Source organism: Bacillus songklensis (genome assembly GCF_042649685.1).
Classification (GTDB): domain Bacteria; phylum Bacillota; class Bacilli; order Bacillales; family Bacillaceae_H; genus Bacillus_BA; species Bacillus_BA songklensis.
In genome coordinates, this window is sequence record NZ_JBHRZT010000073.1 from 267,270 (window position 1) to 382,612 (window position 115,343).

At 41.3% G+C, this 115,343-nt stretch carries 106 protein-coding genes, 1 tRNA gene, 1 other RNA gene and 5 pseudogenes (1 of these 113 only partly in view); 104 read left to right on the plus strand and 9 right to left on the minus strand.

Annotated elements, in window-relative coordinates; translation table 11 throughout:
- The first annotated feature begins 207 nt into the window (after window positions 1–207).
- The 26 genes and pseudogenes from ACFOU2_RS24455 to ACFOU2_RS24580 all read left to right on the plus strand — a co-directional run bounded on the left by ACFOU2_RS24455 (window position 208) and on the right by ACFOU2_RS24580 (window position 24,630).
- Window positions 208–2,085 (plus strand): hypothetical protein, encoded by a 1,878-nt coding sequence (locus tag ACFOU2_RS24455; RefSeq protein ID WP_377918937.1) that lies wholly within the window; start codon window positions 208–210, stop codon window positions 2,083–2,085.
- Complete coding sequence (locus ACFOU2_RS24460) at window positions 2,082–2,363, plus strand: EscU/YscU/HrcU family type III secretion system export apparatus switch protein (RefSeq protein WP_377918938.1); 282 nt, start codon at window positions 2,082–2,084, stop codon at window positions 2,361–2,363. Before ACFOU2_RS24455 ends, ACFOU2_RS24460 begins: the two co-directional genes overlap by 4 nt.
- A gap of 18 nt (window positions 2,364–2,381) precedes the next feature.
- A complete protein-coding gene (locus tag ACFOU2_RS24465; RefSeq protein ID WP_377918939.1) occupies window positions 2,382–2,819 on the plus strand; it encodes a YaaR family protein in 438 nt (145 codons plus the stop codon).
- Window positions 2,820–3,367: 548 nt separating this feature from the next.
- Window positions 3,368–4,204, plus strand: coding sequence for a DegV family protein (locus ACFOU2_RS24470; protein ID WP_377918940.1), 837 nt, complete (start codon window positions 3,368–3,370; stop codon window positions 4,202–4,204).
- Between the two features lie 1,109 nt (window positions 4,205–5,313).
- Window positions 5,314–6,708: a GABA permease gene (gabP, locus tag ACFOU2_RS24475; protein WP_377918941.1), complete on the plus strand. Its 1,395-nt coding sequence runs from the start codon at window positions 5,314–5,316 to the stop codon at window positions 6,706–6,708.
- 187 nt (window positions 6,709–6,895) lie between these two features.
- Window positions 6,896–8,383, plus strand: a complete 1,488-nt coding sequence (locus tag ACFOU2_RS24480) for a DEAD/DEAH box helicase (protein ID WP_377918942.1) — start codon at window positions 6,896–6,898, stop codon at window positions 8,381–8,383.
- A 3-nt stretch (window positions 8,384–8,386) separates the two neighbouring features.
- Window positions 8,387–9,100 (plus strand): ComF family protein, encoded by a 714-nt coding sequence (locus tag ACFOU2_RS24485; RefSeq protein ID WP_377918943.1) that lies wholly within the window; start codon window positions 8,387–8,389, stop codon window positions 9,098–9,100.
- Between the two features lie 79 nt (window positions 9,101–9,179).
- Window positions 9,180–9,608: a TIGR03826 family flagellar region protein gene (locus tag ACFOU2_RS24490; protein WP_377918944.1), complete on the plus strand. Its 429-nt coding sequence runs from the start codon at window positions 9,180–9,182 to the stop codon at window positions 9,606–9,608.
- 337 nt (window positions 9,609–9,945) lie between these two features.
- Window positions 9,946–10,209 (plus strand): flagellar biosynthesis anti-sigma factor FlgM, encoded by a 264-nt coding sequence (flgM, locus tag ACFOU2_RS24495; RefSeq protein WP_377918945.1) that lies wholly within the window; start codon window positions 9,946–9,948, stop codon window positions 10,207–10,209.
- A 17-nt stretch (window positions 10,210–10,226) separates the two neighbouring features.
- Window positions 10,227–10,718, plus strand: a complete 492-nt coding sequence (locus tag ACFOU2_RS24500; protein ID WP_377918946.1) for a flagellar protein FlgN — start codon at window positions 10,227–10,229, stop codon at window positions 10,716–10,718.
- A 23-nt stretch (window positions 10,719–10,741) separates the two neighbouring features.
- A complete protein-coding gene (gene flgK, locus ACFOU2_RS24505) occupies window positions 10,742–12,367 on the plus strand; it encodes a flagellar hook-associated protein FlgK (RefSeq protein WP_377918947.1) in 1,626 nt (541 codons plus the stop codon).
- Window positions 12,368–12,378: 11 nt separating this feature from the next.
- On the plus strand, window positions 12,379–13,266 hold the full coding sequence (gene flgL, locus ACFOU2_RS24510) for a flagellar hook-associated protein FlgL (RefSeq protein WP_377918948.1): 888 nt from the start codon (window positions 12,379–12,381) through the stop codon (window positions 13,264–13,266).
- A 63-nt stretch (window positions 13,267–13,329) separates the two neighbouring features.
- A complete protein-coding gene (locus tag ACFOU2_RS24515) occupies window positions 13,330–13,920 on the plus strand; it encodes a DUF6470 family protein (RefSeq protein WP_377918949.1) in 591 nt (196 codons plus the stop codon).
- Between the two features lie 12 nt (window positions 13,921–13,932).
- Complete coding sequence (gene fliW / locus ACFOU2_RS24520; protein WP_377918951.1) at window positions 13,933–14,367, plus strand: flagellar assembly protein FliW; 435 nt, start codon at window positions 13,933–13,935, stop codon at window positions 14,365–14,367.
- 13 nt (window positions 14,368–14,380) lie between these two features.
- On the plus strand, window positions 14,381–14,611 hold the full coding sequence (gene csrA / locus ACFOU2_RS24525; protein WP_377918952.1) for a carbon storage regulator CsrA: 231 nt from the start codon (window positions 14,381–14,383) through the stop codon (window positions 14,609–14,611).
- A gap of 340 nt (window positions 14,612–14,951) precedes the next feature.
- Window positions 14,952–16,667: a sigma 54-interacting transcriptional regulator gene (locus ACFOU2_RS24530; RefSeq protein ID WP_377918953.1), complete on the plus strand. Its 1,716-nt coding sequence runs from the start codon at window positions 14,952–14,954 to the stop codon at window positions 16,665–16,667.
- A 322-nt stretch (window positions 16,668–16,989) separates the two neighbouring features.
- Window positions 16,990–18,561 (plus strand): AMP-binding protein, encoded by a 1,572-nt coding sequence (locus tag ACFOU2_RS24535; protein WP_377919175.1) that lies wholly within the window; start codon window positions 16,990–16,992, stop codon window positions 18,559–18,561.
- A gap of 32 nt (window positions 18,562–18,593) precedes the next feature.
- On the plus strand, window positions 18,594–18,767 hold the full coding sequence (locus ACFOU2_RS24540; protein ID WP_377918954.1) for a hypothetical protein: 174 nt from the start codon (window positions 18,594–18,596) through the stop codon (window positions 18,765–18,767).
- Window positions 18,768–18,999: 232 nt separating this feature from the next.
- A complete protein-coding gene (locus ACFOU2_RS24545) occupies window positions 19,000–20,475 on the plus strand; it encodes a GntP family permease (protein WP_377918955.1) in 1,476 nt (491 codons plus the stop codon).
- A 225-nt stretch (window positions 20,476–20,700) separates the two neighbouring features.
- A pseudogene (locus ACFOU2_RS24550) lies at window positions 20,701–20,907 on the plus strand (flagellin N-terminal helical domain-containing protein); the annotation flags it as partial.
- Window positions 20,908–21,245: 338 nt separating this feature from the next.
- A pseudogene (locus ACFOU2_RS24555) lies at window positions 21,246–21,335 on the plus strand (flagellin N-terminal helical domain-containing protein); the annotation flags it as partial.
- A gap of 1,074 nt (window positions 21,336–22,409) precedes the next feature.
- Window positions 22,410–22,577 (plus strand): annotated as a pseudogene (locus ACFOU2_RS24560) (flagellin); the annotation flags it as partial.
- 357 nt (window positions 22,578–22,934) lie between these two features.
- Window positions 22,935–23,048: pseudogene (locus tag ACFOU2_RS24565) on the plus strand (flagellin); the annotation flags it as partial.
- 455 nt (window positions 23,049–23,503) lie between these two features.
- Window positions 23,504–23,743: a hypothetical protein gene (locus ACFOU2_RS24570; RefSeq protein ID WP_377918956.1), complete on the plus strand. Its 240-nt coding sequence runs from the start codon at window positions 23,504–23,506 to the stop codon at window positions 23,741–23,743.
- A gap of 23 nt (window positions 23,744–23,766) precedes the next feature.
- On the plus strand, window positions 23,767–23,979 hold the full coding sequence (locus tag ACFOU2_RS24575; RefSeq protein ID WP_377918957.1) for a putative motility protein: 213 nt from the start codon (window positions 23,767–23,769) through the stop codon (window positions 23,977–23,979).
- A 282-nt stretch (window positions 23,980–24,261) separates the two neighbouring features.
- Window positions 24,262–24,630 carry a JAB domain-containing protein gene (locus ACFOU2_RS24580; RefSeq protein WP_377918958.1) on the plus strand — a complete coding sequence of 123 codons (369 nt, stop codon included), beginning with the start codon at window positions 24,262–24,264 and terminating at the stop codon, window positions 24,628–24,630.
- Window positions 24,631–24,689: 59 nt separating this feature from the next.
- Here the strand turns inward: ACFOU2_RS24580 and ACFOU2_RS24585 are convergent, their stop codons facing one another.
- On the minus strand, window positions 24,690–25,643 hold the full coding sequence (locus tag ACFOU2_RS24585; RefSeq protein WP_377918959.1) for an endonuclease: 954 nt from the start codon (window positions 25,641–25,643) through the stop codon (window positions 24,690–24,692).
- 203 nt (window positions 25,644–25,846) lie between these two features.
- On the opposite strand from ACFOU2_RS24585, the gene flaG reads away from it, so the two are divergent.
- The 8 genes from flaG (at window position 25,847) to ACFOU2_RS24625 (ending at window position 32,213) form a co-directional block, all read left to right on the plus strand.
- The gene (gene flaG, locus ACFOU2_RS24590; RefSeq protein WP_377918960.1) at window positions 25,847–26,185 is read left to right on the plus strand and encodes a flagellar protein FlaG; all 339 of its coding nucleotides are present in this window, start codon (window positions 25,847–25,849) and stop codon (window positions 26,183–26,185) included.
- Between the two features lie 16 nt (window positions 26,186–26,201).
- On the plus strand, window positions 26,202–28,331 hold the full coding sequence (gene fliD / locus ACFOU2_RS24595) for a flagellar filament capping protein FliD (RefSeq protein WP_377918961.1): 2,130 nt from the start codon (window positions 26,202–26,204) through the stop codon (window positions 28,329–28,331).
- Window positions 28,332–28,346: 15 nt separating this feature from the next.
- Window positions 28,347–28,745, plus strand: coding sequence for a flagellar export chaperone FliS (gene fliS / locus ACFOU2_RS24600; protein ID WP_377918962.1), 399 nt, complete (start codon window positions 28,347–28,349; stop codon window positions 28,743–28,745).
- A complete protein-coding gene (locus ACFOU2_RS24605) occupies window positions 28,745–29,095 on the plus strand; it encodes a flagellar protein FliT (RefSeq protein WP_377918963.1) in 351 nt (116 codons plus the stop codon). Before fliS ends, ACFOU2_RS24605 begins: the two co-directional genes overlap by 1 nt.
- 9 nt (window positions 29,096–29,104) lie before the next feature.
- The gene (locus ACFOU2_RS24610) at window positions 29,105–29,491 is read left to right on the plus strand and encodes a hypothetical protein (RefSeq protein WP_377918964.1); all 387 of its coding nucleotides are present in this window, start codon (window positions 29,105–29,107) and stop codon (window positions 29,489–29,491) included.
- A gap of 756 nt (window positions 29,492–30,247) precedes the next feature.
- Complete coding sequence (hpf, locus tag ACFOU2_RS24615; protein WP_377918965.1) at window positions 30,248–30,802, plus strand: ribosome hibernation-promoting factor, HPF/YfiA family; 555 nt, start codon at window positions 30,248–30,250, stop codon at window positions 30,800–30,802.
- Window positions 30,803–30,964: 162 nt separating this feature from the next.
- Complete coding sequence (locus ACFOU2_RS24620; protein ID WP_377918966.1) at window positions 30,965–31,525, plus strand: sigma-70 family RNA polymerase sigma factor; 561 nt, start codon at window positions 30,965–30,967, stop codon at window positions 31,523–31,525.
- Window positions 31,515–32,213: a DUF3600 domain-containing protein gene (locus tag ACFOU2_RS24625; protein ID WP_377918967.1), complete on the plus strand. Its 699-nt coding sequence runs from the start codon at window positions 31,515–31,517 to the stop codon at window positions 32,211–32,213. Before ACFOU2_RS24620 ends, ACFOU2_RS24625 begins: the two co-directional genes overlap by 11 nt.
- A gap of 76 nt (window positions 32,214–32,289) precedes the next feature.
- Here ACFOU2_RS24625 and ACFOU2_RS24630 read toward each other — a convergent pair whose 3' ends face one another.
- A complete protein-coding gene (locus ACFOU2_RS24630) occupies window positions 32,290–33,375 on the minus strand; it encodes an HD-GYP domain-containing protein (RefSeq protein ID WP_377918968.1) in 1,086 nt (361 codons plus the stop codon).
- 298 nt (window positions 33,376–33,673) lie between these two features.
- On the opposite strand from ACFOU2_RS24630, the gene secA reads away from it, so the two are divergent.
- The 15 genes from secA to ACFOU2_RS24705 all read left to right on the plus strand — a co-directional run bounded on the left by secA (window position 33,674) and on the right by ACFOU2_RS24705 (window position 54,423).
- Entirely contained in the window at window positions 33,674–36,184 is a 2,511-nt protein-coding gene (gene secA / locus ACFOU2_RS24635) for a preprotein translocase subunit SecA (protein WP_377918970.1), read from the plus strand.
- Between the two features lie 382 nt (window positions 36,185–36,566).
- A protein-coding gene (prfB, locus tag ACFOU2_RS24640) for a peptide chain release factor 2 (protein WP_377918971.1) occupies window positions 36,567–37,668 on the plus strand; the annotation gives its coding sequence in 2 pieces (ribosomal slippage) (window positions 36,567–36,638 and window positions 36,640–37,668; 1,101 coding nt in all).
- 159 nt (window positions 37,669–37,827) lie between these two features.
- Window positions 37,828–38,691: a YitT family protein gene (locus ACFOU2_RS24645; protein ID WP_377918972.1), complete on the plus strand. Its 864-nt coding sequence runs from the start codon at window positions 37,828–37,830 to the stop codon at window positions 38,689–38,691.
- Window positions 38,692–38,883: 192 nt separating this feature from the next.
- Entirely contained in the window at window positions 38,884–39,213 is a 330-nt protein-coding gene (gene cccB, locus ACFOU2_RS24650) for a cytochrome c551 (protein ID WP_377918973.1), read from the plus strand.
- Between the two features lie 684 nt (window positions 39,214–39,897).
- The gene (gene ftsE, locus ACFOU2_RS24655; protein WP_377918974.1) at window positions 39,898–40,584 is read left to right on the plus strand and encodes a cell division ATP-binding protein FtsE; all 687 of its coding nucleotides are present in this window, start codon (window positions 39,898–39,900) and stop codon (window positions 40,582–40,584) included.
- Entirely contained in the window at window positions 40,574–41,467 is an 894-nt protein-coding gene (gene ftsX, locus ACFOU2_RS24660) for a permease-like cell division protein FtsX (protein WP_377918975.1), read from the plus strand. The genes ftsE and ftsX overlap by 11 nt, the downstream gene beginning before the upstream one ends.
- Before the next feature lie 110 nt (window positions 41,468–41,577).
- Window positions 41,578–42,870, plus strand: coding sequence for a murein hydrolase activator EnvC family protein (locus ACFOU2_RS24665; protein ID WP_377918976.1), 1,293 nt, complete (start codon window positions 41,578–41,580; stop codon window positions 42,868–42,870).
- A gap of 167 nt (window positions 42,871–43,037) precedes the next feature.
- Window positions 43,038–44,489 (plus strand): S41 family peptidase, encoded by a 1,452-nt coding sequence (locus ACFOU2_RS24670; RefSeq protein WP_377918977.1) that lies wholly within the window; start codon window positions 43,038–43,040, stop codon window positions 44,487–44,489.
- Between the two features lie 456 nt (window positions 44,490–44,945).
- Window positions 44,946–46,133: a PDZ domain-containing protein gene (locus ACFOU2_RS24675; protein WP_377918978.1), complete on the plus strand. Its 1,188-nt coding sequence runs from the start codon at window positions 44,946–44,948 to the stop codon at window positions 46,131–46,133.
- A 349-nt stretch (window positions 46,134–46,482) separates the two neighbouring features.
- On the plus strand, window positions 46,483–47,484 hold the full coding sequence (locus tag ACFOU2_RS24680; protein ID WP_377918979.1) for a LacI family DNA-binding transcriptional regulator: 1,002 nt from the start codon (window positions 46,483–46,485) through the stop codon (window positions 47,482–47,484).
- 756 nt (window positions 47,485–48,240) lie between these two features.
- Window positions 48,241–49,056: a sugar phosphate isomerase/epimerase family protein gene (locus ACFOU2_RS24685; RefSeq protein ID WP_377918980.1), complete on the plus strand. Its 816-nt coding sequence runs from the start codon at window positions 48,241–48,243 to the stop codon at window positions 49,054–49,056.
- A 197-nt stretch (window positions 49,057–49,253) separates the two neighbouring features.
- Window positions 49,254–50,438 carry a Gfo/Idh/MocA family protein gene (locus tag ACFOU2_RS24690; RefSeq protein WP_377918981.1) on the plus strand — a complete coding sequence of 395 codons (1,185 nt, stop codon included), beginning with the start codon at window positions 49,254–49,256 and terminating at the stop codon, window positions 50,436–50,438.
- A gap of 274 nt (window positions 50,439–50,712) precedes the next feature.
- Entirely contained in the window at window positions 50,713–51,891 is a 1,179-nt protein-coding gene (locus ACFOU2_RS24695; RefSeq protein WP_377918982.1) for a Gfo/Idh/MocA family protein, read from the plus strand.
- Window positions 51,888–52,859 carry a sugar phosphate isomerase/epimerase family protein gene (locus ACFOU2_RS24700; RefSeq protein ID WP_377918983.1) on the plus strand — a complete coding sequence of 324 codons (972 nt, stop codon included), beginning with the start codon at window positions 51,888–51,890 and terminating at the stop codon, window positions 52,857–52,859. Before ACFOU2_RS24695 ends, ACFOU2_RS24700 begins: the two co-directional genes overlap by 4 nt.
- A 283-nt stretch (window positions 52,860–53,142) precedes the next feature.
- On the plus strand, window positions 53,143–54,423 hold the full coding sequence (locus ACFOU2_RS24705; RefSeq protein WP_377918984.1) for an MFS transporter: 1,281 nt from the start codon (window positions 53,143–53,145) through the stop codon (window positions 54,421–54,423).
- Between the two features lie 365 nt (window positions 54,424–54,788).
- Here ACFOU2_RS24705 and ACFOU2_RS24710 read toward each other — a convergent pair whose 3' ends face one another.
- Window positions 54,789–54,989: a cold-shock protein gene (locus ACFOU2_RS24710; protein WP_377918985.1), complete on the minus strand. Its 201-nt coding sequence runs from the start codon at window positions 54,987–54,989 to the stop codon at window positions 54,789–54,791.
- A 352-nt stretch (window positions 54,990–55,341) separates the two neighbouring features.
- Between ACFOU2_RS24710 and ACFOU2_RS24715 the strand changes: the two genes are divergently transcribed.
- From ACFOU2_RS24715 to ACFOU2_RS24860, 30 genes are all read left to right on the plus strand, one after another.
- Window positions 55,342–56,598, plus strand: coding sequence for a DUF445 domain-containing protein (locus ACFOU2_RS24715; RefSeq protein ID WP_377918986.1), 1,257 nt, complete (start codon window positions 55,342–55,344; stop codon window positions 56,596–56,598).
- 206 nt (window positions 56,599–56,804) lie between these two features.
- Entirely contained in the window at window positions 56,805–57,038 is a 234-nt protein-coding gene (locus ACFOU2_RS24720; protein WP_377918987.1) for a DUF2198 family protein, read from the plus strand.
- A 234-nt stretch (window positions 57,039–57,272) separates the two neighbouring features.
- On the plus strand, window positions 57,273–59,252 hold the full coding sequence (uvrB, locus tag ACFOU2_RS24725) for an excinuclease ABC subunit UvrB (RefSeq protein ID WP_377918988.1): 1,980 nt from the start codon (window positions 57,273–57,275) through the stop codon (window positions 59,250–59,252).
- Between the two features lie 10 nt (window positions 59,253–59,262).
- Entirely contained in the window at window positions 59,263–62,139 is a 2,877-nt protein-coding gene (gene uvrA, locus ACFOU2_RS24730; protein ID WP_377918989.1) for an excinuclease ABC subunit UvrA, read from the plus strand.
- 335 nt (window positions 62,140–62,474) lie between these two features.
- Window positions 62,475–62,786 (plus strand): DUF4870 domain-containing protein, encoded by a 312-nt coding sequence (locus ACFOU2_RS24735; RefSeq protein ID WP_377918990.1) that lies wholly within the window; start codon window positions 62,475–62,477, stop codon window positions 62,784–62,786.
- 41 nt (window positions 62,787–62,827) lie between these two features.
- Window positions 62,828–63,931, plus strand: coding sequence for a DUF4097 family beta strand repeat-containing protein (locus ACFOU2_RS24740; RefSeq protein ID WP_377918991.1), 1,104 nt, complete (start codon window positions 62,828–62,830; stop codon window positions 63,929–63,931).
- A gap of 12 nt (window positions 63,932–63,943) precedes the next feature.
- On the plus strand, window positions 63,944–64,141 hold the full coding sequence (locus tag ACFOU2_RS24745) for a PspC domain-containing protein (RefSeq protein WP_377918992.1): 198 nt from the start codon (window positions 63,944–63,946) through the stop codon (window positions 64,139–64,141).
- Between the two features lie 2 nt (window positions 64,142–64,143).
- Window positions 64,144–64,506, plus strand: coding sequence for a phage holin family protein (locus tag ACFOU2_RS24750; protein WP_377918993.1), 363 nt, complete (start codon window positions 64,144–64,146; stop codon window positions 64,504–64,506).
- 149 nt (window positions 64,507–64,655) lie between these two features.
- Window positions 64,656–65,594, plus strand: coding sequence for an HPr(Ser) kinase/phosphatase (hprK, locus tag ACFOU2_RS24755; protein ID WP_377918994.1), 939 nt, complete (start codon window positions 64,656–64,658; stop codon window positions 65,592–65,594).
- A gap of 17 nt (window positions 65,595–65,611) precedes the next feature.
- On the plus strand, window positions 65,612–66,421 hold the full coding sequence (lgt, locus tag ACFOU2_RS24760) for a prolipoprotein diacylglyceryl transferase (RefSeq protein ID WP_377918995.1): 810 nt from the start codon (window positions 65,612–65,614) through the stop codon (window positions 66,419–66,421).
- Window positions 66,422–66,438: 17 nt separating this feature from the next.
- On the plus strand, window positions 66,439–67,383 hold the full coding sequence (locus ACFOU2_RS24765) for a nucleoside recognition domain-containing protein (protein ID WP_377918996.1): 945 nt from the start codon (window positions 66,439–66,441) through the stop codon (window positions 67,381–67,383).
- Window positions 67,373–68,020, plus strand: coding sequence for a pyrophosphatase PpaX (gene ppaX, locus ACFOU2_RS24770; RefSeq protein ID WP_377918997.1), 648 nt, complete (start codon window positions 67,373–67,375; stop codon window positions 68,018–68,020). The genes ACFOU2_RS24765 and ppaX overlap by 11 nt, the downstream gene beginning before the upstream one ends.
- Window positions 68,017–68,520: an acyltransferase gene (locus ACFOU2_RS24775; protein ID WP_377918998.1), complete on the plus strand. Its 504-nt coding sequence runs from the start codon at window positions 68,017–68,019 to the stop codon at window positions 68,518–68,520. Before ppaX ends, ACFOU2_RS24775 begins: the two co-directional genes overlap by 4 nt.
- Window positions 68,521–68,863: 343 nt before the next feature.
- Window positions 68,864–70,198: a branched-chain amino acid transport system II carrier protein gene (gene brnQ, locus ACFOU2_RS24780; RefSeq protein WP_377918999.1), complete on the plus strand. Its 1,335-nt coding sequence runs from the start codon at window positions 68,864–68,866 to the stop codon at window positions 70,196–70,198.
- A 212-nt stretch (window positions 70,199–70,410) separates the two neighbouring features.
- The gene (locus ACFOU2_RS24785) at window positions 70,411–71,595 is read left to right on the plus strand and encodes an ATP phosphoribosyltransferase regulatory subunit (protein ID WP_377919000.1); all 1,185 of its coding nucleotides are present in this window, start codon (window positions 70,411–70,413) and stop codon (window positions 71,593–71,595) included.
- The gene (gene hisG, locus ACFOU2_RS24790) at window positions 71,592–72,221 is read left to right on the plus strand and encodes an ATP phosphoribosyltransferase (protein ID WP_377919001.1); all 630 of its coding nucleotides are present in this window, start codon (window positions 71,592–71,594) and stop codon (window positions 72,219–72,221) included. Before ACFOU2_RS24785 ends, hisG begins: the two co-directional genes overlap by 4 nt.
- 13 nt (window positions 72,222–72,234) lie before the next feature.
- Complete coding sequence (hisD, locus tag ACFOU2_RS24795; RefSeq protein WP_377919177.1) at window positions 72,235–73,500, plus strand: histidinol dehydrogenase; 1,266 nt, start codon at window positions 72,235–72,237, stop codon at window positions 73,498–73,500.
- A gap of 63 nt (window positions 73,501–73,563) precedes the next feature.
- A complete protein-coding gene (gene hisB, locus ACFOU2_RS24800; RefSeq protein WP_377919002.1) occupies window positions 73,564–74,148 on the plus strand; it encodes an imidazoleglycerol-phosphate dehydratase HisB in 585 nt (194 codons plus the stop codon).
- Entirely contained in the window at window positions 74,149–74,781 is a 633-nt protein-coding gene (hisH, locus tag ACFOU2_RS24805) for an imidazole glycerol phosphate synthase subunit HisH (RefSeq protein ID WP_377919003.1), read from the plus strand.
- Between the two features lies 1 nt (window position 74,782).
- On the plus strand, window positions 74,783–75,520 hold the full coding sequence (gene hisA / locus ACFOU2_RS24810; RefSeq protein ID WP_377919004.1) for a 1-(5-phosphoribosyl)-5-[(5-phosphoribosylamino)methylideneamino]imidazole-4-carboxamide isomerase: 738 nt from the start codon (window positions 74,783–74,785) through the stop codon (window positions 75,518–75,520).
- Window positions 75,517–76,275 carry an imidazole glycerol phosphate synthase subunit HisF gene (gene hisF / locus ACFOU2_RS24815; RefSeq protein WP_377919005.1) on the plus strand — a complete coding sequence of 253 codons (759 nt, stop codon included), beginning with the start codon at window positions 75,517–75,519 and terminating at the stop codon, window positions 76,273–76,275. The genes hisA and hisF overlap by 4 nt, the downstream gene beginning before the upstream one ends.
- Window positions 76,275–76,919, plus strand: coding sequence for a bifunctional phosphoribosyl-AMP cyclohydrolase/phosphoribosyl-ATP diphosphatase HisIE (hisIE, locus tag ACFOU2_RS24820; protein ID WP_377919178.1), 645 nt, complete (start codon window positions 76,275–76,277; stop codon window positions 76,917–76,919). The genes hisF and hisIE overlap by 1 nt, the downstream gene beginning before the upstream one ends.
- A gap of 189 nt (window positions 76,920–77,108) precedes the next feature.
- Window positions 77,109–78,614, plus strand: a complete 1,506-nt coding sequence (locus ACFOU2_RS24825) for a tetratricopeptide repeat protein (protein WP_377919006.1) — start codon at window positions 77,109–77,111, stop codon at window positions 78,612–78,614.
- Window positions 78,615–78,668: 54 nt separating this feature from the next.
- Window positions 78,669–79,649: a thioredoxin-disulfide reductase gene (gene trxB / locus ACFOU2_RS24830; RefSeq protein ID WP_377919007.1), complete on the plus strand. Its 981-nt coding sequence runs from the start codon at window positions 78,669–78,671 to the stop codon at window positions 79,647–79,649.
- 233 nt (window positions 79,650–79,882) lie between these two features.
- On the plus strand, window positions 79,883–80,023 hold the full coding sequence (locus ACFOU2_RS24835) for a hypothetical protein (RefSeq protein WP_377919008.1): 141 nt from the start codon (window positions 79,883–79,885) through the stop codon (window positions 80,021–80,023).
- Between the two features lie 461 nt (window positions 80,024–80,484).
- A complete protein-coding gene (locus tag ACFOU2_RS24840) occupies window positions 80,485–80,943 on the plus strand; it encodes an 8-oxo-dGTP diphosphatase (RefSeq protein WP_377919009.1) in 459 nt (152 codons plus the stop codon).
- 39 nt (window positions 80,944–80,982) lie between these two features.
- Window positions 80,983–81,876: an RNase adapter RapZ gene (gene rapZ / locus ACFOU2_RS24845; RefSeq protein WP_377919010.1), complete on the plus strand. Its 894-nt coding sequence runs from the start codon at window positions 80,983–80,985 to the stop codon at window positions 81,874–81,876.
- Window positions 81,873–82,838, plus strand: coding sequence for a gluconeogenesis factor YvcK family protein (locus ACFOU2_RS24850; protein WP_377919011.1), 966 nt, complete (start codon window positions 81,873–81,875; stop codon window positions 82,836–82,838). Before rapZ ends, ACFOU2_RS24850 begins: the two co-directional genes overlap by 4 nt.
- 128 nt (window positions 82,839–82,966) lie before the next feature.
- Window positions 82,967–83,911: a DNA-binding protein WhiA gene (gene whiA, locus ACFOU2_RS24855; protein ID WP_377919012.1), complete on the plus strand. Its 945-nt coding sequence runs from the start codon at window positions 82,967–82,969 to the stop codon at window positions 83,909–83,911.
- Window positions 83,912–83,944: 33 nt separating this feature from the next.
- Window positions 83,945–84,202: an HPr family phosphocarrier protein gene (locus tag ACFOU2_RS24860; RefSeq protein WP_377919013.1), complete on the plus strand. Its 258-nt coding sequence runs from the start codon at window positions 83,945–83,947 to the stop codon at window positions 84,200–84,202.
- 176 nt (window positions 84,203–84,378) lie between these two features.
- Here the strand turns inward: ACFOU2_RS24860 and clpP are convergent, their stop codons facing one another.
- Window positions 84,379–84,972 carry an ATP-dependent Clp endopeptidase proteolytic subunit ClpP gene (clpP, locus tag ACFOU2_RS24865; protein WP_377919014.1) on the minus strand — a complete coding sequence of 198 codons (594 nt, stop codon included), beginning with the start codon at window positions 84,970–84,972 and terminating at the stop codon, window positions 84,379–84,381.
- 262 nt (window positions 84,973–85,234) lie between these two features.
- Between clpP and ACFOU2_RS24870 the strand changes: the two genes are divergently transcribed.
- The 16 genes from ACFOU2_RS24870 (at window position 85,235) to ssrA (ending at window position 101,405) form a co-directional block, all read left to right on the plus strand.
- A tRNA-Arg gene (locus ACFOU2_RS24870) sits at window positions 85,235–85,306 on the plus strand.
- Window positions 85,307–85,676: 370 nt separating this feature from the next.
- Entirely contained in the window at window positions 85,677–86,405 is a 729-nt protein-coding gene (locus tag ACFOU2_RS24875) for a hypothetical protein (protein WP_377919015.1), read from the plus strand.
- Between the two features lie 406 nt (window positions 86,406–86,811).
- Complete coding sequence (rpoN, locus tag ACFOU2_RS24880) at window positions 86,812–88,128, plus strand: RNA polymerase factor sigma-54 (protein WP_377919016.1); 1,317 nt, start codon at window positions 86,812–86,814, stop codon at window positions 88,126–88,128.
- 85 nt (window positions 88,129–88,213) lie between these two features.
- Window positions 88,214–88,450, plus strand: coding sequence for a glutaredoxin family protein (locus ACFOU2_RS24885; protein ID WP_377919017.1), 237 nt, complete (start codon window positions 88,214–88,216; stop codon window positions 88,448–88,450).
- Window positions 88,451–88,594: 144 nt separating this feature from the next.
- A complete protein-coding gene (locus tag ACFOU2_RS24890; RefSeq protein WP_377919018.1) occupies window positions 88,595–89,623 on the plus strand; it encodes a sugar-binding transcriptional regulator in 1,029 nt (342 codons plus the stop codon).
- A gap of 49 nt (window positions 89,624–89,672) precedes the next feature.
- Window positions 89,673–90,680 carry a type I glyceraldehyde-3-phosphate dehydrogenase gene (gene gap, locus ACFOU2_RS24895; RefSeq protein ID WP_377919019.1) on the plus strand — a complete coding sequence of 336 codons (1,008 nt, stop codon included), beginning with the start codon at window positions 89,673–89,675 and terminating at the stop codon, window positions 90,678–90,680.
- A gap of 63 nt (window positions 90,681–90,743) precedes the next feature.
- Window positions 90,744–90,893, plus strand: coding sequence for a hypothetical protein (locus tag ACFOU2_RS24900; RefSeq protein WP_377919020.1), 150 nt, complete (start codon window positions 90,744–90,746; stop codon window positions 90,891–90,893).
- Between the two features lie 239 nt (window positions 90,894–91,132).
- Window positions 91,133–92,317 (plus strand): phosphoglycerate kinase, encoded by a 1,185-nt coding sequence (locus ACFOU2_RS24905; RefSeq protein ID WP_377919021.1) that lies wholly within the window; start codon window positions 91,133–91,135, stop codon window positions 92,315–92,317.
- A 347-nt stretch (window positions 92,318–92,664) separates the two neighbouring features.
- Window positions 92,665–93,420, plus strand: coding sequence for a triose-phosphate isomerase (gene tpiA / locus ACFOU2_RS24910; RefSeq protein WP_377919022.1), 756 nt, complete (start codon window positions 92,665–92,667; stop codon window positions 93,418–93,420).
- Complete coding sequence (gpmI, locus tag ACFOU2_RS24915) at window positions 93,420–94,952, plus strand: 2,3-bisphosphoglycerate-independent phosphoglycerate mutase (RefSeq protein WP_377919023.1); 1,533 nt, start codon at window positions 93,420–93,422, stop codon at window positions 94,950–94,952. Before tpiA ends, gpmI begins: the two co-directional genes overlap by 1 nt.
- Before the next feature lie 22 nt (window positions 94,953–94,974).
- Window positions 94,975–96,270, plus strand: a complete 1,296-nt coding sequence (eno, locus tag ACFOU2_RS24920; RefSeq protein WP_377919024.1) for a phosphopyruvate hydratase — start codon at window positions 94,975–94,977, stop codon at window positions 96,268–96,270.
- 260 nt (window positions 96,271–96,530) lie between these two features.
- Window positions 96,531–96,764 (plus strand): preprotein translocase subunit SecG, encoded by a 234-nt coding sequence (gene secG, locus ACFOU2_RS24925; protein WP_377919025.1) that lies wholly within the window; start codon window positions 96,531–96,533, stop codon window positions 96,762–96,764.
- A 344-nt stretch (window positions 96,765–97,108) separates the two neighbouring features.
- Window positions 97,109–97,843 (plus strand): alpha/beta hydrolase, encoded by a 735-nt coding sequence (locus ACFOU2_RS24930; protein WP_377919026.1) that lies wholly within the window; start codon window positions 97,109–97,111, stop codon window positions 97,841–97,843.
- Between the two features lie 88 nt (window positions 97,844–97,931).
- Window positions 97,932–100,268: a ribonuclease R gene (gene rnr / locus ACFOU2_RS24935; RefSeq protein WP_377919027.1), complete on the plus strand. Its 2,337-nt coding sequence runs from the start codon at window positions 97,932–97,934 to the stop codon at window positions 100,266–100,268.
- Window positions 100,269–100,451: 183 nt separating this feature from the next.
- Window positions 100,452–100,919, plus strand: a complete 468-nt coding sequence (gene smpB / locus ACFOU2_RS24940) for an SsrA-binding protein SmpB (protein ID WP_377919028.1) — start codon at window positions 100,452–100,454, stop codon at window positions 100,917–100,919.
- Between the two features lie 134 nt (window positions 100,920–101,053).
- Window positions 101,054–101,405, plus strand: a transfer-messenger RNA (tmRNA) gene (ssrA, locus tag ACFOU2_RS24945).
- Between the two features lie 334 nt (window positions 101,406–101,739).
- Here the strand turns inward: ssrA and ACFOU2_RS24950 are convergent.
- Window positions 101,740–102,003, minus strand: a pseudogene (locus tag ACFOU2_RS24950) (phosphatase PAP2 family protein); the annotation flags it as partial.
- A 504-nt stretch (window positions 102,004–102,507) separates the two neighbouring features.
- Between ACFOU2_RS24950 and ACFOU2_RS24955 the strand changes: the two are divergent.
- The 5 genes from ACFOU2_RS24955 to ACFOU2_RS24975 all read left to right on the plus strand — a co-directional run bounded on the left by ACFOU2_RS24955 (window position 102,508) and on the right by ACFOU2_RS24975 (window position 108,176).
- Window positions 102,508–103,608: a glycosyltransferase family 4 protein gene (locus ACFOU2_RS24955; protein ID WP_377919029.1), complete on the plus strand. Its 1,101-nt coding sequence runs from the start codon at window positions 102,508–102,510 to the stop codon at window positions 103,606–103,608.
- Window positions 103,609–103,903: 295 nt separating this feature from the next.
- On the plus strand, window positions 103,904–105,289 hold the full coding sequence (locus tag ACFOU2_RS24960) for a sugar phosphate nucleotidyltransferase (RefSeq protein ID WP_377919030.1): 1,386 nt from the start codon (window positions 103,904–103,906) through the stop codon (window positions 105,287–105,289).
- 231 nt (window positions 105,290–105,520) lie between these two features.
- The gene (locus ACFOU2_RS24965) at window positions 105,521–106,648 is read left to right on the plus strand and encodes a glycosyltransferase family 4 protein (protein WP_377919031.1); all 1,128 of its coding nucleotides are present in this window, start codon (window positions 105,521–105,523) and stop codon (window positions 106,646–106,648) included.
- A 15-nt stretch (window positions 106,649–106,663) separates the two neighbouring features.
- Window positions 106,664–107,362 (plus strand): sulfotransferase family 2 domain-containing protein, encoded by a 699-nt coding sequence (locus ACFOU2_RS24970; protein WP_377919032.1) that lies wholly within the window; start codon window positions 106,664–106,666, stop codon window positions 107,360–107,362.
- A gap of 100 nt (window positions 107,363–107,462) precedes the next feature.
- Window positions 107,463–108,176: a sulfotransferase family 2 domain-containing protein gene (locus tag ACFOU2_RS24975; protein WP_377919033.1), complete on the plus strand. Its 714-nt coding sequence runs from the start codon at window positions 107,463–107,465 to the stop codon at window positions 108,174–108,176.
- 261 nt (window positions 108,177–108,437) lie between these two features.
- Here ACFOU2_RS24975 and ACFOU2_RS24980 read toward each other — a convergent pair whose 3' ends face one another.
- Window positions 108,438–109,157, minus strand: a complete 720-nt coding sequence (locus ACFOU2_RS24980) for a sulfotransferase family 2 domain-containing protein (protein ID WP_377919034.1) — start codon at window positions 109,155–109,157, stop codon at window positions 108,438–108,440.
- 591 nt (window positions 109,158–109,748) lie between these two features.
- On the opposite strand from ACFOU2_RS24980, the gene rfbF reads away from it, so the two are divergent.
- Genes rfbF through ACFOU2_RS25000 form a run of 4 tightly spaced genes read left to right on the plus strand, consistent with a single transcriptional unit; the run spans window position 109,749 to window position 113,890 of the window.
- Complete coding sequence (gene rfbF / locus ACFOU2_RS24985; protein ID WP_377919035.1) at window positions 109,749–110,534, plus strand: glucose-1-phosphate cytidylyltransferase; 786 nt, start codon at window positions 109,749–109,751, stop codon at window positions 110,532–110,534.
- Window positions 110,535–110,577: 43 nt separating this feature from the next.
- On the plus strand, window positions 110,578–111,480 hold the full coding sequence (locus tag ACFOU2_RS24990; RefSeq protein ID WP_377919037.1) for an NAD-dependent epimerase/dehydratase family protein: 903 nt from the start codon (window positions 110,578–110,580) through the stop codon (window positions 111,478–111,480).
- Window positions 111,481–111,539: 59 nt separating this feature from the next.
- Complete coding sequence (locus ACFOU2_RS24995) at window positions 111,540–112,640, plus strand: NAD-dependent epimerase/dehydratase family protein (RefSeq protein WP_377919038.1); 1,101 nt, start codon at window positions 111,540–111,542, stop codon at window positions 112,638–112,640.
- 5 nt (window positions 112,641–112,645) lie between these two features.
- Complete coding sequence (locus ACFOU2_RS25000; protein WP_377919180.1) at window positions 112,646–113,890, plus strand: UDP-glucose dehydrogenase family protein; 1,245 nt, start codon at window positions 112,646–112,648, stop codon at window positions 113,888–113,890.
- Window positions 113,891–114,244: 354 nt separating this feature from the next.
- Here the strand turns inward: ACFOU2_RS25000 and ACFOU2_RS25005 are convergent, their stop codons facing one another.
- The 3 genes from ACFOU2_RS25005 to ACFOU2_RS25015 form a co-directional block, all read right to left on the minus strand.
- Window positions 114,245–114,508 (minus strand): glycosyltransferase, encoded by a 264-nt coding sequence (locus ACFOU2_RS25005; RefSeq protein ID WP_377919039.1) that lies wholly within the window; start codon window positions 114,506–114,508, stop codon window positions 114,245–114,247.
- Between the two features lie 35 nt (window positions 114,509–114,543).
- Window positions 114,544–114,897: a glycosyltransferase family 8 protein gene (locus tag ACFOU2_RS25010; RefSeq protein ID WP_377919181.1), complete on the minus strand. Its 354-nt coding sequence runs from the start codon at window positions 114,895–114,897 to the stop codon at window positions 114,544–114,546.
- A gap of 153 nt (window positions 114,898–115,050) precedes the next feature.
- A protein-coding gene (locus tag ACFOU2_RS25015) for a glycosyltransferase family 8 protein (protein WP_377919040.1) crosses the window boundary here: on the minus strand, window positions 115,051–115,343 show its end. 508 nt of this gene lie beyond the right edge of the window; only the last 293 of its 801 coding nucleotides appear in the window; its start codon lies off the right edge, out of view; it ends in the stop codon at window positions 115,051–115,053.

Here is a 115,343-nt window from a genome sequence, read left to right on the forward strand (position 1 = left end):
CTCAGAACCCAGTTCCATCGTTTTCCTAAAAGGGCCGATTGTGGGAATCCTGTAAAACCAAGGATTTTCGTGATGGGTCCTTTCGATTTTCATCCATTTTTCAAGCTGAAGAATTTAGAGGTGAAAAATGGATAATTATATGAAAATCTCCACGAAAATGGCCGATACAAAAGGTAAATCATGAACGGACCGCGGAGTGTGAAAAGAATGCAAATTCAAAATCAGTTATGGACGACGGGAAAAGAACCAATAGCGGAATCGGGCGGTTTCAAACAAGGAGACGTAGTAAAGGGAACGATAACTGAAAAGCTAAGCGATACGGAAGCAATGGTTCAGGTAAACGGCAAGGACGTGAAAATGAAATTCGACCAGCCGATCGGTACGGAAAAGGAAGTCATGGTACAAGTTCAAAAAATGAACGGAGAAGCGGTAGAAGTCAAAAATGTTACGGCTGTTCCAGCAAAGGCCCCCCTGTTTGTAAATATAGACGCTGTGTTAGCGGAGATTGGGCTTTACGAGGGAAAACAAGAAGCCAAGCAATACATTCAACGTCAGTTGGAGCGGGGGAGAGTTCGTCAGGAGCACATTAAACCGATCGTTTCGTTTTGGAAGGAGACAAAAGGAACGAATGATGAAAAACAGAGAACGGTGGAAGCTGCTCTGCAAAAAAAATTGCCGGTCAAGGCGGCTGTGTTGTCAGCTGTCCATGAAGCATTGAACGGAAAACTTGCTCCTACGTTTATGGAGTCAATAAAAAGTACGCCCGAACAAATGGTACAAGTGACAGAAGAAGAGATAGGCCCTTTAGTCAAATCCATCATGGAAGAAATGGATACACAGAAAGCTTGGACTCACGTGGAATCCCCTTTTTCAAGCGAAGGGGTTGAGGAAGGGCAGGTTCTTCCGGAATTACCTGCTCAATCATACGACGGGATGAAGAGTGTTACCGAGCAAAACGTACACATATCAACCGACTCTCAGCCAATTTCAAAAGATGTGATGGTGACGACGGTTACAAAGAAACTTAAACAAATCACTCAGGAATTCCAGACATACAAGAAAGAAACTCATCAAAGCCTCCAGCTTGTGGAAAAAAGTTTGCAAGTGAATAAAGAGCAAGCAGCTCCTTTGTTAGAGATGGTCATCCATAAGCTGGATAAAGCCATCTTAAAGAGCGATTTTTTATTATATGCAGACATGAAAACCGAAAAATCCATGCTGCAGGCAAGCAATTTGTTGAAGGAAGCAAAACAGCTTCTGTCAAAAGGGGAGACCCAAGATTCCTTAAAAGTCATCCATCAAGTGAAAGAGCTGATCCAAAAAATTGAATACAAGCCTTCAGAAGTAAAAATGGTGCACTATGTAAAAGATGAACTGCTTTCCGCCCGTACCGAGCCTTCTTTCCAACAAGCAGTTAAAAAAGCCGCTCAACTTGCAGTACCGCAAGAGATGACGGGGAGAAAAGTGTTTGAACTGGTCCGTCAGCTTGGATTGAACCGGGAAAATGAGTTAATGGATTCTCTTGTGTTTAAAAATAAAGAAGTGCCAAACGCAAACGATTTAAAAAGCATGATTTTAGCTGTACAGCAGAAACAAGGAGCAGAGAAACTTCCGTCAGCTTTAGGAAGTATGCTGCAGAAAATAACGGGGCAGCAGTTATTAAATAAACATGAAGGGACAAACCAAGTACAGAATGCTTTTTTTCACCTTCCTGTTCAGGTAAGCGAAGAAGTCAGGGATGTAAAAGTATTCATTAAAGCTCAAAATAAATTTGATAAGATGGATTGGGAAAATTGCAGCCTATACTTTTTATTGCAAACGAAAACACTGGGGGATGTAGGCATTTCCCTTATGGCTGTCAACCGCCGGCTTGGCATCACGTTTAAAAACGATGAAGAAGCTTTTGCGGAAAAAGCAAAACCATTAACAGAAAAGCTCTCAAAAGCCATTCAGGAAATCGGCTTTGAGATTACATCCGTTCACTATCAAAAGTTCGGGGACACAACAGAAGAAACCGAAAAGCAGACGGTTTCAAAGCACTCTCATGTAAAACCCCGGCAGGAAGGTTTTGACTATTCGATATGATGAACCACACTTCTTATCCACATAAACAAAAATCAAAAGTCGTGTTAAGGCAATACGGGGAGAGCGGCATCCAGCCTTTGCATCAAACAGCGGGAACGCTTATGTCGAAATTGGTGAAAGAAGCAGAAAAGCAGCAAGTTCCGATCCAGGAGGATGAAGCCTTGCTTGAAAGCATGACAAACATCGATCTCGGCGAGCACGTTCCACCACAGCTCTATGCCGTCATTGCTGAAATGCTGACGTTTATCCAAGAGATTGAAAATGACGAAACTGCTTGATGGGAAAGGAGGAGGCATGTGGAGGTCCAGCGCATTACAAAAGCAGCCAATCATAAAGTTGAGCGAAAAGAAAGAGAAATGGAAGATTCGGTGACATTTACCCACGTCTTATCGAATAAGAGATACGAAGTGAGTGATGAGCGGTACGCTAGAATGCTGAAGGAAATTGAAGAACAAGGAAAGAAGCTTGCGAAATATCAATCGATTGATTCCCTTAGGACGTATAAAAAGCTCGTGAAAAAATTCATGGATGAAGCGGTCAACAACGGGCTGCAGCTAAAAGAACAGCGAGGCTTCAACATGAGAGGGGGCTCTACCATTCATAAGCTTGTGAAGGAAGCCGACGACAAGCTTATTGAACTGACAAATGAAGTATTGTCAGATCAAAAAGACGGTCTTCGCATTTTGGGCATGGTCGGAGAAATCCAAGGTCTTTTGGTCAACATCTATACGTAATAGGCAGCAGGTGAATGCTGTCTGTTATGTTTTGAGGAGTTGGCTATCTTAAAGTCTAATACTGAAAATGTGCCGGCAGCCGTCGTGCACAAATATAAGTCCTACTTAATTTTTTAATCTCTGTCACCGTTCCTTCTTCTATTTGCACCTTTCTGTTTTTTCATCTTGAACGAGCTTACAAAGGTTCTCGTATAAGCGGCTGACAAGAGCCCGTAAGGGAGATTGTCAGCCGCTTATGCGTAAAGAATTTGACATGAGCGGTTTTTGCTCATGTCAAATTCTTTATGTGGATTCATATATTAAAAGTCTGTTAATATATTCCTATCATAGGAGGGCTTTAATGCAAAGAAAACGAAAATAGTGTAGAATAAGATAAAGAAACTCGCCGATTGGCAAGCCTGTAAAGGCGAAGACAGAGGTGCAGTTGAGCTTATACTTCAGACTTAAAATGGGCAGCTTCGTCGTATCGGCTTCAGCGTTGCCCATTTATACGTTCTGAACGTATGAAAAAATCTTTTTGAGACTATTTAGAAGGATGGATTTTCCTGATGAAAACAGCGATTATTACGGATAGTACAGCGTATATATCGAAAGAGCTGCGCGATGAACTCAACATACATATGGTTCCTTTAAGTGTCATCTTCGGAGAAGAAACATATCGCGAAGAAATCGATATGACAGACAAACAGTTTTATGAAAAGGTACGCGAACAGCTGCCGACGACATCCCAACCGCCAATCGGTGAGTTTGTCAGTTTGTTTGAAGAACTGGCAAAAGGCTATGATGCAGCGATTGTGGTGACATTATCGAGCGGCATCAGCGGTACATATCAAGGTGTGATTTCGGCAGGCCAAATGGTAGAAGGACTTGACGTGTATGCATATGATTCCGAAATCAGCTGCATGGTTCAAGGATTTTATGCCATTGAAGCCGCAGAGATGGCAAGACAAGGGAAAGAGCCAAAAGAAATCATTCATCGTCTTGATGAAATGAAACAGTCGATGAAAGCCTATATCATGGTCGATGATTTATCCCACTTACAGCGCGGCGGACGCTTAAATGCCGCACAAGCCTTTGTCGGAGGTCTTCTTCAAGTCAAACCACTCCTTCACTTCGTAGACGGTAAAATTGTTCCATTTGAAAAAATTCGTACACGTAAAAAAGCGCTAAAACGCATCTTTGATCTTTTGGGTGAAGACGCAAAGCCAGGCAGGCCAATGAAAGCTGTTGTGATCCATGCGAACCGTCCAGAAGAAGCAAAAGAAATCAAAGAAGAACTCGAACAAACGTACCCGAATGTGGAATTCAGCTTATCCCATTTCGGCCCGGTCATCGGGACACATCTTGGCGAAGGGGCCATTGGAATCGGCTGGTATAAAAAATAAACGGCAAAAATATTTTGTCGTTTCTTTTTTATATGAATCCACATAAATAATTTGACATGAATAAAAACCATTCATGTCAAATTATTTACGCATAAGCGGCCGACAATCTCCCTTACGGGTTCTTGTCAGCCGCTTATACGAGGACCTTTGTGAGCCTATTCAAGGTGCAAAGACAGAAAAACTATAAGTGACTTAAAAAACCAAAGCTGATGTTGAAAAATGAAAATGGATTTATATATAAGTCCACGTAAATAATTGGCCATGAATAAAAACCATTCATGGCCAATTATTTACGCATAAGCGGCTGACAATCTCCCTTACGGATTCTTGTCAGCCGCTTATACGAAGACCTTTGTGAGCCTATTCAAGATGCAAAGACAGAAAAACTATAAGTGGCTTAAAAAGCCAAAGCTGATGTTGAAAAATGAATTTGATAAAACAGTATTTATTCTTATTTTTTTGATTTAAATTAATGAAATCGCGACTATTTAAACCTTGCGAAAAAGGTCGTAGTTCCTTTCGAATGCTTGCAAAAATGTAAAATGGGAGAGGCTCTTTATTTGACACTTTGTCTAATGATAATGGATTCATAAATAAGTAAAGTAGAGAATGATACATAAAAATAGAGAGGGAAAAGGAGGGAGATATCGAAATAAATCACTACAATAATATGAATGCGCTTACAGATGGTTTGGTAAGCAAATGGAGGTGACAAGGATCTGGATAAACGGGGTGTGTAGGGTAAATAGAAGATTAATAGTTTAGGGAGCGTCATTTTTCTAAAGATTTCCTCTTCAAGCATCTTGTAGTAGTATCAGAGATTTTTTAGTATATCTTTGTTTTTGTTTGTAACCGGACTTATTCTTTTTCCGTTATTTAAACTACTATATAAATCCACATAAAGAATTTAACATGGGCAAAACCCTTCATGTTAAATTCTTTACGCATAAGCGGCTGCCAATCGACATTAAGGGTTCTTGTCAGCCGCTTATACGAGAACCTTTGTAAGCTTGTTCAAGATGAAAAAACAGAAAGACGCAAATAGAAGAAGGACCGGTGACAGAGGTTAAAAAATTAAGTGGAACTTATATATAGAGAGGTGTGGACGAGTGAACCATAAAGAAAATCAGTTGAAAAAAGATTTGAAAATCCGCCATATTACGATGATTTCAATTGGAGGAGTCATCGGAGCAGGCTTGTTTATGGGAAGCGGTGCCGTCATTCATTCTGCCGGACCGGGTTCTCTTGTATCTTATGCACTTGCCGGGCTGCTCGTTGTGTTTGTCATGAGGATGCTGGGGGAAATGGCTTCCCTGAATCCTACAAGCGGTTCTTTTTCCACGTATGCAAGGGAAGCAATCGGTCCATGGGCGGGATACACGATAGGTTGGCTATACTGGTTCTTCTGGGTGATCGTTATTGCGATCGAAGCGACGGCAGGGGCAGCCAATATCCAATACTGGTTCCCTAATATTCCGGCCTGGCTATTAAGCCTCGTATTAACGGTTTTATTGACCCTTACCAATATTTACTCGGTCAAATCATTCGGAGAGTTTGAATATTGGTTTTCGCTTATTAAAGTCGTCACCATTATCTTATTCCTTGGGCTCGGACTTTCTGTTATTTTCGGGCTTGTACCGGGAGTGGAAGCACCGGGACTCTCCAATTTAACCGGAAACGGCGGATTTATGCCGCACGGAGTCGGAGCGATCCTCCTTGGAATTACGGTCGTTATTTTTTCTTTTATGGGTACGGAAATCGTGGCGGTAGCTGCGGGGGAATCGGCCGAACCGTCAAAAGCGGTCCGAATTGCGACCAATAGTGTTATTTGGCGGATTCTCATTTTTTATATTGGTTCGATTGCGGTCGTCGTTACATTGCTTCCGTGGAATTCTGCCAACCTTTTAAAAAGCCCGTTTGTCGCTGTCCTTGAACATGTGGGAATCCCGGCCGGGGCTCAAATCCTCAACTTCATTGTATTAACTGCCGTCCTTTCTTGCTTGAATTCCGGTTTATATACCAACTCGCGTATGTTATATGGAATGGCAAAAGCGGGGGATGCACCAAAAGCATTTTTAAAGTTAAATAAAAATGGTGTGCCGGTTCGTACGGTCTTGTTTGGAACATTTTTTGCCTACATCGCTGTCATCTTCAACTATCTTTCTCCAGATAAAGTGTTCCTGTTCCTGGTCAATGCCTCAGGCGGAATCGCTCTATTAGTATACCTTGTGATTGCGTTTTCCCACTTAAAGATGCGCCAAAGAGTAGAACGTCAAAATCCCGAACTGCTTCAGGTAAAAATGTGGCTGTTCCCTTATCTCACCTATGTCACGATAGCCGGGATTCTCGCTATTTTGATTGCCATGGCGTTTATTGATTCCATGCGTTCACAAGTAGCTCTTACGATGCTCATTGCTGCCTTGATTGTAGGTTCGTATGTTCTTTTCCATCGAAACAAAACAAGTGAGATAACAGCAAGTAAGGATGAAATCATAAACACGTAAATGATGGAACATGGATAGAGAGCATCCATGTTCCATCATTTACGCATAAGAGTTTGACAAGCAACCTTACGGTCCCTTGTCAAACTCTTATACGAAGATCTTTTTAGTGAATTCAAGATGGATGAATGGAAATTAATACCTATTATTTGTTATGATAGGGGTGAGAAAAATAAAAAGGAGTGAAGGAATGCGTTTTACCGTTATAGACAAACAGCTTTTGCCTGAGCCCCTGGCAGCACAGGGTTCTGACCTTCAACCGATTTCCTCTATCCCCCAGTGGTGCAATCCCCCGATGAATTCTTCTTTTTCGTACTCTGCCGATTTACAGTCTTTTCTTGATGGAAAAGAGCTTCTCCCCGATGACCTCCCATTCCCGCTTACACTTATTCACCAACATTATGAACATGGCTATCTATCCTATGTAAAAGGAATCAAGAAGGAAAAAGGATACTTTTGTCATCGCTGCGGCAATGAAAAGCAAGAACGATTTGCCTCTTTTCATTGTGCCCGGTGCCAACAAGTCTGTACGTATTGCCGTGCCTGTATCGTGATGGGAAGGGTGAGTGAATGTACACCGCTTCTTCGTTGGACAGGCCCTCCTCTTGCGTTTTCTCTTCCCGCTGACATCCTTCATTGGGATGGCACGCTCTCGCCTGCTCAAAAGATCGCATCTGGCGCAGTGGTGACAGCTATTAAACATAAACAGGAACTTCTGGTATGGGCCGTGTGTGGTGCCGGGAAGACGGAAGTATTGTTCCCGGGAATTGAAGCAGCTTTAGCTTTCGGGAAAAAGGTGTGTATCGCCACTCCCCGGACAGATGTGGTACTGGAACTTAAGCCTCGTCTTCAGAAAGCTTTTGCCGAAGTCGAGGTGATCGCATTGTACGGCAGCAGTGAGGACAGGGGAAAGCAGGCACCGCTCACCATTTCCACCACCCATCAGCTGCTTCGCTACTCTCAAGCGTTTGATGTGGTGATTATCGATGAAGTCGATGCTTTTCCGTATTCTGTCGAACCGATGCTTCAATATGCGGTACAAAAAGCGAAGAGAGAGGATGCAGCGGTCATTTATTTAACGGCCACGCCGAATCAAACATGGCAAAAAGAAGTCAAACAAGGGAAACGAAAAGCCGTCACCATACCTGCTCGTTACCATCGCCATCCGCTGCCTGTTCCTCGCTTTGAATGGTGCGGCAACTGGAAAAAGAGTTTGAAGCAAAAGAGGCTTCCGTCAAATGTCCATGAATGGATCACCGAACGTTTTAAAGATGGGAAGCAATCGTTTTTGTTTATTCCCCGGATTGAGTTAATCCCTGAAGTGGTGAAATTGTTGAAGGTGATGGATGAACGGATAGAAGGAGTGCATGCGGAAGATCCGGATCGAAAAGAAAAAGTTTTGATGTTTCGGAATGGGCAGATTCCTTTGCTCGTAACAACGACGATTTTGGAAAGAGGAGTGACCGTACCGAATATTGATGTAGCGGTACTTGGAGCGGAAGATGATATTTTTACGGAAAGTGCCCTTGTACAGATTTCGGGCCGCGTCGGCAGAAGTGCGCAATTCCCTGACGGAGATTTAGTGTTTTTTCATTACGGCAAAACGAAAAATATGCTGCTCGCCAAAAGACAGATCGAGCAAATGAACAGGGAAGCACGAAAAAAAAGGAATGATTGACAGATGAATGAGCATTGCCTGATTTGCGATCAAATGTTGAAGCGTCACTTAACATGGACTACTTTGCTTTTTCCCTCAGAGCAACCCGTCATTTGTGAAAGGTGTGAGGGGAAATTTCAACTGATTGAAGGCGATATTTGTCAAGTATGCGGCCGGCCGTTTCAAGAACTCGAAGAAAGCTATCGAAAAGGAGAACATTGCCTGGATTGTGTCAGGTGGGAAGAGAACGAAGGCTGGAGCGGCCTTCTCCGGCAAAATCGTTCTCTTTACCTTTACAACGATTGGATGAAAGAAATGATGGCCTTGTATAAGTTTCGGGGTGATTATAAATTATCGGAAGTGTTTCAAAGAAAGTGGGTGAAGCTATATCAAGCTCATTATGATTCCAGCTATTTGGTTGTTCCGATTCCCCTCAGCGAAGAAAGACTATATGAAAGAGGCTTTAATCAATCCGTCGTATTGGCGAATTTTCTGGCACAGCCTGTACACGATTTATTAGAACGCCATCATGTTGAAAAACAGTCACAAAAAACGCGGAAAGAGCGGCTGGAAACAGATCAGTTGTTTAGGGTGAAAAATAAGGCTGCCCTGGAAGGAAAGTCTGTATTGCTTATTGATGATATTTATACAACCGGCACAACACTAAGGCATGCAGCGAAGGGATTGAGTGAAGTCGGCTGTAAATCCGTTTCTTCTTTAACACTAGCTAGAGGATAATAGGTATTTATACCTATATAAAAATCCCTATATATGGGCGATATGAAAACTAAAAAAGAAGAAAAAGGGAGTAGGGGAAATGGGTCAGTTAGCGAATTGTCCACAATGCGGGAGCCTTTATATCCAAAATAAATTTCGGAGTGTATGTGAAGCTTGTTATAAAAAAGAAGATCAGCTCTTCCAAACTGTTTATGAATATATCCGTAAACGTGAAAACCGAATGGCTACGCTTATGCAGGTTGTAAGAGCAACGGGAGTAGAAGAGAGCCTCATTCATAAATTTATTAAACAAGGACGTCTGCAGCTTGCTCAATTTCCGAATCTCGGCTATCCTTGCGACCAATGCGGTACGCTTATTCGTGAAGGGAAGATTTGTGTGGAGTGCCGGGATGAGTTAAAGAAAGAACTGAATACGATGAAAGAAATAGAAGAACGTCAACGGCAGGAACAAACAAAGACAACGGAGCGAGCAACGTATCATGTGATAGATAGGGATTTTTTAAAATAAAATGTGGGAAAAAAGTGATCGAGCAAAACAGCTTCATCACTTTTTTCTTTTGCGCAGACATAAATTGAGGAATGGCAACGAAATGTATAAAGAGAAACTTCCGTCATGGGAAGAAGGTCTCTATGGCAGTTAGTTGAGCTAATTTGGCTCTTAAAGGCGGCTGTTTATAGGTACTTGACAGTCTTACAGCCCGTTAGAGCGGGCGATAGACCTATCTAAATGTGAAAGATGTGAGATTCGTCACATCTTTTGATTAGATGATAAACATTCCTCCGTTTTAGCCGATAATAAGTGTAAAGAAAAGAAGCGTTCATACTATCAAAAAGAGGTGAAGGAAATGAAAATCAATTCATTTGGAACATTCGGTGTGAATCCATATAAAAAACAGATGGAAAAGACGGAAAACCTAAAAAATGCCTCAAAAAAACAGGATCAAGTCGAGATTTCTTCTGCGGCCAAGGAATTGCAGCAAGCTGATCGCATCTCCAAAGAACGCCAGGCGAAAATTGAATCGTTGAAGCAGCAAATTCAAAACGGGACGTACAAAGTGGATGCAGAAGCGGTAGCAAAAGGCATTATGGATTTTTATTCCAAAAAATAATAAAGGAATGAACGAACGTGCAAGCTGAAAAGCTAAGGGAGATTTTAACGAAGCAGCTTACTGTCCATAAAAGTTTACTGGCGATTGCAGAGCGGAAAACAGACATCATAAAAAAAGGTGATCTTCAATCGCTGAATGAGATATTGAAACATGAACAAGCGCATATTGCTCTCATCAGTCAGCTGGAGCGGGAGCGAAACGAGGAGACAGTCAAACTGCTGAGCGGCCACCCCATTCAAGGGGAACAACCGACATTGTCAGATGTGATAGAAGCCGTTCATTCTACAGAGAAAGAACCATTAAGGAGTCTGCAAACCGAGCTGGTTGCTTGCATTCAGAGCTTAAAGGAACGGAATGAACTGAATCAGCAGCTCATTTATCAATCGATGCAATTTGTCAATTTGACGATGGATCTCATTCGACCACAGCCCAAAAACTTCAATTACGAAAAACCAAAGAGACCAATAAATGCAGTAAAAAGCCACTCCATGTTTAATTCAAAGGCTTAACGGAGAAACGGAGGAATCAACACATGCGCTCAACTTTCCACGGGCTTGAAACCGCCCGAAGGGGCATGGTAACCCAACAGGCAGCCCTTTATACGACAGGTCACAACATTGCCAATGCCAACACGCCCGGCTACACACGCCAGCGTGTCAATTTTCAGCAAACAGAACCATATCCCGCACCGGCCATGAATCGTCCTCAGATTCCTGGGCAGATGGGGACAGGGGTAGAGGCTGGTTCGATTCAACGTGTGCGTGAGGGCTTCCTGGATGTCCAGTATCGTGGGGAAAACAACAAGCTTGGCTATTGGACATCCCGTTCAGATGCGATTACGAAAATGGAAGATATCATGAACGAGCCGAGCGATAACGGCTTGGCGAAAACGATGGACCAATTTTGGCAGTCTCTTCAAGACTTGAGCGTCAACCCGGAGAATGAGGGAGCGCGTGCTGTTGTGCACCAGCGCGGAATTGCCGTAGCCGATACCTTTCATTACTTGTCTAGCTCCTTGTCACAAATCCAAACGGACATCGGAAGCCAAATTGGAGTGTCTGTGACGGAAATTAACTCGATCGCTAAGCAAATTTCTCAAATTAATAAGCAAATTAGTGAAATCGAGCCGCATGGCTATTTGCCAAACGACTTGTATGATGAGCGTGATCGGTTGCTTGATCAGTTGTCACAGCTCGTTGATGTAAAAGTAGAAGCAAAACCAGTGGGCGGAAATGCTCTCCCTATTGCAGAAGGAACATACAATGTTTCCATCGTCGACAGCAAAGGCAATGAGTATTCGCTTGTGACAGGAGACAGCTATCAGAAGATATCCGTTGAGCCGGGAAGCGATGTGGACGGTGACGGTGTAAAGGAAACGCCGACTGGTCCTATTACAAAGCTGACAATCGGAACGACTGATATGCCTATAGCGGATGCAACGAGTGGTGGATCAATTCTGACTTCCGGCAAGCTGAAAGGATTAGTAGAATCGTACGGATATAGCGATGGTACAACAGATGCAAACGGAAACCTTGTAGTAAAAGGTATTTATCCTGATATGCTGACCAATTTGGATAACATGGCTTATTCATTTGCCACCTTGTTTAATGCCGTCCATAAAGAAGGTTACTCCTTAGGCGGCACTAAAACGGATATTGTCTTTTTCGATGAGCTTTCAACGGCTCAAGGAGCGGCTTCGAACATCTCAGTCTCAAAAAATATAGATGATTTAGCTAATATCGCTGCTTCCACAAAAGAAAATGAATCAGGAAACGGGATGAATGCTATTAATCTCGCAAATGTAAGCAATATGCTTCTTTCAGCGGGAACCGTTGATTTACAAGGGGATGCTGGTTCATTAAACATCAGCAGTCTAAATCTCCCGCTAAAAACGGGAACGTTAAAAGCAAACTATGAAGGCTGGATCGGAAAGCTTGGAGTAGACGGCCAGCAGGCAGCACGTTTGAAAAATAACACGGAAGTTCTTCAGCAATCAGTGGATGAGCGCCGAGAGTCGGTCAGCTCTGTTTCGCTGGATGAAGAGATGACCAATATGATTCAGTTCCAGCATGCTTATAACGCAGCAGCGAGACAAATCACGGTGGTCGATGAAATGCTTGATAAAATCATTAACGGTATGGGACTGGTAGGAAGGTAGGTGACTAAACGATGCGCGTAACACAAGGTATGTTATCGGGAAATATGCTTCGCAATTTAAGCCAGAGTTACTCAAGACTTGGCAAATATCAGGATCAGTTGGCGACAGGCAAAAAGATTAATCGCCCTTCAGATGATCCGGTTGTCGCGATGAAAGGGATGTTCTATCGAACGAATTTGACAGAAGTCGAACAGTTCAAACGCAACTTTTCGGAAGCGTATAACTGGGTCGAGAATACGGACGCGGCATTGGATAAAGCGACTGAGGCCCTTCAGCGCATTCGCGAGCTGACCGTTCAGGCAAGTAACGGTACGTACGAAGAATCACAGCGACAAGCCATTGGTGATGAGGTTGCGCAGTTAAAGGAACACTTAGTGACCATCGCCAATACGAAGGTTGGAGACAAATATATTTTTAATGGAACGAATACATTAACGCAGCCTGTTCAAATAGATAGTGATGGAAAAATAACAGGTACACCAACAGGCCAGCAAGAGGTAACAATTGAGCTGGCGAAAGGAATCTACCTTCCGGTTAACCTGCGTCCGGATCAAGTGTTTAATCAGGATTTCTTTGATAAAATCGAGAAATTGCAGGGAAACCTGGAGAACGGCGGTTCAACAACAGACATTGGTCAGTCTCTTGCCGATATTGATGAAAATCTAAAAGCGATTTTGTCATCTCGCTCAGAAATCGGGGCAAGAACCAACCGTCTTGAAATGATGGAAGCAAGAATCGATGAACAAGAGGTCATCGCCAATCGTATTTTATCGGATAACGAAGACGCAGACATTGAACGTGTAATTACCGATTTGAAAACACAAGAAAGTGTGCACCGTGCAGCCCTTGGAGTGGGATCAAGAATTATTCAGCCTACTCTTATGGATTTCCTGCGTTAATTGAAAATATATCTTGAAGCTATCTAGTTTTTAGATAGCTTTTTTGCTAGGAGGAACGAGCATATGCAGCTGCCGCAAATCAGGCTTGAATCCACAAATGCCAGAATCAAATTGAATATTGAAAAGCCTGTCCAGGAAATCCAGCAGCCCCAGGCAGAACTGTCTATTGAACAACCCGCAGCCGAGCTGAACATTGAACGAACCCCTTCAAAGCTCACGATTGACCAAACGAAGGCCCGTGAGGATATGGATTTGAAACATATCTCAAGGCGTATTGAAGAGGCGGCACAACAGGGCTACCAGGACTGGCTGGACGGGCTGGAGCGGAGAGCACAAGACGGCGATGAGTTGATGAGAATTGAAAACGGTGGAGACGCAATTGCAGAACAGGCAAAGCGGAACAGTGAACCGCCCATCTATGATTTTAACATCGGCTGGATTCCGTCAGCTAATAGTGTTCAAATCAGTTATGATCCGGGGAAAGTCGACATTCAGTGGAAGCAAAACAAGCCCATTATTAATGCCAGAGTAAACAAGCCGATTTTGAACTACGAGCCTGGAAAGACTAACGTAGAGCTGGCACGGTATGCATCTTTAAAAGTAGACTTTGAAAACTTAAAATACGTTGGCATCAACTATGAACAAAAAATATAAGGTTGTGAGAGCATGAAGATTGAAACAAAATACCATGGGGAAATGGAAATAAGCGAACAACAAATCATTGACTTTGATCAGGGAATTCCGGGATTTGAAGATGAGCAGGCATTTATCATCCTGCCTTTGGATGATGACCAAACCTTTTATATTTTGCAGTCAACTAAAACACCGCAGCTTGGCTTTATTATGACAAACCCGTTTCCTTTCTTTAAGGACTATGATTTCGAGATTGAGGAAAACTACATAGAACAGCTGGAACTCGAAAAAGCGGAAGATGCGGCGGTTTACGCTATTTTGAGCGTGAAAGAAAACTTTCATGACTCCACCGCCAACCTTCAGGCCCCTGTTATTATTAATATGAAAAATAATAGAGGAAAACAAATCATCTTAACGAATACGAACTATCAAACAAAGCACAAACTATTCCAGCCAGCGGCAAAGTAAGGAGGGGGCAAGCATGCTCGTTCTCACACGGAAAACGAAAGAGTCGATTAAAATCGGGGATGATATCGAGATTACAGTGTTGTCAGTTAGTGGTGATCAAGTGAAAATTGGGATCAAAGCACCAAAAAGCGTTGAAATCCATCGGACGGAAATATATAACGAAATTCAGAAAGAAAATGAAACGGCATCAACGACTGTGACGAATCTGATGGAAAAATTGAAGAACTGGAATATAAACAGCTAAAACTGTCCGAGGGGCAGTTTTTATTTTTTGTCTACCACTACATTGTCTTTTGGTTCTGGTGCAAGAAACTCATATGAAAGTAAAAGGTCAATACGTGTACTGGTATTGTGCAGTAATTCAGAAGGGAATAAGGTTGACTTTTATTTAAGTGAATCAACACATACAAAAGCAGCCAGGCACTTTTTCAAAAAGTCTTGGATGCTTGTTACTTTACAATATTATAGGTCATTATGCTAGATAAAAATCCAGCATATTCTTTAAAGGTAAATCGGGACTTTCTAGAGAAATTCTTACATTATGGCGGTGGAAGCTGGCAACTTTAGAAGGAGGTTGATTGGAAATGCAAGCCGGCCAAAAGGTAGATTTACAATCTGGTATTCATATTCTTCAAGCTATCAATAGTGAAATTCTTATGGTAGATCGTAAAGGAATAGTGGTTTTTTGTAACCAATCAGTATGTAATACGTTAAAAAAACAAAAGGATGAAATAATTGGTCACGCTATAACAGCTATCCTTCCGATTGATATTCCGGATTTATCTACGGTAAATAGTGATACGGATATGAGCTATGAGTTGAATATTGATGATCGAACTTTTATTCTAAATCAATCGCCGATATATGAAAAAGCAGAACTTGTTGGAGCGGTCATCACTTTTCAAAATGTTACAAGTGACAGGGTATCTATAGATGGTTTAAAACAAACGATAGAAAAGTATGAAAATGCTCTAAATTTACTGTCTGAATGTATTTTAGGTGTTGATGAGCGAGGAAACGTGACTTTTATTAGTTGTTCCTATGCCCAATTACTGGGAATCGATAATCCCCAATCTGTTATTGGCAAACATTGTACAGAGGTTGTTGAAAACACAAGAATGCATATAGTGATTCAAACAGGACAGGCCGAAATAGGTCATATACAGCGTATAGGCAATAAGAATGTTATTGCGACTCGAATTCCGATTACTAAAGAAGGGAAAAGTGTAGGTGCCATCGGAAAGATTGTGTTTCATGATCTTCATGAGTTAAAAGTATTAGCTAATCGGATTCATACAATGGAATCAAAGCTAGAGTATTACCAAAAAGAGTTAAAGCGCATTCAAGGGGCTAAATATTCCTTCCAAAGTATTGTAGGCAATAGCGAAAGGATAAAAGAAGTAAAAAATAATGCGATAAAGGTAGCTAAAAGCCGGTCTACCGTTTTAATTAGAGGAGAAACCGGAACAGGAAAAGAGTTGTTTGCTCATGCCATTCATCTTGCCAGCCCCCGTTCAGAAGGTCCATTTATTCGTCTGAATTGTGCCGCTATCCCTAGAGGACTATTAGAAGCAGAATTATTTGGATATGAAGATGGTGCATTTACCGGGGCAAAAAAAGGCGGCAGGCCGGGAAAATTTGAATTGGCCCAAAACGGAACATTATTCTTAGACGAGATTGGTGATATGCCATTAGGCATGCAGGCTAAATTGTTGCGTGTGTTGCAGGAAAAGGAGTTTGAAAGAGTTGGCGGTACAAAAGTGAGACGAGTTGATGTTCGCTTTATCGCAGCGACCAATCAAGATTTATGGGAAATGACACGTCAAGGAAAGTTTAGAGAAGATTTGTATTATAGATTGAATGTATTCATGATAGATATCCCGCCGTTGAGAGAAAGAAAAGAAGATATTATTCCTATCACCAATTTTCTAATTGATAAATTGAATACTGAATTAGGAAGTAATATCATTTCCATAGATGAAAAAGTAATCCGGATATTTATGGAGTACGATTGGCCGGGGAATGTGAGGGAATTGGAAAATATACTAGAACGATCTATGAATGTACTTGAGGAAAATACGATTCAAGTACATCATCTACCTGTTTATTTGAGAAAGAGGTGGGAGAATGAACAGGGTGATGATGCCGTTCTTTCATTACAGAAGGAAGTAGAAATGGCTGAAAAAAGGGCTATTATAAAAGCGTTGGAGAAAGTATCGGGCAACAAACAAGAGGCAGCTAACCTTCTTGGGATTCACCGGGCAAGTCTGTATAGAAAGATTGAAAAATATAACCTATGAAAAAATTGAAAGGGGGCGAATAGCCCCCTTTTTGTTGCAAATATGCGAAGGTTGTCGCGATCATGCGAATTTAGTGGTATCAATATTTTGCTGGTTATTTGTCGCAAATATGCGAATTAAAACTAAGGGAACCTATATGAATAGAGTCTAACTGCCTTTTAAAAAAGGGTTTGACTTCATTTAAAACATTGGCATCATTCTTGCATCCTAATAAGTCAGAAAAAGTAGAAAAATGGTACAGATATTTGAAAAAAGAAGGGATATTTGTCCAATGGGGAAAGGGGAGCTTGGTTTGGAGAACTTAAACTTGGCACAGTTTTTAATGCGAAGGATTGAAAAAACACCAGATAAGGTATATCTGCAATTTGAGCAGCAAAGGATCACTTATGAAGAACTTTATAATCGGATAGCCAAAACGGCAGCAGGGTTCCATGAACTAGGTATTCGTAAAGGTGATAAGGTTTGTGTGATGTTAAATAATTCTCCTGAATACCTTGATGTTTGGTTTGGATTATCATTTTTAGGGGCAATCCTTGTTCCGCTAAATGTTCATTTGAAAGGGGAAGGATTGCGATATATTCTATCACATTCTGATTGTAAAGCTATTGTAGTAGATAAGGGGTTTATCAACCAAATTGCTCCTTGTCTTTCCTCTTTGTCAAAAGAGATTAAGGTTATTATTCAAGGGAAAAATGATAGCGTTATCATAAATGAAAATGGTGCAGAGATTTCTACGATCAATCTAGAAGGATTATTGAAAAACAATAATCAATACTTACCTAATATCACCATTTCTCAAGAAGCTATTAATAGCATTCTTTATACCTCGGGGACAACAGGCTTGCCCAAGGGGGTCATGTTAAGTCATGCCGCTTATGTCAATTCTGCCCAGGCATTTGCTGATCGTATGATTCATGCCCGATCAGAGGATATCCTTTTTACAACGTTACCTTTATTTCATATCAATGCGCAGGCCCATACGACACTAGGCGCTATTCATGCTAATGCCACGATTGCAATGAGTAAGAAGTTTAGTGCGTCACGATTTTGGGATGAAATCCGGTTTCATGGAGCAACCATATTTAATTCCTTAGGTTCTATGATTCCTATACTATGCAAACAACCGGAAAGAGAGGATGATGATAACAATCCCGCAAGGATTACAGCATGCGCCGCTACACCAAAGGAATTTTGGAGGCGTTTTGAAGAACGATTCGGAGTCAAAATCGTCGAAGGATATGGATTAACGGAGACAACTGGTTTTTGTGTATCGAACCCATTGGAGGCAAATCGTGTTTCATCGATTGGCAAACCCTTTCCCTATGTGGATACGAAGGTTATTGACGAAAATGGAAACCACCTGCCGCCGGGAGGGATTGGCGAGATACTAATCCGACCTTTGGAACCGCATTGCTTAATGGAAGGATATTATAAAATGCCAGAAAAGACAGAAGAGGCTATGGAGGATGGATGGTTTCATACAGGAGATCGCGGATATGAGGATGAAGATGGATATCTTTATTTCTGTGATCGCCTGAAACAATGTATTAGACGCCGCGGAGAGAATATTTCTTCCTGGGAGATTGAAAAAGTTGCAGATGATCATCCGAAAGTGCTCGAATCTGCGGCCGTTGGTGTTCCTTCAGAAGTTGGGGAAGAGGATGTAAAGCTTTATATTGTCCTCAAGAAGGGGGAAACCATGACTTATGAAGAGGTCATCGATTGGTGTGAAGAACGAATGGCCTACTTCATGGTTCCGCGTTATGTTCAATATGTTGAATCTTTTCCAAAAACAGCAACAGAGCGCATACAAAAGTTCAAATTAAAGGAAGAGGGAATCGGGACTGCCTGGGATCGTGAAAAGGCAGGCTATTTATTGAAAAATAATGTTTGAAAATTATAACTATTGGAAAGGACGGGATTTTTATGGCCCATGAACATGTAGTCCGTTGGCTTAAAGAAGATGGAATCGCTACAGTTACGATTGATAATCCACCGGTTAACACTTTAAGTGTTGATGTCATAACACAATTGACAGAAGTGATTGAGGAAGTAGAACGTGACCCGGAGGTGATCGTGGTTCGAAGCATATTCAACTAAATATTTGTTATTCTCCGAACGACCCTGTCTAATTCATTGTCTATCAGGATGGAGTAACAGACTTCATTTGATTCTAAACAGAGGAAATGTGATGGGGGAATCCAAAGTGACAGAAGAATGTACACTTTCTCTAACCGGATAACTATAAAACAAAAAGGCTGCGATTCTGACGACTTTCCAACAAGGGATAACAAAATAATAAACGCTGATGTAAAGGAGAAAAGTATAAAATATGGATATAATTGTTATTTTAATTGCGCTTGGATTACTTATGTTTTTCGCTTATCGAGGCTTTTCTGTTATCCTTTTTGCCCCATTATGTGCTTTGTTTGCCGTATTTTTAACGGATCCAGGATATGTGCTGCCTTTCTTTTCTAATATTTTCATGGATAAGTTGGTTGGTTTTGTCAAATTATACTTCCCGGTTTTTTTATTGGGTGCTATCTTTGGTAAATTGGTTGAAGTCACCGGTGTCGCAGAAAAAATAGCTAAGATTATTGTCCGCTTTATCGGTGCGAAACGGGCGATTCTGGCTATTGTGCTAATGGGGGCAATCCTGACTTATAGCGGTGTAAGTTTGTTTGTTGCCGTGTTTGCCATTTATCCGTTTGCGGCCCAATTATTTCGTGAAGCCAATATTCCAAAACGTTTAATTCCTGCGACCATTGCATTTAGTGCTTTTACCTTTTCTATGGATTCTCTCCCGGGATCTCCGCAAATTCAGAATGTTATTCCGACTACGTTCTTTAAAACCGACATTTATGCTGCACCAATGCTGGGAATTATCGGGGCACTATTTATCTTCACACTTGGCATGCTGTACTTAGATAGATGCCGGCGCAAGGCGATTGCTAGCGGTGAGGGGTATTATGGAAAAGGAGATATGGCTATTGAAATAGCGGCGGCTAAATCGGAAATGGCAGCAGCTAAATCGGAAATGGCAGCCAGTAGTGCGATGGCTGCACCTTCAGTTATGGCGTCTGGAGAAGCTGTAACAGGAAAAGATTGGATAGCATTCCTTCCATTGCTGTTAGTTGGTGTGATGAATAAGTTTTTTACGGAGTCTATTCCTCAGTGGTATGCAAACGGGTTCGATTTTACGGTTATCGGCTTAAAAGATTATGGAAATGTGGATATGTCCAAGGTGGTTGGTATTTGGTCCGTAGAACTGGCTCTTGTTATCGGGATATTGGCTACAATCTTGTTGAACTTTAAAGCAGTGAGACTGAATTTCAACTCCAGCATTAGCATCGGTGTCAGCGGTTCGCTTCTTGCTACCATGAACACCGCAGCCGAGTATGGATTTGGAGGAGTGATTGCATCTTTACCGGGATTTACGGCAGTACAAGATGCTCTTACCGGAATGTTTACGAACCCGTTAATTAATGGAGCCGTAATGACCAATATTTTGTGCGGAATCACTGGTTCAGGATCCGGAGGTATGAGTATTACGTTAAGCTTGATGGCGGAGAAGTATGTAGAAGCAGCTGCTGCATTTAATATTCCATTGGAGGTCTTACACCGTGTAATCGCAATGGCAGCAGGTGGATTGGATACTTTGCCTCATAATGGCGCTGTTATCACCTTACTTGCGGTTACAGGACTGACTCATCGCCAAGCTTATAAAGATATCTTTGCCATTACCCTGATTAAAACAATGGCTGTATTCTTTGTAATCGGTATCTACGTAACTTTTTCAATTGTATAACTTTAAGTTCAACTCTAGTATCGTTCGTCCAGAGATGATATGTAAGTAAGGAATATTCAATAACACTCCACTGTCTAAAAATTTTTTCTCCTTCCTCTATAAAAAATACAGAACCATGTCGATATAACTACTGTAAACATCCTCTACAAAAAGGCGGCCGACTTTGAGTACAGGATGAAGAAATCCACAAGGACGTGGAGAGGAACATTCAAGGAGGAAAACGAAATGAGAATCAATCATAACATTGCGGCACTTAACACGTATCGTCAGTTGAACAGTGCTGCAGGCGCTCAATCAAAATCTATGGAGAAATTATCTTCAGGTCTTCGCATCAACCGTGCTGGTGATGATGCAGCTGGTCTTGCTATTTCTGAAAAAATGCGTGGGCAAATTCGTGGGTTAGACCAAGCATCTCGTAACGCACAAGACGGTAAACTAGAAATGCCGCGCTAAGCAGCAATGTTTAGCTGAAAACTCCGTGAATTCGGTGGAACCCCAAACCAGCTATTATGTGGATGGTGGGCAATACCGAGCCAAGCCTAATGAATCGGTAAAATGTAGTTAGGAAGGTGTGACGGTCAGGTGGTGAGGAACCGTACCGATAACCCACCCACGAGCGCGGGGCACCCAATACTGGGTGAAGATATGACCTGAACTTTATGGAAACATAAAGAAGCAGTGGATAAAAAGCCATTGCGATAACATATTTGATTTCAATGATTCAAACAGCAGAAGGTGCTTTAAACGAAACACACTCAATTCTACAACGTATGCGTGAATTATCAGTACAATCTGCTAATGACTCTAATACTGATGCTGACCGTGCATCAATCCAAACTGAAATTAGCCAATTAAAAGATGAAGTTGACCGCATTGGTAATACTACAGAGTTTAATACAAAGAAATTAATTGATGGTTCTATCGGTCAGAAAAAACTTGCAGGTTCTGACAATGCAGCAGTTATTAGCTCTGCACTTGGAAAAGAAACAGCAGCAGTTGCTACTAGTGTTTCTGCCTTAGCAACAGGTGATATCACGGCTTCCGGCGCTACAACTCTTAACCTAAAAATAGATGGAGCAAATATTGACGTAGCATTAGATGGGGATGCATATGCAGCATTTGATGATACAAGTAATATTGATTCAGCTGCTTATGCTACTAAATTGCAAGAAGACATTAATAAAGCCATTGCTGATTATAACAAAGCAAATGAAACTAGTATTGCTAATGTTACAGTAACTGCTAGTAGTGCTCAAAATGGGTCTATCAGCATTAAATCTGGCTCATTAGGTCAAACATCTACTGTAGAAATTACGAGTAATGCAGCATCTGCAGCTTTAGGTCTAACAGATGCGAGTGATGGCAGTGATACAGTTTCTGCAACTGGTTCTGAAGGCATTTTAAGCGCTTCGGGAGCAGGAAATGTAAGTGCAGTTGCTTCATTAACAGGTACTGATGCAAAAATGACATTTACTGTTGATGGTAAAGACATTGCTATTGACTTTACTTATGACGGTTCAGACAATTTAGGTAATGCAACTGATGCAACTCAAACAGCTGTAGGTTCATTGACAGCAGGTACGGACCCAATTTCAACTGTAGCTACTGCTTTACAAACAGATTTAAATAATGCAATTGCAAATTATAATAAAAGTGTACCAACATCGGAACAAGTAGCTGATGTAAAAGTATCTGTAAAAGATGGAGCTCTTGTAGTTGAAAGTGGCTCTAATAAAGCAACAAGTAGTATTAAATTCGACAATAGTGAAGCTGCTCAATTATTAGGTTTAGCTAAACAAAGCAGTGCTACTCAAGGTGGCGGAGTCGATTTCCAAATTGGTGCTAACCAAACCCAAACAATGAAAGTTACTGTAGAAGATATGCGTACTGATGCTTTAGGAATTAAAGATATTGACTTATCAACTAAAGAAGGTGCACAGGACGCTATTACTAAAATTAATGATGCAATTGAAAAAGTATCGACTCAACGTTCAAATCTTGGTGCATTCCAAAACCGTTTAGAACACACAATCAACAACTTAGGAACATCTTCTGAAAACTTAACTGCTGCGGAATCTCGTATCCGTGACGTAGATTATGCTTTAGCTGCCTAGCCAGTAACAAGCACAGTCGTCCTAGCTGGTAACGGCTAGAGATTACAATCGGGTGAATTGCTGGAAAACCCTTAGAGCTTTTCTTGCCACAACGTAGTTGGAAACGACAAGCGTGATGGTTTGAAAAAAGAAAAGATTGGGCAATCAGCAGCCAAGCTCCTGTCTCGAAAGAGTGGAGAAGGTTCAACGACTAGGATAGACCATCTAAAAGCTAAGCTCAAGATGATGAAATCCATAGGTGAAACAATGGTCATCAGCATTGTGAATCCGAAGTGCCCGACCCCTACTAGAATGCTAGAGGGTGAAGATATAGTCTAGTCATTTATGAAAGTAAATGTTCGCACGATGGCGAAAGAAATGATGGCACAAACTAAGAATTCTATTCTTTCTCAAGCAGCACAAGCAATGTTGGCTCAATCGAATCAAATGCCACAAGGAGTTTTACAACTCTTGAGATAATTGATGAGAAGGGCGTCTAGCTTGGTAACGAGCTAGAGTATAACTGGGTGAATTGCTGGAACTTCCTAAAGCTTCATCAACCACAACGTAACTGGAAACGGTAAGCGTGAAGGTGTGAAAATGATGAGGATGAAACAATGGATAATCAGCAGCCAAGCTCCTGTGAGGAAACTCTGGAGAAGGTTCAACGACTAGAGAACACGGTCTAAGGCGAAAGCTATGGCTATGAATCCCGTAGGGCAGTAAAAGCTGTTCGAAGTGCCCAGCTCCATGAAAAACATGGATGAAGATATAGTCTATTCTGTCATTGAAAGATACAGTCGCAAAGCAAGCGAACCAACAACCACAAGGAGTTCTACAACTTCTTCGTTAATTTTAGATATGAAAGAGGCTCTAGATTTTCTAGAGTCTCTTTTCATATAAGACAGTACAAAGCTGTTTGATAGGAGGAATGAATGGATAAAGAAGAGCAGGAACATAAACAGTTTCTTGAACAACAGCTTGAGTGGTGTAAAAAACACGATCGTATCTTAGAAGAGATAGAAATGAAGCTTCATGGAATGAAAAAAATAGCTCAATACGCTCTCGATCATGAACTTACTGCAATAGAAACTGATCAGTTGAATGGTCAATTGAACGAATTGAAAAGAGAAGTGCATTTTTTAGAAAAGCAGTTATATTCTGTTGTCCATTAGAAATAGAAAGGGAAGTGTTTTTCATGGATATAGCACTAATGTCAATGGCACTAAGTCAAGGACAAGTTCAACAACAAGTTCAACAACAAGCTTCAATGTCAGTTATGAAGATGGCAATGGGAAATGCTGAACAGCAAGGAGAGGCTCTTCAGAAGTTGATGGGTACTACTGATGCAACAGCGATCCAGCACGCTGCCCAGCCACATTTGGGCGGAAACATTGATTTGAAATTGTAAAGGGAATATTCAAGAGCAGCCAAGCTGAGGCTGCCCTTTTTCTTTTTGGGGCAAATGGGGAAAGTGGATTGTGCTCCAAAAGCCCACCTGCTCGCAACTAATGTGCCTAGAAACTGCAAAAGAATCATACGTAACCAGTAACAACAGGATATTCAGATATATATTATAATCATAGAATGTACGTTTGTTCCATGGACACTAAATGTTCAAGAAAACAAGCAATCTAAGACTCTACTTCGATCATCGGAGTAGGGGCTATTTCTATTTTAGGAGGAATGTAACATGACAAAATATGATTACACAGAACAGTTGCGCTTGCCATTTACGGAAGTAGTGCAGGAAGAGAGGAATCAACCAGCAAAGTGTGTGAACATTGTTTTACTCAAGGTTGTCCGAGAATCTAGTATTCTTTACAAAGAATGTAAGGTGAGATTGCCAGAAGATGCTTACCAGTTACTAAAGTCATTCTTAGTCGATTCAGACCGAGAACAACTAATCCTACTTACACTTGACACTAAATCACAGCCAACTGCCATTCACACGGTTAGTGTTGGGACCTTGAACTCTAGTTTAGTTCATCCTATGGAGGTGATGAAGGTTCCAATTCTAAGCAATAGTGCTTCCATCATTGTAGCTCATAACCCACCCTAGCCAAGATCCAAAACCAAGCTGAGAAGATAGTAAAGTAACAAATCAGTTAATCATACATATTAATTAGACTTTTTCCTGATAAAACAAAGATGCACAAGTTGACTTATCTGAAGCCCTGTGATTTTTTGACACTTATCTAATAAAACCATTTGATGTCTATTTAAGCGAATTTGATAGCCTTTTACATTTCTTTTATCTGGAAATAGTGATCGAAAAACATTGTTAAATAATTGATGATAAGAACTAGTAATGGATAGTGAGCTATAAATCATGGGTAGTAATTTCAAGCTGTCGTATATATCCTGGGTAGGCTTATTTAACTGCAGACTATATGGCAAATAAATAGTTGTTCTTTTAAAGGGCGGAAACGTTTTTTCTTGGAACGAGATGTGTATTTTTCTATACATGCTTTGATGGATAAAAGGTTTTACAATACTTAAAAAGTAATAGATTTGTGATTGGTCATAGAGGAGGAGACGGTTTTGACTATCTAGTGAAAAAGTTAAATGGAATCTTTGTTTCATTATTTGAATTAGGGTTTGATTCTCTATTTCTGTAAAGGAATCTGTAGATAAGATAATTTTCTTAGGCTTTCCATCTTGTGTGTTCAAATGACCATCATCTTGGTACCACCAGGCAAGACAAAGTGGATTTAGATGATTTTCTATTAGCTCAAAAGGAAGCTTCTTTTTATTGTCTGGATACCATAATTCTTTAAGTAGGGATGCTTCTTCACATACATATGACTGCACATAAAAGCTCTCTGTGAATCCTTGTTTGACTCTGGTATCTAAGGTTTTAGAATATTTAGGCGCAGACAGAGGAAGATAGGATTTTAATTGCTCATAACAATAAAAACACCATTCCTTATCATGAGTAGTGTGTAAAAAGCGAAAACGTGGCTGTCGTGTCTTTTGTATCGCCATATTTCCATCACCCAGTAATTTGCCTGTCAGCATGCTTAATGCCGTATTAGGTAATAAACTTCTAATCCTCCTGATTTTTCCCTCCATTTTTAATACTCCTTTGAAATAACGTTTAAGAACATTCGTTCTATATCTATTATAACTCTCTATCCTCTTACTGGAAAGGATAGGAATGTAAAATCGATAGGTCCAATGACATGTATTTTTTCAATAAAGAGAAGAAAGATAAAGGTTTCCTTAAATCATCCGATATTATAACCAAAAGAGTTGTATCGATAGGAGGACTTTCTATGATTGAAAAACTTTCCTCATCAACATCGATCTCTTACAGCTCAGATATTACGAAGAAAGTAAATCTACAAGAAAATAAAGCGAAAGAAGTTAATAAAGAAGAGAAAGAGTTAAACAAAGAGCAACTAGAAGAGGTGATAAAAAGTCTTAATGAGTTTGTGCAGCCAACCCATACATCCATTCAATTTGAACTGCATGAAGAGTCTCAAAAGTATTATGTGAAAGTGGTTGACCTTAATACAAATGAGACAATTAGGGAGATTCCTTCTAAAAAGATGTTGGATATTTACGCGGCAATGACTCAATTCCTAGGGTTAATGTTCGATCAAAAAATTTAGCGGTGGTGAGTAAAAGATGCGTATTGGCGGTTTAGCCAGCGGAATGGATATAGATTCTTTGGTAGCCGATTTAATGAAGGCAGAAAGAATGCCTCTAGATAAAATTAAACAGAAGAAGCAAGTATTAGAATGGCAGCGGGATGATTATAGAGCTATGAATACGCTGCTTCTAAATTTTCGTACAGAACTTACACAAATGAAATTAACAACAAAGTACCGTGTTCGTAGTGTGTCATCGACAAATGAAGAGCGTGTATCAGCAACAGCGAGTAGCGCAGCCTCTATGTCATCTTATTCAATATCAAACGTAAAACAGTTAGCGAGTGCTGCAACTAGACTTAATGAAGGGGAGATTTCCGGCGGAACAAAGATTGATTCTGCCAAGTCTCTGTATAGTCAAAAAGACAATCTGGCGAATGATAGCACTGCCGGAGTTTTTAGATGGTCAAATGGAGTGGTGGGGACTAAAAGTATTACGGTAGATTCTGATAATCAAAACATATTCTCTCTTGAATTAGGAACAAATGAGAAAATCCTTGCATCAGAAATGAATAATATGACAGTAAAGGTAGATGGCAAAGCATATAATATTGTTGCAAACGAAGCTGACTTACTTAACTCAGATCAAGTATTTCTCAGTGCAACAGGAACATTAAAATTTAAGGATCCTTTAACAAAAAATAGTGTTGTGAAAGTTGACTATGTTACAGACCAAAAAGTCGAGTCTAAGACATTGACAGATCCAATAACAGAGTGGCAAGTAAGCAATGGGGCGTTGGTATCTGATTTAAAACTCAACGTCACAACCAACGGGGTAACGAAAACCTATGGGGTTAGTGGAGCTCCAACTCCAACTCCGGACACAGATGGCTTTATCAATCTTGTGAATATTGCTGATTCTAATGATGTTATAGGTAAAATCAACTTAGAAACTGGGAAAATTACTTTCACAAATGAACAAGCAAAAGATACAAAACTGGAAATTACTTATAAACAAGAATATGCCGCATTTAATATTACTTCCCATACATCCAAAGGACCTGTAACTGAAAAGTTTTTGGTTGAAGGAACGGATTCGTTGAATACCGTTATTAACAAAGTGAATAGTTCTAATGCAGGAGTTACGATGTTTTATGATTCTTCTTCTGACAGGATTTCGTTAACGCGAACAGAAACAGGGAACTTTCGGGGCAATGATCCAACACCGGCAGCGAATGAATCATATACATATAATCTAATTAATGACGGTGAAATCGAAACAAGTGGTGACTTTATAAACAAACTTTTGAAGTTCTCTGGCGCAACGGAAACAGGTGGGGAAAATGCCATTTTTGAAATAAATGGTCTTGCTACAGAACGTAATTCAAACACATTCGAAATAAATGGAGTTACGTTTACATTAAAACAAACTTTTAGTGATTCACCTGTCAGTTTATCTGTGAAAAATGATTCAGATAAGGTGTTTGAGAATATTAAATCTTTTGTTGATAAATACAATGAACTAATTGGTAAAATTCAAGACAAACTATCTGAAGAACGTTATCGTAGTTATCAACCATTAACAGATGAGCAACGTGAACAATTATCAGATAAGCAACAAGAACAGTGGGAAGAGAAAGCAAAAAGTGGTTTACTCCGCCGTGATCCAATTTTAGCTGGTGTATTATCACAAATGAGAACAGATTTTTATTCGCAGGTCACTAATGATAATGTGTCCCCTCTTTATAATCAATTGGCAGCGATTGGAATCACGACAACGGGCAATTATTTAGAGGGAGGGAAACTGGAAATAAATGAGGCGAAGTTAAAGAAAGCCATTGAAACTGACCCGAGTTCTGTTGAAAATTTGTTCCGCACAGATGGGTTGGCGACTTCTCAAAAGGGCATTACTCAAAGATTATACGATACAGTAAATGCAACAATGGATAAGTTAAAGGAAAGAGCGGGAAATTCTTTCTCGACGAATAAACAATTTACGCTTGGGAAAGAACTTGATAGTATTGATGACCGCATCGACCGCTTCGAAGACCGCCTAACCCAAATCGAAGACCGTTACTGGCGCCAATTCACCGCCATGGAGAAGGCCATCCAGCAATCGAACTCACAATCGATGTATCTCATGCAGCAATTCGGCGGCGGAATGTAAAAGGAGTGAAACAGCATGTCAGTTAATAATCCATACCAAGTCTATCAGCAAAACAGCGTCAATACTGCTTCACCTGGCGAGTTGACGCTCATGCTATATAACGGATGTTTAAAGTTTATGAAGCTGGCTCGTACGGCAATCGAGCAAAAAGATATTCAGACGAAAAACGAGAATCTATTGAAAGCTCAAAAGATCATCCAGGAATTAATGGTCACCTTAAACATGGATGTGGAGATGTCCAAAACGATGATGGCGATGTATGACTATATCAATCGCCGTCTTATTGAGGTTAATATTAAAAACGATTTAGCCATCTTAGACGAGGTAGAAGGCTATGTAACGGAATTCCGCGACACATGGAAGCAAGTCATCCAATTAAACCGTCAAAAGGCTCACCAAGGTGGTCAGGCATAGTGAGTGTGGTTCTGCAAGTTTATGAAATAACAAAGCAATTGTATGAACTCGTCACTATCTCTCCTTCTGGTGAAGAGCGAGATTCCTATATCAGGAGAATAGAAGAATTGCTGGGCCAGCGCCAGCGACTCCTTCCGCAAGTGAAATCTCCTTTTTCAGAGGAGGAAACGAAGCTTGGCCAGGAAATCGTTCAGATGAATCAAGTGATCGATGGACACCTGAAGCAACGTAAAGAAGAAGTGTCCGTCGATATCCGCAAGCTTAAGCAAAAACAGCAAAAAACAAACAAATACATCAATCCGTACGAGAACCTTTCATTCGACGGAACCTTCTATGATAAACGGAAATGAGTGAACAGAATGATGAAACTGGCAGAGCCAAATGTAGAATTAATCCATCGTTATGTGGAGCTTCTTCAATCGATTGAAGAAGGGTTAGAGTATGTGGAAGCAAGTTTTAAAGATTATAGTAAAACAGAGGGAGACCTTGTGCTTGCTGATGTGCTGGATGCACTGGCACAGTTGCAGTCTGCCAATGGCCAGCTTCAAGTGATTTTTGCCGGGAAACAGGAGCTTGTTGGAACCCTGGATCAGTTCAAAGCAGTGATCGATCAATGCTTCCAACTTGAAGGCAAGATGGAGCAGCCGCACGAAAAACAAGAAATTGTGAAGAAATCTATCATTCCTTCTCTCTCAGAATGGAAGCAGCTCATCGAACCACATTTACAACCTTACACTACGCAATAACAAAAACCCCTGCCCAAAACGGCAGGGATTTTTGTTTCTCACCGGTATCCATACCCAGGATAGTAAGGATAATGAGGGTAATGGTGATGTGGATAGTGCGGATAATATGGCGGTCTTGGGCGAGGATAATAACGCTGTTCTTCCTCTAAACGAGCATCATGATAATATTCACTTTGTAATGAGAATAGTTGTAGAGGAATAAAATTTTGATATTGCAAAATACTAACGTCCTCAAAATTTTTAACACTGTATCGTATTCAAATCCCTAACGGATGGAGTCGGTATCACTAAATTATTGCCTATAACCCTTGCCACAGAGGGACTGCACAAAGTTAATCATTAATTTTATATAAATCCAACTTGAGTTTTTAACATTAGTCATCGCTTTTTATCCTGTTCACGATTCTTTTGTTCTTGCCTCTTGAATAAGCGAAAAAGGTTCTCGTATAAGGCTTTGTCAAGAGACCGTAAGGTAGATTGGCAAAGCCTTATGCGTAAATAAATGGACATGGATGTTCTTTATCCATGTCCATTTATTTATGTGGATTTATATAGTCCAAAAAGGCAGGGATTTTCCTGTTTTTAGAGAATATTTGTTTAATACCCGGGCATGAATTGTATTTTCCCTCATAGAATGTGATAACCAGAGAGACATCGTTCAAAGAGTTTTCGGAATTTTTAAACGTTTGGGGAGGGAAATTGTCGGGTATTGTAGAAATAGGTATACATATCCCTTGGATAGGAGGAGTTCAAGTTATGAAGTATAACATTCGTGGCGAAAACATTGAGGTAACTCCAGCAATCAGAGATCATGTAGAGAGAAAATTAAGCAAGTTAGAGCGTTATTTCGATCAAGAAATCGATGCCGATGTACATGTGAATTTGAAAGTATACAACAACAAACAAAAAATAGAAGTGACGATTCCGATGACGCACTTAGTTCTTCGCGCAGAGGAAGCCCATGAGGATTTATATGCAGCAACCGATCTTGTCGTTGATAAATTAGAACGCCAAATCCGTAAACATAAAACAAAAGTAAACCGCAAATTGCGTGAAAGAGACGCAGTGAAATATGTGTTCAGAGGCGTAGAAGAAGAGAGTGCGGCGACTGTTGTTCAAGATGAAGAGGATGAGTTGGAAGTGGTGCGTAACAAGCGCTTCGACTTAAAACCGATGGACAGCGAGGAAGCGATCTTGCAAATGAACATGCTGGGCCATAGCTTCTTCGTCTTCACAAACGCTGAAACGAATGCGACAAACGTGGTGTATCGCCGTAAAGACGGCCGCTATGGGTTAATTGAGCCAAACTGAAGAGTTGAATATTAAGGTTAGTCGCAACCAGTGGCTGGCTGACACCAAAACCTGACTTCACCTCATGAGGGAAGTCAGGTTTTTTTGTTGTTAAAAGAACTGAACCTTTTGATCCATGGGAGCGAATTATAGAGTGAAAGAAATATCAGAGGAGGTGAAAGTATGACGGAAGAAGAGATCAGACGGTCTATCAGCCGGGCGATAAACGGTGACAAGGATGCTTTTGAAATGATCTACTTGCATACAAGGGATGACGTATACAGGACGGTTTCGTTTTTACTGTCCAATCGGGACGATGTCCATGATGTCGTGAATGAAATCTATATAGGGTTGTGGAAGTCTTTGGCTCAGTATGATCAAACCCGTCCGTTTCGCAGCTGGCTGCATGGACTCATCATTCGCCAGGTGCAAGATTGGCGGCGGAAAATTTGGAGAAGGTGGCGCCTCAGCAACCGTCACAAAGAAATGGGACTTGAAGAGAAAGATAGTGCCGCGCAGCTGGATATGGAGACGCGTGATGAGCTCATCACAGCCATTCATCATCTTCCATATAAGCTTCGGGTCGTCATCATTTTGCGATATTTTCATGAATACAGCGTTGAAGAGACCGCTTCTTTGTTAAACATCCCGGTCGGAACCGTAAAATCAAGACACCATCTGGCAGTGAAAGAGCTTCGAAAAAAATATGATCAGGAAAGGATGAGAAGTGACTATGTCCTTTGAACATGAGATTCGTGATGAGCTTTATGAGCAGACAAAAGGAATGAGTGTTCCGGCAGAGCTAGATCAACAGATTCGCCAAACGTACGAGCCTTATATAAGGAAAGGTGAAAAGAAAAAGAGGATCAAGCCCATCCTGGCGGCCCTAATGGCAGTTTTTATCGCCGTCCCAACTGCTGCCTTTACGGGTGGGCTGGAGGCAGAAGACATCTACGGATCGTTTAATCAATTGAAGATGAGGGCCATCAATCTCACGATGAATCAATTTTTATTGTTCAACGCCAAATTATCAGTCGCCAAAAGCGAGTTAGGCCTCAAAGAGTATGGTGAATTTAAAGCTGCCCTCAAAACATATGGAGAGGCGAAAATCGAATACGGAAATGAAAATGGGGACATTGATTATACAAAAATGTCTGAAGAAAAAAGAACGGAATTAAAGAGCGTGTTGGCTGTGCTTCAGCCTTACTTTGATCAATTGAATGACGAGAAGTTGACGAACGAGGTGCTGACAGATGAAGAGTTTGATCGTTATTTGGAAGCGGAAATGACACTTGAAACGATCCGGTCGAAAACAGGGCTGCAAATGCTGGATGAAAGCAACGTTCCTGCCGAGTATAAAGAACAGTATGAAGAAGCGATGGGCATTGTCATGGATACGAATGAAAAACGCATATCTGGGCTTCAACCTTAAAGGAATGGAAAAGAGCCTGGTTTCTCACCAAAAATGGAACCAGGCTTTTTCACTTGTCCCGGGTCTTCTCCCGCTATCATGGCAATACTTTCACGATGGTTGTACTCATTTGTGTGCGCAAATCCATCTCATAAGGACGTTGCAGCTCTTCACCACGTGGATTTTTAATGACCCGTACAACCGGGTGAAGGGGAAAATCAGAAAATACGTTGGAGATGACCGCTGTTTCGCCTGTGTTTAATAGAACGGTCGAGGCGACCGGGTACACGGCTACATATTTCAAAAATAGCTTGATGATGTCATAGTCAAATAAGAGATCGCCGGAAGCAGCCAGATACTCGGCTGCTTCTTGGGGAGAATAGCGTTTTCTGTGGTTTCGGGATGAAATTAAGGCATCATACACATCTGCAAGGCCGACAATCCGGGCAAATTCATGAATCCGGTCTTTTTTGAGCCGGCGAGGATAGCCGCTCCCGTCATAACGTTCGTGATGCTGAAGAGCGCAATGGGCGGAAAAAAGGGAGATGTTTCGCTGACGCCGAAGTAGTTGAAAGCCTTTGAAGCAGTGCTCTTCCATGATGGCTCGTTCCGCTTCTGTTAAATTCCCCCGCTTTCTCCACGGTTCCGCAGGGATTTGTGTCATCCCGATATCAAACAAAAGGGCACCGACCCCTAAATCCAGCAGCTTTTCTGTGCTGTATCCTTTGGCAATCCCGATAACGCCGGCAATCGTGGCCACATTGACGGAATGGTGAAAGAGATATCCTTTTGAAAGAAAGAGGTCCGATAAATGAATAAGCAAGCTATCCTGTGTTAAGAGGCAGTCCAACATTTCTTTAAATATGTTTTGATATTCAAGCCCTAAGTCCCGGGACGATATTTTCGTGAGGAAAAGTTTTTTGTCGATGAGACCTGTCATCGTTTCATACACTTTCTTAACGGCCATTTGCCTGACGGTCGGGCTAATAAGAGAGGTGGCTTCAATATCATGTGTGTGCCGATCATCAATGTATACGTATTGCACCCCTTTTATCCTTAGTAAGGAAATATAGGAACTGGTAAGCTTTACCCCTCGACGGAGCAGCCTTGTTCCTTTCACCCCGTATATGTCTGAACCGAGTACGTCTCCGGGATGTACTTGAGAGATGTGTGTTCTTCTCATCGATTTTTTCCCGCCTTTATCTTTTGATATCTATTCATATTTCTATTTCTTATGAGTATTCATCTTGTTTCGTATCAGAAAAGAAGAAACAGCGCTTACATCTCTAAATGGTTTGACACATCAGTTGTCATCCTTAATCAAGCAATGTTACAATCATAGTTAGAGTGCTTTATAATAAAAAGAAGAAATGCAAAAAATGTTTAAATCTCATATTAAATATATAAGTAATAGGAGTGATCCGAAGGGACAGCTTGTTCTTTTGGAACACTATCCATTAACAATAGAGGAGCGTTTTAAAATGCTTGGAATATTAAAAAAAGTATTCGATAGCAATCAACGTCAGGTGAATCGTTTAGAGAAGCTGGCAGATCAAATTGATGCACTGGGTCCGGAGATTGCGAAGTTGAGTGATGACCAGCTTCGTGAAAAAACGGCACAGTTTCAGCAGCGCTATCAAAACGGGGAGTCAGTCGATGACATGTTAGTCGAAGCGTTCGCCGTTGTTCGTGAAGCGGCGAAGCGCGTTCTTGGCATGTATCCATATAAAGTGCAGCTCATGGGGGGGATTGCCCTTCATGAAGGCAACATTTCCGAGATGAAAACAGGTGAAGGTAAAACGTTAACCGCAACCATGCCTGTTTATTTAAACGCCATTACCGGTAAAGGCGTTCACGTCGTGACGGTCAATGAATACTTGGCACGTCGTGACGCGACGGAAATGGGCCGTCTTTATGAGTTTTTAGGTTTGACCGTTGGATTGAACTTAAACAGCTTATCCCGCGAAGAAAAACAAGCGGCCTACAGCGCTGATATTACGTACAGCACGAACAATGAGCTCGGCTTTGACTATTTGCGTGATAACATGGTGCTTTATAAAGAGCAAATGGTACAGCGTCCGCTTCATTATGCGATCATTGACGAGGTCGACTCGATCTTGATCGATGAAGCGCGTACACCGCTGATCATTTCCGGTACCGCTCAAAAATCAACCGCTCTTTACATTCAAGCGAATGCGTTCGTACGTACCCTGCAAAAAGAAAAGGATTATACGTACGATGAAAAAACGAAGAGCGTTCAGTTAACGGAAGACGGTATGTCTAAAGCGGAGCGCGCTTTCGGAATCGAGAACTTATTCGATATTTCACATGTGACGCTTCTTCACCATATCAACCAGGCGTTGAAAGCGCATGTGACGATGCACCGGGATGTCGACTATGTGGTCGATGAAGACAAGGTCGTGATTGTTGACCAATTTACGGGCCGTTTAATGAAAGGCCGCCGCTTTAGTGAAGGGCTTCATCAGGCAATTGAGGCTAAAGAAGGCGTAGAAATCCAAAACGAAAGCATGACACTTGCGACGATTACGTTCCAGAACTATTTCCGTATGTACGAAAAACTCGCAGGTATGACAGGTACAGCCAAAACGGAAGAAGAAGAGTTCCGCAACATTTACAACATGCAGGTTATCGTCATCCCGACAAACCGCGAAATTGCGCGCGATGACAAACCCGATCTTATTTATAAATCGATGGAAGGCAAGTTCCGCGCGGTTGTGGAAGATATCGCAGAGCGTCATAAAAAAGGACAGCCCGTGCTTGTCGGTACGGTAGCGATTGAAACGAGTGAATTGCTTTCAGGATTATTAAAGCGCAAAGGTGTTCCTCACCATGTATTGAATGCGAAGCAGCATGCGAGTGAAGCGCAAATCATCGAGAATGCGGGCCAAAAAGGCGCCGTAACGATTGCGACGAACATGGCAGGACGCGGTACGGACATCAAACTCGGTGAAGGTGTAAAAGAATTGGGAGGCCTGGCTGTTATCGGTACTGAGCGACATGAATCACGCCGTATCGATAATCAGCTTCGCGGTCGTTCCGGTCGTCAAGGAGATCCGGGTGTATCCCAGTTCTACCTTTCCATGGAAGATGAGTTAATGCGCCGCTTCGGCTCTGAAAATATGATGGCCATGATGGATCGCCTCGGCATGGACGATTCCCAGCCGATTCAAAGTAAAATGGTGACAAGAGCAGTAGAATCTGCACAAAAACGCGTTGAGGGCAACAACTTTGATGCCCGTAAACAATTGCTTCAATATGATGACGTTCTTCGCCAGCAGCGTGAAGTCATCTACAAACAGCGCTTTGAAGTACTGGATGCAGAAAACCTTCGCGACATCGTAGAGAAGATGATGGAATCAACGATTCAGCGTGTCGTGGAGGTCAATACTCCGCGTGAAGAGCTGGAAGAAGAATGGAACTTAAAAGCGATCGTGGACTATGTGAACGGCCAATTGCTGGAAGAAGGCGAGCTGGAAGAAAGCGAACTTCGCGGCAAAGAGCCGGAAGAAATGACAGAACTCATTTTCGCGAAAGTGAAAGAGCGCTATGACGAGAAAGAAGAAAGCATGGGCACCGAGCAAATGCGTGAGTTCGAAAAAGTCATCGTTCTTCGTGCCGTCGATTCGAAATGGATGGATCATATCGATGCGATGGATCAGCTGCGCCAAGGTATCCACCTTCGTGCATACGGTCAAATCGATCCGCTTCGTGAATACCAAATGGAAGGGTTCGCGATGTTTGAAAACATGATCGCTTCCATTGAAGAAGAGGTAGCGAACTATATCATGAAGGCGCAAATTCACAATAACCTCGAGCGTCAAGAAGTGGCGCAAGGGCAGGCGGCTGTTCATCCGAAAGAAGGCGACCAGCCAGTGAAGAAAAAGCCGAAAGTCAAAGCGATTGAAGTAGGCCGCAATGACGAATGCATTTGCGGCAGCGGCAAGAAATACAAGAATTGCTGCGGGAAATGATTGAATGCGCGCGAAAGCGCGCATTCAATCATTTTACGAAAGGGACCTTCATGGTAAGATGAGGATCGCCATGGTGAAGTGAGAAGGTCCCTTTCGTAGAAAATAAAAAGAATTCAAGGAACCGCCTTTTCCGATTATGTGGTGTATATACACCGTTTTGGCGAAAAAGGCGGTTTGTTTTGGGAGCTTTTTTCGATTATTATATATAAGTAGCGTAAACTTATCGCATGGAAGATGGCTATGAAATAATCGGTCTTTATTTCTGTTTAACCCTTTTGAATTCGCTAAAAAAGGTTGAAAATCTGACATGGCAAAGAACAGCCATGTCAGATTTTCAATGTGGATTCATATAGATATCAATAAATGCAAGAGGTGGATGTACATGGATTTAGTAGAAATTAAGCAAGAACTTGAAAAAACAGCTAAGCGATTAGCGGACTTTAGGGGGTCTCTTTGACCTCGATGCAAAGCAGGCTCGTATTGACGAGTTGGACGAACGAATGTCAGACCCTTCGTTTTGGGATGATCAGCAAGCGGCACAAACCATTATTAATGAAGCAAATGCGTTAAAAGATGCCGTAAATGAGTTTAACGATTTAAATGACACATATGAAAACTTGCAAGTGTCATATGAACTGATCAAAGAAGAATTCGATGAAGAACTGGCAAACGAGTTGGCGAGTGAGCTGAAGGAATTAACCGCTTCATTAAATAAATTCGAGCTTCAATTATTATTAAGCGAGCCATATGATAAAAACAATGCCATTTTAGAGCTTCATCCGGGTGCGGGCGGTACAGAGTCCCAGGACTGGGGTTCCATGCTTCTTCGCATGTACACTCGCTGGGCGGAGAAAAAAGGCTTTAAAGTGGAAACATTGGATTACCTTCCAGGTGATGAAGCCGGAATTAAGAGCGTCACGCTTTTAATTAAAGGCCATAATGCGTACGGTTATTTAAAAGCAGAAAAAGGCGTTCACCGTTTAGTTCGTATTTCACCGTTCGATTCATCGGGCCGCCGTCATACTTCCTTCGTTTCTTGTGAAGTGATGCCGGAGTTCAACGAGGATATTGAAATCGAAGTGCGTGCGGAAGATTTGAAAATCGATACGTATCGTGCCAGCGGCGCCGGCGGTCAGCACATTAATACGACAGATTCCGCGGTGCGTATTACCCATATTCCGACAAATACAGTGGTCACATGTCAATCCGAGCGTTCACAGATCAAAAACCGTGAACAAGCGATGAAAATGTTAAAAGCGAAATTATATCAGCTTGAACTTGATAAACAGCAGGCTGAATTAGCGGAAATCCGCGGGGAGCAAAAAGAGATCGGCTGGGGAAGCCAAATTCGCTCTTATGTGTTCCACCCATATTCAATGGTGAAAGATCATCGTACAAATACAGAAGTCGGGAACGTGCAAAGTGTGATGGACGGCGATTTGGATCCATTCATTGATGCTTATTTACGTTCACGTTTAGGTTAATAGAGAATCGCAATCGAAGCCAAAATAAGGGTAGTATGACCCTGTTTGGACGGCGAAGCCCATGCATCGGCCATGCATGGGCTTCGTCTCTTTTTACGTGTCTTTTTCAAAATAAAGGATTAAAGGAATAGAGTACATATCGTAACGGAGGATGTTAGTATGAGGCGTAAAGATGGAAAACTTCAGCTGACGAACGCAGAAAAACTGCTGGAGCTGATTTATATTTTGGCGGGCTCTGCCATTGTGGCGCTGGCGTTTAACTTGTTTTTGCTTCCAAACCGTGTTGCATCGGGCGGCGTCAGCGGTATTAGCACGATCTTGGATGCGTTGTTTGGCTGGGAACCGGCTTATGTGCAGTGGGCATTTAATATCCCCCTCTTTATTGCGGGAGTACTCTTGCTCGGAAAACAGTTTGGCGTCAAAACATTAATCGGGACGATTTTCTTGCCGTTTGTGGTGTTTTTATCGAATGATATGGCACCGGCAACGCATGATCCGCTCCTTGGAGCGTTATTCGGGGGAATCGGCGTAGGGCTCGGCCTTGGCCTGGTATTTCGGGGCAAAGCGTCCACGGGAGGGACAGACCTGGCGGCGCAAATTATTCATAAATACACAGGACTTACTCTTGGCCTGTGTGTGGCCCTTATTGATGGACTCATTGTGTTGACCGCCGCCATCGTATTTGATTTGGAAAGGGGCTTGTATGCGCTGATTGGGTTATATGTGACAAGCAAAACGATTGACCTCGTGCAAATTGGAATTCGACGCTCGAAAAACGTTTTGATTATCTCTAAAAAAGAGGAAGAAATCTGTCAAGCGATCCTCAACGACATAGACCGGGGAGTCACTAGACTGCCGGGTGTCGGCGGATATACGGAGACGGAACGTCCGGTTTTGATGGTCGTCGTCGATCAGACAGAGTTCACAAAATTGAAACAAACGGTCAAAAGCATTGACCCGACTGCGTTCGTGATTGTCATGGATGCGACCGACGTGCTCGGGGAGGGTTTTAAGCAAGCATAAGTGGGTTATAATAAAGTGAATCTTTACCCGGTGGGGGATTTTTCATTTTCCGCCAAAGTTAGTTAGATTTATCAAGCTCTTATGGGCAGTTATCCATTGCTTAGTATAGCTGAAAGCGGAGGCTTATGGCCCGTTAGAGCGGGATAAAGAAGGATATGGTCATTATTTCCTTTAATTTAAGGGGGACAGAACGTGAAAAAGAAATGGATGGCATTATTGATTGGAACATCATTGGCATTGGCAGCCTGCGGCGGCGGTGATTCAGCAGAAGAGCAGACAGAAGGCGGCGGTGAAACAGCAAGTGGCGGTGATGCAGAAAAACTATTCCAACAAAGCTGTTCGTCCTGCCATGGACAAAACCTTGAAGGCGGCATGGGTCCGAACCTTCAACAAGTCGGAGGCAAATATTCGAAAGAAGACATCGAGAGCATTATTCAAAATGGCCAAGGTGCCATGCCTAAAGGTGTATTAAAAGGCGAAGATGCTTCCAAAGTGGCTGAATGGCTCGCTTCCAAGAAATAAGAAAGAGCGTACTGCGAAACCGCGAAAGAACAGGGGGGTTCGCAGCACGCCGTTAAATGAATCACCATGCAGAATAAGTTGAAAATCAAGAGACCGTGCGGCGATTCATTTCATAAAGAGATTTTTTAAAATCTAGGGTAAAAGGCCCCGGCTTTTTATGAACCGTCCTTGAAGATGTCAAGAACGGTTCTTTTCTTGATTGAAAGAGTCTTGACAGCAAAGATAACTTTTTTGTTACAAAAGATGACGGAGATCAAGAGACTATGTTCCTGCGTGTGTGTACAAGAAAGCTTCTTTGGAACGATATAATTCATGGTTTTAGACAAAAATCGTCAAATATCTTTAGAAATCAAGCGGGGAAATGCTATAAATTTCCTACCAATGACATATTTGAAATGAAAATGTAACATTTTTGCGGCTTATCTTAACATTTTTTAATGTTATAATGAGTAGGCGTGCAAAAATAGAGCGCAAATTTTGTAGAGATTTTATGTGTTATGTCGAGACATCTTAGATTTACATACAGTGAAACTTCCATCTTTGGAAGGTTTCTTTTATTTACAAAGATGGTAGTTGGACGAATCGGGTCCTTAACGGCGGTGCGTTCCGCTGAAAACGGGAATTTTACCGCTCGTTGGGGAGATATACACTACTAACTACAAGGAAATTAATTAGGTGATAAAGATGATTGAAATGCAGAACGTTCAAAAAACGTATCCGAATGGCGTTAAGGCGATTAACGGAATTAATGTCAAGATCAATCAAGGGGAGTTTGTATACATTGTCGGTCCGAGTGGAGCGGGTAAGTCGACATTCATCAAAATGATGTACCGTGAAGAAAAGCCGACCACAGGACAAATTCTCGTAAACGGCATTAATCTAGCAAAACTAAAAAATAGTAAAGTACCTATCTTCCGGCGCAATCTCGGGGTGGTGTTCCAGGACTTTAAATTACTGCCGAAGTTAACGGTATATGAAAACGTTGCTTTTGCACTCGAGGTCATTGAAGAACATCCTGAAAAAATCAAAACCCGGGTAATGGAAGTATTGGATCTTGTGAAATTAAAGCATAAAGTTCGTTCCCTTCCAGATGAACTTTCAGGCGGTGAGCAGCAGCGCATTTCCATCGCGCGTTCGATTGTCAACAATCCGAAAGTCGTGATTGCGGATGAGCCAACCGGTAACCTTGATCCGGAAACATCTTGGGAAATCATGGACATTTTTGAAGAAATCAATAAACGAGGCACAACGGTTCTGATGGCAACGCATAACCGTGAAATCGTCAATACGATCCGCAAACGCGTTATTGCCATTGAAAATGGAAAGATTGTGCGTGATGAAGTGAGAGGTGAGTACGGTTATGAAGGCTAGAACAGTGGGCCGCCACCTCCGTGAAGGTGTCAAAAGTTTAGGGCGTAACGGTTGGATGACCTTTGCTTCCGTAAGTGCGGTCACGATTACGTTATTGCTTGTCGGTGTGTTTTTGATTTTGATGTTAAACTTAAATAATTTTGCATCGTCAGTTGAGGATGATGTCGAAATTCGCGTCCATATTGATTTAGCCGCCAAACAGGCAGATAAAGACGCGTTGCGTGCCAAACTTGAGGCTTTGCCGAAGGTTTCGACAGTACAGTACTCTTCAAAGGATGAAGAGCTGAAGAGCCTGATCAAGAGCCTTGGGGAAGAAGGGCAAGCGTTCAAATTATTTGAACAGCAAAACCCATTGAATGACGTATTTGTCGTCAAAACAAAAAATCCGCAAGATACGATTGCTGTCGCAAAGCAAATCGAGAAATTCCCGTATGCGGCGAAAGTAAAATACGGCGAGAAACAAGTACAGAAATTGTTTAAAATCGTCAATGTTTCACGCAACATCGGGCTGGCTTTAATTATCGGTCTTGTGTTTACAGCCATGTTCTTAATCTCCAACACGATTAAAATCACGATTGTGGCACGTCGTACGGAAATTGAGATTATGAGATTAGTAGGGGCAACAAACTCCTTTATCCGCTGGCCGTTCTTTTTAGAGGGCTTGTTCTTGGGGATATTGGGATCTATCATTCCAATTGCCGTTATTATCGGTTCCTATAGTTATTTGTTTGATAATGTGGAAACCAAACTGGATGGCTCGTTCTTCGAGTTAATGCCAACGTTCCCGTTGACGATTCAAGTATCGATTTTATTAGTCATTATCGGTGCGTGTATCGGTATGTGGGGAAGCATGATCTCAATGCGCAAGTTTTTACAAAAATAAGTGGATGAAAAACGTTCCGCGTCCGGCTGCAAGGCGGGTGCGGATATACATAATGAATCGGCATCAATTGGTACGAGAAACAGCGGAAAAGGTTAGGGGGACAGGAAAGAATGAAAGGTAAGGTCTTATCGGTTTCAACGGCCGTTTTAATTGGCTTGAGCAGTTTATGGCCAATGTCTGCTCATGTTTCGGCTAGTTCGACACTTCAAGAGAGAATGAATCAAGTCCAAAATAAGCGTTCAACCATTTCTAATAATATTAGTGCAAATCAGGAAGAGATTAAAAGATTGCAAGCCCAAAAGCAAAAGGTAGAGAAAGAAATTGAGCAGCTTGATGCAACGGTAGCCGAAACGAACGAGAAAATTCGTACAAAACAGGGCGAAATCAACAAAACGAATGAGGCAATCAATCAGTTAAGACAAGAAATCGCCATTGTCACAGAGCGCATCAAAAAACGCAATGAACTGTTAAAATTACGTGCCCGTTCTCTTCAGGAAAGCGGCGGAACGGTTGACTACTTAGAAGTTATTCTTGGTTCTCAAAGCTTCGGGGATTTCGTCAGCCGCGTGAATGCCGTGAGTACGATTGTCGAGGCAGATAAAGAGATTTTAAGAGAGCATGAAGAAGATAAACGTTTAAAGCAAGAAAAAGAAACAGAACTGCAAAATCAATTAGCATCGTTGCAACAAAAGTTAAACGAGCTTGAGACATTGAAAAAAGAGCTTGAACAGCAAGTCCAGAAAAAAAATCAGCTCCTGGCACAGCTTGACCAGGAAAAAGAACATAAAGAACATGAGATTCATGTATTGGAAGATCAAGATAAGCTAGCGGCGAACCAAGAAGCGGCCATTCGAGAATTGATGGCAGAAGAGGCAGCGCGTAAAGCGGATGAAGCAAGAAAACGTGCTGAGGCCGAGGCGGCTGCTAAGCGTTCTTCTAATTCAGTGCCTTCCGTATCTAAACCGTCTCCTGCGCCATCAGCAAGCTCCATGCCGGCTGTATCAGGCGGCATGTTTATGAAACCGGCAAATGGGCCGATTACATCAGGGTTCGGCGGACGCTGGGGTAAACATCATGATGGTATTGATATCGGAAAACGCGGTAGCGATGTACCGATTGTGGCAGCTGCAGGCGGAAAAGTATCTCGTTCTTATTATTCATCCAGCTATGGTAACGTTGTGTTTATCACGCATCTGATTAACGGCCAAGTATGGACAACCGTGTATGCACATATGGAAAACCGGGCTGTATCGGAGGGCCAAACGGTATCAAAAGGCCAATTCTTAGGATATATGGGGAATACAGGACATTCATTCGGTGCCCACTTGCACTTTGAAATCCATAAAGGGCCTTGGAATGCAAGCAAGTCTAACGCCGTTGACCCGGCAGCGTATATCAATTGAATGACCCTTAATTATTATTTCGCATAAAACGTACAAGTTATCATATAGTTGTACAAAGGCATCACACCTTTTGTGTGATGCCTTTTCGTACAATGAAAAATTTTACATAGTTCAACTTTTTTTGTTTATAATAGGAAGGGATAATGCGGGCTAGGGAGGTAGAGCGATTGAATCGGAAACTAGTAGCCATATTAATGTTTGTATCGCTAATGATAGGTGCTGGCGGGACCTATTTCGGTTTGCAGCAGTTTGGGCAAAATCTTGCGGTGGGTAATCAAGTCGCACTGCCGGTTAAAGGAGAAGTCAAGGATGCATCTGAAGATCAGCATTTTGAAAAGATCAGACAGGCCTATGACCTGATTTCGACCCAGTATTATAAAGATGTCGATAAGGATAAGGTGTTGGATGGAGCCATTCAAGGAATGGTCGAAACACTAAAAGATCCATATTCCGTGTATATGGATAAAGAAACGTCCGAACAGTTTACCCAATCACTGGATTCGTCGTTTGAAGGAATCGGAGCGGAAGTGAGCATGGTGGAGGGAAAAGTGACCATCGTGGCCCCCTTTAAAGACTCTCCGGCCGAAAAAGCGGGCTTAAAACCAAATGATCAAATTGTTCGCATCGACGGCAAAAGTCTTGAAGGATTGGACTTATATCAAGCCGTATTAAAAATTCGCGGCAAGAAAGGCTCTACCGTGAAGCTGGAAGTGCAGCGTCCAGGCGTGAAAGAGATATTAAAGCTCAATGTGAAGCGAGATGAAATTCCGCTTGAAACCGTTTATTCATCTGTGAAAAAAGCGAACGGCAAGCAAATCGGTTACATGGAAATCACGTCATTCTCAGAGTCGACAGCAAAAGAGTTTAAAGAGCAGCTGCAAAAGCTTGAGAAAAAAGGAATCGATGGCCTTATCCTTGATGTTCGCGGGAATCCGGGCGGATATTTGCAAAGTGTAGAAGATATCTTGAAGGAACTCGTTACGTCCGAAAAGCCATATGTTCAAATCGAACAGCGTAATGGCGAGAGACAACGAATTTTCTCTCCTTTAAAAGAAAAGAAAGACTATCCGGTTGTTGCATTGATTGACCGCGGCAGTGCCTCTGCATCTGAAATTTTAGCCGGTGCCTTAAAGGAAGCGGGCGGTTATGATCTTGTTGGTGAAAAGTCGTTCGGTAAAGGAACCGTTCAGCAGGCCGTTCCAATGGAAGACGGCAGTAACATTAAATTAACGTTCTATAAATGGCTGACGCCTGACGGCAATTGGATCCATGAAAAAGGCATCAAGCCAACGGTTGAAGTGAAGCAGCCGGATTATTATTATGCCAACCCTATTCAAGTGGAAAAAACACTCGCGTATGATATGAATAACAACCAAATCAAAAACGCGCAAGAAATGTTAAAAGGGCTGGGATTTGAACCGGGCCGTACGGACGGTTACTTTAATAAGCAGACGGAAACGGCTGTCAAAGCATTCCAGCAGGCCAACAAGCTGGATGTAACCGGAAAAATCGATGAGAAGACGGCTTCTGTCATCCAAACGAAATTAGTGGAGCAAATCAAATCAGAAAAGAACGATCGCCAGTTGCAAACAGCGATTAAATTAATCAGCCAGAAATAAGTCTCGGGAAAGTGTCCGGAAAGTGTGATATCACACTTTCAAGACACTTTCTTTTTGTAACGACCCACTTGTTAAACGATCAATCGGCAACTTTACATTCAGTCAGAAAACTTATAACAAATTTTTTATATCAATTCACGTTAATGTTTTAATATTTTCTATCGATTCTTCCCCTGTTCGCGCTTTTCTGTTTCTGCATCCGGAATATACTAAAAGGTTCCCGTATAAGCCGTTGTCAAGAGACCGCAAGGGAGCTTGTCAACGGCTTACGCGTAAAATATTTGACGTGGGCGTTTTTTGCTCATGTCAAATATTTTATGTGGATGAATATAAATGAAAAATGTAATAAGGACCGTTGTTCTTTGACGAAACCATTTGTTAAAATAAATGTATGTCTCTTGCAGATGTTTCCGAAAGATTGATATAGAAGAGAGAAATGATAGGTGGTGAGTGGAGATGGAGATTATAACAGAAGGACTGCACGGGATAGGGCGCTTTTTTCTGCACCCGCTGACATATTTTTTCATCATGGTAGCATTTTTTGTGGGACAGGCACGCGTAAAACGCGAGCGCAAATATTTTCACACGCGTGTGTTTGATTTTGTTTTAGAGTCTAAATACTTGTTTTTCCCCGGGATTTTGATCGGAATCGTTTTGTCGATCATCACGTTTATAGCAGGCGTGTACATACCAATCGGCATCATTGCTTTGCTGTCATTGATTACCGTGCTGCTTAGCGGACCGTTTACGTTTCGCTGGTTATCGCCTGCTTATGTAATTGGTTTTACGATGGTCATTGCCTTTCTTTTGCCCGAAGGCCTAGCGGCGGAAGGGCCGCTTAAAACATGGCTTACCGATATACAAGAAGCACCGTTATCTTCTCTAGTCGCATTGCTCGCTCTATTGCTCCTTGCTGAAGGGTATTTAATCTGGAAAGTTGGAGGAAAAGGCACCTCTCCAGCCATATTGAAAAGCAAGCGGGGCTTTCCGATTGGAGCACACTTCTCGCAAAAACTGTGGGGAGTTCCAGTGTTATTGTTGATTCCGGGGGATGGGCTTGTAAAACTGTTTTCCTGGTGGCCGACCTTATCGCTTCAAGGTGAAGCGTTCAGCCTTTTTCTGGTTCCATTCGGAATCGGATTTTTCCAAAAGGTACAGGGAATGCTCCCGTCTGAATCAATCGAAAATACGGGTAAAAGAGTGCTGGCACTCGGTATAGCTGTAATGTTGTCAGTGCCGGCTGCCTTTTTCTTCCCGATTACGGCTGTGTTTATTGCAAGCATTGCGATTTTAATTCGTGAATTTATTAGCATTCAGCAAAAGTTGAAAGATGAAAATGCTCCATTCTTTTTCTCCAAAAGAGAAAAAGGTCTCGTCATTTTAGGGGTTATTCCCAAGTCTCCTGCTGAAAAGATGGAAATGAAGGTTGGAGAAGTGATTGTCAAAGTCAATGGCGTGGCAGTCTCCAATGTGAATGAATTTTACCATGCCCTTCAGTTAAACCGTGCCTATTGTAAACTGGAAGTGAATGATGTAAATGGAGAAGTACGCTTCGTCCAGCGCGCCTTATACGACGGTGAGCACCACGAGCTAGGCGTATTGTTTGTACAAAGTCATCAAGATCGCGAGCCCGAAGCGGTATAAATATTATGTTTTTTCATCATTAACCGGAATCGTTTCATCTATTGATGGAAGCATGTCATGATTTATCGGAATGAAGGTGAAATCGGGAAAGAGAAGCGGCGCACTTTTATAGAGTCAGCCGTTTCTCTTTTTTTGTGCAGGCATCATTGGGTGTTATAGTCTCAAACAACACTATCTTTTTTAGTTCATGATAGTTGCAGCATAATCAGAAAGGGGATATGAATGATTTCCTGTGAGACTTCTCCGAACTATATAAAAGCGCCAAAAAATCTCTAAAAACAATTGTAATTCGTAATGTAATCGATTACAATAAATCCACAGAAAAATATAAGGAAAGGAGAGTCGTCAAATGGTGAGAATTAAAGATGTAGCAAAAAAAGCAAATGTTTCCACCGCTACAGTATCGAGAGTGTTAAGTAAGCCTGAAACTGTAAAAAAAGAAACGACTGAAAAAGTATTAAAAGCCATTAAAGAACTGAACTATCAGCCGAATGCATTAGCCCGGCAGCTAAGAAGGCTAGAAACCAAAACAGTTCTAGTCGTTGTCCCGGATATTACGAACACCTTTTTTTCTAAAGTGCTAAGAGGAATAGAGTCTGTAGCGGTGGCAAATGGGTATCAGGTTTTGCTTGTGGATGCAGGAAATGATGTCGAACGAGAAAATGGATATTTAAACATACTTCGCCAAAGAAAGGCAGATGGGCTGGTTTTATTAACAGCAAGAATGAAATCGAAGATAATAGAGGAAATGGCTCTCGAATATCCGGTAGTTCTTGCATGTGAATATATAGAAGGCTCAAATATTCCGACCGTTTCCATCGATAACGTTAGTGGTGCCCGAAAAGCAACCGAACATTTAATTAATCTGGGACATAAGAGAATAGGGTTTATATCGGGCCCTCTCGATGGTGTGTTGGGGAAGGACCGATTAAAGGGGTATTGCCAGGCGATGGCCCAGCATAATCTTACGGTTGAGCCGATTTTGGTCCAAGAAGGTGATTTCTCTTATGAAAGCGGTTTTAATATGATGATGAAATTTTTAGCTCTGGATCATCCCCCGACGGCAGTGTTTGCAGCGAATGATGAGATGGCTTTCGGAGCCATAAAAGCTACAAAGTCAAAGGGATTACGTGTTCCTCATGATCTTTCTGTTATGGGGTTTGATGATATAAAATTTTCATCCATTTTCGAACCGGCACTCACAACGATTGGACAGCCAGCTTTTGAGATAGGGACCAAAGCAATGGAATTACTGATAAGATTAATGAATAAGGAAGAAATAGAGAAAAGTCAATATATACTAGAGGACCAACTTATTATAAGGGATTCATGCTCTCCATGTATGTTATGAGAAGATAACATACCCTTTCGGAAAAAATAAGGGGATGTTATCTTCTTTTAAAACCGATTGTAATCGATTACAACATTCTCGAATGATTGTAACTTTATGACTCGCGGGAGTTTATTATAATTTGAGGGAGTAATGGGATTCCAGCATGGTTCTGTTGTAAAAACCGTTTGGTAAAATATAGAGTGTGAGTTTCCTTTAAATCTGCCAATAAGGCCATTCATTAATTGCTTCTTTGGTTAGTGATCAGAATAAATGCCGAAACTGATTATATAAAAATATCAAAAATTGTCTAAAAGAGTTGAAATTTAAGATGTAATCGATTACAATAGTTTCATAAACAATATACAAATTATAAAAAGAAAAGATAGTAATAAAGTGCACAAGGGAGGAATAGAGAAAAATCAATCTATGCACCAGAATCAATTTATGATACGAGATTCCTGCTCTAAATGTATTTTATGAGAAGCCTCAAAATCCTGCTGGAAATATAATAACGGCCATTTCAATTAAAATAAGGTTCATTTCTTTTTAGAGTTTGATGTAATCGATTACATCGATTTTGGATGATTATAGATGGAATTCCAATGAAGTGAAGTATAATTTTTTATAAAATCTCTCTGAAATGTAATCGATTACAATTTTATTGGATGATTGCAACTTTATGACTCTTGAGTTTATTGCCATTTTAAGGAGGATGGGATCGATCCTTCATCAATCACCCAACGATAAAAATTATCCGAAAACGGAGGAGAAACAATGAAATTAGGATATCAAACAAATACATGGGGCGGAGTAGTAGGACACCCTGCAGGAGTCACTTCGATAAAAGATCTTTATTACCTTGCGAATGGTTCAACGGAAGAAGCTTTAAAAGAGATTTCGGAAGCCGGATACAAAGGATTTGAAATTTTCGACGGGAATTTGATGCAATTCAAAGATAAAAAAGAAGAATTTAAAGCGTTACTGAATCAATATTCTCTAGATTTTATTGGTGTTTACACAGGTGGGAATTTTATCTTCCCGGACATTTTAGAAGAGGAATTATTAAAAATTGAGGAAGTGGCGGCTCTTGCTTCTGAATTGGGCGCACGGCATTTGGTTGTCGGCGGAGGGGCTGTTCGCACGAATGGCATTATAGAAAGCGATTACGCCGATTTGGGTCAAGCTCTTGATAAAGTGGTAGCGATTGCAGAAAAATACAATCTTATTCCAAGTTATCATCCGCACTTAGGAACATGTGTGGAAGCCCCTGATCAGTTGGACAAGCTTATGCCGCTGACGACAATCAATCTATGTCCGGATACGGCCCATATTGAAGCAGGCGGCGGTGATCCGGTAGAGGTGATCAAGAAGTATGCGGATCGCATTAAATACATCCACTTTAAAGATTATCATAATGGAGAATTTTTACCTTTAGGAGAAGGGCACCAAAAATTCGATGAAATGATTCAGCTGTTAAATGAGGCTGGTTACGATGATTGGATTACCGTTGAATTGGACAGCTATGCAGATCCAAAAAAAGGGGCAGAGATTAGCCGTGACTTTTTATCAAGCTTCGAGAAAGCATTGTAAAAGAGCTTGGATTACGGTTACTATATGACCAAAGAAAGCGCTGTTATATGCGGCTGTCCCATCTTTAAAGATAACAGAAGAAAATGTCTTAGATTCATGGGAACTTGTTTACAATCAGAATGCTCCGGGTGTCATTCAACGGATAGCCGAGATTAATAAATGGTTTACTAATTTAATTTTATAGGAGGATTACAAAAATGAAAAAACTTAACGTAGGTATGATTGGCGGAGGATTTATGGGGAAAGCGCACGCACTTGCATATGCAGGAATGCCGATGTTCTTTTGGCCGGCACCAGCGATCCCTCATCGCCACACCATCGTTGATGTAACAGAAGAATTGGCAAAAGATGCCGCCGCAAAATTGGGATTTGAACATTATTCCACGGATTGGAGAGAGGTAGTCAACGATCCTAATATCGATATCATTGATATTGTCACTCCAAATAATACGCATGCTGAAATTGCGATTGCCGCCGCAAAAGCTGGCAAACACGTTATTTGTGAAAAACCGCTGGCACTAGGGGCTGAAGAAGCAAAAACCATGTTAGAGGCCGTAACAGAAGCCGGCGTCAAACATATGGTTGCCTTTAACTATCGAAGAACACCTGCTGTGGCATTGGCGAAAAAATACATTGAAGAAGGAAGAATCGGGAAAATCCTCAGCTTTCGCGGTACGTATCTGCAAGACTGGTCTGCTGATCCAAACTCCCCTTTATCCTGGCGTTTCCAGAAAAAAGTTGCCGGATCCGGTGCTTTAGGTGATATCGGAACGCATGTTGTCGACTTTGCCCGTTATCTGGTCGGTGAAATCACGGACGTGAATGCGATGACAAAAACATGGATTCCGGAAAGACCGATTCAAACAGGCGGCGTAGACAAATTGGGGACAGTGAAAAGTACAGGGGATGTACCGAAAGGCGCAGTAGATGTAGATGATGAATTCATTACAATGGTCAAGTTTGACAATGGCGCAATCGGAAGCATTGAAGCTACCCGTAATGCGTGGGGCCGTAATAACTACCTGACTTTTGAAATCCATGGCGAAAAAGGTTCCCTGGCCTTCAACTATGAACGCCGTGATGAACTGCAAGTATGCTTCTCTGACGATCCGGCCGATGCGAAAGGATTCCGTACAGTTTATACAGGACCGGCCCATCCATACGGAGAAGGATTATGGCCAATTCCTGCACTAGGTATTGGGTATGGAGAAACTAAAATCATTGAAACATATGATTTCTTTAAATCCATCGTAGAAGATACAGAGGCTTCACCAAACTTTAATGATGGGTATCGTGTCGAAGCAATTGCTGATGCCATCCTTGAATCAGCTGAAAAAGGTGAATGGGTCAGCCTTACGAAAAATGTAGTAGAAGCTAAGTAGAAATCTGTATAGAGGCTGCTGATAGGGCAGTGGCCTCTATACAAAAACAGGGTGATTTGGTTTGAAACAATCAATGCTTTTAATGAAAGCGTTTTAAAATCATTCAATGGAAGTGCGGTTCTTGATTCAGAACGATTAATAGCGGATTGATTATCACGGGCCTTGATGTGGGTCAACCAATCATCACGGGCTTAATCATGATCTTAGCGGTTGCGTTTGGAAAGAAAGCCATCAAAAGCTAGAAAAAATATCATTTGTTGAGGGGGAGAAAAAAATGGAAAAAGTAAAGGTTGGAATCATTGGTACGGGTTTTATCGGGCCTACTCACATTGAAGCCATCAGAAGGCTTGGATTTGTCGAAGTGGTTGGGTTGGCAGAGAATAGCCAAGAGGCGGCTGAAAAAAAAGCCGCTGAACTCGGGATTCCGAAAGCTTACGGCGATTACCGCGACATGCTGCAAGACAGCGAAATCCAGGTAGTTCATAATTGTACTCCGAATCACCTTCATTTTGGGATTAATAAAGAGATTATTTTAGCGGGCAAGCATGTGTTATCGGAGAAGCCGTTAGCCATGTCCAGTCAGGAATCAGCGGAATTGTTGGCGCTTGCTAAAGAGCATAAGGTCGTACATGGTGTGAACTTTAACTATCGGCAATTTCCTGTTGTTAGACAGTTGGCAGCGATGATCAAAAACGGGGAGATAGGAAAGGTTAACTTAGTACACGGCAGCTATCTGCAGGATTGGCTGTTATATGAGACTGATTTTAACTGGCGTTTAGCTCCTGAAGTGGGTGGAAAATCACGGGCAGTAGCGGACATTGGATCCCACTGGTGTGACACCGTTCAAAATGTAACCGGCAAACGAATTGTCGAAGTGTTCGCTGATTTGGCAACCGTGATACCGGTAAGGAAAAAATCTACATCGAATGTAGCTACTTTTGGGGCACAGCAGGCACAGGAAGAAACATATGAAGATGTTCCAATCCATACAGAAGACTATGCATCCGTTCTTGTGCGCTTTGAAGACGGGTCAAGAGGCGTATTTACGGTTTCCCAGGTCAGTGCCGGACGGAAAAACAGACTGAGCTTTGAAATCAACGGCAGTCAAAAATCAGCCTACTGGAACCAGGAAGAGCCCGAGAAATTATGGATCGGGCATCGAGACAGACCAAACGAAGTTCTTCAGGCGGATCCTGCTTTATTTTTACCGGAAGCACGCTCAGCCATTCATCACCCTGGAGGCCATAATGAAGGCTGGCCGGATGCGTTAAAAAACGGGATGTTAAATTTCTATACATTCATTCGGGAAGGCAAGGATCCATTAAATGACGAGAAGAACTTTGCGACATTTGAAGATGGACATGTATCGATGTGCATTACCGATGCCATTTTAGAAAGTCATGAACAGCAAAAATGGGTGAAAGTCCAAGTAGAACAGGAGGTCCACTCATGAAACTAGGTGTATTTACCGTTCTTTATCAAAACCTGCCCTTTGAGGAAATGCTGGACAAGCTGTCCGAAATCGGGGTAGAGGCCGTTGAATTGGGGACGGGCAATTATCCGGGGAACAGCCATTGTAATCCGGATGAGCTATTAAGCAATCCGGAAAAGGTAAAATCTTTTCAGCGGGCGCTTGAAAGCAGGGGGATCGTGATCAGCGGGTTAAGCTTCCATGGAAACCCTCTCCATCCTAATAAAACATTCGCGGCTGAATCCCATGACGTGTGGAGAAAAACGGTGATGTTAGCGGAGCGTCTTGAGGTCCCTGTTGTGAACGGATTTTCAGGATGCCCGGGCGATCACCCAAATGCGAAGTTTCCAAACTGGGTCACCTGTTCCTGGCCGCCGGAATACTCAGAGGTGCTCGATTGGCAGTGGAACGAAGTGGTGATTCCTTATTGGAAAGAGGAAGCCAAGTTTGCGGAATCTCACGGCATCCATCAAATTGCCTTTGAAATGCATCCGGGTTTTGTGGTGTACAATCCGGAAACACTGCTGAAATTACGGGAACATGCAGGACCAGCCATTGGAGCGAATTTCGATCCAAGCCATCTTGTGTGGCAGGGAATCAATCCTGCTGAAGCGATTAAAAAGCTTGGGAAAGAAAAGGCGATCTTCCATGTTCATGCGAAAGACATTTATTTGGATCAAGCCAATATCGATGTAAATGGTGTACTGGACACAAAGCATTATAGTGATATTTTGAATCGTTCCTGGACATTCCGGTCAGTGGGATACGGCCAGAGTGAAAAGGCATGGAAAGATATTTTAAGCGCTCTCAGTGCGGTTGGCTATGATCATGTCGTTTCGATCGAGCATGAAGACATGTTAGCATCCATTGATGAAGGATTAGGCAAGGCTGTTTCTTTATTAAAAGGAATCATGTTTAAAGAACAACCAACAGAAATGTGGTGGGCATAAGCGCGTATCGTTCATGGTTTCCATACAAGTATTTGACATCAGCCGTTCGAGGCCGTCCCCATCATGATGAGCCTTACCTATAAGCATGATTAGACGCCATAAGTATAAAGGAAACTTCCATCAGTAGGGGGTTTTCCTTCATCCCCCACTGATGGTTAGTTGACTTATCGGGCTTTTACGGGCAGTTATCCCCCGCTTAAACTTCTCCGATTTCGCTAGGTTTTGAAGTGGGGGTCTTACTGCCCGTTAATGCGGGATAAAACACAATGTTGAGGTGAATAAAATGAACGCGATTACAAGAAAGGAACGAAATATCGCGGGATTGCCGGTCGCCGTAATTTGGGGCTATGTCGCCACGCTCATCTTTATGGCGGGTGACGGTCTCGAGCACGCATGGTTGTCTCCGTATCTTATCGAAAAGGGATTGACTGTTCAACAATCTGCCACTCTTTTTGCCGTATATGGAGCCGTGTTGGCGATCGCATCTTACTTTTCTGGTGTACTCACCGAAATGTGGGGACCAAGGAAAGTAATGATTATAGGACTGGTTACTTGGTTAATTGGTCAGGTTCTATTTATTGAATATGGTTTAAAGCTAAACAGTTACGCTATCATGTTACCAACTTATGGAATTAGGGGATTGGGTTATCCTTTATTTTGCTATTCCTTCTTAGTGTGGGTTACTTATCGCAGTCCTGATCGCATTTTGGCTACAGCTGTAGGTCTGTTCTGGGCAGCTTGGAGCGGCGGGCTTTATGTTGTGGGCAGTTATTTTCCAGCCTACATGTTACCAAAGATTGGATATATCGGCTTGTTGTGGAGTGCAGTAGCCTGGGTATTGATTGGTGGTATTATTGGCCTTATCGTGGTGAAAGACGATATAAGAAAAGAGCAAAAGGGAAATGCGAAGGAAAAGCTAAAAAGCTTATTGAGTGGATTTACCATTTGTATCGAACAGCCGAAAGTTGCGATAGGCGGAATAGTCCGGATTATCAATTCGACAGGTATTGGTTCATTGCCTATCTTTTTCCCGATGTACTTGTCTTCTAAATATGGATTCACCACTGAACAGTTTCTGCAGATGTGGGGCACCATGTGGTTTGCAAATATCGTATTTAACCTTATCATTCCTTACATTAGTGATAGATGGTTGGGCTGGCGCAAAACGATTATGTGGATTGGCAGCTTTGGCATGGGTGTCATGTTACTGGTTATGCTTTACACGCCGCAAGTTTTTGGCAGCAGTTTCTTGGCCTTGAATATTGTGGGTATTATCATGGGAATTGTTCTTTGTGGTTTTGTTCCACTTTCAGCCCTGGTCGCATCGTTGGCACCTGAGAAAAAAGGATCTGCAATGGCCATTGTAAGTTTTGGTGCCGGAATGTCCTACTTTATCGCACCGGCTATCGTTGGAGCATTCATCGGCAGTATCGGTGTTCATGGGGTCATGTGGATATTCGCTGGCTTGTATTTTCTTGGTGCGTTTTTGATGAAATTTATGAAATTGCCGAATGAAGGAAAACAAAATGAAAGCGGTCATCTTTCTGAGAAACAAGCAGGTTAAAATGAGGAATACTCCAATATGGAAGTAGGATTCCATACGAGACAAGCAGAACCTGATTGGTACGCAAGAACTTCAATCGAGTATTTGAGACAGAAATTGAATAAAGAAGTAATATTGCGGGCCTTGTGGTGTATAAACTACAAGGCCTAAAATATGTATCATAATTCCAAAATAAAAAACGCAAGGGAGAATCAAGCGAATGCGGAGTCAAAAAGAGGTATTACTGCATTCATATAAGGGTCCATTTTGCAGGGGATGACTCGAAAGGGGTAATTTTTCCTCTTTTGGGGTCACCCCCTTTTTTAGTTAATCCAGCTAAAATAAAAACAGACTCGGAATTTAGAGTTTGTTTATTGTATCGTCAATTATACTTTACGCACGTTTGTCGCTTGCGGTCCACGTTGGCCATTTTCGATGTCAAAAGTAACTTCTTGACCTTCATCCAATGATTTGAAACCTTCGCTTTGAATAGCTGAGAAGTGAACAAATACATCCTCTCCACCTTCACGCTCGATGAATCCGAAGCCTTTTTCACTGTTAAACCATTTTACTTTACCACGTTCCATTTTTATTGCCTCCTAGTATGTGAAAAATACACAAAATTACAATTTAATTTTGCATATTTATTATATCCAGTTAAAATCTTTTTAAAACTTGAATTGGCCTAGCATCCTCTTGGATCAAAGAAATTCATTAGATAGAGCTGTATCCTCAACAAAAATTCAAACTATCATCACGAACATGATATTAAATGTTAGATAATACGACATAGGCGGATTAGAGGGTACCCATTTCATTTTGATATAAGATGGACGCTTTATTCACCATGTATCCGGTGATAAATAACTGCTTTTATTTTGTTATTTCCGTTCTATTTCGTTATAGTAAATTTATATACTAAAAGCTGAGGGAATGAAAATGTCAAAACAAGGAACAAAATCAAAATACTTAGCCAGTTTTTCTCTTGGAATAATGGGAACCGGTTTTCTCGCAACCATTCCTTTTCAAGAATCTGTTTTTTTGAGGCTGCTGCATGGAGGATTTGAAGCGGGGGTAGTAGGTGGTTTGGCTGATTGGTTTGCGGTTACTGCCTTATTTCGGCATCCGCTCGGTTTACCGATTCCCCATACGGCTCTTTTACCTAAAAATCGTCAACGGATGACAGATGCACTCGTTTCCATGCTTGAAAACGAGTGGCTGACAAAAGAAAGCATCACGGATAAAATGAAGCAAATGAATTTTACCGAGAAAACCCTTCAAATTTTGGAGAAGGAGCTTCATTCAGATACGGTGAAGAAGGGCATCGTTTCTATGCTGGATCAAATGATTCGTCATCTTGATATGGAGAAGGCTTCTCCTTTCATTGAAAAGGAAATAAAGAAGTACCTTTATTCCATGAAAACGGAGGAGGTTCTGCAAGCCGCTGTCAATCAAGCTCTTATTCACGGATATGATGAGAAAGCAGTCGATTATATTCTTGCAGAAGCCGAAAAGTGGGCATCGAAAAAAGAAACGAGCAATCAGTTGGGCAATTTGGCCTCCCAATTGTTAGATAATATAGAGGGAGACGGCTTTTTGCAGTTTGCCCTTAATTCCGTGAAGAACTTTATCAATGAAGAAAAAATCGGCCATATTCTTCAAACATTTATTCTAAAAAATATAAGCAAGCTGCGCCATACAGACAACAAGCATAGACAAGCCTTGCTTTCACGCATCCGCCAAGAACTGCAAGACATAAAGGAACATGAAGAAAAATTAAAAGCGATAAATGGCTGGAAGGATAAACTTGTCGATGAATGGCAGCCTGCCGAGCGAATCAGCGGGGTTTTGCGGGAGCTCCAGCAAAGAGCATTAACCTTCATTCAAGATCCACAATTTAGCGACCGGTATGTTTTGCCCTTTTTAAAGCGTTTAATCGATAAAATCAAAGAAGATCCGGAAAAAATGGATAGCCTTGAAGACTGGGTGCAAAAGCAACTTGTTTCTCTTATTGAGAAGAACCACTCGAAAATCGGCAAGCTTGTAAGAGAAAACCTTGACAAGCTGGATAACGCTACTCTTATTGATATGGTCGAAAATAATATAGGGAAAGATTTGCAGTGGATTCGGGTCAATGGGGCCGTTTGCGGCTTTGTCATCGGGCTTCTTTTAGAGGGAGTAAAAGCATTGATTTAAGACGGTTCATTCTAGACGCCGTACATTTTAGGGTGCGAAGGAGCAGAAACGGATCGCTATTTAGAAAGCAGAAGAAGTACGGGGGAAATTTTATTGGTTCCTTAAACACTTAACTGCTTACATGAGTATGTTTAAGATAAGTTGTGCGATTAGTCTTATCTTAATTTTTCCAGTTGGACGTTCAGAGGACGAAAGGAGGGATGTGGATGGTTGTAAAAATTATATCGGGAATCATTGTGCCATTTTTGCTTATCATCTTCTTTACGAGAGTAACCTACAGCGTTGTGGTCGGAACATTGCTGACGGTCGTGTTGTTGGTCCTTTCCGTTTATAAAGGATATGCCGACTATCCGGTAGTCATCGCTGTCGAAATTGCCTCCGTTATTATCGGGGTCATTTATGCGAGAAAAATGCTGGACGGGCTGAGGGAGAAAGCATAGACAAGGAATATGATGTCTCATTTTAATGGAAGGATAAATCCTTTATTTTACCATTCTCTATCCCTTTGCTTAAAGGGGACATCAGGAGATGTTTCCTTTAAGCCCATATAAAAATATCCTCCATAAAAACGGAGGATATTTTTATATGGGAATATCAGTTCGTATTTTTGGAGTTTTCCTATCCAACTGTGCTACAATGAGATTATATTTTTTTGTGTGATTGGAGGCTTTTGCGTGAAAGACCAATTTGAATTAGTGTCTGCCTATTCACCGCAAGGAGATCAGCCAAAAGCGATTGAAACGCTTGTTGAAGGAATTAATCAAGGAAAAAAACATCAAGTGCTGCTTGGCGCGACAGGGACGGGTAAAACGTTTACCGTTTCCAACGTGATCAAAGAAGTGAACAAGCCGACACTTGTGATTGCCCATAATAAAACATTAGCAGGACAGTTATACAGCGAGTTCAAAGAATTCTTCCCGAATAACGCGGTCGAATACTTTGTCAGCTATTATGATTATTATCAACCGGAAGCTTATGTACCGCAGACCGATACGTTTATCGAAAAAGATGCGAGTATAAATGACGAAATCGATAAACTTCGCCACTCAGCGACGTCTGCCCTGTTCGAACGAAAAGACGTGATTGTGATTGCCAGTGTTTCATGTATATACGGCTTAGGTTCGCCGGAAGAATACAAAGAAATGGTTGTGTCGCTTCGTGTCGGTATGGAGAAGGAGCGGAATCAATTGCTGCGCGAGCTCGTGGATGTGCAATATGAGCGCAACGATATTGATTTCCAGCGCGGAACGTTTCGTGTGCGCGGAGATGTTGTGGAAATCTTTCCGGCATCACGGGATGAACATTGCATCCGCATCGAGTTTTTCGGTGATGAAATTGATCGTATCCGTGAAGTGGATGCATTAACAGGAGAAATTTTGGCTGAGCGTGAACATGTCGCCATCTTCCCGGCTTCCCACTTCGTTACGCGTGAGGATAAAATGCGCATTGCCATTCAAAATATCGAAAAAGAGCTGGAAGAGCGCCTTCACGAGCTGCGTGAGAACGGAAAACTGCTCGAGGCGCAGCGCCTTGAACAGCGTACGCGCTACGACTTGGAAATGATGCGCGAGATGGGCTTTTGTTCGGGAATCGAAAACTATTCCCGCCATTTGACGCTTCGTCCGCCAGGCTCAACACCTTACACGCTGCTGGACTTCTTCCCTGAGGATTTTTTGATTGTAATCGATGAGTCCCATGTTACGGTTCCGCAAATTAGGGGAATGTATAATGGAGACCAGGCTCGTAAACAAGTATTGGTGGATCATGGCTTCCGCCTTCCATCAGCATTGGATAACCGCCCATTGAAATTTGGGGAATTCGAAAAACATATTAACCAAATCGTCTATGTATCGGCTACACCAGGGCCGTATGAGTTAGAAAAAGCCCCGGAAGTCGTAGAACAAATCATTCGTCCGACAGGTCTTTTAGATCCTAATATTGATGTGCGTCCAATTGAAGGACAGATTGATGATTTGATCGGAGAGATCCAAGAGCGAATTAAACGCAATGAACGCGTACTCGTGACAACCCTCACGAAGAAAATGTCCGAAGATTTGACGAATTATTTAAAAGAAATCGGAATTAAAGTGAACTATCTTCACTCGGAAGTTAAAACGCTTGAACGTATTGAGATCATTCGGGAACTCCGTCTCGGTAAGTATGATGTATTAGTCGGCATCAACTTGTTAAGGGAAGGGCTGGATATCCCCGAAGTGTCGCTTGTGGCGATTTTAGATGCCGACAAAGAAGGATTTTTGCGCTCAGAGCGTTCGCTCATCCAGACGATTGGACGTGCAGCAAGGAACGCAAACGGCCATGTCATTATGTATGCAGACCGCATGACAAATTCAATGGAAATTGCGATCAATGAGACAAAACGCCGCCGTGAGATTCAAGAAGCGTACAATAAGAAGCATGGCATCACGCCCCAAACCATCCAAAAAGCGGTACATGGTTCAATTCGTGCGACGATTGCGGCGGAGGAGACGGAAACGTATGAAGCAGCACCAGCTGTCGGCAAAATGACGAAAAAAGAGCGTGAAGAGATGATTGCGAAGCTTGAATTGGAAATGAAGGAAGCAGCGAAAGCATTGAACTTCGAGCGTGCAGCTGAATTGCGCGATTTACTAATAGAGTTAAAAGCGGAAGGATGATCAAAAAAGTATGGCTATGGAAAACATCGTAGTAAAAGGAGCGAGGGCTCACAATTTAAAAGATATCGATGTCACCATTCCGCGCGACAAACTAGTCGTTCTAACGGGGTTATCCGGTTCGGGCAAATCTTCCCTTGCCTTTGATACCATTTATGCGGAAGGGCAGCGACGCTATGTCGAATCCCTGTCCGCATACGCACGTCAGTTTTTAGGGCAAATGGATAAACCGGATGTAGATGCCATTGAAGGGCTCTCACCGGCTATTTCAATCGACCAAAAAACGACGAGCCGCAATCCCCGTTCAACGGTCGGAACAGTGACGGAGATTTATGACTATTTGCGTTTGTTGTTTGCGCGTGTTGGACACCCGACATGTCCTGTTCATGATGTAGAGATTACGTCGCAGACGATTGAGCAGATGGTTGACCGAATCATGGAATATCCGGAGCGTACGAAGCTCCAGGTACTGGCACCCGTTGTGTCGGGACGAAAAGGGACTCATGCCAAGGTGCTGGAAGATATTAAAAAGCAAGGGTACGTAAGAGCTCGCGTTGATGGAGATATCCTGGATCTGTCAGAAGAGATTGAGCTTGAAAAAAATAAAAAGCATTCCATTGAAGTGGTTGTGGACCGGATTGTGGTGAAGGAAGGAGTGGAAACCCGTCTTGCGGATTCACTCGAAACAGCTTTAAAGCTTGGAGAAGGAAGGGTCATCATTGACGTCATCGGGGAAGAAGAGCTGCTATTCAGTGAACATCATGCCTGCCCGCTTTGCGGTTTTTCCATCGGGGAATTAGAGCCGCGCATGTTTTCTTTTAACAGTCCGTACGGCGCTTGTCCAAGTTGTGACGGATTAGGCTCCAAATTGGAAGTGGATGTTGACCTTGTTATCCCTAATTATGATTTAACATTGCGTCAACATGCGATTGCCCCGTGGGAGCCGACAAGTTCTCAATATTATCCGCAGCTGTTAGAAGCGGTTTGTAACCATTACGGTATTGATATGGATGTACCGGTAAAGGACATTCCAAAGCATTTACTGGATAAGGTGATGTATGGAAGTGATGGGGAAGACATTTACTTCCGTTACGAAAATGATTTCGGGCAAATTCGTGAAAATTATATCCAATTTGAAGGGGTCATCCGGAATGTTGAGCGCCGTTACAAGGAAACAAGCTCGGATTATATTCGTGAACAAATGGAAAAGTACATGGCCCATCAACCTTGTCCGACTTGTAAAGGGAACCGTTTAAAGAAAGAAAGCTTAGCGGTCTTAATTGACCGCCGTCATATCGGTGATGTAACAAAGCTTTCCGTTCAAGAAGCGTACGAGTTTTTTACGGCACTGCGGTTGACAGAAAAAGAAATGAAAATTGCCAACTTGATTTTGCGTGAAATTCAAGAGCGTTTAGGTTTCCTAAACAATGTTGGTCTTGATTATTTAACATTGAGCCGCTCGGCGGGCACCTTATCAGGAGGAGAAGCGCAGCGTATCCGTCTGGCGACGCAAATCGGCTCCCGCCTGACAGGCGTTCTCTATATTTTGGATGAGCCGTCTATCGGACTCCATCAGCGCGATAACGATCGCTTGATTCAAACGATGCAAAGCATGCGCGATATCGGTAATACATTAATTGTCGTCGAGCACGACGAAGACACCATGATGGCGGCCGATTACCTTATTGATATTGGGCCCGGTGCCGGTGTTCACGGGGGAAAAGTCGTTTCAAGCGGAACACCGGAAGAAGTGATGAACGATCCGAACTCGTTAACAGGCCAGTATTTGGCGGGGAAAAAGTTTATTCCGCTGCCTCATGAGCGAAGAAAAGCTGATAAAGACCGGATGATTGAAATTGTCGGGGCCAAAGAAAATAACTTGAAAAACGTTCGCGTCAAATTTCCGCTTGGTACGTTTATTGCGGTAACGGGCGTATCCGGCTCCGGAAAGAGTACACTCATCAATGAAGTGTTACACAAAGCCCTTGCCCAAAAGCTTTACAAGGCGAAAAGCAAGCCTGGCGAGCATAAAGAAATCAAAGGGCTAGAAAATCTCGATAAAGTCATTGATATCGACCAGTCACCAATCGGACGCACGCCAAGGTCGAACCCGGCTACGTATACAGGAGTATTCGATGATATCCGCGAGGTGTTCGCCCAGACGAATGAAGCGAAAGTACGCGGTTATAAAAAAGGGCGTTTCAGTTTTAACGTCAAAGGCGGTCGTTGTGAAGCATGCCGAGGGGATGGCATTATTAAAATCGAAATGCATTTCTTGCCGGATGTATATGTGCCGTGTGAAGTGTGTCATGGAAAACGATACAACCGCGAGACCCTGGACGTAACGTATAAAGGGAAAAACATTTCAGACGTATTGGAGATGACAGTCGAAGACGGACTTCAATTTTTTGAAAACATCCCAAAAATCAAGCGTAAGCTGCAGACGATTGCAGATGTCGGCCTCGGTTATATTCGCCTTGGACAGCCGGCGACGACGTTATCGGGCGGGGAAGCCCAGCGTGTGAAGCTTGCATCTGAGCTGCATCGCCGTTCGACGGGCCGTACACTCTACATTTTGGATGAACCGACAACAGGTTTGCATATCGATGACATTTCCCGTCTCTTGAAGGTATTGCAGCGGCTTGTGGAAAACGGTGATACCGTGCTTGTGATCGAGCATAATCTGGACGTGATCAAAGCGGCCGACTACCTCGTGGATCTTGGACCGGAAGGAGGAGACGGCGGCGGACAAATCGTTGCGACCGGAACGCCGGAAGAAGTAGCGGAAGTGGAAGGTTCCTATACAGGACGTTATTTAAAACCGATCTTACAGCGTGACCGCCAACGGATGGAAGAGCGCATCAAGCAGGCTGAAGCGGTAACGAATTAACAGCAGATTGAACATTTTTTGAAAGAGGCTGATTCGAAAGCATGTTTTCGGGTCAGCCTCTTTGCTTGTATATTAATTCCAGTTAACCTTTTTACATCATCCTTCGCTTTTTATTCTGTTTTTGGCCTTTCTGTTCTCCCATCCTGAATAAGCTTCCAAAGGTTCTCGTATAAGCGGGTGACAAGAACCCGTAAGGGAGCTTGTCACCCGCTTATGCGTAAATTAAGGGAGATGGATTGTTTTTCATCCATCTCCCTTAATTTATGTGGATTTGGATAGCATATGAAACTATTTGGTGGAATAAACGTATAACAAATTGAAGGAGTTGAAAAAGGATGGAAGTTAAAAAAATCATTTCTTCCTTATGTTACTTCAGTGTGTTTTTTGCCCCGTTTTTGTTTCCTGTTATCGTCTACTTTGTAACGGATGAGTATGACGTGAAAAGGCATGCGAAAGCCTCCTTTATTTCGCATTTAATCCCGGCTTTAACCTTTCTCTTGTTTTTCCTCGCATTTATTCCAGGTATGCCTCTATCAGGAGATCTTATATTCGGCTGGTTTGTGATCATGATGGTTGTATTTGGGATTTTAAGCTTGATTATTACGATTTGGAATATTGTCAAAGGCATTAAAGTGTTACTTTCTTGATTCATGGAGGAAAAGATGATGGACGGCAGGGGGCATCATGGATGATTGAAAAGCGAAAGCAAATTCTAAAGATGGTAGAAGAGGGGAAGCTATCTGCAAATGAAGCATTCATGCTGTTAGAAGCATTAGAAAAAGATGAAAAGAAAGCAGCGGTGAAGACAGAAGAGATCGTACAAGAGCTCTCAACCGTTGTATCCGGTCATGGAAAAAGTACATCCAAACAGCAGTCGGCATCCCATGTGTCGTTTAAAGATAAATTTTTAACATTTGTAGATCAAACGTTAAAAAAGGTGAAGGATTTAGATTTGGATTTTAATTTTGGTCCCTCTTATGAAGTGAGGCATATTTTTCAACATTCTGCGGGCTGCATCCAGCAAATTGATATTGATATAACGAATGGCGGAGTGGAGTTGCTGCCGTGGACTCACCAGGATGTTCGAGTGGAGTGTGACGCCCTTGTGTATAAGGTGGAACACCAAGAAGCGGCACGGCAATCTTTTTTACAGAGTGTCACTTTTTCGATTGAAAATGGCTTGCTTCGGTTTTTGGTTCAAAAAAAGCATTTGAAAGTCAAAACGAAGATTTACATTCCATCAACGATGTATGAACGAGTAAAAGTTAGGATGTTCAACGGTGCCATTTTTGCAGAAGGGGTAAGCGCCGGGGAGTTAAAAATGAAAGCGGCCAATGGGGCCATTCATCTAAAAAACATTCGGGCTGAAGAGGCGGAAATCGAAACAGCGAACGGCCACATTACCATAGATGGGTCCCATGTGAAGAATTGTGAAGCAGAAACCATTAATGGATTGATTCGTATGGAAGGGGCATATGAGAAAGTAAATATTCAAACATTCAACGGCAGCATCAAGTGCCATTTTAAGGATGAACGTACAGAGAAGATTTTCTTGAAAACGACGACCGGAAGTATTGATGTATGCGTACCGAATACGGCGGCAGTGGAAGGAGATTTAAAATCGAATCTCGGAAATTTTACATGTTTGCTTCCGAATCTGGAAATAGTAGAAGAAAAAAATGAAACGGTACAAAAAGTCTTGCGTTTTAGAGCCAATATGCTTTATGGACGAACATGCAAACTGTTTGCAGAGTCCAAAACAAGTTCCGTTACCATTAAGAATAACGGCTAAGGAGTGGACGGCATGAAAAAACTTTATCGTTCCCGTAAGAACCGGAAGCTGGCCGGTGTGATCGGAGGACTTGCCGATTATACCGGATGGGACGTAACTTTGCTCCGTATTTTGTTTGCCCTTGGGGTCATTATAGGGTACGGCTCTCTTGCGCTCATTTATTTAATTTGGATATTTGTTGTACCGGATGAAGAGGGGACGACGTACTAGAGATGTTTCATTGGTTAATCCGTATTTTAGTGAATTCCCTTGTATTAATTGTGATTGCAGGATATATAGAATCGTTCTATTTGGAGTCTGTGAGTGCGGCCGTTCTCGCCAGTATTTTGTTATCCATCCTAAATGTCATCGTGAAGCCAATCTTGATTTTCTTGACTTTGCCTGTTACTTTCCTGACACTCGGTTTATTTTTATTTGTCATCAATGCGGTTACATTAATGATTACCCAAGCACTTATGGGGGATTCATTTGTGATCGAAGGGTTTGGTACGGCTGTTATAGCGTCCGTCATTATGTCCGTGCTGAATCTTTTCATTCAAAACTTGATCATTGAGCCGTTGCAAAAACGGAAATAATACTTCATTTCTTTTATTAGTCAAATAATGCTAAAATAAAGATGCTGCACTTTGTACAGCATCTTTATTTTGGTTGTTTAGGGTAAGCATTGAGGTCAACTGCCACCCTAGGGGTTTTAAGCCCGATTCTATAAAAAGGAGGAAATAGTGTGGCCAGAGTTCGAACGAAAGACATCATTGAAAAGTTTAATCTAGAGCTTGTCAGCGGGGAAGAAGGGATTAACCGCCCCATTACAACAAGTGATATTTCTCGCCCCGGGATTGAAATAGCAGGCTTTTTTACATATTATCCGGCAGAGCGCCTTCAATTATTAGGTAAGACGGAACTTTCATTCTTCCAGCAATTAGACTCTGAAGAGAAAAAAATTCGGATGGAGAAGCTTTGTACCGATATTACACCGGCCATTATCGTTTCGCGTGAGATGGGAGTGCCGCCTGAATTAATCGAAGCATCTGAACGTGAATCCGTGCCAGTGTTGCGTTCACACATGAAAACGACACGCTTGTCGAGTCATTTAACAAACTTTTTAGAAAGTAAGCTGGCACCAACGACCGCTATGCACGGTGTTTTAGTCGACGTATACGGAATAGGGGTCTTGATTACAGGCAAGAGCGGTGTTGGTAAAAGTGAGACGGCTTTGGAATTGGTGAAGCGCGGCCATCGTCTTGTAGCGGATGATTGTGTAGAAATTCGCCAGGAAGACCAGGATACTCTTGTTGGGAATGCACCTGGCCTGATCGAGCATCTTCTTGAAATTCGCGGATTAGGCATCATTAATGTGATGACCCTGTTCGGTGCGGGAGCTGTTCGCAGCTATAAACGCATCTCCCTTGTTATCAACCTGGAGCTGTGGGATCAAAACAAACAATACGACCGACTCGGGTTGGAAGAAGAGAAAATCAAAATCATTGATACAGATGTTACGAGGTTGACTGTTCCGGTTCGTCCAGGGCGAAACCTGGCTGTTATCATTGAAGTGGCGTCGATGAACTTCCGCTTAAAGCGGATGGGAATTAATGCAGCCGAGCAGTTTTCAAATCGCTTAACAGATGTAATCGAAGATGTTGATCATCACGATGAACTTTAAGGAAAGGGAGTGAAATTGTGCTGGGGAACATTCAACCGTTGGACCGTGTATTCCTTCATCTAGGTCCAATCACCATTTATTGGTACGGGGTCATCATCGGTGTCGGAGTATTGCTGGCTTTGTATATCGCAACACGTGAGGCAGAACGTCGCGGTCTCTCAAAAGAGTTATTTGTCGACCTTGTGTTATTTGCGGTACCGATTGCCATTATCTGTGCCCGGATTTACTATGTCATTTTTAAGTGGGACTATTATTCGCAGCATGTGAGCGAAATCCCGCAAATCTGGCAGGGGGGAATTGCCATTCACGGCGGTCTGATAGGGGCTGTGGCAACTGCTCTTGTCTTTTCAAAGATAAAAGGGGTTTCCTTTTGGAAGCTCGCTGATATTGCAGCACCAAGCATTATCCTTGGGCAGGCGATTGGGCGCTGGGGAAATTTCATGAATCAGGAAGCACACGGCGGCCCTGTAACGAGAGAATTTCTGGAAGGGTTGCATTTACCGGATTTTATTATTAATCAAATGTATATTAACGGTACGTATTATCATCCAACGTTCTTATATGAATCGCTTTGGAACTTAGTTGGTTTTATTTTATTGATCGCACTGAGACGGGTGAATTTACGCCGGGGCGAGATGTTTTTCACGTATATCATTTGGTACTCAATTGGACGCTTCTTTGTAGAAGGGCTGCGGACGGACAGCTTGATGTTGACGGAAACGCTGCGCATTGCCCAAGTCATTTCACTGTTCTTTATTGCTTTAGCCATTGTCTTGCTGATCATTCGCCGCGTAAAAGGCTGGAGTAAGGAACGATATTTAGAGTAGAGAAGGGAGGGTTACGTTTGGTTGGCTCGATTAAAAAGGGATTGTTTGTTGGCTTAAAGACGACATGGACGCTTGGTAAAATCATTTTTCCGATTACGTTGATTGTCTCCATTCTTCAGTACACTCCGATCATCCACTGGTTCGCCAAACTGATTGCGCCGCTTATGGGCTTTATCGGCTTGTCAGGCGATGCGGCCATTCCGCTTGTGCTGGGAAATTGCTTGAATTTATATGCTGGAATTGGAGCCATACTATCATTAGATCTAACGGTGAAAGAAGTCTTTATTCTTGCTGTCATGTTATCATTCTCTCATAACTTGTTTATTGAAACAGGAGTAGCGCTTAAAGTAGGCGTCAAGCTCTGGGTCATCCTTGCGGTTCGTATCGGACTTGCGATTGTGTCGGCTTTTTTCATCAGCTTGCTGTGGCAGGGCGGGGGTGAACCGGCTCAGTATGGTTTTCTTTCCTCAAAAGCGGAAGAAGTAAACGGATGGATGGCCATCTTCATGCACGGGATCGAAAAAGCGAGTTTTGGTATTATTCAGCTTGCCTTGATCGTCATTCCTGTCATGATCGGGATGCAAATTTTGAAAGACTTAAACTGGTTGGTGAAGTTTTCGAATTGGATGGCACCGGCGACAAGGATACTTGGAATGAAGGAAAATACATCTCTAACGCTTGCGACAGGATTACTGATTGGATTAGCATACGGAGCAGGTGTCATGATTCAAGCGGTCAAAGAAGATGGGGTATCCTCAAAAGATGCGACACTGGCCTTTATCTTTTTAGTGGCGTGCCACGCGGTTATAGAGGATACGCTCATTTTCGTTCCGTTAGGAATCAACGTGCTGCCGCTCCTGCTCATCCGGGTGTGTGTAGCTATTCTTTTAACGATCATTGTCGCAAGAATTTGGAATCGAGCCGAAATTGTAAGCAGAAAGGAAGCAACATATGAGCATTAACACGATTCTTTTTGATTTAGACGGAACATTGATTGATACAAACGAACTTATTATTTCTTCCTTTTTACATACCTTGAATAAGTTCTATCCGAACAAGTATCAGCGTGAGGATGTCCTTCCATTTATGGGGCCCACTTTATATGAAACATTTGTTAGCATCGACAAAGAACGGGTACAGGAGCTCATTGATACGTATCGCGAATACAACATTTCGCACCATGACCTATTGGTGAAAGAATTTGAAGGCGTATTTGAAACCGTTCAATGGCTGAAAGAGCAAGGATATAAACTGGGTATTGTGACGACGAAAATGAGCAATGTGGTCATGATGGGATTAAAGCTGACTAAGCTGGACCAGTTTTTTGATGTGATTGTGGCGATCGATCATGTGACCAATCCAAAACCGCATCCAGAACCGATTGAAAAGGCGCTCCAACAATTGGATGCTAAGCCGGAAGAAGCACTGATGGTTGGAGATAATCATCATGATATCTTAGGCGGAAAAAATGCTGGAACGAAAACGGCGGGTGTCGCGTGGAGCGCAAAAGGACGCGAGCACATCGCACAGTACGAGCCTGATTTTATTTTAGAAAAGATGAGTGATTTAAGGGACATTCTTGGAGGAATGAAAGTTTGAGGAGAACGACACGTTATCCTGTAGAGGGGGCTAATTCGCTTTGGCATGTTTATAAAACGGTGCCGTTTTGGAAAGTCGTCAAAAACTTTCTAGTGATTCAAATTGCACGCTACACTCCCTTTTTGTCTTTGAAAAACTGGTTGTATCGAACGTTTTTGCGTGTGAAGGTGGGAGAGCAAACGTCAGTTGCCCTCATGGTCATGCTGGATGTGATGTTTCCTGAAAAAATTCAAGTTGGCCGCAATACCGTCATTGGGTACAACACGACGATTTTGGCCCATGAATATTTAATAAAAGAATACCGCTTAGGTGAGGTCATCATCGGGGACGAAGTCATGATTGGGGCTAATACAACGATTTTACCCGGTGTCACAATTGGAGACAGAGCGATCGTCTCAGCCGGAACGCTCGTCCATAAAGACGTACCCGCCGGTGCCTTTGTCGGCGGAAACCCGATGCGGATCATCTATACAAAAGAGGAGATGGAAAAAAGAGAGTGATTTAAACGGCGTAAAGAACAGGCCGTTTAAATCACTCTACTGAAAGAATTTTTATTATTCTTTAAAATTTATAAGACACCCTCACGAACTTGAGTATTATAAGAATTCTGGCAAATCAAGATTTTACTGACCCCTCATGTTATATGAAGACAAAGGAGAAATTGTTTTTTGAGATGTATAGATCTCTAAAAAGAACTTCTCTATTAGAATAGCCCAGCTATCTTTAGATAGCTGGGCTATTCTAATAGAAAAAATTAATTTTAGTTATTTTTTATTATTCTGTAGATTTCAAAAAAAGGAGTTGTTATAATTCAACTTATTCACTTTGAAAAGGAAGGTCATCATGAAGCGTTTTACTCAAAAAGAATTGATTTTCATTAGTTTTATGTTATTTTCCATGTTTTTTGGTGCAGGCAATCTCATTTTTCCTGCCTTTTTAGGACGTTCTGCAGGCGATGATGTTTGGCTCGCGCTGGCAGGGTTTGTTGTTTCCGCTGTTGGTCTGCCTATACTTGGCGTGTTGACCGTCGCGAAAGCGGGCAGTTTCGAGACACTCACAAGAAGGGTTCATCCTTTGTTCGCCGTCATCTTTCCATTTTTAATTTATGTTTCGATTGGCCCTGGTTTAGCCATTCCCCGTGCCGGAACGATTGCGTATGAGATGGGAATGAAACCATTTCTGCCTGAAGCTGCGGCTGATAAGCCTTCCATGCTTTTGCTTTATACGATTGTGTTTTTTAGTATTGTTTTATGGTTAAGTTTGTCGCCTTCCAAACTTGTGGATCGATTTGGAAAGCTGTTGACGCCCATTCTTTTATGTATAATTGTAATCATCTTTGTTAAAAGCCTGCTCACTCCAATCGGTTCGTTCAGTGCTCCTTCAGAGCAATACCGGGATGGTCCTCTGTTAAAAGGTTTTTTAGACGGATATTTAACGATGGATGCATTGGCATCGCTTGTGTTTGGTATCGTGGTAGCCAATACGATTCGTGCTAAAGGTGTAGAAGACTCTAAGAAAATATCAAAGTATATGATGATAGCGGGGCTTGGAGCTGGAACATTGCTTGCCGTTATCTATAGCATTCTCGGTTATCTTGGCGCTTCGAGTGCAACGCTCGGAAAAGCTGAGAACGGGGCACAAGTATTAACGATTGTTATGAATGACCTGTTCGGTCAAGGCGGCACAATGATGCTGGGGGCGTTATTTACACTTGCGTGTTTATGTGTATCAATCGGTCTTGTCATTTCATGCAGTCAATATTTTTCAGGCATTCTGTCATTTTTGTCTTATAGAAGCTGGGCTGTTGTGTTAGCTGCTTTAAGTACGTTAGTAGCAAACCTGGGACTGACTCAGATTCTCGCTGTTTCTGTACCGATTTTAGGTGCCATTTATCCGATGGCTGTTGTGCTGATCATCCTTGGTTTATTTGATCACTATGTGAACAAAGTGAAAGATGTCTATTTTACGACCATCTTATTGACGGGCTTATTTAGCCTAACAGAAACGATTAACGTTACATTTTTATCGCACTCATTGGATGGCGTATTAGGAAAATTCCCTCTTTATGATCAAGGAGTCGGCTGGATTGTTCCATCTCTAATTGGAATGGCATTAGGGGCAATGTACAGTAAAGTAAAGCAATCCGCATCTCCAGCGAATAAGAAAACAGCGGCATAAGCCATAGTTAAAAGCTGTTGAGACATGAAATCTCAGCGGCTTTTCTTGTTTAAGAAAAGGGGAAAGAGCAAAACATAGTGAATATGTAAATGCATGAATTGTGTGTCAATAGGTTGACGGGTTCCAGGAACCGTTGTAAACTACATATAACTTTAATTTATTATCTTGTTAACACATTAGCAAACTAAAGTATATAAAAAGGACGTGTCTTGGTGGCAAAATTATTTATGTTTGAGAAACCATTAGGTATGCGTGATACATTACCTGCCTTGTATGAAAGGAAAAAGCAAGTTCGTGAAAAATTAGCCGCGGAAATAGAAGGATGGGGCTATCAATATATGGCAACTCCAACTCTTGAATATTATGAAACGGTTGGAGATGCTTCTTCCATTTTAGATCAACAGTTATTCAAATTATTGGATAAAGAGGGGCACACGCTCGTGTTGCGTCCTGATGTGACAACTCCGATTGCGCGTGTAGCGGCCTCCAAGCTCTTAAACCGCATTCCGCTTCGTTTAGCGTATGAAGCAAATGTGTTCCGCGCTCAACAAAATGAAGGAGGAAGACCTTCTGAATTTGAGCAAGTGGGTGCGGAGCTCATTGGAGATGGAACCATCAGCGGGGACGCGGAAGTGATTGCCCTTATGATCCATGCATTAAAGCGCGCAGGGTTGTCTTCCTTCAAAGTGGCAATCGGTCATATCGGTTATGTTAATTCCCTGTTTTTAGAGATTGTGGGAAACGAAGAGAGAGCGAACGTACTGCGCCGTTTTCTTTATGAAAAGGATTATGTGGGGTATCGAAATCATGTGAAAAAGCTTGGTTTATCGTCCATCGATAAGCAGCGTCTTCTGCAGTTGCTAAGTCTGCGTGGAAATGAAATGAAGATTGTGGAGGCCATTGATTTAGTAGAAAACGAAACGGGCAAAGAAGCCGCACGTGAACTGCAAAGATTGTGGGCCATCCTTGAATCATACGGGGTCACAAATGAAATTAAAGTGGATTTTAATTTAGTGAGCCATATGAGTTATTACACAGGCATTCTATTTGAAGTGTTTGCCGAAAACGTCGGTTTCCATATCGGCAACGGCGGCCGTTACGATCAATTGCTTGAGAAGTTCGAAAGACCGACACCGGCGACAGGTTTTGGTATTCAACTGGATCGTCTTATTGAAGCGTTAAATGGAAAGGGATATGAGTCTCGTCCTGCTATTTGTATTTTGTTCAGTCAAGAACGACTGGAAGAGGCCTTAAGCATGGCGAAGCAAAAAAGGCAAGAAGGAGAGCGTGTCGTTCTTCAAGATGTAGCAGGCGTGCAAAATATTGATGGTTTTACAACGACGTTTGAAGAAGTCATTTATTTAATCGGAAAAGCCAAGAAGGAGGGAGAGAAATGAGCCAAGTAACGATTGCGATGCCGAAGGGCCGTATTTTTGAAGAGGCCGCCGAACTTTTACGAAAAGCAGGATTTCAACTTCCTCCCGAGTTTGATGATTCGCGCAAACTGATCATTGATGTACCGGAAGAAAACATGCGATTCATTTTGGCAAAGCCGATGGATGTGACCACATATGTGGAGCATGGTGTAGCAGACCTTGGAATTGCCGGAAAAGACGTATTGCTGGAAGAAGAGCGCGATGTATATGAATTACTGGATTTAAAAATCAGTAAATGCCATTTAGCGGTAGCCGGTCTTCCTGATACGGTTCCTTCCGATGTAGCGCCAAAAATAGCAACAAAATATCCGAACGTTGCTTCTACTTATTTTCGGGAGCAAGGAGAGCAGGTAGAGATCATCAATTTAAATGGATCCATTGAGCTCGCACCAATGATCGGGTTGGCAGAACGGATTGTGGATATTGTGTCAACGGGCCGTACGTTAAAAGAAAACGGACTCGTGGAGCTTGAACATATTACGGATATTACATCCCGCTTAATTGTGAATCCCGTCAGCTATCGATTGAAGGATGAGCGAATTGATGAAATCGTTCAGCGTTTAACAGCGGTGGTAGAAGAGGTATAGGAGAGGTGAGATGATGAACATTCAACGCATAACAAACGGAGTGAGCTTGAAACGTACGATTGATCAAGGAACAGAGGAGCAGCGCAAGACGGTTTTATCCATCATCGAATCGGTCCGAACCCAGGGGGATGAAGCATTAAAGCAATATACCGAAACATTTGACGGTGTATCGCTAACCTCTCTTTTGGTGAGTGAAGGGGAAAAGAAGGAAGCGTACGAACAAATCAGCGATGAGATGCTTATGATCATTCGTGAAGCGGCAGCCAACATTCGTGATTATCATGAGCGGATGGTGCAGCAATCATGGATGGTGACAAAAGAAGACGGTACGATCCTCGGACAGAAGGTGACACCTCTTGATGCAGTCGGTGTATACGTACCGGGTGGAACTGCCGCTTATCCATCATCCGTACTGATGAATGTCATTCCTGCCCAAGTAGCGGGTGTGAAGCGAATCGTGATGGTGTCACCGCCCCAAAAAGACGGAAAGCTTCCGGCGGGTGTTTTGGTGGCGGCCCATGAGCTTGGGGTAAAAGAGATTTACAAGGTAGGCGGAGCGCAGGCCATTGCCGCTCTGGCTTACGGAACGGAAACGATTCAAAGCGTAGACAAAATTGTAGGTCCCGGAAACATTTATGTCGCTCTGGCAAAGCGTGAGGTATTTGGACTGGTGGATATTGATTCCATTGCAGGACCAAGTGAAATTGTCGTGTTAGCAGATGAAAAGGCACGTGCGAATGAGGTAGCCGCTGACTTGCTTTCCCAGGCGGAACATGATATGCGGGCTTCCAGTATTCTCGTTACCACGTCTATGACATTGGCCGAAGCGGTAGCCGGTGAAGTGGACAAACAGCTTGAAACTTTGCCGCGAAAAGAGATAGCCCGGGCATCGATTGCTGATTATGGCGCTATTTATGTAGCGGACACGATGGAGCAGGCGGTTCAAGTGGTCAACGACCTCGCTCCGGAGCATTTGGAAGTGATGACGGAAAACCCGATGGAATTATTAGGTTCCATTCGTCATGCCGGTGCCATTTTCCTTGGAAGATACAGTTCAGAGCCGGTTGGCGACTACTTTGCCGGCCCGAACCATGTGTTGCCGACAAATGGGACTGCAAAATTTTCAAGTGCCTTGTCAGTCGATGCTTTTATCAAAAAATCGAGCATCATTTCATACAGTCAAACCGCTTTGAAGCAACATCACTCGAAAATTGCTGCCTTTGCCAGATTAGAAGGATTAGAAGCACATGCCCGAGCGGTTGAAGCGCGTTTTAAATAAGGCAGTCAATTTTACAGATCTTCGCTAACATGTTCTGTGCATCAAAGGAAGGAGAGATAAGGCATGAGAGAGGCAAGTATTCAGCGTAAAACAAAAGAAACGGATATCGCGTTATCCATTAATCTTGATGGAGAAGGGGTTTCAAACCTTGAGACAGGTGTTCCGTTTTTAAATCATATGCTTGATGCGTTTACGAAAAACGGACTTTTCAATGTCGAGATCAAGGCAGACGGTGACCTTGATATCGATGATCACCATACAACGGAAGACATCGGTATTTGTTTAGGTCTTGCATTGAAGGATGCGCTTGGTGACAAAAAAGGAATTAAACGATACGGGAATTCATTCGTACCGATGGATGATGCCTTGGCCCAAGTTGTGGTGGACTTGAGCAACCGCCCTCATTTTGAGTTGAAAGGGGACATTCCGGCAAGCCGCGTCGGTACGTTTGATACGGAACTTGTCCATGAGTTTTTATGGAAGTTTGCTTTAGAGGCCCGGATGAATTTGCACGTTATTATTCACTATGGGCATAATACACATCATATTATTGAAGCGGTGTTTAAAGCGCTTGGGCGTGCGCTGGATGAAGCGACGACCATTGATCCGCGAATTAAAGGAGTTCCGTCAACGAAAGGAATGTTATAAATGATTGGCATTATCGATTATGGAATGGGGAATTTATACAGTGTCAGCAAAGCGTTGGAAAGGTTAGATCATGACTATTTCCTCTCGGATAAACCGGCAGAGTTAGCGAAGGCGAAGGGATATATCTTACCGGGGGTCGGATCGTTTAAAGATGCAATGGAGTTGTTAAATAAACTGGATTTAACAACCTTTATTCAAAATGTGAAGGCGGAAGGAAAGCCGTTATTAGGTATTTGCTTAGGGATGCAGCTTCTATTTGAAGAGAGCGAAGAGAACGGATTGACAAAAGGATTCGGTTTTTTACAGGGACGCATCACAAAAATTCCCGGAGTCAAGGCGAACGGTGAACGCTATAAAGTACCGCACATGGGATGGAATTCTCTTGCTATTCATCAGGGTTCTCCTCTTTTAGAAGGGGTGGAAGAAGGATATGTCTATTTTGTTCATTCTTATTATGCTAAAACGGAAGATCGTTCAATTCTGCTAGCGACAAGTGAGTACGATGTAGAAGTGCCAGCCGTGGTCGGAAAAGGAAACATATTCGGTGCGCAATTTCATCCTGAAAAAAGCAGCAGCTTAGGGATGAAAATCCTTGAAAACTATGCGAACTATGTAGAGAAAAGGGGAAGCTAATATGAGTCAATTTACAATCTATCCAGCAATCGATATGCGCGGCGGTAAATGTGTTCGTTTGCTTCAGGGGGATTATGATCAAGAAACGGTGTACGGAGATTCACCGGTCGATATGGCGGCTAATTTTGCGAAGGCGGGGGCTTCCTGGATTCACATGGTCGATTTGGACGGAGCCAAAAAGGGGCAGCGAGTAAACGATCAATTTGTCGTTGATGTGAAAAAGCAGCTGGGGGTTCAGGTGCAAATCGGCGGCGGTATCCGCAAAGAAGAAGATGTTGCCTATTATTTAGAACAGGGGATTGACCGCGTGATTTTAGGGAGTGCGGCGATTTCCCATCCGGAGTTCGTAAAGAAAATGCTGCGTGAGTATGGTTCCCGCATTGCGATTGGTATCGACGCGCGCGACGGATATGTAGCAACAGAGGGCTGGCTTGAAACATCGAATGTAAAGGCAACAGAGCTTGGGCAAAGATTAGCCGATGCTGGAGCAGAGACATTTATTTTTACAGACATTGCGACAGACGGAATGCTGTCAGGCCCTAATATTCCAGCTATTGTTGAAATGGCGAAAGCTACATCCAAACAAGTGATTGCTTCCGGCGGCGTTAGCACGATCGGAGATTTGCTTGCGTTAAAACGCCACGAGGCAGAGGGAGTAGCGGGAGCCATCGTAGGCAAAGCGTTGTATACGCAGCAATTTACATTGGCTGAGGCTTTGCAAGAGGTGAATCCCTCATGATTACAAAACGCATTATTCCATGTTTGGACGTTAAAGACGGCCGTGTTGTGAAAGGAGTACAGTTTGTAGAGCTGCGTGATGCGGGCGATCCGGTGGAGCTTGCGAAGTTTTACGATGAAGAAGGAGCGGATGAGCTTGTTTTTCTTGATATTTCCGCTTCCCATGAAGGACGTAAGACAATGGTCCACGTCGTTGAACAGGTAGCAGCGCAGCTTGCCATTCCATTTACGGTTGGGGGCGGCATTAACTCGCTTGAGGATATGAAGCGCATTTTAAGAGCGGGGGCTGATAAGGTGTCTCTCAATACGGCTGCGTTGCTGCGTCCTGAACTGATTACAGAAGGGGCTGCCTTCTTTGGCTCACAATGCATCGTGGTAGCTATTGACGCTAAATACGATGAACAGCTTGGATCGTGGCGTGTGTATACACACGGAGGCCGCAATGAAACGGACTGGGAAGTTGTAGCATGGGCAAAAGAAGCCGTAAAACGCGGTGCAGGTGAAATTTTGCTGACCAGCATGGACCGTGACGGTGAAAAAAGCGGATTTAATATTCCGTTGACAAAAGCGGTGAGCGAAGCAGTACCGGTGCCTGTCATTGCTTCTGGCGGCGCCGGGAATGCCGCTCATTTTGTAGAAGGATTTAGGGACGGAAAAGCGGACGCGGCTTTAGCGGCATCCATTTTTCACTATAAAGAAACGTCTGTAAAAGAGATCAAAACATATCTCAAACAACAGGGAGTGGACGTAAGATGATGATTGAAATCAACCAAATCAAATTTGACGAGAATGGTTTAGTACCTGCCATTGTCCAAGATGCTGTCAGTAAAGAAGTATTGACGTTAGCGTATATGAATGAAGATTCTCTAAAAAAATCGTTGGAAACGAAAGAAACATGGTTTTATAGCCGCTCGCGCCAGGAGCTATGGCATAAAGGAGCTACATCTGGCAATACGCAGACCATTGCAGCTATGGCCTATGACTGTGATGCGGATGCGATTCTTGTACAAGTGGAGCCGCAAGGGCCTGCTTGTCATACGGGTGCATACAGCTGTTTCAATGAAATGATTCTTGGCTCAGAAAAAGGAGTCAAGAAACATGACCGTTTTGCCATTCTTGGGCAGTTAGAACAAGTCATTGCACAGCGTGAAGCAGAAATGCCGGAAGGGGCCTATACGACTTACTTGTTTGAAAAAGGCGTCGACAAAATTTTGAAGAAGGTAGGCGAAGAAGCTTCCGAGGTTATTATTGCAGCTAAAAACCGTAATCATGAAGAGTTGAAATGGGAAGCAGCAGACTTGCTGTACCATCTTCTTGTTCTCCTTCGTGAGCAAAGGCTTCCATTAGACGATGTCCTTCAAGTATTAGAACAGCGTCACAGCAAAAAGAACGAAGAATAAGAGCGGCAGGATTGGGATTTTGAGGTTTCTTTAGACTTTTATAAGGGATTGGGGAGAATCCGCAAGTGGACTCCCCAATCCCTTATGCTTTTCAAAAAGGGAGGGGATCAAAGACATCCCCTCCCTTTTTGAAAAGTGGATCTTGTGATATACTACCAACGTTAAACTTACAGAAATTCGGAGGAATCAATGGGAAAACACTTAAATATAAAAGAAAGTACCGCACAAATTGTGCCGTTTATCCGAACGGGAGAGTATTTTTTCAAAAAAGGAATAAAAGCGTACCGTCATCGAGATATATTCAAAGCGAAAAAATATTTACAGCGAGCCAATCATTTAGAGCCATATAATACGAAAACGATCTGCCAATTAGCCATAGTGTTGACTGAATTAGGAGAATATCAGCAGTCCAATCAACTTTTATCTTCTGTTATGGAAGAGCTAAATCCGGATATGAATGAGTGCTATTACTTCCTGGCAAACAATTATGCACATCTAGGTCTATTTCATGAAGCACAAAAATATGCCCGCTTGTATATAGACATAGAGCCCGATGGAGAATTTATTGATGAAGCGGAAGAGCTGTTGGAGCTATTATCTATCGAGCTGGAAGATGGCGAATTGGAATTGGATGAGTATGAAGATGATTTAATTATGAAGCAAGAAAAAGCGAAGCATTTACTCGAACAAGCCAAGTTTGAAGAAGCTATCGTTCTATTGGAAGAGATCATTCGGGAATATCCAGAGTTTTGGTCAGCCTATAATAATTTGGCATTGGCACATTTTTATTTGAATCGCGTAGAAAAGGCGATGGTGATTTTAGATGACGTGTTAACCAAAAACCCAGGCAACCTCCATGCTTTATGTAATCAATTAATTTTTTATTACTATTGTCGAGAAGATGAACGGGTGGAAGCACTCCTTCAACAGTTATCAAGGGTGTATCCTTTGTTGGTTGAACATCGTTATAAATTGGGAGCAACCTTTGCATTAGTCCAAAAGTATGACCTTGCCTATAAATGGCTTCGTCACTTATATAAACAAGGATTTCAAGGAGAAGTATCATTTTATTATTGGTTATCACATGCGGCTTATCATTCCGGTCATGAAGAATTTTCCCGCTTAGTGTGGAAGCGTGTTGTGGAAGAGATGCCGGAAAAAGAAGGAACAGAACCTTGGAACGGAGAAGAAACGATTGTTCAAGTCAATGAATTAAAACAAATAATTGAGGCAAAATGTCTAAGTAATGAACAAGAAGAGCAATTTTGCGGAATCTTTTTAACTCATACGCTCGGACAGCAAGACCAAGTGGATGTATTGCGTCAATTAGGACCATCGTTGATGAAAAACACCGTAATTAAACCTTTTTATCAATATGTCTTAGCTGCTGCATTAAGCAATCGTGAATCGTATGATTTCCATTCCGGTTATGACATTGCCTGCATTTTGTTTAAGGCGGTGGATGTAAAAGAGGCGCCTGCTCTTTTGGAATATTGGTTCCGGTTATATATCCGGGCAGAACAAAAGCACTGTGAAATGCGAAATGTTCATGCATGGGCAGCGGCAGTGCTTTACATGTGGACAAAGCAAGCGAAAAAAGAAAGAATTTCGCAAGCGGAGTTGGCAGCTGAACATTCTCTTTCTCCATCTACCATTTCAAAATATGTCAAACGAGTGAATATGCTTCTCCAATGAGCAAAAAAATAGACGTTAGAAGTGACAATATATAGGATAATGGTAAGGAAGTAAATGATTGCTGAAAAGGAGTGTAGTTCCATGTCAGAAGAAAAAATTTATGATGTCATCATTATCGGAGCGGGTCCCGCTGGTATGACAGCGGCTGTATATACATCACGCGCAAATTTATCGACATTAATGATTGAACGTGGAGTGCCTGGGGGCCAAATGGCAAATACGGAAGAAGTAGAAAACTATCCGGGGTATGACCATATCTTGGGACCGGATCTATCTAATAAAATGTTTGAGCATGCGAAAAAATTCGGTGCGGAATATGCGTACGGCGACATTAAAGAAGTAGTGGATGAAGGAAACTACAAAATTGTGCGCGCTGGAAGCAAAGAGTACAAAGCATATGCGGTTATTGTTTCAACAGGTGCGGAGTATAAGAAAATTGGCGTGCCGGGTGAAAATGAACTGGGAGGACGCGGTGTATCTTATTGTGCGGTTTGTGACGGAGCGTTCTTCAAGGGCAAAGAGCTCGTCGTTGTAGGGGGCGGTGATTCCGCTGTAGAAGAAGGTGTCTACTTAACACGTTTTGCCACAAAAGTGACAATCGTTCACCGTCGTGATGAACTTCGTGCTCAAAAAATTCTGCAGCAACGTGCATTTGATAATGAAAAAGTTGACTTCATCTGGAACCATACAGTAAAAGAAATTCACGAAAAAGATGGAAAAGTAGGAAGCGTGACACTTGTTCATACCCAAACAGGGGAAGAACAAGAATACAAAACAGACGGTGTATTTATTTACGTGGGAATGGTTCCGCTGTCTAAGCCGTTCGCTCAGCTTGGCATTACGAACGAAAATGGTTATATTGAAACGAATGACCGTATGGAAACAAAAGTAGAGGGGATTTTTGCAGCGGGAGATGTACGTGAAAAGTCCCTTCGTCAAATCGTCACAGCGACAGGCGACGGAAGTATTGCTGCACAAAGTGCTCAACACTACGTAGAAGAACTAAAAGAAAAATTTAAAACGACTCAAAAATAAGTTACTTAATTTTGGGGGTTAACGGGTTGTTCATCAAAGCCTTCGGGTTTTACCGCATTTGCCGCAGCGGCCCGTTTAAAAAGAAGAGCGGATAGGAAGCCGCTCTTCTTTTTAAAACGTAACTCCGTTTTAACCCTATTGTAACACTGTTGAAACATTCATGGGGTACTATAAAGTTAGTAATTGACCCCCTTTTATAAAATATATTTCATTGGAGCATAGGAGAGTTGCCTATGCTCTCTTTTTTTTACTATATAAAAAAGCATAGATTGCGCGTTAAAATTGTCCAGCTGCGCAAGCTACATCCTACGGTCATTTTCGAAGAACAGGATGTTCAAGCGTCGATGTTGGTCACAGGACGTGACCGCTCTTAGTCGACGTTCCTTTAAACGAAGCAAAAAACGCTTCTTTGTCAGGAGTTCCAATGCCCTATGGAGGAAAGCCATGGATCGGGGGTTACAGCGTTGCTCACAGGACGTGAGCGTTCTTAGCTGTAACTTGGCTCGTTTCGCTTTTCTTGGGTAAATACATATTTTTGGTGAAGAAACATGATGAGCAGGACGTGTTCATTGTGAGAGACGTTTAATTCATAGTATAATAAAGGAAACTTCCGTCAGTGGGAGATGGACCGAAGACTAACTACGCGACGTCCTGTCGCAACGTCTTCACTAGCACATCCTGTGCGTCGCGGATGGTTAGTTGATTTTATCGGGTTTTTATGGGCAGTGATTCCCCGCTCACACTTCTTTAATTACGCTAAGCTTTGAAGAGAGGGAGCTTACTGCCCGTTAATGCGGGATAAAATGAATGAGAGTGTTTACAAGAGGTGGGAAAAATGCAACGGGTCACAAACTGTGTGCTAGTTAAGGATAATCAAGTGTTATTGCTTCAAAAACCTCGTCGTAATTGGTGGGTGGCCCCAGGCGGAAAGATGGAGCAAGGGGAATCCGTCAAAGATTCTGTTGTTCGCGAATATCGTGAAGAAACAGGCATATATTTAAAAAATCCTACCATCAAAGGGATTTTTACATTTACGATGAAAGAAAATGACCAAGTAGTTTCTGAGTGGATGATGTTTACTTTTTTTGCTACAGATTTTGATGGAACAAATGTGTTAGAATCAGAAGAAGGAAAATTAGCCTGGCATGAATTAAAAGATGTAATCAATCTTCCTATGGCTCCTGGAGATTACCATATTATTGACTATGTGGCAAATGGTACGGGCGTCATTTATGGGAACTTTACTTATACAACGGATTTTGAGCTTCTATCGTATCGAATTGATCCATGTTAAAGAAGAATTAATTATATTTAGCTAGAGGGGGCAAAGAGGATGAGTGTCGGTTCTACAAGTGATGTTCAATTAGTTATCATCACGGGTATGTCAGGTGCGGGGAAAACTGTAGCAATCCAAAGCTTTGAAGATTTAGGATTCTTCTGTGTAGATAACCTTCCTCCTACGCTACTTCCTAAGTTTTTGGAGCTTATGAAGGAATCTGGAAACAAAATGAACAAAGTAGCGCTTGTTATGGATTTACGAGGACGCGAATTTTTTGAGAGCTTGTTTGAAGCGCTTGATGATTTAGCGGAAACAAGCTGGATTACCCCTCAAATTTTATTTTTGGATGCAAAAGATTCCGTTTTAGTCACAAGATACAAAGAGACGAGACGTTCCCACCCGCTTGCCCCAACCGGACTGCCGCTTGGCGGGATTCAAATGGAGCGGGAGTTATTGGAGGAACTAAAGGGCAGAGCGCAAATCATTTATGACACATCGGAATTAAAACCGCGTGAACTGCGTGAAAAAATCATCGGTCAATTTTCTACCCATGCTTCACAGGTGTTTACGGTGAATGTGATGTCTTTTGGGTTCAAATACGGTATTCCGATTGATGCTGACTTAGTGTTTGATGTACGTTTCTTACCTAATCCCCATTATATTGACCATATGAGACCAAAAACAGGATTGGAAGAGGAAGTATCAACGTACGTTCTTAAATGGAATGAAACACAAAAGTTCATTGAGAAAGTACTTGATTTGCTTACGTTTATGCTGCCGCAATATAAGCGTGAAGGAAAAAGCCAGCTGGTCATCGCTATTGGATGTACAGGAGGGCAGCACCGCTCTGTGACGCTGGCAGAATACATCGGAAATCATTTTAAAGAAGAGTATAAAACGCACATTACTCATCGTGATATCGAGAGGAGAAAGGACCACGTTAGATGAGACTTGATCAAAACCCGAAAGTTGTCGTCATTGGAGGCGGCACTGGTTTACCTGTTTTGCTTCGCGGTTTAAAATATCTCCCTCTTGATATTACCGCTATTGTGACTGTGGCAGACGATGGGGGCAGCTCGGGACGTTTGCGAAATGAGTTAGCCATGCCGGCTCCCGGCGATATTCGGAACGTCTTAGCGGCTTTGTCAGATGTTGAGCCTCTCGTGGAGGATTTGTTCCAACACCGGTTTGCTTCAGGAAACGAACTGACAGGTCACTCGTTAGGAAATTTAATTCTTGCGGCGATGACTTCCATAACAGGTGACTTCGTGCATGCTATTCAGGAAATGAGCAAAGTATTAAATGTGCGTGGAAAAGTACTGCCGGCAGCCAATCGCAGCGTTGTTCTTCATGCTGAAATGGAGGATGGTACGGTAGTTTCAGGGGAGTCGCTTATCCCAAAGGCCGGTAAAACCATTAAACGGGTGTTTTTATCTCCGGCCGATATTGAGCCGTTGTCTGAAACGGTTCGCGCCATCCGTCAGGCCGAGATGATTATTATTAGTCCGGGCAGCTTATATACGAGCATTTTACCGAATTTATTAGTGCCTAAGATCGGAGAAGAAGTGTGCAAAGCGAAAGCGAAAAAAGTGTATGTATGCAATGTGATGACACAGGCTGGAGAAACGATGAACTATTCAGCGAGTGATCACATTAAAGCATTGTATAGTCATATGCCCTGTCCATTTATTGACGTGGTAATTGTCAATGATGCTAAAATTCCGGAAGAGATTCAGAGGAAATATAAAGCTGAGCATGCTGAGCCTGTCATATATGATGCGAGCGCTTTACAGGATTTAGGGGTTAAAGTTCTTCATGACCATATTGTCGATTATGATGACGGCGTTATGCGTCATGACACAAAGAAGGTTTCTTCCTTGATTTTTTCATTATTATCATCTCGTTCTTAAAGGAAGATGATATAGTGCAATCGCCTGCGCATACAATGTTTCCGGAAGCATGGACCATGATGTAATATGCTGCAATCAATACAATTGTGATAGAGGCTATAAGATTTCCATGGAACGGAGGTGGAGAATTGTCATTTGCATCAGAAACCAAAAAAGAACTAACCAACCTTGAAGTAAAAGGGTGCTGCGCAAAAGCAGAGCTTTCTGCGCTGATTCGGATGAACGGATCGCTGTCGTTTTCCAATCGCAGGCTGACATTGGATATTCAGACGGAAAATGCGGCTATCGCGAGGCGTATTTATACGTTAATTAAGAAAAGCTATCATGCAGCTGTTGAATTGCTTGTACGCAAAAAAATGCGTTTAAAGAAGAACAATGTATATATTGTTCGGCTTGTTGATCAAGCTCGTCCTATTTTAGAAGATTTAAGAATATTAAAAGAAGACTTTTCTTTCATCCGTGAGATTTCCGATGATTTAATTAAAAAGAAATGTTGTAAACGCTCTTACTTACGAGGAGCCTTTTTAGCCGGCGGTTCGATTAATAACCCCGAAACATCTTCTTATCATGTAGAAATCTTTTCCTTATACAAGGAACATAATGATTCGTTATGCGAGTTGATGAACAAGTTCCATTTAAACAGTAAAACACTGGAACGCAAAAAGGGATTTATTACGTATCTGAAGGAAGCGGAAAAAATAACAGAGTTTTTAAGTATCATTGGAGCGCATAATGCACTTCTCCGCTTTGAAGATGTACGCATCGTACGTGATATGAGAAATTCTGTGAATCGTTTAGTAAATTGTGAAACGGCCAATTTAAATAAAACGATTGGTGCGGCCATTCGCCAGGTTGAAAACATCCGGTTCATCGATGAAATCGTGGGTCTGGATACGCTGCCGGAGAAACTCAGGGAAATTGCGAGGCTCCGTGTAGAATATCAGGATGTTACATTAAAAGAGCTTGGAGAAATGGTATCAGGCGGGAAAATCAGTAAATCGGGAATTAACCATCGCTTGCGCAAAATTGACGAAATCGCTGAAAAACTGCGCGCTGGCCAAATCGTTCGTTAAGTCAACAAAGGGATATAGAGGAGGAAGACAATCATGATTGAAAAAAAGGTGGAAGTGTTATTGAAGACGGGCCTTCAAGCTCGTCCTGCAGCTCTGTTTGTCCAAGAAGCAAATCGTTTCTCATCAGACATTTTCTTAGAAAAAGACGGGAAGAAAGTGAATGCTAAAAGCATCATGGGACTAATGAGTTTAGCACTTAGTTCCGGCTCCAGCGTCACGTTAATTGCGGATGGGGCAGACGAGGAAGAAGCGGTTGAAACATTATCGCAATACGTTCAACAAGAAGGATAAAAGAAAAAAAGAGGATGACTCAAAAGGTATAAAAAGACATACCTTTTGAGTCATCCTCCTGAAAGGGACCCGTCATGAAAATCCTGCAAAATCAAAGAATTCCGTGACGGGTCCTTTCAGTAAAGATCAACTTTTGCCATTGATTAGAGACTTATGGGACAGCCTCTTTCTCTCTTTTACTTTGTAGAAGGATCGTTTGTTAATACTTTATCGATTAAGCCATACTCTAGTGCTCTTTCGGAAGTCATGAAATTGTCTCGGTCTGTGTCACGCTCGATGACTTCAAGCGGTTGGCCCGTACGTTCCGCTAAAATACGGTTTAATTTATCGCGTAAGAATAAAATGCGTTTTGCCGCAATTTCAATTTCGGTTGCTTGACCTTGCGCTCCGCCTAGTGGTTGATGAATCATGACTTCACTGTTTGGAAGAGCGAAACGCTTTCCTTTTTCCCCTGCAGCAAGAAGGAAGGCGCCCATAGAAGCAGCCATACCAATACAAATAGTTGATACTTGTGGTTTAATGAACTGCATCGTATCATAAATTGCCATTCCGGCCGTAATAGAACCACCCGGGCTGTTAATATATAAAGAGATGTCTTTTTCAGGATCCTCAGCTGCTAAAAATAGTAATTGAGAAACGATGGAGTTAGCCACATTATCATCAATGGCACTTCCCAACATGATGATGCGGTCTTTCAATAAGCGGGAATAAATATCATAAGCACGTTCCCCGCGGTTTGTCTGTTCAATAACTGTAGGAATTAAATTCATCTAAATTCCTCCTTTGAATGAATATTTTGTATGTACTTTTTATAATACAACTAAGGTCAGTGAAGGTCAAACAAAAGAACTTTCTATACACTATTCCACTTAAACATTGAATATTCCTTTTAATATCGGCAGAATATGTAAAAAGTTATAACGGAAGGATGTATATCCACATTTTTTCCCCTTTATTTACAATTTAAACATTCATTGCCTACTTGAAAAATAATCATTTATTGAATATAATATAAGATAGCTTCTAAATAATGCCCTCGTAGTGTAGTGGATAGCACAAGAGATTCCGGTTCTCTTAGGGTGGGTTCGAATCCTGCCGAGGGCGTACCAGTCAGCTGCCTATATGGCAGCTTTTTTTATATAGGCAGTTGGCAAGAGACCTTAATGCTTTCTCAACTGCTGATACGAAGAACCTTTCAGCCGATTCAAGCGGTCAGAACAGAGAAGCTATCAACAGCATAAAAGGCAAAAGTTCAGGATCCTCCTCCTATAAAGGTTTTCCAATCAGCAAGGTGTTTATTGAAGAAAAAGAAGGATGATTTTACTGATTATTGGTAGAGTTGTAACTTTTTTGATGTTAGGTGCGACTAATAGAGTAGAAGGATATAAATCAATCAAGTATTTTATCATGGTTGCTTTATTTTCCAATTTAGTTTAAAACAGTTATGTAGGGACCTTATAAAGGAGGAAAAAACATGAAATCGATTCAAAAAATGTTTGTGGTCAGCGCAAGCTTGGCATTGTTGTTATCAGCTTGCGGTACAACAGAACAATCAACGGAAAAAACGAATAGCGGTACTGAACAGGTAGAGAAAGACACACCACAAACAGAAGAAAAGACAGTGGAAACAAGCACCGAGGCACCGGAAAAACCAGAAACGACAGAAACAACGGAACCGAAGAGCGAAGAAGGGACTAAAGAAGAAGCGAAAGAAGAACAGCCATCGGTTGACGGAAAAGAAAGATTACTAGAGCAAAACTTAACATATGAGGAAAACGGCAAAGCTGTTGAGAAAACAGGCTTTTTGAAGATGAGCGATAATCAGCATTACAGCATGTATGTATTAGACGGCTATACTTTAGATGAGGAAGAGCCGGGTAAGGATATTGTTATGTCTTCGGAAGACCAAAAAGCGTTTATGCGCATTGAAATAGTTCCAAGCGATATGGATTTGAAGGATGTAGAGAGCGTTGTAAAAACAACAGCTGAGGCTATTAGTGCAAATGCTCAAAAATATGAAGGATTCAAGCAAGAAGGAATTCTAAAGGATGCTGTTTGGTATAAAGCCCAAACAGAGGAAGATGCGGTAAATCTTATTTTAATTAAAGGCAGCACACCGATGAAGCTGTCGATTTACACGTCAAAAGATCAAGAAAACATTGAACCATTCTTGGCGATGGCTCAAACAATCGAAGTGAAATAAAGGAAACTCCCATCGTTGGGGGGTTCCTTCGTTCCCCCAATGATGGTTGGTTGATCTTATCGGACTTTTACTTTTACACGAAAAAGCGAGGCCCTAGGAGCCGGAGCTAGATTAGGGTAGTGGTCCCCCCATTTAAACCTAAGTTTGAAGTGAGAGCCTTACTGCCCGTTGATGCGGGATAAACAAAAACCTTCGCTATTTAGCGAAGGTTTTCATATAAGAGGTACGTTAAAGAGGAAGAAAACATAAAAATGAATCCTTTTTCCAATGTTCTGACATTCCGCTGTCGATGGATTTATAGTAAAATATGAAGGAAACATGGTGGCTGGCTCAACTAAGCCTCAATCGAGAGAGAAAAAGGGCTTTACTTTATACTTTCTTATTAGCTAAGAAAGGGGGAGAGAGGATGAAGGTCGGTTTATTTCAACAACAGTCACTAAAAGTGATGATGACGAAAGAGCTCTCACAGGCCATTTCATTATTGCAATATTCTGCTCTAGAGATTTCATCTTTTTTACAAGAACAAGCTTTGCAAAATCCCCTTATTGACTTTCAGGATCGAAGTATACTTGTTCAAAAAAAGACCAGCCGTTCTACTTCGGTGTCAGGCAAGGCTGTTTCACCCATTGATATGGCGGCAGCCAAGAAAGAGACGCTGCATCAGCATTTGTTAGCTCAATTAAGCTTTATGGCGATTCCTCCGGCTCAAAAATCAATTGTCGTTTACATTATCAACAGTTTAAATGACCATGGTTACCTACAAGAGGATATCAAGGATATTGGAAGCGTTTTAAACAAAGAGTTGGAAGAGGTAGAGCGGGCGTTGCGCATTGTGCAGCAATTGGAGCCTATCGGGTCAGGGGCAAGAAGCTTGCAAGAATGCTTACTGATTCAATTACAACGAAAAGGAATATGTACTTCTATCGTGGAAGAAGTTCTAATGGGGTTTTTTGAAGAATTCGCTTATAAAAAATGGGATAAGTTGGCGAAGAGGCTCGGTATCTCTATTCAAGACATACAGGATATTTACGATGAGGTCGTTTTGCTGAATCCGCGTCCGGGTTTGCAGTTTGGAAGTGACCAGGAAAAATTTATCGTCCCTGATTATGTAGTACAGAAGGAAAAAGGACAAATCGTCTTAAAATCAAACGATGAATTAAATATCCAAGTGAAAATGAATGAAGAATATAAAGGGGTTTTGCATGATAAACAGAATCCGGAATTATTTACGTATTTGCAAGAAAAATACCGGGAATTTCAATGGATTTTAAAGGGACTCAACAACCGCAAACATACACTGGATCAAGTCATGCGGGCCATCTTTCACTACCAATATCTCTTTTTTGAAAAGGGGCCTGCCTATTTAAAGCCTCTGACGATGAAAGAGCTAGCAGAACAGATTGATGTTCATGAATCCACAGTTAGTCGTGCAATCAAAAATAAATATGTTCAAACACCATTCGGAATGTTTGAAATGAAATCATTTTTTACAAATAGCATACAATCTCATGATAAACAGGAGTTATCTTCTTCCTATGTCAAGACGCTAATCAAGCAGTTGATTGACCAGGAAGATAAACGGAAACCTTTGTCGGATCAACAGATTTCCAAAAAATTAGAGGAGGAACATGGAATTGTTGTATCGAGAAGAACCGTCGCTAAATATCGGGAAGAACTCCACGTTTTATCTTCATCGAAACGAAAAATATATAAATCGACATAAATCATTGGACATGGTCAAAAACAGCCTATATCCAGTAATTTACGCATGAGCGGTTGGATTTTAATGGAATAAGGAAGTGGCAAGAGTGAATGTTGTAATGTATACGAAAACGTCCTGCCCGTTATGTGAAAAAGCAAAGCAAGTATTATTGGAGCTTCAGCAAGAGCACCCATTTACTTTACAAGAAATAGATATTTATCAAGACGATTCATTACTGGAAAAATATCAGTTGATGATTCCGGTTGTAGCCATTGATGGAGAAGACGTGGCATTCGGACAAATTCAAAAAGTCGAAATAAGAAAGCGTTTACTTTCGAAATAACGAAATTTATGAGTTGAATAACGATTTTCACCCTGTTAAAATAAAACATGTAACAGGGTGAATTTTTTTTACTTAATGTGGGACATAATATGTCTATATGGGACAAAAAGCGTCCAACATTCTGCGCCTTAAGGGGAATACAATATGCATTCGCTTATACAAGCACAACAAAAATTATTACCTGATCTCCTGTCCGTTATGCAGAAGAGATATCAGATTCTACAGTACATACGATTAATGCAGCCAATAGGGAGAAGAAACTTGGCTGTCAGTTTAGGTCTTACGGAACGGGTGCTTCGCAGTGAAGTGACGTTTTTAAAAGATCAAAACTTAATTGAGATTTACTCAAGTGGAATGACTCTTACGTTCGAAGGAGATATGCTTCTTTCTCAGCTTGAGGAAGTCATGAAAGAAGTTTCAGGTCAAACGTTATTGGAAACAACATTAAAAGAGGCGTTTTCTTTATCTGAAGTGATTGTTGTCTCAGGTGACAGCGATGAATCACCTTGGGTAAAAAAAGAAATGGGAAGAGCCTGTGTCTCATGTATAAAACAACGCCTTGATGGTAAAAAAAATATCGTTGCTGTTACAGGTGGAACCACTTTGGCTGCCGTTGCCGACATGATGACACCGGATATGAAGCATCCGGATGTGTTATTTGTCCCCGCAAGAGGCGGTCTCGGCGAAAACGTTCAAAATCAAGCTAACACGATTTGCGCCAAAATGGCGGAAAAATCATCCAGTAACTATCGCTTGCTGCATGTTCCTGACCAGCTCAGTGATGAAGCTTACCAATCGATTATCGGAGAACCTTCTATTAAAGAAATGCTTCATCTGATTAAATCAGCAAGTATGGTTGTTCACGGAATAGGGGACGCTATGACAATGGCAGAACGCCGGAGGACATCAGAGGCTGATTTAGAAAAAATCAAGGCAGGACAGGCCGTTGGAGAGGCTTTCGGTTACTACTTTAATCAATCGGGTGAAGTTGTCCATAAAGTGAAAACAATAGGCATACAGCTCGATGATTTAAAGAACAATAAGTGTGTAATTGCTGTAGCCGGCGGTTCATCTAAAGCAAAAGCTATTAAAGCATTTTTACAACAAGCACGCGACTCGATTCTGATTACAGACGAAGGTGCTGCAAAAGAGTTGGTAAGGGATTTAATTTAGTCCCTACATATAAATTATTCCATCACAACCATTTAAGGAGGAAATTCTCATGGCAGTTAAAATTGGTATTAACGGTTTTGGTCGTATCGGCCGTAATGTATTCCGCGCAGCTTTAAAAAACCCTAACGTTGAAGTGGTGGCTGTTAACGACTTAACAGATGCTAACATGTTAGCCCATCTTTTAAAATATGATTCAGTTCACGGCAGATTGGATGCTGAAGTTTCTGTTGATGGAAACAACTTAATCGTTGACGGTAAAACAATTCAAGTAACAGCTGAGCGCGATCCCGCTAAATTAGCTTGGAGCGAACGCGGTGTAGAAGTAGTAGTTGAATCTACTGGTTTCTTCACAAAGCGTGCTGACGCTGCCAAACACTTAGAAGCAGGTGCGAAAAAAGTGATCATCTCTGCTCCGGCTACTGATGAAGACATTACAATCGTAATGGGTGTTAACCATGATAAATACGATCCGGCAAGTCACAATGTAATTTCTAATGCTTCTTGTACAACAAACTGCTTAGCGCCATTCGCTAAAGTATTAAACGACAAATTCGGTATCAAACGCGGTATGATGACAACTGTTCATTCTTACACAAACGACCAACAAATCTTAGACTTACCACACAAAGATTATCGTCGTGCTCGTGCGGCAGCTGAGAACATCATCCCAACTACAACTGGTGCTGCAAAAGCGGTATCCCTTGTATTACCTGAATTAAAAGGTAAATTAAACGGCGGCGCTATGCGCGTTCCAACTCCAAACGTATCTCTAGTAGACTTAGTTGCTGAACTTGATAAAGAAGTAACAGTTGAAGAAGTAAACGCAGCCTTAAAAGAAGCTTCTGAAGGCGAATTAAAAGGAATCTTGGGCTACAGCGAAGAGCCGCTAGTATCTGGCGACTACAACGGCAATCCAGCTTCTTCTACAATCGATGCATTATCTACAATGGTAATGGAAGGAAGCATGGTTAAAGTTATCTCTTGGTACGATAACGAGAGCGGATATTCTAACCGTGTAGTAGACCTAGTGGACTACATCGCTTCTAAAGGTCTGTAAGAAAACCGGAGAAAGCCTGCTTAAACCGATAGGATGTTGGAACTTCTGAGAAGGAGTCGCTTTTTGACTCCGCAGGAAGAAGTGGAACAGCCGTACGGTTTGGCTTTCGCAGGTAGACAAGCAGAAAAGTGCAGCAAGCTCGTTTACATCCATAGGGCATTGGAACTCCTGGCAAGGAAGCGCTTTTTGCTTCTGAAGGAAGGAGTGAAATGACCGTAGGATGTAGCTTGCGGAACGAGCTACATTATAGCGACACAATCGGTTCCGTATAATGAGGCAAGGAAAATCTATCTTAATTGGATATACTCACCAAGAAAGACATGGTAAAATGACCAAGGGGGAAAGGGGAGTGAGCCCTCTTTCCCCCTATATTCTTGTGCTTTCAGACTTCTTTAGATAGGAGCACCAACTTGTTTAAGAAGTCGAGTTCCCGAAAAGGAGGCTTTTTGAAGATGAACAAAAAGACACTGAAAGATATCGACGTAAAAGGTAAAAAGGTATTTTGCCGCGTTGACTTTAACGTACCAATGAAAGATGGTCAAGTGACAGATGAAACTCGTATCCGCGCTGCTCTTCCTACCATCCAATATCTGATGGAACAAGGTGCGAAGGTAATCTTAGCAAGCCATCTTGGTCGTCCAAAGGGTCAAGTAGTAGAAGAGTTACGTCTAAATGCGGTTGCAAAACGTTTAGAAGAGCTGCTTGGCAAAAAAGTGGCTAAAACAGATGAAGCTTACGGCGATACTGTTAAAGCTGAAATCGAAAAAATGGCAGAAGGCGATGTGTTAGTTCTTGAGAACGTACGCTTCTATCCTGGTGAAGAGAAAAATGATCCAGAATTAGCAAAAGCATTTGCTGCATTAGCAGATGTTTATGTGAATGATGCGTTCGGTGCTGCTCACCGTGCCCATGCATCAACTGAGGGAATCGCTCATCACTTACCGGCAGTGGCAGGCTTCTTAATGGAGAAGGAACTTGATGTGCTTGGAAAAGCATTATCAAACCCGGATCGTCCATTCACGGCTATTATCGGTGGAGCAAAAGTGAAAGATAAGATCGGCGTTATTGAAAATTTGCTTGATAAAGTGGATAACCTCATTATCGGCGGTGGTCTTGCTTATACATTCATCAAAGCAAAGGGTTATGATGTAGGTAAATCACTTCTTGAAGAAGATAAAATTGATTTAGCGAAATCATTCATGGAGAAGGCCAAAGAAAAAGGGGTAAACTTCTACATGCCTGTAGATGTTGTAGTAGCAGACGATTTCTCGAACGATGCCAACACACAAGTAGTGCCAGTCGAAGCTATTCCAAGTGATTGGGAAGGGTTGGATGCTGGTCCGAAAACTCGTGAGATTTACGCGGATGTTATTAAAAATTCCAAGCTTGTCATTTGGAATGGACCGATGGGTGTATTCGAGTTGGATACATTCGCAAACGGTACGAAAGCCGTAGCAGAAGCTTTAGCAGAAGCGACTGATACATATTCAGTAATCGGCGGCGGTGACTCTGCGGCAGCTGTTGAAAAGTTCCATCTAGCGGACAAAATGGACCATATCTCAACAGGCGGCGGCGCTTCATTGGAGTTCATGGAAGGAAAAGAACTTCCAGGAGTAGTGGCGTTAAACGATAAATAAGAAAAGCGGAGCGCGCTCGTTCAAGCCGATAGGATGTTGGAGGCTCTGACGGGGAATCGCTTTTTGATTCCACAGACAGAGGCGAAACAGCCGTACGGGCTTAGCGCGCGGAGCTAGACAATAAGAAAAGCGGAGCGCGCTCATGCTCATAGGGAATTGGAACAGCAAGACATTAAGGAATGAAGGGAAAGACAAACATCAAGGATCAAAGGTTCAAGCGCAATGTTTTATAATCACCCCTTTGTCTGCACACCTTATGTTTAAAGAGACCTTCAACAGCACCTCTTTATTGTTCAAAAGTGTTCCGACCAAACCGACCAATCATTAAAACAAGGACGGTGTTACAAATGCGTAAACCAATCATCGCAGGTAACTGGAAAATGCACAAAGTTCTTTCTGAAGCAACCAGCTTTGTGGAAGAAGTAAAAGGACTAGTACCAGCACCTGAAGAAGTAGATTCAGTTGTATGTGCACCAGCACTATTTTTAGATCGATTAGTAGAAGCAACAAAGGGTTCTAATCTCAAAATCGGTGCCCAAAACATGCACTTCCAAGAAAGCGGAGCATTCACGGGCGAAATCAGCCCTGTGGCTCTTAACGACCTTGGCGTTCAATATGTAATTCTAGGTCACTCTGAGCGCCGTGAAATGTTTGCTGAAACAGATGAAACAGTAAACAAAAAGACGATTTCTGCATTCAAACATGGATTGATTCCAATTGTTTGCTGCGGTGAAACGCTTGAAGAGCGTGAGCAAGATCAAACAAAGGCTGTTGTAGAAGGCCAAGTGAAGAAAGCTTTAGAAGGCTTAGACGAAGCGAAAGCAAAACAAGTTGTGATTGCATATGAGCCAATCTGGGCAATCGGTACGGGTAAATCTTCTACTGCTGAAGATGCAAATGAAGTTTGCGCTTATATTCGCAGTGTCATTGCGGATCAATTCTCCGGGGAAGTAGCGGATGCAGTACGTATTCAATACGGTGGAAGTGTAAAACCTGCAAACATCAAAGAATACATGTCGCAGTCTGACATCGACGGTGCATTAGTGGGCGGCGCAAGCTTAGAACCTCAGTCTTTCTTACAACTTTTGGAGGCAGGGAAATAATGAGCAAAAAGCCAGTTGCATTAATCATCCTAGACGGTTTTGCATGCAGAGAAGAAACAAAAGGTAATGCCGTTGCACAGGCGAAAAAGCCAAACTTCGATCGTTTTTGGAATCAGTATCCTCATGCTAACCTAACAGCTTCTGGTGAAGCAGTGGGCCTACCTGAAGGCCAAATGGGGAATTCAGAAGTGGGTCATTTAAACATTGGTGCAGGCCGTATTGTATATCAAAGTTTAACTCGTGTAAATGTAGCCATCCGTGAAGGGGAGTTTGAACAAAACGAAACCTTCTTAGATGCCATGAACCATGTTAAACAGAACGGAACAAGCCTTCATCTTTTTGGTTTGCTTTCTGATGGCGGTGTACACAGCCATATCCATCACTTATATGCTTTGCTTCGTTTGGCTGCTAAAGAAGGGGTAAAGAATGTTTACATTCACGGCTTCTTAGATGGACGTGATGTAGGCCCGAAAACAGCGAAGCAATATATCGATGAGTTGAATGAGAAAATCAAAGAGTACGGCGTTGGTGAGATCGCGACTCTATCAGGCCGTTACTACTCAATGGACCGAGACAAGCGCTGGGAACGTGTAGAAAAATCATACCGCGCAATGGTGTACGGAGAAGGTCCAACTTATAAAGATGCTTACGAGTGTATCGAAGATTCTTATCAGAACGGTATCTTTGATGAGTTCGTGCTGCCATCTGTCATCGTAAAAGAAGACGGGCAGCCGGTAGCGACGATTCAAGATAACGACGCGGTTATTTTCTACAACTTCCGTCCAGACCGTGCGATTCAAATCTCCAATACATTCACGAATGATGATTTCCGCTCGTTTGATCGCGGGCCGAAACATCCCAAGAACTTACACTTTGTGTGCTTAACGCATTTTAGTGAAACAGTGGACGGATATGTAGCGTTCAAGCCGGTGAATTTGGATAACACAATCGGTGAGGTCATTTCACAAAACGGTTTAACACAGCTTCGCATTGCGGAAACAGAAAAATACCCGCACGTTACGTTCTTTATGAGCGGCGGACGAGAAGCGGAGTTCCCTGGTGAAACTCGTATTTTAATCGATTCACCAAAAGTAGCTACTTATGATCTAAAACCGGAAATGTCTGCATATGAGGTAACGGACGCGTTACTGAAGGAGATTGAAGCGGACAAGCAGGATGCGATCATTTTAAACTTTGCAAATCCGGATATGGTTGGCCACTCAGGTATGCTTGAGCCGACCATCAAAGCAGTCGAAACAGTGGACGAGTGCCTTGGTAAAGTCGTTGATGCGATTTTAGCAAAAGGCGGTGCTGCCATCATCACAGCAGACCATGGTAATGCGGATGAGGTTGTGACGCTCGAAGGTCAACCGATGACTGCCCACACGACAAACCCTGTGCCTGTGATTGTCACAAAACAAGGGATCGAGTTGCGTGAAGACGGAATTTTAGGAGATTTAGCTCCGACAATGTTAACATTGTTAAACTTAGAACAGCCTAAAGAAATGACAGGTAAAACATTAATTAAATAAAACCATAAAGGAGAATGAAACGATGCCAACAATTATTGATATTTATGCTCGTGAAGTATTAGACTCTCGCGGTAACCCAACAGTTGAAGTTGAAGTTTACACTGAATCAGGCGCTTTCGGACGTGCTTTAGTACCAAGCGGTGCATCTACTGGTGAATATGAAGCAGTAGAATTACGCGATGGCGACAAATCTCGTTACCTTGGTAAAGGTGTATTAAAAGCAGTAGACAACGTAAACGAAATCATCGCTCCTGAGCTTGTAGGCATGGACGTTACGGATCAAATCGGTATCGATCGTCTTATGATCGAGTTAGACGGTACAGAAAATAAAGGTAAATTAGGTGCCAACGCAATTCTTGGTGTATCTATGGCAGTCGCTCATGCAGCAGCTGACTATGTTGGTCTTCCATTATACCGTTACCTTGGCGGATTCAACGCAAAGCAATTACCGACTCCGATGATGAACATCATCAACGGCGGTTCTCATGCTGACAACAACGTTGACTTCCAAGAGTTCATGATCTTGCCTGTAGGTGCTCCTACTTTTAAAGAAGCAATCCGTATGGGTGCTGAAGTATTCCATGCGTTAAAAGCTGTATTACACGACAAAGGTTTAAACACAGCTGTAGGTGACGAAGGCGGTTTCGCCCCTAACTTAGGCTCTAACCGTGAAGCTTTAGAAGTCATCATGGAAGCAATCAAAAAAGCTGGCTACGAGCCTGGCAAAGACGTATTCTTAGGCATGGACGTAGCATCTTCTGAATTCTACAACAAAGAAACAGGCAAATACGATTTAGCAGGTGAAGGCCGCACTGGTTTGACTTCTACTGACATGGTAGAATTCTACGAGCAATTAGTGAGCGAATTCCCAATCATCTCAATTGAAGACGGTTTAGATGAAAACGACTGGGAAGGCCATAAATTATTAACTGAGCGCCTCGGTCAAAAAGTTCAGTTAGTAGGTGACGACTTATTCGTAACGAACACGAAAAAGCTTGCTGAAGGTATCGAAAAAGGTGTAGGTAACTCTATCCTCATCAAAGTAAATCAAATTGGTACATTAACTGAAACATTCGAAGCAATCGAAATGGCAAAACGCGCTGGTTACACAGCGGTTGTATCCCACCGTTCCGGTGAAACAGAGGATGCGACAATCGCCGATATCGCGGTTGCAACAAATGCTGGTCAAATCAAGACTGGTTCTATGAGCCGTACAGACCGTATTGCGAAATACAACCAATTATTACGTATTGAAGACGAATTAGGTACATTGGCTGTATACGATGGCTTAAAATCTTTCTACAACCTAAAGAAATAATGTAAAGAGGCCGAATTAAAGCATAAAAAACATGCTTTGAGTCAACCTCGTAAAGAAGAACCGTCATGGGAAATCCAGCAAAATCAAGGGTTTCTTGACGGTTCTTTTCAGTTTGAAAACAGGGTTTCTTTCTTTTTTAGAACTTATGGAACAGCTTGTTTGTAAAGTTACTGTTAGAATTAGGTATAGTCTCTTGTGCCGCATGATGTTTTATGGTACATTAAGTTCATCGTAGTGTGCGTACTGGGAGGTGTAGATACATGCATGCATTTTTAATTACATTATTGGTTATCGTTTGTATCGGACTTATCGTTGTTGTAGTATTACAATCTAGTAAAAGCGCAGGTCTTTCCGGTGCCATTTCTGGTGGAGCAGAGCAGTTATTTGGTAAACAAAAAGCACGGGGCATCGATGCAGTGCTACACCGAATTACCATCGTTTTATCAATCTTATTTTTTGTATTAACAATAGCAGTTACTTACTTTCAATTATAAGGGCGAGCTTTTGAAGCTGGCCTTTTTTTCGTGCTTCTGGAAAAAGGGACAAGCTGAATGATTTAGCTCCAAAACATGGAATGATATAATAAAGAGAAACTTGCCCATTGGAGCGGGGGCAATTGACCTGATCAACTAATCAAACGTTTGTTTAACTTTTGATGGAAGAAAAATAATAAGCAGTAAACAACCTAATAGGGTAGAGATATAAAAAATGGACAGATCCGCCCTTATTTAAACAAATGTTTGTTTAAATCCTTGGGATATCAGTGATATCAAGGGATAAGGCTTCCTTAATCAAACGTTTGTTTAAAAGATTCAACAAGAAAAGGAGTTAGAAACAGATGAAAATCACAGCACCAAAGCCTTTTACATTTGAGGGAGGCGAACGAGCGGTTTTACTATTACACGGCTTTACAGGAAACTCAGCAGATGTGAGAATGTTGGGACGTTTTCTTGAAAAGAAAGGCTATACATGCCATGCGCCGATTTATAAGGGGCATGGAGTACCTCCGGAAGAACTTGTACATACAGGGCCGGACGACTGGTGGGAAGATGTGATAAATGCCTATCAATTTTTGCGTGATCGCGGCCATGAGAGTATTGCAGCCGTCGGTTTGTCCCTAGGAGGCGTATTTTCTTTGAAATTAGGTTACACTGTACCTATAAAGGGTATTGTGCCTATGTGTGCCCCCATGTACATCAAAAGTGAAGAAGTAATGTACCAGGGAGTATTAGAATATGCGAGGGAATATAAAAAACGAGAAGGAAAAACACCCGAACAAATTGAACAAGAAATGAATCAGTTTGCCCCAATGAAAACGTTAAAAGCATTGCAAAATTTAATTTCGGAAGTTCGCAATTCTGTCGATATGATCTATGCTCCTACTTTTGTGGTACAAGCCCGTCATGACCATATGATCAATACGGACAGTGCCAATATTATTTACAATGAAGTGGAATCACCTGATAAACATATTAAATGGTATGAAGAGTCAGGACATGTCATTACTCTTGATAAAGAGCGGGATCAGCTTCATGAGGATGTTTATCAATTTCTAGAGACTCTGGATTGGTAATAAGAATAGCAAAGGAGCTCGATGCAGAAGATAGGGTGGAGTTTCAAAATATAGTGAAAAAGTCCGTTATAAGGAGGGACGATAGAGTATGGAACAAGAGATTCAGCAACATATTGACCGGCTATTATCATTTATGAAAGAGGAGAGTTATAAGCCCCTAACCGTCCAGGAGTTGGAGCAAGCGTTTGGAATTGAGGATTCTTCTTCTTTTAAAGAGTTCGTCAAAGCGCTTGTCATCATGGAAGAGCAAGGGTTGGTTGTGCGTACGCGCAGCAATCGGTACGGATTGCCGGAGAAAATGAATTTGATACGCGGGAAGTTGACGGGTCATGCAAAGGGCTTTGCATTTGTCGTGCCGGATGAACCTGGCGCAGATGATATTTTTATCCCGCCAACAGAAACGAATAATGCCATGCACGGAGATATTGTACTCGCTCGTGTTTCAGCAGAATCTTCAGGGACACGCCGGGAAGGGACAATCGTCAAGATTATTGAACGCGGCTTACAGGAAATTGTGGGCACCTATTCAGAAAGCAAAAGCTTTGGCTTTGTCATCCCGGATGATAAGAAGTTCACAAGTGACATTTTTATTCCAAAACACGCTTCCAAGGGTGCGGTGGACGGGCACAAGGTTATTGTCCGTTTAACAAGCTATCCTGAAGGTCGGATGAGTGCTGAAGGTGAAGTTATTCAAATTTTAGGCCACAAAAATGACCCGGGTGTGGATATTTTATCGGTTATACATAAACATGGGCTGCCAACCGCGTTTCCGGAAGACGTATTACAGCAAGCCAATGACACACCTGACAGCATCAGTGAGGAAGAAATTAAAAACCGTCGTGATTTAAGAAATGAAGTCATTGTCACGATAGACGGGGCAGATGCAAAAGACTTGGATGATGCTGTAACTGTTCAAAAGCTGGAAAACGGCCACTATAAATTAGGGGTCCATATTGCCGATGTCAGTCACTATGTAAAAGAAGGAAGCCCGATTGATGTAGAGGCACAAGACCGTGGTACGAGTGTTTATTTAGTTGATCGTGTCATCCCTATGATTCCGCATCGCCTTTCAAATGGTATATGTTCTTTAAATCCGAAGGTTGATCGTTTAACGCTTTCGTGTGAAATGGAAGTGGATGAGGAAGGAAAGGTAGTCTCCCATGAGATTTTCCAAAGTGTTATCCGCACAACAGAGCGCATGACATACTCAGATGTAAATAAGATTTTAACGGATAAAGATGAAGAGCTCCGTCAACGTTACGAGCCGCTTGTCCCGATGTTTGAACAAATGGAGGAATTGGCAAGTATTCTCCGTGATAAACGCATGAATCGCGGAGCAATCGACTTTGATTTTAAAGAAGCCAAAGTCCTTGTGGATAAAGAAGGCAAGCCTTACGATGTGGTGCTGCGTGAACGTTCTGTCGCGGAACGTTTGATTGAAGAGTTCATGCTGTTGGCAAACGAGACGGTGGCCGAGCATTTTCATTGGATGAATATCCCGTTCATTTATCGTGTCCATGAGGATCCAAAACCGGAAAAACTCGAAAGGTTCTTAGAGTTTGTAACGAACTTCGGTTACACCGTAAAGGGAACAGGAAACGATATACATCCAAGAGCACTGCAAGAAATTTTAGAAGCCGTACAAGGGAATCCGGAAGAGATGGTTATATCAACAGTGATGTTACGTTCGATGAAGCAGGCACGTTATGCCCCGGATAGTCTAGGACATTTCGGATTATCGACAGAGTTTTATACTCATTTCACGTCCCCAATTCGCCGTTATCCGGATTTGATTGTGCATCGCTTAATTCGAACATATCTTGTTGAAAAGAAATTAGATGAAGCAACAAGAGAAAAATGGAATCAAGATTTACCGGATATCGCCGAGCATTCATCTAACATGGAACGCCGGGCAGTTGAAGCCGAACGCGAGACAGATGAAATGAAAAAAGCGGAGTTTATGGCAGATAAGATAGGCGAAACCTTTGAAGGAATCATCAGCTCTGTAACCAACTTCGGTATTTTCGTTGAACTGCGTAATACCATTGAAGGTCTTGTTCATGTCAGCGACTTAACGGATGATTATTATCGCTATGATGAGCGCCATTATGCCATGATCGGAGAAAGAACAGGGAATGTTCTTCGTATTGGTGATGAAATTACGGTTCAAGTGGTTGATGTGAACAAAGATGAGCGCTCGATTGATTTCATTGTGGTTGGAATGAAAGGATCCAAACGCAGAGATCGAAAAGATCGTCCTACGGTCATTAAGGGAAGCAAGCAAGGACGAGGAGATAAACAAGAGAAAAAATCTTCTTCAAGAGAAGGAGAATGGTCAACCAAGAAACCGAAAAAGAAAAAGGCGAAGTCAAAGAGATTTTTTGAAAATGCCCCAAAGTCTAAACGAAAGAAAAAGAAGCGTTAGTGAAAAGGGTGTCCAAAAGTACATAAGACCGTACTTTTGGCCACCCTGCTATAAAGAATAGAACTTAAACTTCACTAAAATCTTTTGAATTGGCTGCGTTCCAGTGTGTCTTTTTCCTTTTCGTTGTTCAGGTGTTTATTTTTTGATAAAATGTAGGTTACTGGTGTGAAGGGGGAAGTACGTATGCCAAAAGGTGAAGGAAAAGTTGTTTCACAGAACAAAAAAGCATACCATGACTATTTTATTGAAGAGACCTATGAAACGGGTATTGTTCTTCAAGGAACAGAAATCAAGTCTATTCGTATGGGGAAAGTGAATTTAAAGGATTCTTACGCGCGTGTCCATAATGGAGAGGTGTTTTTGTATAATATGCATGTGAGTCCTTATGAACAGGGCAACCGTTATAACCATGAACCATTACGTACACGTAAATTGTTACTGCATAGACGAGAAATTAACAAACTGATCGGTTATACAAAAGAGGAGGGCTATGCTCTTGTTCCGTTGAAACTTTATTTAAAAAACGGCTTTGCGAAGGTTTTATTGGGGCTTGGTAGAGGGAAAAAGAAATATGACAAGCGTGAAGACTTGAAGAAGAAAGAAGCGAAACGCGAAATTGAACGTGCCTTCCGTGACCGTCAGAAGATATAGTTTTACAGGAATTTACAATTGCATAATTTGATGTTTATGTTATAATAATATTGTCGTTAGCCAGTACGACAATATGAAATAGGTAGCTTTTGCTTAAAACTATCTAGTTTTTTTCCAGTTTCCCTTTCTAATATGGGGACGTTACGGATTCGACAGGGGTAGTTCGAGCTTAAGTTGCGAGTCGAGGGGATCGGCCTCGTTAAAACGTCAAAGCCAATAACTGGCAACCAAAAATTAGCTTTAGCTGCCTAATTAGCGCAGCTGTTCGCCCCTCCATCGCCCATGTGGTAGGGTAGCGGACTCAAACTTAGTGGGCTACGCCGGAGTTCGCCGTCTGAGGACGAAGGAAGAGAATAACCAGACTAGCGGCTTGGACGCCTGTCGATAGGCATAAGAGCCCGCGAAACATGAATATATCGACTACACTCGTAGAAGCTTAAGTGCCGATGCTTTTGGACGTGGGTTCGACTCCCACCGTCTCCACCAATACATATGTTGGTGGTTTTTTATTTATATGCAGAAAATCAAACCACCAAGCATTGCTGCAATGTTTGGTGGTTTTTAGCTTTTTTAAACATATTGTAGTTGGTTTTCTTGTTTAACTAACGAGGATAGTTGAAGATAGATTTCAAGCAAAAAATTAAGCGTCATGTAATGTATAGTCTATGGCGACAACATGATATTGCCGTAACGGAAAAGGTGATAACAAAGATGGTTATCGCCTTTTTCATTTGTTTCACTCAATTAAAAGTACAGCCATGCATATCATATAATGTAGAACACATCCATTACATCATCAACGAGATGGTGTCAATAAAAATCAGTAGCTATCTGTAGTTTTTACCCAAATAAACTCCAGAAATACTCTTTCACCCTTTCCCACACACTGACACCTCTTGAGGCCGATTGCCTTTCCAATTCTAAATCCTTCGATAATGTCGATTGGAAAATGAACACCTGCATATAAACGGGAAATACCATTTTCCAAGGTTAGTTCCTGCAAGCGATCGGATTCAGCCGGGAAGAAATAGCTCAGTACTTCGGCGGCCGCACCTGAGACAATGGCATGTCCGGAAATATAGGAAGGGTGGCGCGGGTTGCAAAGAAGCGGTACGAAATTAGAATCCTGCTAAAGGCTCTTCTGGATTCATTGGAGGGGTATCCTCTCCGTTATAAGGCAACCGAGACCAACGCGGGTAATTGAATATCATATAGTTTCCCCCTCCTCCCCTTGAGTGAGTTTCTATATAATATTAAAACTCCGTTAATAAGTTATAGGACAAGTTATCTATTTAGTGAAAAATGTGCATTTGTTTCGCTATGATCTGAGAAGTAGACAGTATAAATGGAATGTCATATTACGAAAATGGTACGCGATGGAAAAGCAGAGACTTATTGAACGGGGAGGTTAGTGGAATAAGAGTCGTTTCAAAATACATTAGAGTCTGTAAAAAGGATGTTCTAAATTTCTACCAGATAAATTTTGGGATTGATGTAAGGAAAGGCTCATAGGGGACACGTGTTGAATATCCTATATATTATGAATGGTTAAAATGTTAAGGGGGGGGAGGGATAATTGGAAAGTGGAGTGAACTTAATTGGCTGTATTCGTACCGAAACAGGAATCGGCGAATCCTGTAGGATAGCTGCAAATACTTTAAATACGGCAAGAATTCCATTTGGAATCATGAATTTTAAAATGAACAAAGTAACAAAAAATAAAGATTATTCATGGATAGAAAAGGAAATGGAAATCCCCATCTATAATACAAATATTTTTCACGTAAATGCCAGCCATATGTCTGCAGCTTATAAACATTTCGGAAAGGACTTATTTCATGGCCGTTATAATATTGGATATTGGGCATGGGAACTACAGGAGTTTCCGGACAAATGGTCCGAAAGCTTTGAATTGGTTGATGAAGTATGGGTACCGTCTACATTTGTTCAAGAAGCTATTTCAAAAAAATCTCCCGTTCCAGTTATTAAAATCCCCCATAGTATTGAAGTAATGGTGCCAAGAAAGATAAAACGAAATCATTTTAACCTGCCGAGAGAACGATTTTTATTTTTATCCATGTACGATGTTCTAAGTTTACAAGAACGGAAAAATCCTAAGGCGGTAGTAAAAGCCTTTAAGAAAGCTTTTGCAAAAAATAATCCATTCGTTGGCCTTGTTTTAAAAGTAAATAATGGTCAAAAAAATCCGAAAGAAATTGAAAGTCTTAAAAAAGAAATAGAGGGATATAGAAATATTTTTATTATTAATGAAGTTCTTAATCGAAGTGAAATAAACGGTCTTCTAAATTCCATTGATTGCTTTGTTTCCTTGCATCGAGCGGAAGGTTTTGGCCTTGGCTTGGCTGAAGCAATGTACTTAGGTAAACCTGTTATTGCAACCAACTGGTCTGGTAATACGGATTTTATCACGAACTGCAATTCTCTTTTGGTAAATTATAAACTTATTAAAATTGGGAAGGATTATGGTCCATACAATTGTGATCAAATATGGGCAGATCCAGACGTCAACCATGCAGCTTATTATATGGTTGAAATTTCATCTAATAGAAAATTAGGTGAAGTGATTGGATTAGAAGGCCAAAAAACAATACGCAATCATTTTTCGCCAGCCGAAGTAGGACAGCTGGCAAAAAAGCGCTTAACAAACCTCGGTTTGATAAAGGATTAATAGAATTTCTTATCCATTTAAAGTTGGATTGTTATGTAATTCTCTCACCTTGAGCAGGCTTACAAAGATTAAATAATTGGGACATAAATGCTTTTTATTTATGTCCCATTATTTATGTGGAGTTATATATAAAAGGATTTTTCCACAGAGTATTTTATAAATCTTATCTGGAAATATTGGGCATCATTTGAACCTATTTTATATGTGGATTGGACTGTTTTACTATTTCATTTTTTAAAATTTACATAGTCTATATGGATAACACAAGAATATAACGCTTGGAAGGAAGGGACGTATGAAGCTTATTTTGCTTTCAGGAGGGTCAGGAAAAAGATTATGGCCGTTATCTAATGATTTCCGGCCCAAACAATTTCTTAAAATATTAAAAAATGAAAACAGTGAATTAGAATCCATGGTTGAACGAATTTGGAATCAGTTAGCTTCGCTTCAATTAACTGACCAAAGTTTTTTTATAACTAGTGAGGCCCAAGTGGAAATGGTTAAAAGTCAATTAGGAAAGGATATTCCCCTGATTTTGGAACCTCAGCAACGTGATACTTTTCCTGCCATTGCATTAGCTGTAAGTTATTTATATTCCGTACAGCAGGTTGACTTAAATGAGGTTATATGCATTCTTCCAGTTGACCATTATGTTGAGGAACGTTTTTTTAAAACAGTTGTGGATATGGAGAATGTTATTTTAAATTCTCATGCAGATATTGCATTAATTGGTGTATCCCCAACGCAACCCTCGGAAAAATACGGATATATAGTTCCAGTAAAAACCGCGGGTCTATGGAACGAGAGCAAGTATTATACTGTTGAACGTTTTGCGGAGAAGCCAAAGATTGAAGAAGCAGAAGAATTGATAAAACAGGGGGCTCTTTGGAATTGCGGGGTCTTTTCGTTTACACTGCAATATTTACTTTCATTGCTGACAGAAAAAGGGTTGCCGACCAACTACAATGACTTGGTTCAAGTTTATGATCAAGTTCCGAAGATAAGCTTTGATTATGAGGTGTTGGAAAAGGCTGAGAAAGTAGTTGTTGTACCCTATAAAGGGTATTGGAAAGACCTTGGTACCTGGAACTCCTTAACAGAGGAACTGGATAATTGTTTAATTGGAAAAGGATTTATTAGTGAAGATTCGAAAAATACACATCTTATAAATGAACTTCCTATCCCTGTAAACATTCTCGGAATACCCGATGCTGTTATCGTCGCCAGTTATGATGGCATCTTAGTTACTGATAAGAAAGCAAGTACCCGTGTTAAAGATCTTTTGCAAAATATAGATCAAAGTTCAATGCATGAAGAAAAAGAATGGGGTTCGTATCGTGTATTAGATTATGGCAAATATCCTAACGGACTTGAAGTAGTAACTAAAAGAATGAAAGTTTTGAGTGGAAAAACCTTTGGTTATCAAAAGCATCAAAATCAAAAGAAAGTATGGATGATTGTTTCTGGAGAAGGTGAATTTACAAAAAACAGTATAAAGTACCGTGTAAAACACGGAGACATTCTAGAAATTAACGGAAATATTGATCATGATATAAAGGCCGTAACAAATCTTGAAATAATCGAAATTCAAACTGGGAGTCAACTGATGAACGAAGATATCATTGAAATTGTTAAAACGTGGGATGATGATATTATCAAGCATTGTGAAAAAAGCGAGTAATTTCAGTCATATACAGTTCAAGAAGGAATTCCTAAGACTATTATTCAAGTATTCAGCATATATTTTAGGGTTGAAGAAGATTTTGATTTTGTAAGGAATTATATAAAGAGCCATTAAATGGTGAACTGGATGACAAACTCAAACACGAAAAAATTACGATATCATTTCTTTGTCCCTGAACTCTCCGTTATCTGTTTCATAACTAAAATTCTAAAGGAGTTGGATATAGTTATGGTGCGAAGGAATCATGACGCACCTTCCATTGCCATTGATGGACGGGAGATAACCAATGAAGGAACAGGAATCGGAAGATACACGAAAAACCTGATAATAAATCTTCTTAAAATAGATAAAACAACGAGATATTACGTTTTAACAAATGGAGAAAATGTTCATTTAGGGGAATACGAGAATCTTACCGTTTTATCCTCTAAATCAATGAAGAGGGGGGTTTGGGAAAGGAAGTTCGTACCTGAAGTTTTGAAAAAATACAAGGTGAGCCTTTTTCACAACACCCGTTCTGGTAATACATTTTTTCAACCATTGGATATTCCCTATGTTACAACTGTCCACGATATTATCCCGCTGAAGTTCCAAGATGAATTCCCCGAAAAAGTAGTCGACAGATGGAAAAATTTCTTTCCCCCATATATAGATGGTGCCAGGCATATCATTACTGTAAGTAAAAAAACTACGGAAGATCTTGTAGCATGGACAGGAATCGATAAAAGCAAGATTTCTATCGTCTATCAAGGAATAGACCCTATGTGTGAAAGAATATCTAAGGAAAATGCAAAGCTCCTTATGAAACAGCATTATGATTTGGAACAGCCGTATATTCTTACGATTGGAAGGAAACAGCATTATAAAAATATCCAAACGCTTCTAAAAGCCTGTTGTTTGCTGCCTGATCAACTAAAACAGGACGTTAAGCTGGTGATTACAGGAAATGGCGTCGAAAATTATCAACCTATTATAAATGAACTTTCCCTTCAGGAATATGTGAAACCTTTAGGATATGTACCTGAGGAGCTCTTATCAGTTTTATATAGCGGCAGTGAGCTTTTTGCTTTTCCTTCCTTATATGAAGGGTTTGGGCTTCCTCCCCTGGAAGCAATGGCTTACGGAGTTCCGGTTATAAGTTCTGGCATAGACACTATGAAAGAAATTTTAGGAGATGCAGCAGTTTATTTTGACCCAAATAATCCGCAAGATATAGCTGAAAAAATTAAGCTTATGCTGAATGATTCTTCTCTTTGTAAGGAGATAAGTGAAAAAGGCTTGGAACAGGTGAAGAAATACTCATGGGAAGAAACAGCCCGCCAAACTTTGCAAGTGTACCGCTCATTATTAAATTAAATAGGAGGAAAATATATGAATAAAAAAAAAATTGCTATTTTTGTGCATATACCGAAAACGGCAGGTTCTACCTTACGCAGTATCCTAAAAAAACAGTATGATTCAAATGAAATATGTTTTGGAAATAAAGAGGAGATGATATTAAAATTAAATGATTTGTCTGAAGAAGAATTGGAACAAATAAAATGTATAAATGGCCATATACTTTTTGGCATCCATGAGCATTTATCCAACCGGCCATATGTTTATTACACAATGCTGCGTGATCCAGTAGAACACGTGATTTCAGAATACTATTATATTCTTCGTGAACCGCATAATATGGCTCATGATAAAGTGAAAAACATGAGTTTTGAAGAATTTATTACTGCAGATGAATTTAAGGGGCGCACTTCAAATAGACAAACTTGTTTTATTTCTGGAGGACGTAAAAAGGATTTGAGCATTGCTAAAGAAAATCTAAGCAACTACTTTTCCGTAGTTGGGATTACAGAAATGTTTGATGAGTCTGTTTTTTTGATTGGCCAAGAATTAGGTTGGAAAGATATTTCTTACAAAAAGAGAAAAAATGTTACAAAAAATCGCCCGATGAGAGACGAATTCCCTAAACATGTTATCGAGACCATCAAGAAAAATAATGAATTGGATATAGAATTGTATAATTTCGGAAAACATCTCTTAGAAAAGAAAATTCAAAATTTAAGCTCTAAATGAAGGAAAGGGCTGAATCATCTTATTGGGAGCCAATTCATCATAAATCTGTAATGAATACTATCAAGAAATCATTAAAAATGATTTGTGAGGGGGAAAAGTAGTGGAAGAAAATAAAACACTGATTTACCTGCATATTCCTAAGACAGGCGGACAGACATTAAAAGCAATCATAAAAAAACAATATCCAAATGATAAGGTTTGGAGGTTCCATAAAGACGGAAAAACGAAACAATTGGTAAGGGATCCAGACCAGTACCTTTGCTTGATTGGGCATAGAAACTTTGGTATACACCGTCATTTAAATAAACCGAGCACCTATATTACAATGCTTCGAGACCCAATTGAGCGTGTCATATCAATATATTATTATTTGTTAAGAAGTCCCGGCCATAATTTATACAACAAGGTCAAGGATATTAGTTTTGGAGACTTTGTCTTTGATAAAAGGTTTCAACGGCAAACAGAAAATCTTCAAACCTTGTTCATATCAGGAACGAGTTCAAATGATCTATCAACAGCCAAAAATAATCTAAGGGAATATTTCTCTGTCGTTGGGATAATGGAGCGGTTTGATGAATCTCTATTCCTTATGAGTCAAGAATTTGGATGGGAAAATATCGAATATGAAAAGAAAAATGTAACTCAAAACCGTCCGTCAAGAGAGCAGTTTCCGAAGGAAGTCATTGACACATTAAAGAAAAAAAATGAATTGGATTTCGAATTATATGAGTACGGTAAAGAACTGTTTGAGGAGAAATTAAAATCTTTATCGGAAACAGCTAAGCAACAGCTGAATCAATTCTTGCAAAAATAATAAATAGGTTAATCATATTGAGTTTTCTTCTAGAAGTTTTTTTGCACCATATCATTTTTATTTCCAATGCAAACTCACTTTGTTTTTTAAGGTCATAAAATACCAAGGGTAGGAGAGCTTTAGGATTACCCTATCCACAAAAGGTCAATAATAAAGAAGGCAAAAATAAAAAAAGAGCTTTAACCCCATGGGCATTTATCCTTTGTGGGAAGCTCTTTTGATGTTATAGTTCTAACAAATTGGTTTAAAGTTTTTTAGGATTTAATGAATATTTAGTAACCTGATCTTTTCCTCTAAGAGTTCTTTTGCAAAATGATAAAGTTCTATATCAAATACATTATTTGTTTCAATTTGGTCGATAATTCCCCTGGATATTTCCTCTTTTGATAATCTGCCCTTTGTTACATTTGCTTTTGTATAGGAGATATTGTTCCATCCCCAATATTTCTTCATTAGAGAAATGGATTCATCAAATCTCTCCGTTATTCCAGCGACTGAAAAATGGTGTATCAGATTGCTTTTTGCCTTTTCAAGGTCTTCTTTTGTCAGCATTTCTCCAAATTTTTCACCTAAAATATAGTGTGTTTGTAAATTTGAGTTAACGGGATCTTTTTGATATTCTTCTAAACTCATTTTTATTACTTTAGAATGTAAATTATGACTTGGAAGGCTTCGAATAAAATAATAATCTGATAATACACGATCAACCGGGTCTCGTAGCATCGTTACATAACTGCCGGGTTGGTTGAAAAATTGATGTACTCCGAACGGCATGTGGCCTTGTATACAATCAATATTCCTTTTTGATAAATTTGTTAATACATAACTTAATTTCTCCCTGTCAACATACACATCAACTGATTTCCTTTTTCCATAGTTCTTCTTAATGATCTTTTTTAATGTTGTTCCACCGGTTTTAGGCATGTGAAGATGGATTAATAGTTGTTGCCTCGTGGTAAAAAGGTGAGTGACATTTCCCATTTTATTTCAACCCCAATTTGGAATTATGCATAAATAGTCTATTTCATTATTGATAGGATCGTACCAGGCCTAGTTATTAATCTCAATAAAAAGAAGATTCGCCCGTTGCAAATGCATTTTTCAATTATTTTTAAAAATATTTTATGTGAAATTCAAGTAAAGGTGCAAAATGGGCTGATTTTAGGGAAGGATCTTGTTGCATACGTTTAGAGCCAAATATGGGTTATACAACTTGAATCAACTGCTTATGCATAAAGAATGCAGCATGGGCGTTTTTTGCCTATGTTACATTCTTTATGTGGATTTATATATTAAAATGAGCATTTGACATATGATTATTGTCCAAACAGTTTTAGGAATTAACAATATACTATTAAAGAAAATTACAGGAAGGCTGCATTGCTTATTCTGAATATGTTGCAAAATATAAAGGTATGAAAGCTCTTTGGCACCAGGCTTGTTAACGATACCCAAAGACTATGACATTGACTTTGGAGTTGCAGATAAGGCCTGCGATAGTAAGAAAATTTCCCAACAGCTGAGCAATGAGACATGTTCTTTTTACCGATTAATCCAATAAGGAGGATTATTATGAAAGTCTTAATTTTAGCCGGAGGGTTTGGTACAAGAATAAGTGAAGAAACGCACTTAAAACCAAAACCGATGATAGAAATTGGTGATAAGCCGATCTTATGGCACATTATGCAACTGTACTCTAGTTATGGTTTTAACGACTTCATTATCTGTTTAGGGTATAAGAGTCATATTATCAAAGAGTACTTTTCTAATTATTTCCTGTATAATTCCGATGTAACCTTTGATTTCCAGAATGACAATAAATGTATGATTCACCAGCATTCCGCTGAACCTTGGAAGGTAACCTTAGTTGAAACAGGTTTAAATACATTGACAGGCGGCCGGGTCAAGAGAGCACAGAAATATGTTGGGAATGAGCCTTTTATGTTGACATACGGCGATGGAGTTGGCGATGTTAATATAAAAGAATTAGTTGAGTATCATCGCTCACATGGGAAGTTGGCTACAGTAACAACAACACAGCCGCAAGGCAGATTTGGAGTTTTATCCTTGTCTTCTGAACAAAAAGTAGAGAAGTTTCAAGAGAAGATACAAGGGGACGGCGGCTGGATAAATGCTGGCTTTTTTGTATTGCAGCCAGAAGTATTTAACTACTTAAACCACGGGGATCAAACGGTATTTGAAAAGGAACCATTAGAGAACCTTGCTAAGGATGGGCAATTAATGGCCTTTAAGCATACTGGCTTTTGGCACCCAATGGACACTTTACGGGATAAGAAGTATTTAGAAGAGATTTGGGCTTCGGGGAAAGCTCCTTGGAAAACATGGGATGAAAAATAAGGAAATAAAATTTCTTAAGATTCCTGCAAAGCAGGAGGGAATTATGAAAATATTAATGACTGGTTCTACAGGCTTCTTAGGAAGTCATCTAACGAAAGAATTGATAAAAGAAGGATATGAAGTCATTATTTTGAAGAGAAGCTTTTCAAATACTTGGAGAATTTCAGACGTCCTATCGAAAGCGGCCGTTTTCAATATTGATCAATGTCCACTTGAGCAGCCTTTTATAGAATGTGGGCCAATAGATGTTGTCATACACACAGCAACGAAGTATGACCGAAATGGTGAAAGAGCCTCACAATTACTCGATGCAAACGTTTCTTTTCCATTGAAATTACTAGAAACAGCTATTGCATTCCAGACGAAAACGTTTATAAACACAGATTCATTTATTCATAAGAACAGTGCAGGATGCAAGCATTTAGCAGGTTATGCATTAACAAAAAAACAGTTTCTGGAATGGGGAAGGGAATTTAGTACAGCAGAGAAGATTCGCTTTATTAATGTAAGATTAGAGCACATATATGGCTCATTTGATGGCGAGAGTAAATTCTTCACATATATTATGAAGAGTTGTTTAAATAATATTCCCGAATTACATCTTACTCCAGGAAACCAAAAGAGAGATTTTATTCATATCAATGATGTGGTTTCGGCTTATTCTTTATTATTGAAGCTAGAAATGGCGGATTCTCCATGGTTTAAGGAATATGAATTAGGAACTGGAGAAACCGTAACAGTTCGCGATTTTGTAGAACTTATTCATCGAAAATCTCAATCCAAAACGGTACTGAGATTCGATGCAATACGGCATCGAGAAAATGAAATAATGGAATCAAAAGCCAACATTGAAGAACTCAAAAAATTAGGGTGGAAAAGTGAAATAAACCTAGAAAAAGGAATTGAATTAATTTTAGCAGATGAAAGAAATATCACTAATTCATAATCCCGCATAGTATGAATTTAATCTTAATTATACAAAAACTAAAATTGAGGTGAATAAAAATGGAGGAAACTAAAAACAATACGATCTATCATACAGATCTTCAGTATATATTCAATAATCTTGAACAGTCCGAAAAAGAAAAATTCAAGGATTCATCAATCTTGATAACCGGATGTGCTGGATTCTTGGGCTATTATTTTATGTCATTTTTATCTGAGTATTCGGATCAACTTGGCATTAGAAAGATTATTGGAATGGACAATTTTAAACTAGGGAAACCTGAATGGATTACGGATTTAAGCAAATTGAATCCTAAGATTGAACTTTACACTTTGGATATTACTCAATTTTCATTATTGGATACCGAGAACATTAACGACGTTGATTTTATTATCCACATGGCTTCAATTGCCTCTCCACCCTATTATAGAAAATATCCTCTTGAAACCGTTGATGCAAATGTATTAGGACTAAGAGCTTTACTAGATTTTTATAAGAATAAAGACATTAAAGGATTTTTATTTTTCTCCAGCAGTGAGGTTTACGGTGATCCATTTCCGGAGTATATTCCAACTTCTGAGGATTACAGAGGGAATGTGGCTGTGATAGGGCCGCGCGCATGCTATGATGAGGCAAAAAGATTTGGAGAGACACTATGTTATTTATATGCCGAAAAATTTCACATGCCGATTTCTATTGTCAGGCCATTTAACAATTACGGACCCGGAATGAGGCTTAATGATAAACGAGTAGTGGCTGATTTTACGAAAGCCATTTTTGAAAATAAGAAGCTGATCATGTATTCCGATGGTAAACCAACTCGAACATTTTGTTATGTGACAGATGCAATCATTGGATATTTAAAAGCATTACTTTATGAACCTTTTGACTACTTTAATATAGGAATCGACAAACCCGAAATTTCAATAAAAGAATTGGCTGAAATTTATAGAAAGATAGGTTCAGCTATTTATGATTTTAATCAATCAATAGAATTTAGAGAGCCCGAGGAACAAGGCTATTTAACACATAATCCATTAAGAAGATGCCCCGATATTTCAAAGGCTAGAAAACTTTTAAATTATTCCCCTTCCATTTCTATCGTTGAAGGTGTACGCCGTTCTCTGATCTTTTTGAAAGAAGGAGGAGAAATTCATTGATTACCGTGATTGGTCTTGGGTTTGTTGGGTTGACAACGGCTTTAGGGTTTAGCGATAAAGGGTACAATGTTTATGGCTATGATATTGATCAAAAGAAGAAAGAGCAGTTAAGAAAAGGAAATATTCCCTTTTATGAACCTTATCTTGATGAGAAACTAAATCAGCACTTAAACAAAAGCTTTACGATTGTTGATGATTTACAGGAAGCTGTAAACAATAGTGAAATTATCTTTCTTTGTGTAGGAACTCCGAGCAAAATTGATGGGAGTGCGTATTTAGGCTATATTTTGGATGCGATTAATAGTGTAACTGCCCATCTAAAAAAGCCGGATTTTAAAGTATTGGTGCTTAAGTCCACTATTCCTCCATCCACCACAAGCGAAAGTATTAAACCGTATATAGAAAAGCTGGGTTTTGAGGTTGGCGTAGATATTGGCTTAACCAATAATCCTGAATTTTTAAGAGAAGGATATGCTTGGGACGATTTTATGAATCCAGATCGAATTGTCATCGGTCAGGAAGAAGATAAAAGCGGACAGATAGTAGAAAAAATTTATCAACTGTTTAATGCCCCCATTTATCGGGTTACGTTAAATACTGCTGAATTTATTAAGTATTTATCTAACACCCTGTTGGCAACTCTCATTAGTTTCGCTAATGAACAGTCATTAATCGCCAGATCCATAGGAGATATTGATATAAAAAAAGCCTTTCAAGTTTTGCATCTCGATAAAAGATGGGTTGGCACCCCGGCTAATATGACCTCATATGTTTACCCCGGTTGTGGATTTGGCGGCTATTGCCTTCCTAAAGATACGATGGCCTTAGTTAGTCAGTCATTAAAGAACGCTTACTCGCCAGAACTATTAAAAAGCACCTTAAAAGTAAATGAAATCATTAAAGAATTTGTTGTTAGTGATGTAGCAGGAAGAGCAGAGGAGAAAGACAATATAGGAATTCTCGGTTTAGCATTCAAGCCAAATTCAAATGATATAAGGGATACACCGGCAAAAGCAATCATTGAATGCTTGATACAAAGAGGATACAAAAATATTATCGCTTATGATCCTATGGCAGTGGAAGAGTTTAAAGAGGCATATGATCTTCCCATTGAATATTCTTCTAACTTACAATCACTGCTATCGAGAGTAAATCATGTTGTTGTTTTAACAGCGTGGGATGAATTTATAAAAAATGAAGAGTCCATTAAAAAGAAGAATGTTTTCGACTATCGCTATATATACAATTAGTTAACGATTTGGCATGAAGATTCAATCTTATCTCACCAGTATGGTCGTCAATGAGAAACGAATAGTGAAGTTAATAGATGTGGAAATCGCCTAAAGCAAGGCGATTTTTCACATAGATATACCATATATATGAATCCACATAAATAAATGGACATGGATAAAGAGCATCCATGTCCATTTATTTACGCATAAGGCTTTGCCAATCTACCTTACGGTCTCTTGGCAAAGCCTTATATGAGAACCTTTTTCGCTTATTCAAGATGAGAAAATCAAAAGAGATAGAAGAGAATAAAAGGCGAAGTTTGATGTTAAAAAATTAAGGCGGATTTATATAATATAGTCATGTTAGATTAATTAATTTTCTTGTTCCCATAGAGAAGAATTTAGATATTTTAAGTATTCTTGCTTAAATGGATGCTCTGAATTCCATGGTTTCTTCGCACTAGTGAAATGAATAATAGCCGGGTTATCAATGTGAAGCCTTTCCATACATTCAGTTGTGTAATTCCATTTAGGGTCCAGTTCGAGCCATTTATCATGTAGAATAGCATTTAATGCATCTTGATCCATGTAGTCAATTTTTGCAGGGTTATCTTTTGTATATTGGATCACTTGCACTGGTATATCATTTTCTCTCCACTTTTGTAAATTGATTAACAAGACACCGGCATTAAAATAACTGGATTTTTTAGGTATTGATAGACTTTTTTTCTTTTTTTCGTAATACCTTCCTCGGTTGCGGCTAGGAAATAGTCATCAATATTTATATTCCATAATGTTGATATGTCCTCTTTTACGATAAGGTCGCAGTCAAGATACAGTACTTTCGTAATATCCTCGCTCAATAGGTCCGGAATGATAATCCGATAATATGCTTCTTTACTGCCGTGCAAGAGTTTACCTTTTTCCAAAGAATTAAAAAGATTATCATCAACGGTGATGAATCTGGCCTGTAAATTAAACCTTCCTACCACTCTTTCAAGTTTACATTTATTTTCACTGGAGATATTTGCCTAAATAATAAAGATATGGATATCGGTTTTATTGTCCAGATTCTCTAATAATGAATGTAACATGACTCCCAAGTGTTTAGCATAACCATCACTCGATGCCGTCACAATGTACATGTTGAATCACCTCAATGATTTGTGTTAGTCATGTTAGATTGATTCATTTTCTTGTTCCCATAGAGAAGAACTTAGATACTTAAAGTATTCTTTCTTAAATGGATGCTCTGAATTCCATGGTTTATCCGCACCAGCGAAATGAATAATAGCCGGGTTTTCAATGTGAATCCTTCTCTTACTTTCATTTGTGTAATTCCATTTGGGGTCCAGCTTGAGCCACTTATCATGTAGAATAGCATTTAATGCATCTTGATCCATGTAGTCAATTTTTGTAGGGTTATCTTTAATATATTGGATCACTTGTATTGGTATATTATTTTCTCTCC

What these genes read in the sequence shown, in the direction of transcription:
- ACFOU2_RS24455 (WP_377918937.1), top strand. Translation starts at nt 208, where the DNA reads ATGCAAATTCAAAATCAGTTATGGACGACGGGAAAAGAACCAATAGCG.
- ACFOU2_RS24460 (WP_377918938.1), top strand. Translation starts at nt 2,082, where the DNA reads ATGATGAACCACACTTCTTATCCACATAAACAAAAATCAAAAGTCGTG.
- ACFOU2_RS24470 (WP_377918940.1), top strand. Translation starts at nt 3,368, where the DNA reads ATGAAAACAGCGATTATTACGGATAGTACAGCGTATATATCGAAAGAG.
- ACFOU2_RS24480 (WP_377918942.1), top strand. Translation starts at nt 6,896, where the DNA reads ATGCGTTTTACCGTTATAGACAAACAGCTTTTGCCTGAGCCCCTGGCA.
- ACFOU2_RS24485 (WP_377918943.1), top strand. Translation starts at nt 8,387, where the DNA reads ATGAATGAGCATTGCCTGATTTGCGATCAAATGTTGAAGCGTCACTTA.
- ACFOU2_RS24490 (WP_377918944.1), top strand. Translation starts at nt 9,180, where the DNA reads ATGGGTCAGTTAGCGAATTGTCCACAATGCGGGAGCCTTTATATCCAA.
- flgM (WP_377918945.1), top strand. Translation starts at nt 9,946, where the DNA reads ATGAAAATCAATTCATTTGGAACATTCGGTGTGAATCCATATAAAAAA.
- flgK (WP_377918947.1), top strand. Translation starts at nt 10,742, where the DNA reads ATGCGCTCAACTTTCCACGGGCTTGAAACCGCCCGAAGGGGCATGGTA.
- flgL (WP_377918948.1), top strand. Translation starts at nt 12,379, where the DNA reads ATGCGCGTAACACAAGGTATGTTATCGGGAAATATGCTTCGCAATTTA.
- ACFOU2_RS24515 (WP_377918949.1), top strand. Translation starts at nt 13,330, where the DNA reads ATGCAGCTGCCGCAAATCAGGCTTGAATCCACAAATGCCAGAATCAAA.
- fliW (WP_377918951.1), top strand. Translation starts at nt 13,933, where the DNA reads ATGAAGATTGAAACAAAATACCATGGGGAAATGGAAATAAGCGAACAA.
- csrA (WP_377918952.1), top strand. Translation starts at nt 14,381, where the DNA reads ATGCTCGTTCTCACACGGAAAACGAAAGAGTCGATTAAAATCGGGGAT.
- ACFOU2_RS24530 (WP_377918953.1), top strand. Translation starts at nt 14,952, where the DNA reads ATGCAAGCCGGCCAAAAGGTAGATTTACAATCTGGTATTCATATTCTT.
- ACFOU2_RS24535 (WP_377919175.1), top strand. Translation starts at nt 16,990, where the DNA reads ATGCGAAGGATTGAAAAAACACCAGATAAGGTATATCTGCAATTTGAG.
- ACFOU2_RS24540 (WP_377918954.1), top strand. Translation starts at nt 18,594, where the DNA reads ATGGCCCATGAACATGTAGTCCGTTGGCTTAAAGAAGATGGAATCGCT.
- ACFOU2_RS24545 (WP_377918955.1), top strand. Translation starts at nt 19,000, where the DNA reads ATGGATATAATTGTTATTTTAATTGCGCTTGGATTACTTATGTTTTTC.
- ACFOU2_RS24570 (WP_377918956.1), top strand. Translation starts at nt 23,504, where the DNA reads ATGGATAAAGAAGAGCAGGAACATAAACAGTTTCTTGAACAACAGCTT.
- ACFOU2_RS24575 (WP_377918957.1), top strand. Translation starts at nt 23,767, where the DNA reads ATGGATATAGCACTAATGTCAATGGCACTAAGTCAAGGACAAGTTCAA.
- ACFOU2_RS24580 (WP_377918958.1), top strand. Translation starts at nt 24,262, where the DNA reads ATGACAAAATATGATTACACAGAACAGTTGCGCTTGCCATTTACGGAA.
- ACFOU2_RS24585 (WP_377918959.1), bottom strand. Translation starts at nt 25,643, where the DNA reads ATGGAGGGAAAAATCAGGAGGATTAGAAGTTTATTACCTAATACGGCA.
- flaG (WP_377918960.1), top strand. Translation starts at nt 25,847, where the DNA reads ATGATTGAAAAACTTTCCTCATCAACATCGATCTCTTACAGCTCAGAT.
- fliD (WP_377918961.1), top strand. Translation starts at nt 26,202, where the DNA reads ATGCGTATTGGCGGTTTAGCCAGCGGAATGGATATAGATTCTTTGGTA.
- fliS (WP_377918962.1), top strand. Translation starts at nt 28,347, where the DNA reads ATGTCAGTTAATAATCCATACCAAGTCTATCAGCAAAACAGCGTCAAT.
- ACFOU2_RS24610 (WP_377918964.1), top strand. Translation starts at nt 29,105, where the DNA reads ATGATGAAACTGGCAGAGCCAAATGTAGAATTAATCCATCGTTATGTG.
- hpf (WP_377918965.1), top strand. Translation starts at nt 30,248, where the DNA reads ATGAAGTATAACATTCGTGGCGAAAACATTGAGGTAACTCCAGCAATC.
- ACFOU2_RS24620 (WP_377918966.1), top strand. Translation starts at nt 30,965, where the DNA reads ATGACGGAAGAAGAGATCAGACGGTCTATCAGCCGGGCGATAAACGGT.
- ACFOU2_RS24625 (WP_377918967.1), top strand. Translation starts at nt 31,515, where the DNA reads ATGTCCTTTGAACATGAGATTCGTGATGAGCTTTATGAGCAGACAAAA.
- ACFOU2_RS24630 (WP_377918968.1), bottom strand. Translation starts at nt 33,375, where the DNA reads ATGAGAAGAACACACATCTCTCAAGTACATCCCGGAGACGTACTCGGT.
- secA (WP_377918970.1), top strand. Translation starts at nt 33,674, where the DNA reads ATGCTTGGAATATTAAAAAAAGTATTCGATAGCAATCAACGTCAGGTG.
- ACFOU2_RS24645 (WP_377918972.1), top strand. Translation starts at nt 37,828, where the DNA reads ATGAGGCGTAAAGATGGAAAACTTCAGCTGACGAACGCAGAAAAACTG.
- ftsE (WP_377918974.1), top strand. Translation starts at nt 39,898, where the DNA reads ATGATTGAAATGCAGAACGTTCAAAAAACGTATCCGAATGGCGTTAAG.
- ftsX (WP_377918975.1), top strand. Translation starts at nt 40,574, where the DNA reads ATGAAGGCTAGAACAGTGGGCCGCCACCTCCGTGAAGGTGTCAAAAGT.
- ACFOU2_RS24665 (WP_377918976.1), top strand. Translation starts at nt 41,578, where the DNA reads ATGAAAGGTAAGGTCTTATCGGTTTCAACGGCCGTTTTAATTGGCTTG.
- ACFOU2_RS24675 (WP_377918978.1), top strand. Translation starts at nt 44,946, where the DNA reads ATGGAGATTATAACAGAAGGACTGCACGGGATAGGGCGCTTTTTTCTG.
- ACFOU2_RS24680 (WP_377918979.1), top strand. Translation starts at nt 46,483, where the DNA reads ATGGTGAGAATTAAAGATGTAGCAAAAAAAGCAAATGTTTCCACCGCT.
- ACFOU2_RS24685 (WP_377918980.1), top strand. Translation starts at nt 48,241, where the DNA reads ATGAAATTAGGATATCAAACAAATACATGGGGCGGAGTAGTAGGACAC.
- ACFOU2_RS24690 (WP_377918981.1), top strand. Translation starts at nt 49,254, where the DNA reads ATGAAAAAACTTAACGTAGGTATGATTGGCGGAGGATTTATGGGGAAA.
- ACFOU2_RS24695 (WP_377918982.1), top strand. Translation starts at nt 50,713, where the DNA reads ATGGAAAAAGTAAAGGTTGGAATCATTGGTACGGGTTTTATCGGGCCT.
- ACFOU2_RS24700 (WP_377918983.1), top strand. Translation starts at nt 51,888, where the DNA reads ATGAAACTAGGTGTATTTACCGTTCTTTATCAAAACCTGCCCTTTGAG.
- ACFOU2_RS24705 (WP_377918984.1), top strand. Translation starts at nt 53,143, where the DNA reads ATGAACGCGATTACAAGAAAGGAACGAAATATCGCGGGATTGCCGGTC.
- ACFOU2_RS24710 (WP_377918985.1), bottom strand. Translation starts at nt 54,989, where the DNA reads ATGGAACGTGGTAAAGTAAAATGGTTTAACAGTGAAAAAGGCTTCGGA.
- ACFOU2_RS24715 (WP_377918986.1), top strand. Translation starts at nt 55,342, where the DNA reads ATGTCAAAACAAGGAACAAAATCAAAATACTTAGCCAGTTTTTCTCTT.
- ACFOU2_RS24720 (WP_377918987.1), top strand. Translation starts at nt 56,805, where the DNA reads ATGGTTGTAAAAATTATATCGGGAATCATTGTGCCATTTTTGCTTATC.
- uvrA (WP_377918989.1), top strand. Translation starts at nt 59,263, where the DNA reads ATGGCTATGGAAAACATCGTAGTAAAAGGAGCGAGGGCTCACAATTTA.
- ACFOU2_RS24735 (WP_377918990.1), top strand. Translation starts at nt 62,475, where the DNA reads ATGGAAGTTAAAAAAATCATTTCTTCCTTATGTTACTTCAGTGTGTTT.
- ACFOU2_RS24740 (WP_377918991.1), top strand. Translation starts at nt 62,828, where the DNA reads ATGATTGAAAAGCGAAAGCAAATTCTAAAGATGGTAGAAGAGGGGAAG.
- ACFOU2_RS24745 (WP_377918992.1), top strand. Translation starts at nt 63,944, where the DNA reads ATGAAAAAACTTTATCGTTCCCGTAAGAACCGGAAGCTGGCCGGTGTG.
- ACFOU2_RS24750 (WP_377918993.1), top strand. Translation starts at nt 64,144, where the DNA reads ATGTTTCATTGGTTAATCCGTATTTTAGTGAATTCCCTTGTATTAATT.
- ppaX (WP_377918997.1), top strand. Translation starts at nt 67,373, where the DNA reads ATGAGCATTAACACGATTCTTTTTGATTTAGACGGAACATTGATTGAT.
- brnQ (WP_377918999.1), top strand. Translation starts at nt 68,864, where the DNA reads ATGAAGCGTTTTACTCAAAAAGAATTGATTTTCATTAGTTTTATGTTA.
- hisG (WP_377919001.1), top strand. Translation starts at nt 71,592, where the DNA reads ATGAGCCAAGTAACGATTGCGATGCCGAAGGGCCGTATTTTTGAAGAG.
- hisD (WP_377919177.1), top strand. Translation starts at nt 72,235, where the DNA reads ATGAACATTCAACGCATAACAAACGGAGTGAGCTTGAAACGTACGATT.
- hisB (WP_377919002.1), top strand. Translation starts at nt 73,564, where the DNA reads ATGAGAGAGGCAAGTATTCAGCGTAAAACAAAAGAAACGGATATCGCG.
- hisH (WP_377919003.1), top strand. Translation starts at nt 74,149, where the DNA reads ATGATTGGCATTATCGATTATGGAATGGGGAATTTATACAGTGTCAGC.
- hisA (WP_377919004.1), top strand. Translation starts at nt 74,783, where the DNA reads ATGAGTCAATTTACAATCTATCCAGCAATCGATATGCGCGGCGGTAAA.
- hisF (WP_377919005.1), top strand. Translation starts at nt 75,517, where the DNA reads ATGATTACAAAACGCATTATTCCATGTTTGGACGTTAAAGACGGCCGT.
- hisIE (WP_377919178.1), top strand. Translation starts at nt 76,275, where the DNA reads ATGATTGAAATCAACCAAATCAAATTTGACGAGAATGGTTTAGTACCT.
- ACFOU2_RS24825 (WP_377919006.1), top strand. Translation starts at nt 77,109, where the DNA reads ATGGGAAAACACTTAAATATAAAAGAAAGTACCGCACAAATTGTGCCG.
- trxB (WP_377919007.1), top strand. Translation starts at nt 78,669, where the DNA reads ATGATTGCTGAAAAGGAGTGTAGTTCCATGTCAGAAGAAAAAATTTAT.
- ACFOU2_RS24835 (WP_377919008.1), top strand. Translation starts at nt 79,883, where the DNA reads ATGCTCTCTTTTTTTTACTATATAAAAAAGCATAGATTGCGCGTTAAA.
- ACFOU2_RS24840 (WP_377919009.1), top strand. Translation starts at nt 80,485, where the DNA reads ATGCAACGGGTCACAAACTGTGTGCTAGTTAAGGATAATCAAGTGTTA.
- rapZ (WP_377919010.1), top strand. Translation starts at nt 80,983, where the DNA reads ATGAGTGTCGGTTCTACAAGTGATGTTCAATTAGTTATCATCACGGGT.
- ACFOU2_RS24850 (WP_377919011.1), top strand. Translation starts at nt 81,873, where the DNA reads ATGAGACTTGATCAAAACCCGAAAGTTGTCGTCATTGGAGGCGGCACT.
- ACFOU2_RS24860 (WP_377919013.1), top strand. Translation starts at nt 83,945, where the DNA reads ATGATTGAAAAAAAGGTGGAAGTGTTATTGAAGACGGGCCTTCAAGCT.
- clpP (WP_377919014.1), bottom strand. Translation starts at nt 84,972, where the DNA reads ATGAATTTAATTCCTACAGTTATTGAACAGACAAACCGCGGGGAACGT.
- ACFOU2_RS24875 (WP_377919015.1), top strand. Translation starts at nt 85,677, where the DNA reads ATGAAATCGATTCAAAAAATGTTTGTGGTCAGCGCAAGCTTGGCATTG.
- rpoN (WP_377919016.1), top strand. Translation starts at nt 86,812, where the DNA reads ATGAAGGTCGGTTTATTTCAACAACAGTCACTAAAAGTGATGATGACG.
- ACFOU2_RS24890 (WP_377919018.1), top strand. Translation starts at nt 88,595, where the DNA reads ATGCATTCGCTTATACAAGCACAACAAAAATTATTACCTGATCTCCTG.
- gap (WP_377919019.1), top strand. Translation starts at nt 89,673, where the DNA reads ATGGCAGTTAAAATTGGTATTAACGGTTTTGGTCGTATCGGCCGTAAT.
- ACFOU2_RS24905 (WP_377919021.1), top strand. Translation starts at nt 91,133, where the DNA reads ATGAACAAAAAGACACTGAAAGATATCGACGTAAAAGGTAAAAAGGTA.
- tpiA (WP_377919022.1), top strand. Translation starts at nt 92,665, where the DNA reads ATGCGTAAACCAATCATCGCAGGTAACTGGAAAATGCACAAAGTTCTT.
- gpmI (WP_377919023.1), top strand. Translation starts at nt 93,420, where the DNA reads ATGAGCAAAAAGCCAGTTGCATTAATCATCCTAGACGGTTTTGCATGC.
- eno (WP_377919024.1), top strand. Translation starts at nt 94,975, where the DNA reads ATGCCAACAATTATTGATATTTATGCTCGTGAAGTATTAGACTCTCGC.
- secG (WP_377919025.1), top strand. Translation starts at nt 96,531, where the DNA reads ATGCATGCATTTTTAATTACATTATTGGTTATCGTTTGTATCGGACTT.
- ACFOU2_RS24930 (WP_377919026.1), top strand. Translation starts at nt 97,109, where the DNA reads ATGAAAATCACAGCACCAAAGCCTTTTACATTTGAGGGAGGCGAACGA.
- rnr (WP_377919027.1), top strand. Translation starts at nt 97,932, where the DNA reads ATGGAACAAGAGATTCAGCAACATATTGACCGGCTATTATCATTTATG.
- smpB (WP_377919028.1), top strand. Translation starts at nt 100,452, where the DNA reads ATGCCAAAAGGTGAAGGAAAAGTTGTTTCACAGAACAAAAAAGCATAC.
- ACFOU2_RS24960 (WP_377919030.1), top strand. Translation starts at nt 103,904, where the DNA reads ATGAAGCTTATTTTGCTTTCAGGAGGGTCAGGAAAAAGATTATGGCCG.
- ACFOU2_RS24965 (WP_377919031.1), top strand. Translation starts at nt 105,521, where the DNA reads ATGGTGCGAAGGAATCATGACGCACCTTCCATTGCCATTGATGGACGG.
- ACFOU2_RS24970 (WP_377919032.1), top strand. Translation starts at nt 106,664, where the DNA reads ATGAATAAAAAAAAAATTGCTATTTTTGTGCATATACCGAAAACGGCA.
- ACFOU2_RS24980 (WP_377919034.1), bottom strand. Translation starts at nt 109,157, where the DNA reads ATGGGAAATGTCACTCACCTTTTTACCACGAGGCAACAACTATTAATC.
- rfbF (WP_377919035.1), top strand. Translation starts at nt 109,749, where the DNA reads ATGAAAGTCTTAATTTTAGCCGGAGGGTTTGGTACAAGAATAAGTGAA.
- ACFOU2_RS24990 (WP_377919037.1), top strand. Translation starts at nt 110,578, where the DNA reads ATGAAAATATTAATGACTGGTTCTACAGGCTTCTTAGGAAGTCATCTA.
- ACFOU2_RS24995 (WP_377919038.1), top strand. Translation starts at nt 111,540, where the DNA reads ATGGAGGAAACTAAAAACAATACGATCTATCATACAGATCTTCAGTAT.